Source organism: Fibrobacter sp. UBA4297, assembly GCF_002394865.1.
Lineage (GTDB): Bacteria > Fibrobacterota > Fibrobacteria > Fibrobacterales > Fibrobacteraceae > Fibrobacter.
Genome location: NZ_DGUZ01000018.1, coordinates 57,672 through 173,014 on the forward strand (window position 1 = coordinate 57,672; position 115,343 = coordinate 173,014).

Genomic DNA, 115,343 nt, shown 5'->3' on the forward strand with positions numbered 1-115,343 from the left:
TGGGAAACAACCGGCGGATTGTTCACGGATTCCACCGTAAAGTTGACCGTTTCCGAAGCACTAGCGCCCTTGGAGTCCGTTGCCGTAAAAGTCAAGTCTTCAGAGCCGTTCCAAAGAGCATCCGGAGTTGCAATTTCGACCGTATGGTCTGGACTGATCGACACCTTGAGAGCCTTGTTGCCCGAAACCTTCCAGCGAATCTGCGAAGGTTGGTCCACATCATCAGTCACAAAGTTATCAAGCTTAATCTTAGAGAAGGTACCACCTTCCAAAATAGATTCACCAGGAATTCCGCTAATCTGTGGAGGGTCGTTTGGAACCGCCGGTGCGGGTTCGGGCGCAGGAGCAGGAGCAACCGCGGGAGCCGGCTGAGGAGCCTGAGCCGCGGGGGCCGGATTCTGCGCAAACGATGATGTTGCAACAACGCAAGCAGATGCAATCAAGGTCGCCATGGACCTCTTCAGTTTATTCATTTTTGATCTCCGATACCATACACGCAATCAAAATTTCACAGTGAAATTTATCACACGTCCTTAAAAACGATTTTAAATATAATGCATTTCCGGCAAATCTTTTCAAATCTTGGAAATGTTTTTCCATAACAAAAAATGGCATTTTTGTCTATCATATCAAAAATTTTAACGTAAATATTTGAGTATCAACGAGTTACAAAAAACGGCGTATAAAAATCCTCGAGTACCTGTTTTTTGCAGAAAAAACGCATTTTCTGCAATAACGCAAAAATAACGGGCATTCTTTGTAAATTTTTTGTAAAACCGAACAATTTTGGACATTCGTCAACCGTCAAACGACTCCAAAACACGACAAAATGCTCCAAAAATAACTAACTTTAATAATAACCATTAAATCTAACCAGGAAAATCAATGAAATTCGTATTTCTCTGCGACGCCAACTATCTCAAAGGCGACATGGTAAACTTCCAGAATAACTTCCCCACCAATCACGAACTCGTGACTATGACCTCTGAAGACCTTCTCCAGAGCAAGTCCATAATCGAGGGGACTTTTGCAATCTTGGCAGAACGCAGCACCTGGCAGAAGAACTTCAGCCTTTTCCGCTACTTCGGCCTTTTGCCGCTCCTTGAAGTGCTCCCGCTCGGCATCGTGAGCCGTGGCCGCCGCAACGAACCCATCAAGGGCCGCAGCCAGAACCGCAATCAGGAAATCTTCTTCAACCCGGCCGCATCCGCTGAAGAACTCTACCTCCAGGTCGACAAGTTCGTCGCCGCTCCTCCTTCTGGCTACTCCTATCCGCGCGGTGCCGCCAAGTAAGGCATGCAGAGAAAGGTCCTAGAAAGCCTTTACAACCAAGGCGGGCTTACGCTTTTCGCCATTTCTGACGAAGAAGCGTTGCCCACAGAAGCCTTGCACAAGTTCGCACTGGCACTTAACGCCGGTGCGCGTTTTGTTGTAATTGACTTTACCGGAAAGCGCCCTTTTGAAGGGAAAGCGCCGTTCCAGACTTCGGACCTTTCACAAAAACTCCTTTCCACCGAGGATATCGAACAGATTACAGCCTCCGCCGCAGATGACGGATGCATCTCGTTCACGGGCGTCAAGCCCCTCCCCACCTCGGACACCGAATTCCGCACGCTCTACCACAACATCAGAAGCCTCGAAACTATAGCCCCTCAAGTCATCGGCATCATTTTGACAGAACAGGTAGAAAACGTCGGACACCTAGTCTCTATGGCTCGCCTTTTGATTATGCATGTGACACCAACGTCCATGAAATCGGCAGCGTCTTTCATTGAAGACGTCAAAGAAGCTCACAAAATCGAGATTTTGTGGCTTTCCAAGGAACGCCCCGCCCGCAGGTCATATCCCAAGGCATGCAAGGCGATTCGCCGTAACGCAAAAGCCACTAAAGAAGCGTTCGCGCTCGACTTCCAGAAAAATCCTGAAGAACTCGCCAAAGTCGTCAAAAAACTCCACAAGATTTCCATTCTCATCAAAAATCCGCTTGACGGATTCCCGAGACTGGTCCGCAACCTGTTCCCGCTGCTCCTCCTTGCGGTAATCATTGCGCCGTTCCTCTTTGTCACCGACATCGACAGGAGCGATTCCAACCTCCGCGACCGCATCCAGGAACGAAACCAGCTCTCCGTAGCGCCTTCGTTCGAATACACCTTCGACGGAAGCGAAAGCATGCAACGCATCGCACGCTACGCCATTGGCCGATTCGACGCCATCATCACCAACGAAAAGATGATCAAGAACTATGTGGCGAAAACGCTCGAAGATAACGGCTTTAGCGTCGTCGCATGGGAAAAGAACAACTTGAACATTCCGCCCAAGGGCACGGTCATGCGATTCTCGCGACCAGACGAAATTAAGCGCCCCGCCTCTGCAGATACCATTGGCGCCGCCTGGAAATTCTGGACATCCGTCATTTCGGACAGCATCGCCTACCTCACGGAATTTTATCATGAAACAGCGACAGCCACGCAGAGAAAGCACAACGGCATCGACGTCGCAAGCCGCCAGGGAGCCCGCATCCTAGCGCCGTTTGGAGCCAAGGCCTGGACTAGCCGAGACGAACGCGGAGGCGTCATTATCGCACTTGTCCGTAAAGAAGATGTTATCTTGTTTATGCACTGCGACAAGCTCCTTTATCTGAACGGTCAAGAAGTCATGCCGGGCGACCCCATTGCCACCGTAGGCACCACCGGACACACCACCGGACCGCATGCGCATATCGTTACAGGGCTCGTAAGCAAGAAGGGAAAAAAGAGAATCGGCAACGTTCGTTACGATGTTATTGACCCCATAAAGTGGTTTTACAGGTTCAAGCCGACTTCCAAATAAAAAATTGGTGTTTTACGTCACACGTAACGTAAAAATATGCAAAAACCGGCCTTTTGTAACAGCAAATTTACACCCGAACTATCGCAAATTAATCCACAATTAAGTAACTTTGGTACACGGGATTGATGTAGTTAAAAAACAATGTCAAAATAAAAGGATTAGGACATGAAACATTCCATCATTGGGGCATCTCTCGCCATCGCATTCGCACTCTTCACAGGTTGCTCTAGCGTCGTCACCCCCAAGGCCGAACTTGCTTACCACCAAGACTCGGTACACAACATTCCCGCCATCGACAGCCTCATTGTCAGCATGAAGCAGGACTACATCAAGCAGTGCTATATGCCGGTCGCAAGCCACTTGCCGCCCGAAAATTCCTGCCAGTCCGACCTGTTCCAGATGGTCGAACGCCGTTATCACATGGAATACAACCAGAATCATGTCGCCGCCGCTAGCAACGAACTTTTCTTCAAGGACGTTGTTCCGGAAATCACCAAGAAAGTCAAGAGAGACCCGACTCTTCGCGATCCGCTGCGCCGCGCATTCTCAAACAACGACGAAATGCTTGCCTACTATAAGGACAAGTACAAGTTCAACACCCAGATTGAACAGTTCTAATTTAAAGACCTGATTTTGACGAGAGCGCGGCTACGAGCTGCGCTTTTTTCTATATTTGACCCGCAATAAAACAAACCTAAAAGAGACTTATCTATGGGAAAATCACTCTATCAGAAAATTTTCGAAAGCCACACGGTAGCTAAGCTCCCGAGCGGCCAGTACCAGCTCTTTATCGGGCTCCACCTCTGCCACGAAGTCACGAGCCCGCAGGCTTTTGCGCAGCTCCGCGAAGAAGGCCAGAAGGTGCTGTTCCCGGAACGCACTTTTGCCACGGTCGACCACATCATTCCGACCACGTTCCCGGAACGTAACCGTCCGCTCCAGGACGGCATTTCCGAAGAGATGTTCTCCCATATCGAAAACAACACCAAGAACAACGGCATCAAGTTCTTTGGCCCCAGCACCTGCGAACAGGGCGTGATTCACATCGTGGGCCCCGAAGAAGGCGTGACCCAGCCGGGTATGACCGTTGCCTGCGGTGACTCCCACACGGCAACCCACGGTGCATTCGGCGCTATCGCGTTCGGTATCGGCACGAGCCAGGTGGCCGACGTTCTCGCCACCCAGACGCTCGCCATGAGCCCCTTGAAGACTCGCCGCATCAAGTTCACCGGCAAGCTGAAGCCGGGTGTGACCGCCAAGGACGTGGCACTTGCCTACATTGCCAAGCTCGGCGTGAACGGCGGCGTTGGCTACGCTTACGAATTTGCAGGACCTGTCATCGAAGAAATGGGCATGGAAGGCCGTATGACGGTCTGCAACATGGCTATCGAAGGCGGCGCCCGCGTCGGTTACTGCAACCCCGACGAAAAGACTTTTGAATACCTCAAGGGCCGTCCGTACGCCCCGAAGGCCGACAAGTGGGACGAAGCCGTCGCTTACTGGAAGTCCGTGGCTACCGACGCCGACGCTCAGTTTGACGACGAAGTCGAAATCAACTGCGACAACCTCGAACCGATGGTTACCTGGGGTATCACTCCGGCCCAGGCCATTCCGCTCAACGGCAACATGCCGAAGATCGACGAATTTACCGGCAGCGAAAAGAAGGTCATCTCCGAAGCCTACGAATACATGGGCTGGGAAGAAGGTTCCAAGATGATTGGCCGCCCCATCGACATCGCCTTCGTGGGCAGTTGCACCAACGGCCGCCTGAGCGACTTGCAGGCCGCCGCCGAAATCATCAAGGGCCACAAGGTCGCCCCGACCGTGAAGATGTGGGTCGTTCCTGGTTCCATGAAGATCAAGGTGGAAGCCGAACAGCTCGGTCTCGACAAAATCTTTAAGGAAGCCGGTGCCGAATGGCGCGAAGCAGGCTGCTCGCTCTGCCTCGCCATGAACCCGGACAAGCTCAAGGGCCGCCAGGTGAGCGCCTCCTCCAGTAACCGCAACTTCAAGGGCCGTCAGGGCAGCCCCACGGGCCGCACCATCCTCATGAGCCCCGCCATGGTGGCCGCCGCCGCCATCGAAGGCTGTGTCACCGACGTCCGCAAGTACATCAAGTAACGCTAAGGAGATTTAAAAAATGAATTCTATCGACATTGTTAAAGGTTCCGGCGTTCCTGTACGCGGCAACGACATCGACACTGACCGTATCATCCCGGCTCGCTTCCTCAAGTGCGTCACGTTCGAAGGCCTCGGCGCAAACGCCTTTGCCGACGATATCGCAGGCCTCGCCGCCCAGGGCAAGGTCCACCCGTTCCGCGATCCGGCCTACAAGAACGGCTCCATCCTCGTCTCGAACCAGAACTTCGGTTGCGGTTCCAGCCGTGAACACGCTCCGCAGGCTCTGAAACGCTGGGGCATCCGCGCCATCATCGCCGAAAGCTACTCCGAAATCTTCTTCGGCAACTGCGTCGCTATCGGCGTTCCCTGCTACAAGGTGAGCCACGAAGTGGCTGACAAGATTCTCGCTTGGATCGAAGCACACCCGAGCGAAGAACTCGTCACCAGCACCGAAAGCCGCACGCTCAAGATGGGTGACGAAACCATCGAGCTCACGCTTGCTGACGGCCCCCGCGGTCAGTTCCTCGACGGTTCCTGGCACGCACGCTCCGCCCTCATGGCCAACGCCGACAAGGTGCAGGAACTCGCAAGCAAGCTGCCGTATATGCAGTTCCTCAAGTAATCGAAGGATGTCATGCCCGCCTCCGAGCGGGCATCTCCCTTTTACGAAAAGCGTCTAGGTTAAAGCCTGGGCGTTTTTTGTTGTTTAGAGACTGTTTTATACACAAAGTTTATTCAAATAAGGTATATTAACAAACAACACCAAAACATCAAAAATTCTATCTAGAAAACTTTTGAATGAGAGAAACAAATGGATTTTGATTCAGCTATTTACATGGGAATCTATTTCCTACTGGGAATTATTCTGCTCGGCTTTTTGGGGTACATGTACGACCACCTAGACAAGTCAAAAAAAGTTGACGACACAAAAAACGATCTGTTATCAGTACAAAAACAATCTACAGATTTCTTTTATGGAGGCCCAATCAAGTATATTTACAACGGTATCAAGAACAAGGACCCAAAAGCAATAATCATATTCATTTTGTTTATCGCAATTTTTACCGTAGCAATAATGATAGGCAATTCACTCGCGAACCCGCATAAATAAAGGTATATTTAGGTGGTTTTATAGGGATTCTTTGAGAGACAAGATAAACAAAAAAAATGTGGCGTAAATACATATGTTATGGATAATTTTAATCAGTTTAATCATTGTCGGGGTTATTACCAATAATTATACACCATTAAAAGTTTTTGGTAAAATCATGGCTTTGATCTTTGGAATTGTGTTGGTATTATGCTTAATTATTTTTTGGATAGCAACTATCGCAGAAGCCAACAAAAAGAAACAAGAAGAAGCCTATTGGGAAAAGGTTAAACAAACGCCGTTAATCCAATGGGCATGTGATTCCGATGGTTACCAATTATATTTAGGGGAACGTCCTGAATATGTTTATCAATGCTCAACAGGAAAATTAATCGCCACTTTGTATTCTGATGGTTATACATGCAAACCATCATATAAGACAGTAAACCATTGGAAGTACTGCGAGCACACAAATCAAGCAAAGAACTCAAAATACAACCATTTATTGAAAGATTAGGTTTAACCGAAGTTCCGCGAAAACAAGATGAAAATTTCACGAGCCACTCTCCTACTTTTACTAACAATTCTTTTGATTTCTTGTGCGGGTGCCAAATACAAAAAAGTAGCCCCCAGCGAACTTAAAACAATGGATGATTTTTCCAAGGCTAAAGATCAGCTTGCCGACAACTATTTGTATAAAGCCAATGATTTCGATCTCCATGTAGTAAACTACGCTTCAGACTACATCTCAGAAACACAAGAAGTCATGAACAAACTTTCTGCATTCGACTCCAGCATCGTATTCCATTCTGTAGAAGAATCTGAGCTACTGACGTTGGCGCTAATTTCAAAAGGGGGATACTACGGAGAAGCATTGGATTCCATAATCAACTCATTTTTACAAGCGATTGACAATCACAACAGCAACATCGAAAAACAAAAGAATCAAAAAATCCTCAACGGGAATTCTACAAAAACAGAAAGAACACTAGCGCAGGGAATTTACTTCGATGACGCCAAGCATTTTATCATAAGCAAAGCCGTTTCTGATGAAGAAAGGGACATAATGCTCCTTTACGCTCAATTTCTTCTGATAAAATACAGTTTTCCTTTCCGTCAACACCTATACGACATAGACGAATTAGGAGCTTTCGATAACGGTGAGAAATGGTACGACAAGAACAAAAAGAAATTTTTGGAAAATCACCCCAATACAAAATACCGTCCATTTCTAGACAATATAACAGTCACAATAACAGAGGATTAAAAAAAAAATGCAATTTAGTTCTTGACTATTTATTTAACATTTTGTATATTACAAAATGTTAAACGGAGGCGTTTATGGAAAATCCATTTGTCTTGCAACCATACAAAAACGCAGAACTTTTTTGCGACCGCGAAAAAGAAACTCAGGAAATCATTGACGACTTGCTGAACGGAGTTAACGTCACACTGATTTCCCCTAGACGCTATGGGAAAACGGGCCTGATTTACCACGTCTTCGAAGAAATCGTTCGAACTCGCCCATCCATCACGCTTTGCTACTGCGACATTTACTCGGCCGACAGTCTCGAAGGATTCATCAAGCTTTTATCGGAATCAATCTTAGCAAGCACAAAGACTGAGTCCCTCATCAAAAAATTCTTTTCGGCTTTGAGCGGGATCCGTCCTCTGGTTTCTTTTGATCCAATTTCAGGAGATCCGCAAGTAAGTATCACATATCAAAATGATGGTCAGAAACAAACCACATTAAAAAATATTTTTGATTTTCTAGGAAGTCAAAAGAAATCATTTATCATCGCCTTTGATGAGTTCCAAATCATCCGGAATTTCAAAGGCATAAATATGGAAGCACTATTGCGAACATACATGCAACCTTTAAAAAATGTCCGTTTCGTCTTTTGCGGTAGCCAGAAGCACGTTATGGCAGATATGTTCGTAAACGAAAAAAGCCCTTTCTACGAAAGCACACACATCGTCTATCTTGATAAAATCAATCCAGAAATCTACGCAGCCTTCATCAAGAAACTTTTCGGCATAGACAAAAGATGTATCGATGACGAATCCGTCAATTTTATTTTAGAATGGTGCCGTTGCCACACCTTTTACGTCCAGTATCTTTGCCACCGAATTTTCCGCAACGGAAGCAAGAATATCACCTTAAATGATGTCCGTCAAGCCTGTTCTGAGATTTTGAACGAAAATATAAATGGGTTCCTAGAACGCCGCAATTTGCTAACCGACAAGCAATGGCAATTTCTGAAAGCTGTTGCAAAAGAAGGAACTGTGTCGCAGCCAACCGCAGGCAACTTCATCAACAAATACAAATTAGGAACCAGCGCCGCTGTAAAACGAATTCTCACATCTTTAATCGAAAAAGAACTCTTACTAGAAACACTTTCTCTCGAAGGGAAAAACTACTCTGTTTACAACGTATTTCTCAGTCGTTGGATGGAAACAATTTAACATTTTGTATATTACAAAATGTTTAACACACAACATTTCAAAACATGCGATGAAAATCAATCAAACAAACCATTCTCCTACTTTTACTAACATTTCTTTTGTTCTCTTGCTCTTCAGAAAAAGAATCTCCTAAACCCATGCTCTCCTCACCCATTGACAACATTCTCGTAAAAAAGGCGAAGCGCCAAATGCACTTGCGCAACGGTGATAGTGTTGTCAAGACATACAAGATTTCTTTGGGCAAGAATGTTGGGTTTTAGGGCGGAGCCCTAGGCAAGGGAGAAACATACCCCTACCCTCTCGCGCAAAATTTTATATATTATGCTTATACCGGTGAGGTTTATATGAACGCCATAAGACCCATTTCTGACTTGCAAGATTGTCTCGAAGACATTTCCAAGACCGTCCACGAATCTGGACAGCCTGTGTTCTTGACTAAAGACGGCTATGGCGACATGGTTCTTATGAGCATGGAAGCGTTCGCCCATTTTCAAATTGAAAATGAAATCTACGTCAAGTTGCACGAGGCCGAATTGCAGGCGCAAGAATCCACCAAAAGATATACTTCAGAAGAAATCCTAAAAGAAATCGGACAACTTACCGCTGTATGAACTACAGAGTAGAATATCTACCCTTAGCCTTGTCCGATTTGAAGAGTGCGGCCGCACACATTTCTAACGAACTCGGGATGCCCAAAGCCGCAACGGAGCTTACCAAGCGCATCGTTGACGACATTGACTCATTAGCCGATTTTCCATATTCACAGCCAGCCTACACCCCCATAAAGCCACTAAAACACGACTTCAGAAAAATGGTCGTACAGAACTATTCCGTTTTCTATTGGGTTGACGAAAACTCTAAAACAATAACAGTTGCTCGAATTCTGTACAACCGAAGAAACATCATTTCATTAATTCGATAACGATATCTACAAAAAATAGAGGTCGGTCGGAATTACTCCAAGTTTTAGGGCGGAGCTGCAGCGAGGGGAATACTTTCCCCTCCCCTATTCAAAAAAACTATATTCGTTCATAAAGAATTTCTGCGGAAACAAGATGTCAATCAAACAAACCATCCACCTACTTTTACTAACATTTCTTTTGTTCTCTTGCTCTTCAGAAAAGGAATCTCCTAAAGTCATGCTCACCTCACCCATCGACAACATTCTCGTAGAAAAGGCGAAACGCCAAATGCACTTGCGCAATGGCGATAGTGTTGTCAAGACATACAGAATTTCATTGGGCAAGAATTCCGTGGGAGCGAAGGTCAAGTCCGGTGACAACAAGACGCCCGAAGGCGAATACACCATCGAACTGCACAATCCCAAAAGCATTTTTCATTTATCGCTGAAGGTTTCGTACCCGAACGCAAAGCAAATCAAGGCCGCGAAAGAAGGTAACTACGAGCCAGGCGGAGACATCATGATCCACGGCTATCCGAACAAAATTCCTGCGTTTCTCTTTAAATTCTGGCATAAATGGAAAGATTGGACAGCCGGCTGCATCGCGGTCACAAACGACGAAATCGAAGAAATCTATGACGCCGTCAAAGACGGAACTCCGATAACCATCAAGCCTTAGAACATGCGTCTATTCTTAATCATTCTTTTTGCCTTATCAAGCCTTTTTTGGGGATGTTGCACCTACATTCCTCCAATTAACGAGTTTCCTCAATACGGCTATCCCGAGAAAAGCCTTGAAGAGATTAAGGCCGACGCCATTTTTCAAAGAGAGCTTACAGCGGCAAGAAAAGCGGACTCAACACATGAAGCGGTGAACAATTACATTGCAGAGGGATTTTCGCAATTAGACCACAATCATTACAATCAGTTCGCAATTACAAACTTCAACAAAGCGTGGTTGCTGGATTCACTAAACCCGCACGTTTATATGGGTTTTGCTCTATGCGAAATGAGAAATGGCAACACCAAGAACGCAATAGACTTTTATGCCAAATACCGTGAGCTATACGAAAAGAATCCCATTCCGCGCCCCCACAAGGCCAAACAAGCCGATTCCGCAGAAAATATCACAACGGTAAAGCAGAGTGCACTAGGTTACGGAAAGCTCGTAAGCCTGACGAAGGACAACGGATGGGACGGCCATTGGGAAATCAACTGGCCAAGCATCGCCATTTCTGACGACGATTCGCGAACACATTACTACCTAGAACATTCGAACGCCATACCAGAAAACGAGCGATACATTCTAAGCAGCAAACTATACACAAATCGAAATAAGCCTCTGTACACCGTAGGAAAAATCCAGATTATTCAATTTTTCGACGAACAATCGGAAAAATGGACAAAACCAACAACGGATTCCATCTATGAATTTTCATATGTGGAGCGCAAGGGACTTTTCTTTAGCGAAGAGCTGAAGAGTCTCGTCATCCTGGGAAATCCATCTAAGCCAGACACATCAGCACGCATATTCCTGCTGAAGCCCTATGCATTCCTAAACGACTCACTTGTGTTAAATAGTTACACCGACCCCATACCCGAAGGCAAATTACAAGAGATTACGACAAACACGCTGGAATTCAAACCGTACCAAAAACAGAATCCAGTTGAACCACTAAACGAACCTCCAATCCGCTCAGGAATCATCAGCGCCCTTCATGGAGGAACGTACGACTCTTTACGCTTTTTTCTAAACACGGCCCTAAAACTTGAAAATTTCTACGGAAGCCCCCTCATCAGCGACGAAGAGTTCCTCAGTCTCAACGCACTTGACGACCAGACATCAGCAAACCCGGAAATACAAAAGAAAGCATGGAACGAAGCTCATGACAGATCTAGAAACTACTCAATAAACGACTCCTTGCAGCTTCTTATCGCCTTCCGCTCGTACCCATACATTTTTACCGATAAATTTTACAACAAGATTGACACGCTACCAAAAGCTTCACTCTTAAAAGAAACGGCACAAAAGCCGTTTGCAACATCATTAAAGAAAGTCCCAAACAGCCGGACAAAAATACGGGCGCACCTAGGGCCGCAAATAAAAGTTTATAACGGCAGCATATCAGACTACATCAAAAGTCCATCCGTAGGAGTAAACTTAGACCTGGATTTTTGCATTTTATATGGATGTGCAAGCATGGGTATGAACATCTTTGGAGGAAAAGCAACAGGAAGGCCTCTATACAACAAAGACCTTGAAATGACGTTTTTAACAGGAAATGGAGTTTCCTTGTTTTGGGAACTTGGTGTAAGGCCTTTTTTCAATGAACATATGGACCTTGAACTACATGGAATTTTGGACATTTCACTCTACTCGATTGACGATGCAGACTCAAGCAACACAGGCAACTTGAATTTCGGACTCGGGGCTTCATTTTCCTACTTGATACATTCATTTACAAGCAATAAAAACATCAACAAGCTAGCAACATTCGACATCCGACTAAAACTGGATTATATTTGGAATAGAGCTCCTAAAAGATTCAAGGAATTTCAAGGAAACACACTATCTCTAGCACTCCAAGTAGGTTTTGGCTTTACCTCGTTCCGATACGAGGAAGAACTCCAAAACAGCAAAGCACCACCACTTGACCTCTTTTTATTTTAAGCACAAAATCACTATGAACTCCATCAAGAAATCTTTAATTTTATTGGCAGCCGCAACAGCATTTTCCTGTAGCGACAAACAAGAATCAAGCAGCAACAACGTAGACACCAAAGCCATAGAAAAAATCCAAACTTTCTATACCAATTACATTTTCGGGAACGAGTTCGCGAACGATTCCGTCATCGCAAAATATTGCACAAAGAGTCTCGCCCAAAAACTCCGGGACGATTACGACAGCGAGTTCAGCGATGGTGGCGGCTACGCTGTGTGGAAGTTCCGAAGCAAAGCGCAAGACGGCAAGGACATTCGCGAAATCGAGAAAATTGAGCCTCTTGGCAACGGCAAATACCTCATCCATTACAACGACATGGGCAACAAAGGCATGCACACCATCACCATCGTCCAGCAAAACGGCGAGATTTTCTTCGACAAGCTAGATTAATTATTTTTCAACAGTCATAAATTACACATTATAGCGACAGCAAAAAGACATCATTGTATCAGGATAGCCAACGCTTTTGGGAAGCAGGTATAAGCCTCAGCTTTAGATTTTCAAGGATTTTTTGCACATTTACGTACTTGCCAATCGATTTACTGAGCCTTAGTACGTAACAAAAAAATGGTTAATTTGTCTATTACGTACTTGGCAACAGGAACTGACTGTTTAAGTACGTAAAAAACGACCAAAGAGCTCTACTGCTCACATTCTTGCGTCGGAAATGGATTTATTTTACGTACTAATTTGTACATTTTGCAGGGTCTAGTACGTAAAAGCACTTAAACCAGCAAAATATCGATGCAACAGATTATATTTTTACGTACTATCAGCTTATTCACAGCGTATCAAGTACGTAAAAAGCCAACAAATCAATAAACCAAGGTGCAAAAAATGGATATCAAAGTTCTCCGGGCAACAGAAGAATGGCAACGTGCGGGAGCGTACAGCGTGCGCATCCAGGCAATGAATCGGGCATACCACATTTCACTCCGTGATGAATTCGACGAACACGATTGCGACGGTACAAAGTTTATCGTTTTGCTGGACGACGAATACCCTGTAGCGACGTGCAGATTCTACGAGATTGACGCAGAAAATGCAACAATCGGGCGCGTAGTCGTGATGCCGGAATATCGCGGTCAAAAGCTCGGCGCCATGGCGGTCCGCGAAGCCGAAAGGTGGATTCAAGAATGCGGTTACAAACAGATTGTCATCGACAGTCGCTTAGAAGCCACAGGCTTTTACGAAAAACTCGGCTACAAGCATACAGGCGACAAACCGCACCGCTGGGGCGTCTTTGACTGCATCCGTATGAAAAAAGTTCTCTAGAACTTGATTGTCACATCAACTCGCGTGGCATTAGGATTTTGCGCTATATAAATCATTCCCCAGGTTGAGATGCCAACAAATCCTGCGAGTGAAGCCCAGCCCACATGTTTCCAGTTATAGTCTTCATCCAATGCGTACGACACCGGAATTTCTATAACCATCGCTGTAAGTGCCACAAATATCGCACCATAGAGTCCCCCAAAAATACCCCAACCAATGCTCGTTTCGGTATCTTGATACATGTGGACTGATTTCACTTGATTAATCTTATCACCAAGAGAATTTTTCAGTTCAACTTTTTTTAGGGGAATCCATTTGTCCATCGGAGTAATTCTGACTCTAGATTTTTCACAATTTTCCGTCTGATTTCCAAAACAATTTGTTTCGTTTTTGCGAACAACATTTCCCGTAAGAATAGGCTTCCCCGCTTCATCTAAAAATTCAATTTTGCAATGAGGAAAATCGTCACGTTTGGACCAGCACCAGTAAAAATTTAGGATTGTCTCTATAGGCGCTTTTTCGGCTTGTTCCTCATCTAACAAAAAAGCACTCGTTCTAACAGAACGACTAAAATCCAAGAAGACCTCTTGAGAAGATTGAAATTCGTACTTTTTAACCTCACGTTTTTCGTCATCATCTGCAAAAGAATGCGAAACAGTCAAAAGCAATAAGCAACAAATTAAATAACGCAACTTCATCTATCTATTCCGTAACTATTCAAATTATTATCCGCGATACTTTGTATTGTATCCGTGATTTCCTTTGGGGCGCAAATCATTCGGGTACATCACATCGGTGTAGATATCCTGCTGCAACTTTTTTACAATTTGGTACACTTCCGCATAATTGGCAATGCTATCGATGGAAATCCCAGCGTTAGTGGAGGTTCTCCGCCCGTTCAGCGTTGCAGGATTTGCCTGAGCAGATGTCGTAATGACATCTCCCACGCCAAACCACTGGTCAAAAATGCCGCGGTGCAAATCCACATGCGAAAGTTCCGTGAACGGCTTTGACTTGTACGTGCGGCTAAACACGCCTCCCGAGGCATAAATCGCCTTATCCGTAACAACATAACTTGTATTCTGGTAGCGCCTAAACGACATCAGCGCACCAGCCAAGTAAATCCAGACCGGCATCAAGTGTAACAACATAAACGGGACGATAAAGTAGGTAGCCTCGTTCGCTTTGTCCGAAGAGCACGCGGCCCCGATAAAGAAAAAATCGAAAAGGCCCCAAATCAGTGCAAACGGAAGTAGCGGGTTAAAGATGCTTTCGAAGATAAAGCACTTTTTATTGGGTTTGCCCGCATAAATAATTTTTTCGTCTTTGCCTATTAAAAGATTAAGTTCGTTGTCCATAAAAATGCTCCAGGATGGCGGACCATAACAAATTACATTTTTTATTAGAATTTTGACAAACTACGCTTGTTTTTCTTTACATTTTAGCTAGAAAGATGATATATTATAGAAACGGCTCCTTAAGGAGATGCACTCCCCATTCGCGGATCATGCTCACATAAGTGCTAGTTGCATTCAAGGCGAGTGTCGCGACAGGCTGCTTGCAGACTGTCATGATTGAGCCGAAGATGCTGACGCAAAGCGTCAAAGCACTAAGTGAGCAAAGAGATCACGTCGGGCATGACAACCAAAACGGAGAAAATCAAATTTTAGGGTATGGAGATTAAAATGGAAGAACAGAACATCCACTCAGCAGAAGTTCAAAAACAAATGAGAAAGGTAGGGCTGAAAATTGCATTTATCATGGCGCTATTGATGAGCTTCGGACTTTCGCTGACCGGTCAACTGATGGCAGAACACCCACCTGAGATGCCAACAATCGCAATCGTCATTGGATTCTTAAAATGTTTTGCCTTGAGCTTTGTCATTAGCTTTGCGATTGGCCTTTTTGTGCCAATTCCCAAGGTGAACGCGGCTCTCGCCCGCAAGTTTCATCTGCAACCGCGTACGCCAAAGGCGCATTTTGTGGAATCGCTTGCATCCAACTTGATTTACACACCACTAATCACGACAGCCATGGTCTGCTTTGTGTACTTCACGATGATGCCCGAAAGCCACAAGCCGCCGTTCCTTGCGATGTTCGTTTTTTCGCAGGTGGTCTGCCTTGTCGTAGCGCAAGTGCTGATTATGGTGTTCGTACCGATTATCATGAAGCTAGTGCTGCCGAAAATGCCGCCGAGGCAATAAAAATTAGAAATAGAGATTCCCGCTCAAGGCGGGAATGACACGCAAGGCGAGTGCAGCAAGAATGAGTATACTCATTCTTATTGCCGAGCCGCAGCTGTCAAGCCCCGTTAGGGGAATGACACGCAAGGGAATCAAGCGAGAGGCCACTTGTGGACTCGCATTTGATGCCCGCCGAGTCATGTGCTTGCACAATGACAAAGGAGCCGAGTGATGCAGAAACATGCTTGCATGTTTCTATATCCGAAGCGAACAAGTCAGACCCCTTTAGGGGAATGACACGCAAGGCGAGAGCAGCAAGAATGAGTATACTCATTCTTATTGCCGAGCCGCAGCTGTCAAGCCCCGTTAGGGGAATGACATGCAGGGGTATCAAGCCTCGAAGATGAACGACAAAAACGCACGGGATACCCCGTGCGATTCTTGTTTTTTATGATTTTTTAGCCAAGACGTTCGTTCACAACATCCCAGTTGACAATGCTCCACAGCGACTTCAAGTAATCCGGACGGCGGTTACGGTAGTCGATGTAGTAGGCGTGTTCCCACACATCAAACGTGAGGAGCGGTTTGAGTCCCTTGGTAATCGGGTTCTGGGCGTTGCCCTCTTGCGTAATCACAAGCTTGCCCGTATCTAGCGTCGAGAGCCATACCCAACCTGAGCCAAAAAGCCCAGCGCCCTTCGTCTGGAAATCTTCCTGGAATTTTTCGAAAGTTCCGAAATCGCGAGCAATCAGCTTTGCAATTTCACCCGTCGGGACATTGTTCATCGTCGGTGCCTTGAACTGCAAAAAGTACATAGCATGGTTCAAAATCTGCCCAGCGTTATTGAACACGCCCCCATCGGCTGTCTTTACGATTTCTTCGAGCGATTTGCCTTCAAAAGCGCTCCCAGGAAGTGCAGCGTTCAAATTGTTCACGTAAGTCTGCAAGTGCTTGCCAAAATGAAAGAGCATCGCCTCCTGGCTTAATGCAGGAGCCAAATCAGCCATCCCGTACGGAAGCACTGGCATTTCAAATTTTCCATTGACTGGTTCAAACATGAAGAACCCTCCTTTTTTGGATAGTTTTTATCATTGCTCAAAGTAAATATATACTCGTCTAGCGCACTATCGTATCAAAAAAGTAAGAAACTATTATTCCATATTATAGGAGAATGCTCTATTAAACAGGAGATGCCCGCTCGGAGGCGGGCATGACAATATTAGCACAGAGGCCGGGATAACTGCATAAAGGAGATGCCCGCTTACTTCGACTGCACTCAGCACAGGCTCCGGCGGGCACAACTCGGGGATGACTAAAGACGATTATTCTTCGTCGCCTTCGTCTGAGTCTTCTTCGCTGGCAGCAGCGGCTGCGTAATTGCCGAGCAAGACGCTCACGTCCACAGACTGGAGGTCAGCAAGGCTCTTCACGCCCGTTTTCTTGTCTTCTTCGACCTTGGCGAAGTTAGCGACAATGACGTTTGCCGAGCTTGCTTCAAAGCGGCGAGTCTTGTTTGCAAGGCTCATGTTGCCCTTTGTTGCCGGGAAGAACTTGGCTTCGAGCCTAGCCATGTCCTGGGATGTTTTCACAGTCTGGAGAGCTCCGCAAGCAATGGCCCACGTGGACTTGTTCATTTCGATGCCGTTGTTCACCAATTCAAGTACCATGGAATTACCCTTGAAGGACTTGCTTGTCGTGGCTTCGTAATGTTCCCTAGCCTGGTTCACATAGTTACCCTTCTGCATGAAAAGCATGGCAATAACGCCAAAGACGAGAACGGTAAGTGCAATGGAAATATTCTTTAAATTCATGACGTTCTCCCTTATTCGAAATGGTATTCAGCCGGCTTTTCAATCTTAAGGCTGTTTGCAAGGTTGTACTGGACCAAAGCGCTGTAGTCGACGTTCTTGAGCTTGCCCTTGGCATAGCTGAACTTCACTACGCAATTCTTGCCGCAAGCGACTTCCTTAGAGCCCTTTTCGTTTTTGAGGAGGATCGTACCTTCGGCAAGGCCAGCCTTTTCGTAAATGCCGTTCTGCACAGCATCGTTAATACCAGCGCCTGTGTAAAGGTGAGAAATCTGCTTGAAGCGAGCATCCTTGTCGGATTCAATAGTAGCAAGAGCGCTCTTGAATGCGGCTTCGCTCTTTGCACCCGAAAGAACGGTGTAAACGAGCTTCCATGCCATGCTGTACTGGTCCACAGAACGCCACTGTTCCACGAGAACCTGAGTATTCTTTTCCAAATAAGCCGATTCCTGTTCGTTTGCAGTGCGTTTTGCCTGTTCCTCATAGCCGCCCTTGAGCGTCATCAAGATAACGATGAGAGCGACGAGGATGACAACGTCAGCCACGACGAGGATCTTCATTTTCTTTTTATCCATAGTATTCCTTTAGAAAAAGTCGTTTCAGAAACAATCTAAACTTTAATTTAAAAAAATCAAGCAAATTTAAAGTAAAAATAGAGCACTTACGCGCCTATTTTTTATATTCTTCTCGTATGAGCGAAGATATTTCCAAATTACCCTCCCAGATTATCTACAATAACCTCAAGGAAATGATGCGTGCCAAGAATACCGCGCACGAATCCATTTTCAAATTCCACTGGAAAAAGATGTGGCCGTTCAGCCTTATTTGGCCGCAGGTGGATTTTGTCCGTATTGTAAGGCTCATGGACGAACTGCGCAAGAACGTGGTTTCGCAAAAAGCGCTCATCAAGGAAGCGAAGTCCAAAGCTAAGCCGTACGAAAAGACGTTTCTCGACACCGTGCCAGCTTATTTAGACAACTTTGACACCTCTTGCAAGTGCCTTGCCGATGTTGCCCAGTGGAAGCAGGACATGCTCGAAAAGAAGCTTCACCACGATGTGAAAATGATACGCGACGTTTCGGAATACAACAACATTCTCAAGGCATACGAGAAGGCGCAAAACGATCTTGTGCAGGCAGGAGCATTTGTTCGTGCCGGCTGGGTCGAAGTGATTCAAGGCATAACAAAAGAGGGCGAAGGCAAATAATGCCAGCCATAAGCGTCATCATCCCCATGTACAACACCGAGGCATACATCAAGGACTGCCTTGATAGCCTCGTCGCACAGACTTTTACGGATTTTGAAGCAATCGTTATCAATGACGGTTCGACGGACGAATGTGCACGAATTGCCGCCAGTTACGCCTCATCCGATGCACGTTTCAAGCTTATCGGGCAACCGAACAAGGGCCCATCAGAAGCGCGCAACACCGGCCTCAAGATTATGCAAGGCGATTACGTCACGTTTATCGATAGCGACGACTGCGTGGCACCGAACTTTCTAGAAACACTGTTCTTTATTGCACAACTGCACCAGACAGACATTGTCTGCTGTGCAAGCCAAGTCATCGACGAGAATTATGTCGCCGACGGAAACACGCCAAACACAGCTGTTTCCAAATTGCTCACCGCAGAAGAAGCCGCAAGAATCGCGCTGTACCAAGATTCCCTGCCGGACTACTCCGCTTGGAACAAGTTGTATAAAAGAGAGCTTTGGAAAAACAGACTATTCCCCGCCGGCACAATTTTTGAAGACCTCGCCGTCATTCCAGACATTCTGCTGAGTGCAAATAAAGTTGCTACAACAAGGACTAAGCTCTATTATTATCGCAAGCGTCAGGGAAGCGAACTTTCTTTGCAAATTGCAAATCAAAAGACAGCACAACTTTTAGACATTGCTGAAAACGTTTTTGACAAAATGAAATCACATTCCAAGCCGCTTTACAAAGCCGCCCGGAATACGCTTGTGAGTGCCTGTTTTAGCGTTCTAATGCGTGTGGAAGACTCCGAAAAATTTGCAGATTGCCGAAAGAGAGCTTTGGCGCACATTCGCAAATACCGCTTGGGTTCTTTTTTTGATTTGAGAATTCGCATGCGCAACCGCATGGCTATTTTGCTTTCGTACCTTCCCCGCTTTTTGTTCCTCAAATTTTTGAAGAAAGGCATTGCGTGATTCCTTTGACGCCAAAAGAAGTCGTTATCCGCATAGCGCGGCACGTTCTCGGAGAAGAGCGCGTTCACGACTATTTAATTCGGCGAGGAATCGAGCTAAGGCATTTGCAAGACGGATACGAGGAAAATCACGAAATTAGCGAACGTCATAATATTGCGGACCAACGCGAAATTGGCGAGCATCACGCCTGTCAACAAACTCTGATATTCATGGCAGACGGCAAATGGATGCATGGTGGACTTACAGACCGTCTGCGCGGAATGGCAAGCGCCTACAAGTTCGCATCCGATCACAATCTCGATTTCAAGATTTATCACACCTCGCCATTTGAACTGCAAAAAATTTTGCAGCCGAACAACGTTGACTGGATTATTGACGAACACGAGATAAGCCGCAATTGCGAAATTGCCAAGCCCGTACTACTTTACCGTGAAGACTTCAACAACGATTCTGCGCTGGAAAGGCAACTCGATTCAAAGCACAGGCAGTTCCATCTTTACTCATGCGTGGATACAGTCGGCGAAAAATTTGCAGACTATTTCAACGAACTTTTCAAGCCTTCGCCAATTTTGGAACAAGAGCTTTTGCATTACCGCGAATCGCTAGGCGAAAGCTACACCTCGATTTCGTTCCGCTTCCAGAATAAGCTTGGGGATTTCAAGGAATTCACGTTTAAGGAATTGCCAGAGAAAGGCAAGCGCAAGCTGATGATTGCAGCGATGAATGTTTTGAGGAAGGAGATGCCCCATCAAGTGGGGCATGACAGATCGGATGCAACATTGTCATGCCCGCCGGTGAGCGGGCATCCCCCTCTCGTCTATGGAACAAGTAAAATGCTTGTAACGGCGGACAGTCCGACGTTCCTTGCAGAAGCGGAGAAATTGCCGAATGTCATTACAGTCAAGGGCAAGAGCATCCACATCGATTTCAACAATTCCAAAAACGCTACAGATTACTTAAAAGCGTTCACGGAATTTTTCCTTATTTCAAAAGCATCAAAAGCGAAACTCTACCACAATCGCAAATACAAGACGTATCCGTCAAATTTCCCGAAATACGCAGCACTGCTCGGACATGTGCCATACGAGATTGTTGAAGAATAGATTTTTCGCTACGTAAAAAGGAGATGCCCCATCAAGTGGGGCATGACAGCGTAATTAGAATTTGAGGAATATTTTGGGGATAAAAAGCTTGGGCAAACGCATCCAGAATCGGGGGGACAAAGAAATCACCTTCGGAATCAGGCGAAGCGCCTCAAGTTTACTTTGTACTGCAACGGCAGAAAACCAGTTTGCCTTCCATGCGCGAACAGCCTTTTTGTACAGTGGATGTGCGCTGTAATTTTCGGACAAAATGCGAATAATTTCTCGAAAAATCCGTTCGTGATCCAAATGCAGGTTATCGCCATGTTCACGATAATAGCAACAAACAAAATCCTTTGAAACAGGTTGCGGGCCGTAATTATAAAGGATTTTTAGATATAAAGGATAATCTTCAAAAAAATAGCGTTTATCATACCCGCCAATCGCAAGAATTTTCTCGCGAACAAACATTTCACCGCAGCCATGCAAAGCTTTTTTTCCAAGAAAAGATTCCTCAAAAGTCACCTGCGGAGCACTTCGCAAATAGCGAACATCCATCTCGCCCAACGAACCATCGTCATACAGCGGAACAATCTGACCAAAGCACGCCGCGGCATCCGGATGCGCATCAAGGAAGTCGCTCTGTTTTTTGAGTCTGTCCGGCGGCATGATATCGTCTGATGAAAAAGAACACACGTATTCGCCTTGTGCAAGTTCGAGAGCTTCGTTTAGAGTAGCAACAACGCCCTTGTTTGGACGATGGATGTACGTGAATTTCAGTTCATCAGCCAAGCGCTTTAGAATTTCAGGGGTACGGTCCTTGCTTCCGTCGTCAATGACAATCAGCTCAAAATCAACACCTGACTGTTCCATTACAGAACGGACGGCAGCTTCAACATATTGTTCATGATTGTAGCTAGGCAAGATTACGGAAACTTTCGGCGCCATTATTTCGCCTCCGATTTTACGCTAGGAGTTTTTGACCATTCCAAACGGCAAACAAGCACAAGCGATGCCATTAACGTCAAGAAGTTTTCTAGCGCATACGCCATCATCGGGCCATTAAATTCATAGAGCTTTATAAAAGCATAGGCGGAACTTGCAAGAACCAATTCTGAACAAATTTCTAGCACCAGGAATTTTTTCGTTTCACGGCGGGCAATCAGCACAAGCCCAAGCGCCCAACCGCCCACGCGGAAAAAATCGCCTAGCAACTGCATAAACATGTAATCGGCGGCGCCAGCGTACGCAGACGAAAGCATCACGGCGACCAAAAGCGAACGCCCCAAATAGAGAATTACGACAGCCACAAGCGCAAGAGCCATCGCCTTTACAAGAATCGGCCGGAACATCCCCCAGAATTCTGATTTCGTCATTTTCGCAGAGACCCGTGGCAAGATGATAACACCGAGAATAGCCGAGAAAAATGCCGTCAAGAAATCAGATATTTTCCAGATTCCCTGCCAAATACCAGCAGCATCCCACCCCAAATTATCACCAACCGTCTGTCGCATAAACGTGAGCACCACAGGCGACAATAGCATCGGTACAATTCCCATCAGCGCATACGAGATCCATGGCGCGCGAATGTCCAAAGCCGTCTTGCGAATTTCGCTCAAGCTAAAGCCCGCCCGCGAAGCTATTTGCGCTGCAAAAATTCCAGCAATTACAGACTGTGTTGCCACAATCGAAAGCACGCTCAGGCGCCCGGAATAAAGGAAAAATGCAACCCATAACATTTGCCACAGCGATGACACCATGTTGATGAGCGCCCAACGGCGGTAATGCCCAAGCCCATTCATCACGGATGCAGTAATCGTAATGATATTTGTCGCAAAAACTCCCGGCAACGCAAAAATAATCGCCGCCTGTACAAGACGCGGATGAATGCCCGGGAAAAATGTTTCTAGCGGGAGCGTAAAGCAGAGCACAAGCGCAAGCGCAAAAGTGAAAATACTAGCAAATGTTGTCAGACGAAAACCGCCGCGCCACACGCCACGCAACTGCTCCAAGTTGTTTTTGTTCTGAGCCGAGAGACTCACCCAGCCGTTCTGGAGCGCCAAGGACGAGGTCGCCTGCCCCATCGTCATAATGTTCATGAACTGTCCGACACACGCAAACGCACTCGGCGGAAGGAAAATTGCAAGCAGTTTGTTTACAACAAAAACACGAACCGCATTCAGGAACGTCACCATTCCAGAGCCCATAAACGCTTTCCAAAAATTCACTTGTTCAGATTTTTTCATGTCCACTACTTTGTCATACCCGCCTCCGAGCGGGCATCTGCTTTTTCGCATATTTTAAAAATCATTAATCGTCCCAATCACTTCAGAGACCTCATCGTCCGTCATCACGGGACTCATCGGAATGCTAAGGACTGTTTTCGCCATCGTTTCTGCAATCGGATACTCGCCACTAAACTCATGAGCATAAGCCTCTTGCAAATGCGGAGGAATCGGATAATGAATAAGCGTTTCAATGCCATGTGCCGTCAAGTACTTTTGCATTTCGTTGCGGGCATCTTCGCTCTTTAAGCGAATTACAAATACATGCCAGACATGCTCCGACGGCGACTGCGGAATTTCGGGCAACAGGACATTCGGGTTCTTGATTTCGGAACAATAGCGGGCCGCAATTTCTTGACGACGTTCGTTAGATTCATCCAAATGCGGAAGTTTCGCAAGCAAAAGAGCCGCCTGCATCTCGTCCAGGCGAGAATTCACGCCCTTTAACTTGTTCACGTATTTGCGCTCGGAACCGTAATTGCCAAGGGTTCGCACCATATTTGCGACATCGGCATCATTCGTAAGGACCATGCCCGCATCGCCAAACGCTCCCAGATTCTTTGTCGGATAAAAGCTAAATGCGGCCGCCGAACCAAACGAGCCAGCACAACGCCCATCGCGCAAGCGGGCTCCATGCGCCTGAGCGCTATCCTCAAAAACAAGCAAGCCACGCGAATTTGCAAATTCACAAATTTCGTCTACCGCACAAAGACGTCCATACAAATGCACCATAAGAATAGCACGAGTCCGCGCACCGCAGGATTCTTTTATGCGCTTCGGATCCATGTCATAGCTATTTTCGGCAGGTTCCACAAGCACTGGCTTGAGCCCTGCGGCACTCACAGCAAGAACTGTCGCAATAAACGTATTTGAAGGCACCAGAACTTCGTCGCCTTCATGCAAGCGCCCCAGTTCCATCGAGGCACGCAACATAAGGGTCAGCGCATCGAGTCCATTCCCCACCCCTACAGCGTGCTTCACACCGCAATATTCAGCAAACGCCTGTTCAAAACATTCACAAAAATGCCCACGGATATACCAACCCGATTCCACAACGGATGCCGCTGCTTCTTTCAGGGAATCCATGAATGGGGCATTTAAACTCTTGAGATCGAGAAAGGGAACTTTTGCCATAAACTCCAATATAAAAAAATCGGCTCCGCTAAACGGAACCGATTACTGAGCTACGAAGGGCTCGAACCTTCGACCCACGCCTTAAAAGGGCGTTGCTCTACCAACTGAGCTAGTAGCCCGAGCAAGGGCAAATATAAAAAAACTTTTTTTTATTGTAAAGGCATAAGAACAGCCAATAATTAAAAAAAAAACATCCACCTTGCACATTTAATGCCAATCATCGCGCTGACTTTTTATAAATTTACACCATGGATTTACTGAAAAAACTATCTGCAATAGCGGCTCTCGCCATCGCGTGTCCGGCATCTGATTTTGGCTATTTTTCTAAGCACGATGCAGGCCAAGAAGTTTTTTCGTTCCTTTCTACATTTGACAGCCCGCGCAATGCCGCTCTCGAGAAGTCGGCATCGGCACTGCCCTCTACTGACCCGTCGGTAGTTCAGCTAAACCCGGCTGCACTCGTGATGACCGAAGGTAAAAAACGCGTCGCCGAAGCTCATTGGCAAACAGGCGAAATGGCAAGCAACGTGGGAACGCTTTCTTACACAACGCAGTACGAAAAATTCATCTTGCAGTTCTCGTACAACTGGCAATCCTACGGGACCATCGTCGGCTATGACGAAAATGGCGAAGAAAACGGCAGCGAGTACAAGCCATTTAGCCAACTTACCACATTGTCTGTAGCTTACCCGATGAAACACATTCGCGTAGGAGCAACCCTCAAGTTCGCTTCGGATAAAATGACGGGAGATGCCACAGACCAGGCAGCATTGGTAGCAGCATTTGACTGGGGCCTAACCTGGATGTCTGACACCAAGAACTATGGTTTTTCATTTGTTGCAAGAGACTTCGGTGCGATGCTCCGCGGTTATCTGAAGGAAGACGCTGATGACTCCTACAACTTGGCGCAGACATTTGCAATCGGCGGATTTATGAGGCCGCGCAGCGTACCGCGCTTGACATTGTTTGCAGAAACAGACTTTCCGCGCTATGCAGAACCGGACCTGAACCTCGGTGCCGAATATGCGCTCGGCGAATTCTTCCGCATCCGCGCAGGCTTTACTCGTACATGGCTAGACATTTCACGCGACATCAAGGAACTGGCCAATTCTTCTAGTAGGCCCGACGAGACAAACGAAGGGCGCGTATTCAGCCTTGGTCTCGGATACTCATCGGAGCTGTTCGCCTTTGACTACGCATTTTCGTACCTTGCCGAAGATCTCGGCTATGAGCACAGGATTGGCCTCCGCGTAGAATTTTAGCAGGAACTAGACTCCATGCGACAGTTTGACGTTTTTGTTTTCAGCGAAAACTACGACGAAACGCGAGGCGCACTTCCCCAACCACCATTCACGGACGACGAACTCGGCTGGTTTTATACAAACGACTGGAACAAGCATCTCGACGAAATTGAAGGCGAATGGGTTGTTTTTACGCATCCAAGCATCAGGATTGACCGCAATTTTTTGAACAACGTCGCCGAAGTCACGGACGGATTCCCGATGGTAGATGCTTTTGCGCCACGCATCCGTACTGACAAAGGAAATTTTTTAGGCGGATATCTGTTAAAGCCTGCATCCAAGGGTTCAGGTTTTATTGAAATTGACGAGAACGCTCCGTTGCGCTATGTGGCAGCACCGCATCCATTCCTTGCCGTATTTTCAAGACGCATTATACAGCGCACAGGCGGTTTTGACATGACACTCCCGCCAGCCATGCGCCTTGCCGATTTCACGCTACGCATGATGCATGCCGGTGGCAAGATGTTCTCCGTGCCATACCTAGTGGCACAAGCAATAGGAGACGAAGCTGTGGCCGTCACAGGAAACGGAAGCAACGAAAGCGCACACGTCCATAAAGGAACGAACAAATTAACAGGAATGGACAACCTAAAATCGGTTGCGATTATTTTATCCAAAGCATTCGGATTCGAAGCATCATTGCCATTCGCCCTCCACCATCCAAGCGTCATCCCGACGCTACTGTGCAACCGCAAAGAGCGTAAAGCCAAGCGCGAAGCGGCAACACTCCTCTCCAAACTCAAGGCCGATTTTCTAAAAGAAGTGACTAGTCATTAACGAGAGGGCGATGCCCGATCGATGTCGGACATGACAAACAAAAACAATCGTATACTGCGCCTCCGGCGCAAAAAAAAAGAACCCCGCCGAGTGGCGAGGTCCAAAAGCTTTTTAGCGGAGGTGTGGGAAACAATTTGCTTTTAGGCGGTTACGCCCACACCACTAACACTAGTTAAACTTTAATTAGCCCTTGTAGTTGGTGATAACGCGAGCCATTTCGCAAACCTTGTTGCTGTAGCCCCATTCGTTATCGTACCAAGAGCAGACCTTCACGAAGGTCGGGTCGAGCTGGATACCGGCCTTGGCGTCGAAGATAGAAGTGCACGGATTGTTGCGGAAGTCGGTAGAAACAACAGCGTCTTCGGTGTAGCCGAGGATGCCCTTGAGTTCGCCTTCAGAAGCTTCCTTCATAGCAGCGCAGATTGCTGCGTATGCTGCATCCTTGTCAGCAGCCGGAGCGTTCTTGAGTTCAGCAGTGAGGTCAACGAAGGAAACGTCGGAAGTCGGCACGCGGAGAGACATACCAGTGAGCTTGCCATTGAGCTGCGGGAGAACCTTACCCACGGCCTTTGCAGCACCCGTAGAAGACGGGATGATGTTTTCGAGGATGCCACGGCCACCGCGCCAGTCCTTCTTGGACGGGCCGTCAACGGTCTTCTGAGTAGCAGTTGCAGCGTGAACGGTGGTCATGAGGCCACGGACGATGCCGAACTTTTCGTCAAGAACCTTGGAGATCGGAGCGAGGCAGTTAGTGGTGCAGGAAGCGTTGGAGATGATCTTCTGACCAGCGTAGGTCTTGTGGTTAACACCATAGACGAACATCGGAGTTGCATCCTTGGACGGAGCAGACATGATGACCTTCTTGGCACCAGCCTTGAGGTGAGCAGAAGCGAGTTCTTCGGTGAGGAAGAAACCAGTGGATTCAACAACGACGTCTACATCGAGAGCGCCCCAAGTGATGTTGGTCGGATCCTTTTCAGCGAAGATCTGGATCTTGTTGCCGTCAACAATGAGGAAGTTGCCTTCGACCTTGATGTCGTGGTTGAACTGACCGTGGACGGAGTCATACTTGAGCATGTATGCGAGGTAGTCAGCGTCGAGAAGGTCGTTGATACCGACAACAGTGATGTCCTTGGAGAAGTTTTCCACAGCAGCGCGGAAGACCATACGGCCGATACGACCGAAACCATTAATACCGAGTTTGAGAGCCATTATTGGATCCTTTTTTTTATTGTTGAAATTGCTACCCACCTACACGGTGGAGCTTTGCTGGCAGGAAAGATACAAAAAATCAAAGTGTTTGTGTAGTAATAATCTCAAAAAAAGAGAGTAAAACGACCAAAGACCGCCAGGTGAGGTCTTACCGCATCTACCACCCCTATTTTTCCAGGACTTCGAGGACGAGCTTTTCGAGCATTTCGAAACTCGGGGCCCCGCTCCAGACGCGCTTGATGTAGCCATTCGAGTCTAGGAGCATGAGCGTCGGGACCGCATGAATCCCGTAACGGCGCCAGAGCCCCTGGTCGGCATCGCGGTAAAGCGGATACGGGGACGCATGCTGCTTCTTGTAGAATGCAAGGAGCGGCTTGGTCTGTTCAGACGAAATGCCGATGACTTCGAGTCCCTGGCTAGAATACTTGTTGTAGATTTTTTCAAGCACGGGGAGCGTCTGGCGACATGGTCCGCACCAGGTCGCCCAGAAGTCGAGAAGCGTCGCCTTTGGCGCATCCTTTCTCTTTTCACCGTTCTTGTAGAAGTTCTTGCCGAACTCAGCCATCTTGCTTCCGATAGCAGAACCGGTGAGGCTAGAAATATCGTCTGGACGTTCCGTGAGCGTCACCGTGAGCGGGATGCGCTTTCCATCGCGGAAAACATCGATGGATACTTTAGAACCGACCTTTGATGTTTTCAAGACATTCTGAATTTGAGCCACATTCACCAAATCCTTGCCATCAAAACCGACAACCAGATCCCCCGAAACGACCCCCGCCGAGAGACACCCCGATTCCGGATGCACACCAGAAACTCGAAGTGCCAAATGATTTTCATAGAGATCTTTCTTGTAAATGAGCCCAAGCCACGGCCCCGCAAACGCAGAAGCCGAGAGGAGCAATAGAACACAAATGGCACGAATGATTTTCGACATTTAATCCATCCTATAAATTGCTATTTAAAAGAGATAAAAACCGATATTCAAAGCTGCAGTGAAATGAGTTTCACGGCTAAAAAGTTCATCATCCTTATCGACTAACGCACGCCCCAAGATGTAACTCGCATCCAGCTCGATACGGCACAAGAAACTCGTGTTCTTGAAGAACGTGATATCGCGACCATAACCCAGTGTCACACGCGGCGGGAAATAGCTTTTGTCATAACGTTCGAAAGAGACAAACGAAATGCCGAGGCGAACAAAGTCATCTTCACGCGTGCCGCGGAAAAAGAACCGCCAATCCGTGCCGACTTCAAAGTAATCGCCCGAGAACAGGAACGCCGCAAAAAGATCCGCCGAATGGTGCTTATGGAAGCGATACTCGCCACTCAGCAAAATTCCAGGGTGTACAGAGCTCAAATAATAGACAAGTTCTAGCTCGCCACCAAAAGAGAACGCCGAAAGCGAATCAGACACCGGGGCGTCTTCGTAGGGTTGCTCGATAAAGTATCCCGCAAAAGACTGGACACTCACAAGCAAAATCGCTACGAGGAATATTTTAACGCACCGGAGCATCAACATTCATTAACCCTTCGGATTCTTGGCGTCGGAATTCTTGGCGTCATAATCGGCGAGAGACTTGAAGCCGTCTTTTGAGAGCGCTTCTTCAAGTTCCTTACGCATCGCATGGGCAGCCATCCAGCGGAAAGCCACCACAGAATAGCACTGCACCGCATCGACACCGAGCTTGATGAGGTCGTAAATCTTGTAACCGTGGTCAATGCCACCGCAGGCGATCACGCTCATCTGCGGGTAATGTTCACGAATAAACTTGACATTGCGCACCATATTTTCGTAAAGAGGGCGGCCAGACATGCCACCGCGATCGCCATCGGCACGGAGCGGAGTCAAATCGTCGTACTTCACATGAACCGGGAGGTCCGTAACTTTCTTTGTCGGGTACGTGTTGCCCATGACAACGCCGTTCACGCCCACCTTCACCAGCATATCCATGATGGTCGCCGTATGGTTTTCGGGCATATCCGGGCTGAGTTTTGCATAAATGGCTTTGCGGACCGGCTGTTTATTGCGATAGTCCGTGATGGCGGTAAAAATCTTATTGACAAGCGTCATGTCCAAATCGAGGCGGTTTTCCCCCGTATTCGGGCAGCTCAGGTTGATTTCGACGTAGTCCGCCACGCGGTAAGCGATGGAGAAACTTTCAACGATGTCTTTAAGCTTTTCGTTTTCGTCCGTGAGACCCGGCGTTTCGGCAACAGAGATGCCCACGCACATTTGAACCCTGTGAGCTGCGGTAATCTGTGTATCCACGCGACGGGTTACCGCATCGACGCCATCGTTGTTGAGGCCCATGCTGTTATGAATTGCACGGTCTTTCTCGATAAAACCGATACGCGGTCTGTGCGTGTTTCCTTCGCGGACGTGGCGGGTTGCAGTCCCGACAGAAATGCCGCCAAAGCCCATGTTGGCAAAATCGCAAATGCGTTTCGCCGTCTTGTTTGCACCAGCCGCGAGCATTATCGGGCAACCAAAATGGAGCGGATTTGAGCCATCCGCAAACGTTACCACGCGATTCAAAGTCTTGCTCAAGTCCGGGCGACCACCCATAAACGGGATAACCGGGGCAAAGCGGGCCACATGCTTCAGGGAATCATGGCGAAATTCCGGATTATTGTGGAAAATACGGCGAATAAGTGCCAAAATGCGGTCACTCACGCGCATATAGTATTCGTGGTTGATGCAATTATTACTCATGTGTAGTAAAATAGAAAAATCCACCACAAAAGACAGCCCTGCAAGACTTATAGAACCGACAAACCACCTATTGCCATGATACGAAAAATTTTATAATTCTTACTAGACAAGAGAGTAAATTATGCAAAACAAAATCAAGAAAGATATTCACGAAAACATGCCACATTATATCGACATGCTTTCGAGCTTGGTAGCCATTCCATCCATCAGTTTTGACAATTTTGACCAAAAGTACGTTTTGGATAGCGCGAACGCCGTCAAGGCGATGTTTGAAAAAGCGGGACTCACGAACATCCAGTTTTTGATGCCGCCAAGCGGGCGTCCGAGCGTTTATGCAGAAAGCCTCACCAGCCCAGACAAGCCGACCATCCTTTTGTACGCTCATCACGACGTGCAGCCGCCCATGCGAGAAGCTTTGTGGGACACGCCGCCGTTTACCGCTACGCAGAAAGGCGACCGCCTCTTTGGACGAGGCACTGCTGACGACAAGGCGGGAATCATCACGCATCTCGCAGCCCTTGAACAGGTTCGCCGCGAACTCAAGAGCAACGGTCCGAACCTAAAGTTCATTATCGAAGGCGAAGAAGAATCCGGGAGCGCAGGCTTCGAAAGGATTCTCACGGAACATGCAGAACTCTTGAAGAGCGACGCCGTCATTATTGCAGACCTCGGGAACTTCGCCAAGGGAACACCATCTATCACGACGACGCTCCGCGGCATGAGCGCCATCAACGTCACCCTCCGCGCGACAAAGGCCCCGCTCCATTCCGGTTCGTGGTCCGGCCCGATTCCCGACCCCGCCCAGGCGCTTTGCCGCATGATTGCAAGCCTCACGGACAAGGACGGCAAGATTCTCATCCCGCATTACGAAGATGACATTATCCCGCCGACAAAGGAAGAGCTCGAATCTTACAAGTCGCTCGGCATGACAGAAAAGATTTTCCGCAACGACGGTGGCGTTCTTGAACAAGTCAAGTTGAACGTGCCCGAAGAAGAAATTCTGCTATCACTGTGGCGCCGCCCGAGCATCATCGTAAGCACGATTGAGTCCGGATCCCGCGTAAACGCCGGTAACGTGCTGCAAGACAGCGCCTATGCCCGAATCGGCATCCGCCTTGCTCCCGGCATGGACGCCGTGAAATGCACCGACATGCTCGCCGACTTCCTCAAGGCCCAAGTTCCGAACAACATGGAAATCACCATCGACAAGGAAGACGGCGCAAATCCGTTCACAACCGACACAAACCACCCGTTTTTCAAGAAGATGAGTGAAGCCATGGCGGACGCTTACGCCTCCCCCACTAAGTTCATTGGCTGCGGCGCAAGCATCCCGGGCGCAGAGCTTTTCCGCAACACGCTCGGAAACATCCCAATTTTGCTCACGGGCCTCGAAGACCCAGAATGCAACGCCCATGGCGAAAACGAAAGCCTTTACCTGCCCGATTTCGAAAGCGGAATCGTTGCAGAAGCGCTTTTCTTTGCATCCATTTCGTAAGGAGGATCTATGAAACGTAAAAGACTCGTCGTACTGACAGGCGCAGGAATCAGCGCGGAATCTGGCCTCCGCACATTCCGCGGAAATGATGGCATGTGGGAACACGAAAACATCGAAGACGTCTGCACACCGGACGCCCTCCGTCGTGACCCGAAGCGCGTCAAGGACTTTTACAACTTCTTGCGAAAGGGGCTCCCCGAGCACGCTCCGAATGCGGCGCACATCGCGCTTGCCAAGCTCGAAGAGCGCCTCGGCGACGAATTCTTGCTCGTGACGCAGAATGTCGACGACCTCCACGAACGTGGAGGAAGCAAGCGCGTTTTGCACATGCACGGAGACCTGATGAAACTCCGTTGCACCAAGAACGAGCATGAATTCGAATTCACGGGCGAAGAAACATTGGACACAAAATGCCCGATTTGCGGAAGCCCCGTGCGCCCGGACATTGTGTTCTTTGGAGAAACGCCTTTGTACATGGACGAGATTCAGGAAGCTCTGATGAACTGCGACGAATTCGCTTACATCGGCACGAGCAGCGTCGTGTATCCAGCAGCAGGTTTCAAGAGCTTTGCGAAATCGTACGGCGCCAAAGTCACTTGCCTGAATCTAGAAGCACCCTACGGCGACCCGTATACAGACGTCGTCATTCAAGGGAAAGCGACCGAAGTCGTGCCCCAGTGGTGCGAAGAATTTAAGTAGTCATTAGTTTTTAGTCATTAGTTTTTAGTTAATAGTTTGACGAATTTCACGATTATAATTCTATCGACTATTGACCAATGACTATTGACTATTTTTATTCAGCACAAAGCTTGCCGAGCTCATCTCGTTTTTCGAAAAATTTGACCAAAAGTGCGCTGTAATCCATTTGCGTGCGATTGCGCAAGAGTTCGGTAATCTCGACAGCAAGCGTATATAGCGGCGTGAGCGAAAGGTTCCCGAGAACGCCCTTTAGCGCATGAGCCGCTTCAAACGCACCATCCAAGTCCTTGGCCGCAACTTTCTTCTCCAATCGTTCAAAAGTAGCGTCGTCAGGAATCGTCGTCACCAGTTTCAAATACAGGGCTTCGTTTCCAAAGCAGCGTTCAAGGCCTTCAGCGGTATTTGCACCAAACGAATTTAGTTTTTCAATAGTAATCACAGGTTATTCCCTTTTTTCAAATTTTTTTCACTTATTTCACGCTCTATAAATGGAGCAAAATCCATTGCAGGCACAGGCTTGGAGAAGTAATACCCCTGAATAATATCACAGCCCATTTGTTTTAACATGTTCAACTGAGATTCGGTTTCAACGCCTTCAGCAACTGACGGAATCTTGAGAAACTTCGCAATTTCAATAATAATCTTTACGAGTTTCAAGTTGCATTCGTCCTTTTCCATATTACGGACAAAAGACATATCAATCTTTAATACATCAACCGGGACCGTAGTAATCATGTTCAAGGACGAGTATCCTGCACCAAAGTCATCCATTTCTATGCGGAATCCATTTTTACGTAGCTTGTCAACAACCTCAACAAGTCTATTCGTATTTTCGGAATATGCACTTTCTGTGACTTCCAGCATGATTTCGCTCGTAGAAATTTCATACCTTGAACAAATGTCTTCCAGCTTTGCTTCAAGATCTGGATCCATGATGTTGATACGGGAGACGTTCACAGATACCGGTATAGATTCACCATACAAATCTTTCCAACGTCGGATTTGTGCAGCAGATTCCTTCCACACATAGTTATCCACTTTGCGGATAAGCCCGTTAGATTCAAATAAAGGAATAAAATCACCTGGATTAATGAAGCCCAGTTTCGGATGAATCCAACGCACCAGCGCCTCAGCGCTCGTCAGTCGCGGTTTTTCACCCACAATGCTATACTTGGGCTGGTAATAGACTTTCAATTCCTTATTGGCAATGGCTTCATCAAGATCATGGATGAGAGTTTCTTCAAAAATATACTTTGCATGCAATTCATTATTGTAACGCGCAATACATTTCGATGAATCACCGCGATTTGAATCACAGGCGATCTTTGCGCGGTCAAACCAAACTTCAATTTCGAATTCTCGGCTGACATTTTCCCAAATTCCATAACGGATTCGAATATTGCTGATATGGAAAAAGCTTGCAATTACAGAATCTAAGGCTTTACGCAAATCAGAATAATCTTCCTGATGCTCTGCAAAAATGTAGAACGTATCCGCATGGGCACGGCATGCAAAAGCATTCATCTGCGGAATGAGCGCGAGCAGGGCTTCACCAATTTTGGAAAGGAGCATATTGCCAAAAGCACGCCCACAAAATTCATTCACCAAATGGAAGCGTTCAATATCGAAAACCAGAGCGTCCCTGGGGATCTGCTTACCCAACAGTTCCGATCGGCGTACATACTCAAAGAAGTAGTCTTTAGCCAAAAGCCCCGTAAGCACATCTTTTTCGGTATTGCGGATGATACTTTTCTTTTCAAAAAGTTCAATAATGCGCTCGCACCGAGCTAATACAACTTCGGGCAAATTGAACGGTTTTGTGATAAAATCAGCGGCTCCAAGCTTTAGACACTTGATTTCAAAAGTCTTCTCCGAAGTCATTACGACAACAGGAATCGACTTGAGGCGATCGCTTTCAACGCGGTGTTCCAGGAACTCGATGCCACTCATCACAGGCATAATCAAGTCCAGCAACACAAGCGAATACTCGACATCGGGATTCATCAGCATCCCAAGTGCGATTTTCGCATTGCTCGCGTAATCGACCGTATAAACCGTCGAAAGGAAATTTCCTAAAATTTCGCGGTTCACCATTTCGTCGTCTACAACAAGTACACGACGCCTTAAAACACCTTGTTGTCCAACAAAATCCATGTGGGCAATCTCCAATCCATTCTATAGGTCCAAATGTAAGAAATAGACACAAAAATAGATTATGTTTTTTTAGTTACATTTTATTCATTATAAAGTTTTATTTCTAGGTTCACGACGTCTTCTTCATAATTTCCGATATTGGGAATCATCAATCCAATCAATTTATTTGTTTTTTTCATAATTTCCACACCCGTAAAAAAGGTGTGACAAATTTAAACATAAAACTTATGTATGATTATTTCTTTTTTATTACTTATTTCACAAATAACAATGACACTTTATGTCATTTTACTAAAATTTCTTACATTTATATAACTTTACTATCAAATTTATTACAATGACAACTTTTAGCACAACGTTACTTATATTTGCGCTCACTTAATACAAATACAACCTAACTTATAAAGGGAAGGATTATATGGTGTGGAAAAAAAGGAACGGCGTAAAAGACACAGCCGTCGGAAACATCGTTATGGCCATAGCTCTAATCGCAGGCTTTATATTCCTAGGCTATAGCGCGGTACAAAACGTTAGCTCCATGTTTATGGAAGAACTGGCCGGACGTAGAGAACAGTTTGTCGAGTCAAAACTTGAAGACTATATCAACAGCCTTGAATTTGCGGTTGAGCTTTTGACAACAGAAAATTTATCTAGTGAAAACAACTTTCAATCATACCAGTACCGTCTAAAGCATGTCTATGGATTGGAACGATTCGCCTTCGTCGATTCAAACGGGCTCATATACACCTCCAACGGAACACGTAACGACATTGATCTTTACGATTTCGATTATAAGAATCTCACCAAGCCCGTAATTTCACTAAAAAAAGCCGATGACGAAAACAAGACCCTCATCGTCGCTATTCCGATTAACAACAAATATTACAACCAGAAAAAACTTGTCGTTTCCTTTATGGAAATCACCATTGCGCGCCTTCTCGAAGGAGTTTCTCTACAGTTAGACACGAATAGCGCGGCATCTTGCAACATTTATACAAAAGACGGCAAGTCGCTGAAGAGCATGGTTCTCGGAGGACTCACCAACGATGAAAACTTGTTCACAGCCATGGAGCACGCCACATTTGAAGATGGCTACACCATTGACAAGATTCGCGATGACTTCGCGGCTCACAGGCAGGGTTCTACGTCATTTTCATACAACGGCATGCAAGAAACCGTTTATTATATGCCCGTCAAGTCTACAGACTGGATGTTGACATACCTCGTTCGTGACAACGTTTCCACAGAACAGATGAGTTACTTTTCTGAAGGCATTCTTGAGAGGAACCTCATCATCGCCATTATTATTTTATTCGTCATCATTATCTTATTCATTTTCTTCCTTATCCAAACACGACGCACAGCAAAGCTCAAAATCGAGCGTGAAATCATTGATGCCGAAAATAGAGTCAAGCAGAAGAAACTTGAAGACGAACTTGAGCTCCAGCAAAAGCTCATCGACCAGGAGCGCAAGCGTAACGAACAAAGTTACATGATTACTGCAATGGCATCAGATTACCAAAGCGTTTTTTATGTAGACCTGGAAGAGGACATCTCTATTTGCTATCGCAAAAACGATTCCGTTCCAACACCATTCAAGAAGGGTGACAAGTTTAAATTCAGCGAATCGTTTACTCAATACGCCCATAAATATGTCGCTCCGGAATACCAAAAGAAATTTCTTGAATTTATCGATCCCGCAAACATTGTCAGAAGATTGCAGAAAAACGCACTCATTGCGTTACGCTACATGGTCATCCGCGACGGCAAGGAAAGCTACGAAATGCTTCGCATGGCAGGCGTGCGAGATGACGAGAACAGCGAAACGCTCCGCATTATTGGCGTCGGGTTCTCCGACATTGACGAAGAAATGCGCGACTCTCTCGCCAAAAACCAAGCACTCATTGATGCGTTAAAGGTCGCCGAAGAAGCAAACAAGGCAAAGACCGTTTTCCTCTCGAACATGAGCCATGAAATACGCACCCCGATGAACGCCATTATCGGTCTTGACAGCCTTGCACTCCACGAAGAAAACATTTCCCCAAAGATGCAAGACTATCTCGAAAAGATTGGTTCCTCTGCCGAGCACCTTTTGAGCCTCATCAACGAAATCCTAGACATGAGCCGAATCGAAAGTGGAAGACTGACTATCCGCAACGAAGAATTTTCTTTCACGAAACTTCTCGAACAAGTGAATACCATTTTCAACGGCCAGTGCGAAGAAAAAGGCATCCATTACAGCTGCAATGTCGACCAGAAAATCGACAGCTATTATATTGGCGACGGCATAAAGATCCGCCAAATTCTCATCAACATTCTTGGAAACGCAGTCAAATTCACGCCGAAGGACGGCAATATAGCCTTTGACATCAAAAAGACGGCCAAATTCGACAAAAATTCTACGCTCACCTTCAAGATTAGCGACACTGGCATCGGCATGAGCAAGGAATACTTGCCAAAGCTCTTTGAACCGTTCAGCCAGGAAAATTCGGGAACGGCAAACAAGTACGGAAGTAGCGGTCTTGGGCTTGCTATTACCAAAGGTATTGTCGACATGATGAACGGCAAGATTGAAGTCGAAAGTGAAAAGGGCAAGGGTACGACATTTACGATTACGCTCACGCTTTTAAATTCAGGCCGCTCCGATGTTATCGAAAGTAACGATGTGGAAATCCGTCCGAGCGAAATGAGCGTCCTCGTCGTCGACGATGATGATGTGGCATTACAACACGCCAAAGTCGTTCTTGAAAAGTCGGGAATTGCCGTCGAAACAGCCCCTTCAGGACGAGAAGCCATCGAGATGGTAAAGCTCCGCCACGCCAGATGCAACCCATACAGCCTTGTCGTTTTGGACTGGAAGATGAACGAAATGGACGGCGTAGAAACGGCTCGACAAATTCGCGCAGTCACAAGCGACGACACGGCAATCATCGTGCTCACGGCCTACAACTGGGACGATGTTCTGGACGAAGCGCACGCTGCTGGCGTCGATAGCTTTATCGCAAAACCGATCTTGACGGACCACCTTCTGGACGAACTCAAGGACATCCTCAAGAAGAAACGCCAGCATACAGCACCCAAAAAGACGAAGGCAGAACTTACAGGAAGATGCATCCTCCTTGCCGAAGACATGGAAGTGAACGCCCAAATCATGATTGAAATTCTGAAGATGCGTCAGGTGAGTACGGAGCATGCCGAAAACGGAAGAATCGCCGTCGAGATGTTCGAAAAATCACCAGTCGGCTATTACGACGCCATTCTTATGGATATGCGCATGCCAGAGATGGATGGCTTGGAAGCGACGGCAGCCATCCGCAAATTGGACCGCCCCGACGCCAAAAAGATTCCGATTATCGCGCTCACAGCAAACGCATTCGATGAAGATGTTCAGCGCAGCTTGCAAGCAGGCCTCAACGCACATTTAAGCAAGCCTGTAAAGCCCGATATCTTGTTCGAAACGCTCGAAGGAATGCTTTAAAAAAAAATTCCATTGCTAACTGAAAGGCTGCTCGTTTTGAGCAGCCTTTTCTTTACTTTTCAATTTTCTTTTCGGCAGTATCTCTTTTGCCAAATGTATTCCTGCAAGATATCGAGCATTTGTGCGCACGGTTCAAACGAGAGTCCCAAATCCACGCAAAGTCGTCTTTGGCAAGCCTCCAAAACTTCCTGCTGTTCGCCATCCGAAAAACTCCTGACCTCGTACATGCTTGACAGGATTTGCTTGAGTACGAGCAAGAACAATCGGTCCTTGGCATCCGCAAATTCGGGGGCGTTCAAATCACGCAGTTCTTTTTCCAAAGTTGTTTCATTTGCGAAAATTGAATCACCGACTTTTTGCACCGCAGAATGGGCAATTTTCCATTTTATCAATTAAAGCGATCAAAATCCTTTAGATTTTTATGACACTCTTTACAGAACATAGTGTTCTCCCCGAAAAGATTCTCGTATTTTCAATGATAATATTAAAAAACGAGAATGAATGGGATGTAAAACTTATGCAAAAAACAATTGCTAGGATTAATTACTTGGCACAAAAGCAATAGGCGAAATGGTCCGCTTCGGCAATTTTCGTCGGGAGTTCGGCGGAAAGGCATTTTTCGCGAACTTCGGCAGAAGCCTGTGCGCATTTACAGCAGCGATCGGCAAAGCGGCAACCCTTGGCAAAATCCTTTGGATGCGGCACAGACCCCGGAATGGACGCGAGCGTGCGCAAGTCGCTATGGCTTTCAGGAATCGCAGCCAAGAGTCCTTGCGTGTACGGGTGCATCGGATGGTTGATGACTTCGCGGACATGACCTTCTTCGACGATGCGACCGGCGTACATCACAGCCACGCGATGGGCGTACTGCGAAACAATACCCATATTGTGCGTAATGAGGAGAACTGCAGTTCCCGTTTTCTCGGCCATTTCCTTGAGCACAGCAAGAACTTGAGCCTGAACAGTCACATCCAAAGCAGTTGTCGGTTCATCGGCGATAATCAATTTTGGCTTTGGCAAAAGCGCCATCACGATGCAAACACGCTGGAGCATGCCGCCCGAAAGTTCATGCGGATAGGAATTCAAAACGCGGTCGGGGTCGGTGAAACCGGCCAAGCGGAGCTGTTCGCGGATAAGGTCTAAAGGAGATTCCCCCCGGAACAAGTCCGGGGCAGGCTCTTCAAGTAGGGAATGACATTCCTTTTGGGACGACGCATTTTGGGACTGAGCGTCCTTCGAGACTGCGCTGAACTTGAAAACTTCGAGGAGTTGCTTTTTGATGGTGACGACAGGATTCAGCGCTTGCATCGGTTCCTGGAAAATGCACGCAATTTCGGAACCGCGGACGGATTGCAAATCCTTAAGCGGGAGCTTTACAAGGTCGCGGGCATTTTGAGATTGCGCATCATTCGCCCCCACATCGAACAAAATCTCGCCGTTCACAATCTTTGCACTCGGCCACGGCAACAAGCGCAAAATGCTCATCGCAGTCACGCTCTTTCCGCAACCGGACTCGCCCACCAACGCAAAGAATTCGCCGGGGAAAATATCAAACGAGACGCGGTCCGTCACTTGCAATGGCGACTTGCCATCGCGCGAATTGCCGTTCTTGTCAAATCCAAACGCCACCGAAACATCTTTAACACGCAAAACGGGGACTTTACTGGATCCTTCGACTTCGCTCAGGATGACGCGTTCCTCTCGTCTCTCGTCTCTCGTCTCTCGTCTAAACATACCTATCTCCCGATTTGGGATCGGTTGACGACTCCGCAATTGACTTAAAAACGCTATCAGAACATCTGAAGTCAATTGCTCCGCGCTCCCACGGCTCGTTAATACGAGCCGTTCCCGCTTGGCATGGACCACTCAGTCGTATTGCATTAAACATATCTATCTCCCGACTTCGGGTCGGTTGACGACTCCGCAATTGACTTAAAAACGCTATCAGAACATCTGAAGTCAATTGCTCCGCGCTCCCACGGCTCGTTAATACGAGCCGTTCCCGCTTGGCATGGACCACTCAGTCGTATTGCTTTAAACATACCTATCTCCCGACTTCGGGTCCATAGCATCCCTCACGCCTTCGCCAACAAATGTCGTAAGGAGGAGCGTCACAAAGAGCGCCGCGACCGTGCTAACAGAAATCCACGGAGCGTAGAGGTTGTTGAGTCCCTGGCTCATGAGTTCACCCCAGCTCGGAGTCGGCGGCTGGAGTCCAAAGCCCAAGAAGTCCAGCGACGTGAGGCTCCCGATTCCACCGATAAGCGTGAACGGGAAAAGCGTCACCACAGGCGTCATTGCGTTCGGCAAGATTTCCTTGAAAAAGATATGGCGATGCCCAAGTCCAAGAACTTTCGCAGACATCACGTACGTCATACTGCGGAGCTTCAGAAATTCCGCACGCATGTAGTAGCTAAGCGAAAGCCAGTTAAACGCCGCCATGATGAGAATCAAAAGCCAGAAACTGCGACCGTAAATACTGCCAATGAGAATCACAACGTAAAGCATCGGGAGCGAAGACCAGATTTCAATCATACGCTGCATGCCCGTATCCCAGAACTTCCCGAGATAGCCCTGGATGCCACCGATGACAATGCCAAGAAACGTCCCGAGCACTGTCAAAAGCAAGCTAAAGCTAATGCAAATGCGGAACCCGTGAATCAAGCGCGAAAGAACATCTCGCCCATTGCTATCGGTCCCGAGCCAGTGCTTTGCGCTCGGCGCAAATGGAGGGGTTCCCTCCTCGCTCAGATCCGCCTTCAGCGGATCGTGCGGCACTGGCGGCATGAGCGTCCACATCTCGGGGCAGCCTCCAGCACGTGGGAATCCGTCTTCTTCATCCTGCTTACATTCTTCGACATCCGCAAAAAGCTTTGCGTAATCCTGTTCCGTCTTGTATTCGCCGCCAAAGTCCGCTTCGCTGTAACGCGCAAACGCTGGAAAATAGCTCTTGCCGTTGTAGCGCAAATAGAACGGTTCGTCATTCACCGTCCACGGGCTCGTGAGCGAAAGCAAGTACGCCACCACCAAAATTACAAGCGACCAAAAGGCGCGCTTGTTCTTGCGGAAGCGCTTCAGGCGATTCAAAGTTTCTGTCGAAAGTCTAAGTTTCATAGATTAAACAAGGTTCGGCACATTTTTTGCGGCAGTTCCGACAGCGGCAAGCATTAAATACTCGACTCGATAAATTCCTTGCGGAACGTTCCGTTACCGAGCAAAATATCAATCGGCAGCTTGTGGAACTCGTACTCATACGGAGGCTGTTTCCACACAAAATCCTTCGGGTATTCGTTGAAGATGTACTGCAACAACTTCACCGCCATTTCAAAACTGCGGAACTTGTTACGGTCCGTCACGTGAATCTGCGCACCGCCACAAATCTGCCCTGCACCCTTGTGGAATGTCGGCTGGAAGTAGTTTTCGCGGAAATACACGCCCGGGAGCTTGAGCCCATTCATATACTTGCAAAGCTTGACCGCATCGATGAACGGCGCGCCGAAAATTTCGAACGGACGCGTCGTGCCACGGCCTTCGCTCACGTTGGTCGCTTCGAACAAGCACATGCCCGGATACACGATGGCGGTATCGAGCGTTGGCATGTTCGGGCTCGGCAAAATCCACGGGAGTCCCGTTTCATCGAACCACATGCGCTTATCGTAGCCGTCCATGTGCATCACGAAAAGTTCGCACTTCGGGAATCGTTCGGCCTTGAACTGTTCGGCAAGTTCGCCAATCGTCTTGGCATGGCGCGTACGAATGCTATGAAGCCCAACAAAGCTCGTGTAATTGAGGTCGAGCACCGGGCCTTCTTCGTCTACGCAGTTGATCGGATTCGGGCGATCCACCACGACCACCGGGATTCCCGCCTTCTCGCAAGCCTTCATGCAGAGGAAAAGCGTCCAGATGAACGTGTAGTAACGCGCACCCACATCCTGCAAATCCACAAGCATAGCATCCACGTGCGAAAGCATTTCCGCAGTCGGTTCGCGATGTTCACCGTAAAGGCTGTAAACCGGAATATGCAATTCGGGGTCTTCGTAGCCTTCCCATTCAATCATGTTGTCTTGCGTATGTCCCTTGATGCCGTGCTGCGGGCCAAACAAAGCCGAAAGTTTAAAGAGCTTGCCGTCCAAATCCTTGAGCAAATCAAGCGTATAACTCAAATCGGCACAGACCGAAGCCGGATGGAGAACAGCCCCCAGGCGCTTACCACGAAGTGCTGCCGGGAAACTTTTTTCAAAATGGGAAAGAGCTAACGTAACCATGGTTTTAAAGGTAGCAAAAACATTAAAAACAATTAGTCTAGTTACCTGAATTCAGGAGCAATCGTCAATACAAGGCTTATGCCATGCCAACTGTGGAACGCAAACTGCAGACGGAACAAGAACATGTCAGGCTTGCGAACGCGAACGCCAAACCCCCACGAGTTATACAGGCGATCCTTAGACCAGTCATTTACTTTGTCGCTAATCATTGCGTATTCATTAAATACGACACCATCAACAAGACGGTCCACCGGCCATCGGTATTCCGCCGAAAAGCCTAGCAAAAAAGGAGCACACCAGGCATCCGTATAGCCACGCAGCGGAAATCGCCCATTCAACGCCGGGAATGCAGAATGCGGAGCACCACCTTTTTCCATTTCCCACACGCCCTGGAATCGCAACTGAAACGCCAGCACGCGATGTTCAAAGAGCGTTTCTACCAAATTTTCCGGGCGCCACACTCGCAACACTTCGTTCAGAGAAAAGTCCGTATAGAACTTTCTTGTCTGGCGGCCCTGTTTTGCATTCAGCACATACTGTTCAGCACGACCGATAAAGAAATAAATCTGGTAAAAAGCGTCAACGCTCACGTAGTCATGGTTCTTTCCGCCATCCTTCAAATCACCGTCACGATTCAAGCCCGCCAAGACCAAGTCGCTATGTTTAATTCCGCCATACTCTCCAGTCAACGCATACGAAGCCCTCAGGCTAAAACGCTGCCCTCTCGAAGGCGCGTACGGAAAATCCAAATTGTCAAACACCAAGTTCACATAAAACGGAATTTCAAAATGGTTCTGATAAAGTCCTCGATTTTCAATCGGATATTTCGGGTCATCCAGCACGGAATCCTTCGTGTCCGTGAAATCAGCCTTATGATAAACTAATTCAGCGCCGACACTAAAGTTCAAGTTTCTCGATTCTGTAATCGGAAATCCCAGCTGAGCCCCCAAATTAAGCGTTGTATCAGCCTGATTGAATGATTCCTTGGTTCCAGGCAAAATAAATCCGTTATTGCGGTCCATGTAAAGGTTCGCATTTACCGCACCATACAGTTTTTTACCAAAAAGCGATTGCTTTGAATAACGCAACTTCACATCAATATCGCTATTGGCGTAATAATGGCCTTCGAACACCACATAGTCGCTCTGCATAAACAGATTCCTATGGCGGTAGCACAAGCCAATCATCGTAGAACTCCCCGGCTTGAGGTTAAACACCGGATAAATGAGAATATTTCTTTTTTCGCCAAACGTGATAAGGTCCACCGCCTTATCGGCAACGCCATTATCAATCGCATAGTGCAAGGGCGCGGCCACCGGGTAAACGAGCATCCCGAAAACAGGCTGAATTACATGGATAAAAGGCCAAGAAATGATTTCGGCAAACGACATAGAACCCGAAGAAGTATCCTGCACGACTTCGCCAGACTTCTTCGCATGTGCAGGCAAACTCAACACGCCTACAAGCACCAGTAATGTCATCAAACGCATCATTTCCACCCTAATATATAGTTATATTGAGTATGATGTTTTCTCTTTTTTCAAAAATTATCAAAAAATTAGCAACTTACCCTAAGATTATCCTTACGGTTTTTCTGGCGGTAGGAATTTTAAGTATTTACCCCATCATGCACTTGCGCTGGGATTTGCAGCTGCAAGACACGATTACGAGTGCGCGTGAACCGAGCAATGTCCAAAAAATCGAAGACGAATTTGGCGGACTCGGGAGTCTCATCGTCATTTTGCAATCGAAAGATTCTAGCGCGAACTACCGTATCGCAAAAGACCTCGCACAAAAGATGCAGCAGAGTCCGGCAGTCCATTTTGCCGACTTTGAGACCGACATTGAATTTTACAAGAAGAATAAGTTCCTGTACGCAAGCGAAAGCGACATTGACATCATGGTGCATCGCATCGAGCAGCTCAAGCACGACTACATCATGAAAAACAATCCGCTGTTCATCGACCTCAAGAGTGCGATTGATTCCATCACGCAAACGACTTCGGAACAGCGCGAACAGCTTTTGAGCGACCTCGAAAAGAAGTACTTTGACAAGCTCGCGGTGAGCCATTCCAACAAAACCGGGACCATCCGCATTGTCGAGATTTACCCGACACATTCCATTTCGGATTTGCAAGCAAACCGCAACTTGTTCTACGAAGTTACCGAGCAATTGAAAAAAGAAAAAATGCCTAGCGATTTCCAGGTGCATTACGCGGGCAAGGTCTACGAATCCATCCAGACCGGCAAGCGGCTTTTGCCCGAAGCAAAGATGGTGGGCTGCGTTACGGCAGGGCTGATTATTCTGCTTTTGATCCTCAACTTCTTTAGGCAGCCGCAATTGATTTTTATTTCGGCACTGCCGATTGCAACACCGATTTTCACCACAATGGCCTGTTCGTACATGTTCTACGGACGAATCAACCTGTTTACACTTTTGCTTGCAATTGTGCTCCCAGGGCAAGCGCTGCAGATTATCAACCACGTCTTGAACAGATACTTTTTAGAACGCGAACAGAACTTGAGTCCGCAACTTTGCATTGAAAGTGCACTCCTCGGCATCGGTCCTTCAACCGCCGCATCAAGTTTCACATTTGCAACCCTATTTGCAAGCCTCATCTTCATTCCGCTACCTGGGCTACAGGAACTCGGCGTGCTAGGGTCGACGGGTTGCGTTTTGAACTGGGCGATGACGCTCCTTTTTTCGACGGCACTTTTGCAAGTCACACAACGCAAAAAACCGTTCTCGATTAGGCATGCCCAAATCCACCATGAATGCAAAATTTCGATGCTTTCAAACCGGCTGAACTGGGTCATTTTTTCCATCATCATTGTTGCAAGCCTTATAGGGCTCTACATCGGCGGAACAAGACTACACATCCGCAACGATTTTTCAACAACAGAAATCAACTACAAGGATGCAACAATTGATTCCCTGATTGCCGAAACCGGATTCATGAACAAGACGCCCATCATCGTCATGTTGCCGGACAAGGCCGAAAGCGAAACACTGCTGGAAGAATTCAACAAACTCAAGGAAAACGGAAATCTTTCTACCGTCAATTCCATTTTTACATTGGCACAGTTCTCCCCGAACTTGCAACAGAAAAAAATGGACAAATTGCGCCAGTTGCATAGCTTGGTCACAAAAGAATTCCGCGAAGCGCTTTCCAAGAGCGAACTGGAAAACTTTGAAAAGGTTGAACAAGCTCTTGAATTTGACGAGAACGATGAATTTGAGCCTCCTGAGTACATTGCAAAGAAATTCCGCGACAAGCAGGGCAAACAAGGCCGCTTTGCATTTATTTTCACGAACATTCCAGAACACTTCGGCAGCGAATGCACAAAGCTATTCAGTGAACTCCACCAGATTGAAGGGATTGATAACGGAAAATATTTGGTGGCGGGCACGCCTATCACGCGAGCAATCTTCCTTGACAGGATCATGAACCACATCAGCAGACCCATACAGGCCGGCAGCATTCTCGTATTCCTGTTCATGCTCGTTTATTACAACCGCTTTAGCCGCGCCTTGTTCACAGCACTGCCATCAGTCTTTGCCACAAGCTGGTTCCTTGCGGCGCTCAACTTTTTTGACGTGAAGATTTCAGCCTACAGTGCACTCACCTTCCCAATTCTCATTGGAGCAAGCATCGATGGTTCTCTCCAGTTCTTCACGGCTTATTACGAGAAGCAAAAAGGAACCGCGCTCACGATTCTTAGGGACAAGTTCTTTACGATTTTCCTCTCGCAGATGGCAGCCTTCATCGGAACATACGGCATGCTCATTTCATCGCATCCGGGACTCCGCAGTATGGGTTACGTTTCGATGATTGGTCTTATCTGCATATTCATCGCACAATTCACCATCTTCCCCCTCATCGCAGGATCGCTCGACCAATACCGTCTGAGACAGAAAAGGAAAAAGGAAGCTAAAAAATGAAAACGCTTTCTGATAGAACGCAAAATATCGCAGCATCGCTCACCGTCGCCATCGACACGATGGCAAAACAGATGATCGCAGACGGCAAGGACGTCGTGAGTCTCGGCGCAGGCGAACCCGACTTTGGAACGCCCACTCCCATTCAAGATGCGGCAATTGATGCTATCCGCGCAGGCAAGACGCGCTATACCGCACCCGTCGGGATTTTGGACGTGCGTAAGGCTGTAGCGAAGAAATTGGAAGAAGAAAACGGACTCCATTACGACGCATCGCAAATCATCATGACTAGCGGTGCAAAGCACGCTGTGTTCAACGCACTCGCCGCCTTGATTAACCCTGGCGACGAAGTGATTATCCCTGCCCCTTACTGGGTCACGTATCCGGAACTCGTGAAGTGGCTTGGCGGTACGCCTGTGTTTGTTGAAGCGGGCATTGAAAAGAATTTTAAGATTGACGCCGAAGATTTACGCAAGGCATGCACGCCGCGCACGAAGGCAATTCTCTTGAACAACCCGTGCAACCCGACTGGCGCCGTTTACAGCAAGAGCGAACTTGAAGCGTTGGCAAAAGAAATTGTCGCACAGGACATCTACTGTATCTCGGACGAAGTTTACGAATACTTTGTCTACGATACAGAATTTACAAGTGCAGCCGTTTTCCCCGGCATGGCAGAACGCACGATTGTGATTAACGGTTTTTCGAAATCGCATTGCATGACCGGCTGGAGAATCGGTTACGATGCCGCCCCCGCTCCGATTGCAAAAATTATCGGCAAGATCCAGGGACAAGCCACGCACCACCCGAGCAATGTGGCGCAGTACGCCGCTCTCGGTGCTCTCAATATGGACAAAAGCAATGTCCATGCAATGCAGGCCGCCTTCCGCAAGCGCAGAGCTTACATGCTCGAACGCACTTCGTTCTTAAAGACCAAGCCACGTGCACCCGAAGGTGCATTCTACCTGTTTGCACCGGTGAGCGATTACTACGGCAAAAAGACTCCGGACGGCAAGGTGATTGCAGGCTCGATTGATTTTTGCAGCGCACTTTTGGAAACCAAGGGACTTGCGATTGTGCCGGGCGCCGCCTTTGGCGACGACACATGCGTTCGATTCTCGTACGCCGCAAGCGACGAAAATCTCGCGAAGGCTTGCGACCGTTTTGAAGCGTTCGTGAAAGAATTACAATAACGGACAAACGCGATGTTTCCATTCCGCCTCGTCAATCCAGACCCTTCGAAACCGTTTACCATCGGGCGCAAATCGGATAACGTTTTGCAATTCGACAACCTGATGGTTTCGAGGTATCATGCGGTTCTGAATTTTACGGACGGCAAATGGATTTTGCAAAGCTTGACCCAGAACAGCATCACGATGCTGAATGGGAAAGATGTGACGACCGCCGTTTTGAATGATGGCGACGTGATTCTCATTGGGCCAAGGCAGTTGCGAGCAACGCTCCGTGGCGCAGATTTGACGCTTTTGATTATGGAGCGCGAAACGGAAAGCGATATGCAGACCGTAACGCTCTCGACGGAATGGAGAGATATTGAAATTCCGGGAATCGGGAAAGCGAAGTGCCGCAGGATTGCGAGCCGAGATGCGCGCAGTTCTGGAAGTGCCGAGTGCCGCGAAAATCGTGCCGAGATAAAATTCGCGAAAGCGATTGTGGACGAGGGCGGCAAGCGCACACGCACGATTACAGTTGCAAGTGGTGACGCCTGTCGTTTTGAATCCGCCGTGGTCGGTTTCCGCAATAACGATTTGCTGATTGAAGCGCAAAATTCGGGCTTTGATGTTTTCGCGCAAAACGTGAACGTATTTGCAGGCAAAAAACAGCTACTGAAAGGGATTGATTTCGAACTCCCCGCAGGCGAGATTCTCGCAATTATCGGGCGTTCCGGGCAAGGAAAGTCTTCGCTTTTGAAGTTGATTCAAGGCATCAACCGTTGCGACAAGCAAAGCATTGTGCGCATTGGCGGTGTCGATTACCGCAAAAACGAGATTCGCAGGCGCATTGCAATATTGCCACAAGACCCGCCGCTCCGCCCGGAGCTGACCGTCGAGGAAACTATTCTCGACGGTGCGCGTTCGTCGATGGACGTGCGGAACTTCAAGCAAGATGCACTTGCGCGACTCGAAAAGTTCTGCGAACTTTTCGGGCTGAGCGGACGCAAGCATAACCTCGTGAAGACGCTCAGCGGCGGCGAAATGCGCCGCGTCGCGCTCGCACGCGAGCTCATGGGCAATCCGGGACTCGTGATTCTCGACGAACCGCTCTCGGGTCTTGACCCGTACAATTCGAGAATCCTTTGTACGCACCTCAAACAGCTAGCGTTCCTCGGCCATACGATCATCCTCACAACTCACAGCTACGAGGCCTTACAAATTGCAAATAAAGTTCTCGTACTGCACCAGGGCGAAGAAGCGTTCTTCGGGACCGTTCAGGCGGCCTACACGCACTTCAACACGAACGACCCGCAAACGCTCCTTACAAGCATCACGCAAAGTAAGGCCGCAGAATTTCACGAGAGCTACAAGCACGAGCAAAAAGTGTGCGATAGCAAGTATTACTTTGAACGCACCAAGCTCCCCCGCAATTTCGCCTACACCGTATGCCTCACCGCGAAGCAGTGGTTCCGCGACAAGGGCCGCATTGCCGCACTTTTTGTGCAGCCCGCGATTATCGGTTTTTTGCTTTCGCAAATATTCTCCGACCAAAGTTCTCTATGGACCGTTGCCTTTGCAATTATCCTTTGTGCAAACTGGTTTGCGCTCTCACTTTCTATCCGTGAAATAGTGCAAGAGAAAGACATTCTCCGCGACAAGTTCCGCCGAGGCGTATCCGCACTCTCGACGCTGACTGCAAAATGCACGCTCCCCATCATTTTCACGATGATGCAGACCGCCATTGTATATGCGTTTATCAGTAGTCGCATTAGCCCCACCCCCCACCTAGCGCTTATCGCCTGCGTTTTCGCCTGCATCGCCGTCCCCGCAACCACCGTCGGGCTTTTCACGAGTACGCTCGCCAAGAACACGAGCCAGGCAAATGCCTTCTTGCCGCTCCTCATCATCCCGCAAGTCGCCCTCGCAGGCGCCCTCGTACCGCTTGACCAAATGCAGCCCATTGGCCGCGCGCTTTCGAGCGTCATCTGGTCGCGCTACAACCAAGCTTCGCTCCTCAACATTTTGCTAGAACGAAAAGACGACATTTTCAACGCAGTTTTCGCCATCGCCATCGCGCTTAGTTTCTATATTGTAACAGCAATTTTACTACACAAATTAAAGAAGCCAAGATGATACGTCCAGAACAACCGCTAAATTTTCCGTACCCCTTTAACGAAAACTACGAACTATTGGGAACGCTCGGCAAAGGTGGAATGGGCTATGTCTACAAGGCTCTCGATAAAAGGCTAAACCGCGAAGTAGCCTTCAAGATTCTCGACTCGACCTCCGATGTCGAAGCTATCAAGCGTTTCTATCTCGAAGCGCAGGCCATGAAGGAACTCGACCACCAGAACATTGTTCACGTGTTCGACTTTGGACAGCAAGGGAACCAGCTTTTTATCTCGATGACTTACGTGCAAGGTATTTCACTTGCCGAAATTTTGCAGAACAAGAGCAAGCTTTCGTTCGAGGCGATTGAAGTCATCATCAAGCAAATTGCACGCGGTCTCCTTTACGCGCACAGCAAGGGCATCGTCCACCGCGACGTAAAGCCATCGAACATCATGCTCACGCGCGATAACCGCGTCTACATCATGGACTTTGGCATTTCGTACATCCAGGAGATGGAAAAGGAACGCCTCACCCGCACCGGCATGACGATGGGTACGCCCGAATACATGTCGCCCGAACAGTGCCACGGTGACGAGGTTACGCTCCAGTCCGACATTTACAGCATGGGCGTAATCCTTTACGAAATGACTTGCGGACGTTTGCCGTTCGAAGGCAGCCGCCCTGTGGAAATTGCGCTCAAGCACGTTCAGGAACCGCCTCCGGCTCCGGAACTTTTCCGCGAAGATATCCCGGATGGACTTTCGGCGCTCATCCTCAAGTGCTTAAAGAAAAAGCTGAACGAACGCTTCCACGACATGCAGGAATTCTTGGACGAATGCGACCAGGTGTTCCCGCAGCACGACACGCCTTACCAGAATTCTTCCGTCGGACGCAAGACCGGCAGCCACCGCAGCGTGCCTTCCATTGCAGAAGCAGCCAAGCGGTTCAGCAGTAACCTTTCTCCGCACAAGCTCATGTTAGTGGCATTCTCGGTACTGTTCCCGCTCATCGTGATTTTGCTCATGCTCCTCATGTTCACGCACAAGCCGCAGAATATGTTGCACGAAATCGAATGGAACGAGGTCATCGCCAACTACGAAACCAGAGCCATTGAGCCCGAGATGTCGAAGGGCTATCCGATTGCAAACTTGACCGACGGCGACCTTACCACGGCATGGCTCAACAAGATGCCACTCAAGCCACTGAACCCAGTGCTCGCCATGTACTTCGACCAGAACACGCTCATCACGAATATCGGCATTGCCGTTGGCTATCAGAAGTCTGTAGATGACGCATTTGGCGACCGTTTCCGCATTTTCAAGAAGCCGCGCACACTAACAATCGAAACAAAAGACGGGTTCAAACAACGTATCAAGCTTGAAAACATCAAAGGAATGCAGTACCCGAACATTCAAGCGGTTGAAACGACAGAACTCCGGTTCTACCTCGAAGATGTGTACGAAGCCGACAACGACGACTATGCCATTTCCGAGATTCGCCTGCTCGGAATGGAAGTGAAATAGAGACGAGAGAACGGCTCAGTGAGCCTACAGACGAAAGACGAGAGGGGATAATGCAAAAAAAGGTTGTGCAAAGAAAATGCAACCGCGCTAAAGGAAATTTTATCGAGACGCAAGCCGCGGCATTCTTGATACGCGAGGGTTATGAAGTTGTCGCCCGCAATTACGCTTACCACGGCGGAGAACTAGACATTGTCGCCCGCGATAACGAGACACTCGTATTTGTCGAAGTCAAGTCCGTCTGGAACAATCAGGAAGGGAACCCCGCCGCCCGCGTGAACGCTCTCAAGCAAAAGAAAATTTGGCAGACCGCATGCCACTTTTTGGCAACGCAAAAAGCAATCGCTCCCAAAGGCTTCGACACGCCGTGCCGTTTCGACGTTTTGAGCACCCGAGCCTACCAGGAACCGCTCCAGTTTGTGCACTTCAAAAACGCCTTCGAAAGCCACGAAGTCATCCCAATGGTTTAGTGAAGACGGTACAACAAATAAAGTAATTCACAAATCAAATGCGTTCACTTTTGTAAAAACAAATAAACAAATCAAGCACTTTCAGGATTATTCCTAATTGTACAACATTTCACTACTTTTCACCCACCCTAATTTTCTAAAATTAGAGTGTTAAACATTTTATCCCCGAGTTTTTTATGCGCCATTCGTTTGTAAAAAAAGAAAATTTGCTCACCCGCCTAACAGTCGCCTTCGGACTGTTCTTCCTGTTTTCCTGTGCAGGCAACACTCCCGATGTGAACACGATTCCATCCGCTGAAGTTTCTGGCACCACTGAAGAAACCTCTTACGACGAAGAATCCTCAGAGCTAGATTACACGTCCGAAGAAACAGTCGCGCCCAAAGCTACAGGTGGCACCATCGAAACCAGTGGCTACACGTTCACCGCACCCGATGACGGATGGACAATCATCGGAGGCGAGGACAACGCCCCCTATGAATTTTACAATCCCAAAACCGGCCGCCGCGCGGTACTTGTAGAAGTAACGCTCCCCGAAGGCGAACCGCAAAGACTCATGGATCGCGCCCAAATTGAAATGCAGTCATTTGAATCAAGCGGCAAAAAAGCGACTCTCGCAGAAACCTATCCCGAAGAAGCTTTCGGCACGACCGGCGCATTCTTTGATGTGGCTGGCAAGCGCTACGATACTCCATACGAAGCCGTCGGCATGGTCACCAGCGCCGGGAACCACATTTTCACGCTCACACTTGCAGCCACAGATACGCTGCTCCCTGCAGGCGCCCTCAAGCAGGAATGGAAAGACTTTTTTGCAACGTTCAAATTAAAGGAAGTTGTCAAGGAATCCGTAGCGGAACTTTCCGAAGAACGAGTCATGCAGCACTCCAGTACAGATCTCGGCTACTCTTGGAGTACAAGCGATACACTTTGGCACAACTGGACTGGCGTCGCCAAGCAAAACGAAGACCCGGATTTGGTACTCAGCAACAAGAAAGAAGATATTTCGCTCTTCGTATATGGCGCAATCGTCCCCAGCGAAGAAGTCGGTCAGCAGGACATGTTCAAGGTCCTTCTCAGCCGCCTTGGCATCTCGCTTAACGAGCCCAACATTGAGGTACAGCGCGTCAAAATCGGCAATCGCTATGCACAGGAATTCACACTGACTCGCGTTGTCAACAAGTTTGACTTCTATTATAAAGGCAGATTTTTCTACGACAACGGCCGAGGCATTCTCATTGCGAGCTGGACGCAAGGCATCAACAAAAAGAAATATGCAAGTGTCATGAAAAACGCAATCGAAGGCCTCAAGGTTGGAGACATGCCCAAAATGGCAAGCGACGAAGAAGCCCGTAAAAAGCAGAACAAGTTCAACGCCGCCGTTATGAGCCAGGTCGGTATTCTACGCTTGCTCGAAGACCAGCCGTTTGTTGCCCTCAGCTACTTTGAACGCGCCAACAAGATGGACCCAGAAGAACCGCTTTATCTCATCAACTGCGGTTTCGTTTACCAGATGAAGGAACTTTACGGCCCCGGCATCAGCTATTTCACAAGCCAGATGGATCTCGTGCGTAAAAACGGCAAGCTGCTCTCGATTCTTGGCGAAATGTACGAAGCCCTCTTCGACTACGGCCATGCCCGTGAATGTGCCGAAGGCGCCCTCCGTTACACGCCCAACAATCCTGAATACGTCATCAACTTGAGCGATGCGCTCTGGGGCTTGGGACAACGCCACCAGTCCCTCATTGTGGTGCAGCGTCTCTACGACACACAGCCGAGCTCCCGCCTGGGCGTTTACCTCGCCAAGACTTACATGGGTCTTGACCAGTACGCCGAAGCCGTCGATATCTTGTACGCTATCCGTGGCCGCTTTGGCATGAGCAAGGAACTTGGCGAAACCCTCATGGATGCCCTCATGTTCCTCGGTCGTTACGAAGAAGCCCGCGCCATCAGCGAAGAAACGCTCGCCAAGGCAAAGAATGATTATAAAGTCTGGACCATGCACGGCAAGATTTTGTTCTACAGCCGCAACTATCGCGATGCAGAAAAGGCTCTCACCAAGGCACTCGCCCTCCGCCCCGATAACGAAGACGCCAAGAGTTTCCTCTCTGCCACCAAGGCATACCTCGGCAAGGCCGACAACCGCACGCTCCAAAAGCCGATTACCCCGGTAGAAGAACGCACTGCAGACTTGAAGACGCTCCTCCACCCGCAGGCAAAGCAGACCGCCATAGAAGGCGACTTCCCAGCCGTGATTCATTATCAAAAGGAATCCCTCAAAGCCGAAAAGAGCGCCAACTGGGTCCGCAGCGAAGAAATGCTCCTCGAAGTTTTAGACCAGCGCGGTGCCGCCATTTATCGCGAATTTACGTTCGACTTCTTGCCGGGCTACGACCGCATTTTCTTGAACGCCCTCGAAGTCTACGACAGCAACTGGAAACTCAAGCAAAAGGCGACGCTCAACGGAGCCTACATTACATACGCTACAGAAATTGGCGGTGGTAACGAAAGCCAAACGGCCCACTTCCCGCTTTCGGAACTTGCACCGGGTGACTTTATCTACATGCAATTCAGCCGCACGAATCTTGAAAACAAGGGCATGATTCCGTACACAAATTACGAAAGCAGCCGCGATGTGCCGGTCGGAGAATCCGTGTTCCGCATTTATGCCGATACGACACGTTTTGTCACCGAAGAATACGGTCCGCTTGAAAAGTCCCCAATCAAGGGCGGCATCGAATGGAAGATTGAAAACCCGGTCATTGTCCGCAAGGAACTTTACATGCCGGTGTACCGCGACTTCGGTGCAGGCCTTATGCTCACTGGCAAGCAGGAATGGCGCGATGTCGGCGACGATTACCAGAACCTCATCAGCCACCAGTTCAAGAAAGCTGTCAAGGTTCGCGAACAGGCTTTTGAAGTGCGCGGCAACAAGATTGGCGACGAAGCTGTCAAGGCAATTATCAACTTTGTCCGTCAGGACATCCGTTACCGCGACGTGCGATTCGGCGGTCACAGCCTGATTCCGCAAACAGCAGAAGTGACACTCAAGGAACACCGCGGTGACTGCAAGGACATGGCGCTTTTGCTCAAGGACATGCTCGAAGCAATTGGCGTGAAGAGCTACCTTACCGCCATCCACCTCACAGAAGAAGGATTCTCGCACTTGCCGACCATCCAGCAGTTCAACCACATGATCCTCTACATCCCGAAGCAAGGGAAGATTAGCGAACGCTGGGTCGATGCAACCGACAAGACAGGCAATGACCGCCCGGTACCGCTCGACATGGAAGGTAAGGTCGCTCTCGTGATTGACGGAGACCAGAGCCACGTGGTCACAACTCCGATTCTCGAAGACAATCAGGAACACCAGATTGCTATTCAGCACGACTTGTTCATCGGCGCTAACGGCGAATGCGAATTCCGCGATTCCGTGCAGCTCCAAGGCAAGTTCGCCAGCGCCATCCGCAACAAGTTCTTTGGCCGCGACGTCAAGGATCAGGAAAAGCTTTTGGAACAATTCCTTGCATCCGGCGTTCCTGACGTAAGTATTGGCAACATCCGCATCGAAAACCTCGACCAGTTCAACAAGCCGCTCATCATCGTGAACACTTACCTTTCCAAAGGCTACTTTGGTCAGGGCGGTTCTGAACTCAAGGGACGCTTCCCGAACGTTTGGGAACGTAGCCTCTTCAAGCTCCCGAAGGTTGCAAAGCGCCACCACCCCATCCGCATGCCGCACGAAACGCAGTTCAGCTTCAAGCTCAACATCAAGACGGCTAGCGGCCACACGGTATCGCTCACCGAAGCAAAACCGCTCAACCGCGCCCCGGATTACGTGAGCTTCGAAAAACAGCCGAAGTCCAAGACCTCCAGCGGCATCAAGTGGACCACGTTTGCACTCTACGCCGACCCGACCGAATACGACAAGATTCGCGAAGAATGGAACTACCTGTTGAGCGAAACCAGCCCGATGATTACGGTGAAATAAGCGGCTTCGCCGCAGTAGGAAGTAGGAAGTAGACAGTAGGCAGTGGTTAGCTATTATGAAAGCATTAATTTTATCAGACATTCATGGTTCAGCCTTGGCAGCAAGGCAGGCGCTCACGTTTTTTGAAAAGTTCAACTGCGACAAGATTTTCTTGCTGGGCGATACGCTCTATCACGGTCCACGAAATCCGCTCCCGGCGGGCCACGGTCCCATGCAAGTTGTCGAAGCGCTTGTGCCGTACAAAGACCGCATTATCGCCGTCCGCGGGAACTGCGACGCCGATGTCGATTTGATGATGCTCGACTTCCCTATCGAAAACGAATACAAAGTCATTGAAGACAACGGACTGCACCTGTTCATGAGTCATGGACACATCTTTATGCCGGAATGTTTCCCGAGAGATGCGCTAAACGCCATCGAATCTACGGGAGCAGCACAATCTGCAGCACAGTCCTCATCGCAGTCCACGATTCAATCGCAAGCCGATGCTCCGCAAAAGCCGCAAATTGACGTGTATCTGTACGGCCACACGCACATCTGGATGCTCGAAAAGAACTTCCGCGATGTGCTTCTCGTGAATCCGGGTTCCACAAGCCTCCCGAAAGGCGGGAACCCGCCGACATTCGGATTCTACGAGAGCACGCCTGCGACAGCAAACGAGCCCGCCCATGCCAAATTCAGTATCCACACGCTAGAAGATGGCACGGAAATTGCGGCTGTGAGCATATAGGGAACGGCGCACCACCTGCTATTTTTTTCTTACATTTGAGCCATGGTTCTTAACATCATTTGGCTCGTTTTCTTTTTCGGTGCATTTATCGCATGCATCGTCCAGTGGCTTGCTTTTGGCGATACCGGCATTTTTAACAAGGCTATCCTCGGGGCCTTCGACATGTCCAAGACGGCATTCGAAATCGCCCTTGGCCTCACAGGCATTTTGAGCCTCTGGCTCGGCATCCTCAAAATCGGAGAAAAAGCTGGCGCCGTACAAATCCTCGCCAAAATCGTGCAACCGCTTTTTTCAAGACTCTTCCCAGAAATTCCAAAAGGCCACCCGGTCGTGGGCACAATGCTTATGAACATCAGCGCGAACATGCTCGGTCTCGACAATGCAGCAACGCCGATGGGCCTCAAGGCCATGAAGCAGCTCCAGGATTTGAACCCGAACGACGACAAGACCGTCGCGAGCGATTCGCAAATTATGTTCCTCGTCTTGAACGCAAGCGGACTTACGCTAATTCCCGTTAGCATAATGACTTACCGCGCACAGCTCGGGGCCGCAAACCCGAGCGATGTTTTCCTTCCGCTTTTGCTCTCCACATTTTTCAGCACTATTGCAGGCATTTTTGCTCTCAGCTTTTTCCAGGAAATCAAACTCAAGGATCCTGTAACCGTCATGTGGCTCGGCGGCATCAGCGCCTGCGTTATCGCCGTGATGTTCTACTTTAGTCACCTCACCGCCGAAGCTCTCGGCACCACGAGCCTTTTCATCAGCGGTCTTGTGCTGTTTGGCGTAATTGTTGCATTCCTCGGTCTTGCCTGCTATAAGAAAGTCCAGGCATACGAAGCATTTGTGGAAGGCGCCAAGGAAGGATTCAACACCGCCGTGATGATTATCCCGAACCTCGTTGCGATTCTCGTGGGTGTTGCCGTGTTCCGCGCAAGTGGAGCCATGGACCTCGTCATGAACGGCATTTCATCTTTGCTCGGCCTTATCGGTGTCGGCAACGACGTTGTCCCAGCCCTCCCCACCGCCCTTATGAAGCCCCTCAGCGGTAGCGGTGCACGCGGCATGATGATCGATGCCATGAAAAATCTTGGTCCAGACAGTTTTGCAGGTCGCCTCAGTTGCATGTTCCAGGGTGCAGCCGACACGACGTTCTACATCATCGCCGTGTATTTCGGTTCTGTAGGCGTCAAAAAGACTCGCCACGCCGTCACCTGCGCCCTCATCGCAGACGCCGTCGGCGTTATCGCGGCCATAATCATCGCTTACATATTCTTCCCGCCAATGCACTAAGCCCCACCATTCAGACGTTCTAAAATGGAATACATATAGAGCATATAAAAAAAATATTTTTTCCCTTTTATGAAAATTTTATTTACATTTAGAGCACTAATTTGGTGTAAATCGAGTGGTTATTTAAGGGGCGAAAATGGACTACGTCATTTTCAGTAGTGTATATAAGGATTTTAGGGATGCTATTTTAGACAATGTTCCAGACATATTGTCGATGATTAAGCGTATTAGCAACGCGATTCCTCCAATATGTAATATTCTTAACATTGGCTATATTAAAATCAAGCTCATCGCCCCTATTTCTATCATTGCCAAAAACGGTCTTAGCGAAGAAAGAGTTATTTACGAAGAGGCTAACGGGTACGAAACCGTTCCGTTAATCCAGACTTACAGAACAGGTGAAAATGGCATGGCAACGATTGAAATTCGCGCCAAGAAAGGCCACAAATTTACAGCCCCAGAATTGCAGGCGGCAAAACTCATCTGCGATGACCTTTTTATCATCCTTGGCAGGTCGCGCCTCATGAGCGCCATCCACTATGCAAGCCAAACGGACACAATGACCGGAGCCCCGAACACGGCCCAACTAGTCCACCACAGCATAGAACTCAAGGCAAAGAACAGATTGCAAAACTTCAGCGGTCTGTTCATCAACCTCAAAAATTACAAGTACATCAACCAGTCCAAATCGCCTGCAGTTGGCGACTTGGCGATGACAAGTTTTACACATTCGATCATGGCGATGTGCCACGACGATGAAATGATTGCAAGGCTTGGGGGGGACAACTTTTTCATCCTGGTCAAAAAAGAGAACAGGGATATGTTCATCAGGGCTTTATCCTCGGTGATTGTATCAGTGACTCCTCCACATGGCCCAAGTATATCGCTTACAATCCAAAGCCGCATAGGCGTCTACGACATTCAGCCGCAAGACTCTATGAACGAGATCATGCATTGCAGTTCAGTAGCGTTGAACGAAGCAAGGCTCCATCCCGGTAACGATATTGTGCACTTCACCCAGAAGATGCTTGAAGACGCATACCATCAAAAAGAAATATCTTCGCTTTTCCACGAAGCCCTGCGTCGCAAGGAATTTATCGTCTACTACCAGCCCAAGGTTTCAGTCAAGGAACAGAAGCTCTGCGGTTGCGAAGCGCTTGTCCGTTGGTACCGCAATGGACAGGTCATCCCGCCAAGCGAATTTTTGCCCATTCTCGAAAAAGAAGCCTCCATTTGCCTTCTCGATTTTTACGTATTCCGCAAAGTCTGCGAAGATATCCGTAATTGGCTGGACGCAGGTATTGAACCGGTCCGTGTGTCTTCGAACTTCTCTAGACACCATCTTAGCAACCCGCACTTGACTGAAGATATCCTTGCCATCATGAAGGAGTACAATATCGACAGCAAGTTCATCGAAATTGAGCTCACGGAATCTTCCAATTTTGAAGACAAAATTGCCATGCAGAAGTTCGTGAACGGACTCCGCCAGCACGGTATTTCTGTTTCTATTGACGACTTTGGTACAGGCTACTCCACATTCGCCGCCATCAAGGACTTGAACGTCAACGTCATCAAGCTCGACAAGTCGCTCCTCGACCACATCGGCGACAGCAAGTACCATGACGAAGTTGTCATCAAGAACATGGTGAACATGATCAACGAACTCCATCTCGAAGTCGTTGCAGAAGGTGTCGAAAACTCGAAGCAGCTCGATTTCTTGCAGAACGCCAAGTGCTCGATTATCCAGGGATTCATTTTCGATAAGCCGCTGACCAAGGAAGACTTTGAAAAGCGACTCTCGCAAGAAGTCACTTACACGCACATTTCCTAAAAGAACATCCAAACGGCCATCCACAAAACGATGAGCCCGAACTCGATTTCTCTAGAAATTCTAGCCATAAAACAGCAACCGAGAGCAATTTCGGCAATGGCAGCTAGACGTATCCAGGGAGCTTCTTCGCCCGCCTGGTAAAGCGAAATGATTCCGAGAAGTTCCACCCAAAGCCAAAACGTTTGTGCAAGCACCATAAAGCGCCTACGGTTTTTACGAAGACCCGTCGTAAAAACGCACAAAGCAAGCGCAAGCATGCGGAACGGATAAATGTCCATTGCGGAAATTTCACGGTTCCCGGCAAAAGCCGTATATAGACAATCCGTCGCCACAATCAATAGCATCGCAAGCGTAAAGCGAAGCATTCCACGCTTTTTCCAGAGGATCGCAGCCGAGACAAGGCACAAAAGGCAGGCCACCGCATTTGCAAACATGCTCATTTGCGACCTCCTTTACGTTTCTTCGAAAAGCCGAGATTTGCCAAAGGTTGCAGACAGACTAACAAGCAACTCACATAGGCGCCAAAAGGTCCGGCCAAATTGACCCAGTCCGAAGTTAGGTAGCCGTACACCACCGCGGCAAGCACACCACAAAGCACAGGCAAGCGCACCACCTTGAATTCCGGAGCAGAGAAAGGAGAATAATACTTTCGCCCATCGGAATCGCCGATTTCGCCATCCGAACTATCGCTTTCTTCACCCATCAAGATTTCGTTATTTTCAAAGAACCGCGAAAGCAAAAAGCGCACCCCAAAGAAAAAGGCGACAAACAGAACACTACAAGCAAGCATTAGGCTTGTATTTCCAAAAACCGCATTTGCAAAGAAATAAAAGTCATTCTGATTTACGACAAAATCACATTTGAGCAAAATTCCGAACAAAACGAAAACAACGACAAGCAGGCGCCCCCAAAGGCTTTCGCGTACAGGTTCAAAGAACAGCAGTTGCGGTACAACGCATGCTAAAGCAAAAGCGACAAAGCTCCCCTCACCCTTTACAAAAATAAGCCAAAGGAACAATAGCGACATAAACCAGCTACAAAGCAAAACGAACCGTTCCATCAAGCGATTATAATAATTCTCGAAGGAAAGAAGCGCGATGGAACTTGCAAGCCCCATGTAAAAAACACACGAAACAGCATACAGCGGAAAAAACGCTCCTTGCCAAACCGTATTTTCGACACGTGCAAAATCCAGGGCAAACTCGGAAATCACCCAGAACACCGTCGGGAGGATAATCCACGCCAACGGTCGGCGGATTTTTTCGAGTTCCTTACAAAGCACCATATTTCCGGCAGAATCCGCAGCCACAAGATGCGTTATGAAAAACAGAAGCGAAATAAAGCCTACGATGCCAATGCCATAAACATCACTATGGACATCGCTATTCACCTTGATAGAGTTTGAATAAAATAGAGAAAGAACAAATGCTACAGCTAGGCTACAAAGCGACCCGAGTTCAAGCAAAAGCGATGTTCGGCGGTGAATTTTTACCTTCATGATAAGCAGGAACGCTGAAAGCAAAACGCCTGCCTGAGACATGCCTATCCAGAAAATAAAAAGCGACCTCGGGAACTTCCAGTTGCCATCGCGGTGCAGCAACAGTTCAAAGGAACCATCCCAAAACGAGCCTCCAACCGAAAGTAGGAGCCCCATGCACAAAGCAATAAGAAATATGGTAACGACTTTGCTGTTCATAAATAGTCACTAGTTATCAGTCACTAGTTATTAGTTTAAAACTTGGCGGCTTTGCCGCAATTAATCGCTAAAGACTAATGACCATTGACTAAGAACTAAATTATTATACAATATATTTTTTATTTTTGATGGCGTTTTTCGCATTTTATAAAAAGCAGCTTTTCATGAGCACTATAGAGATTATCATTATCGCGATTGTCGAAGCGATGGACTGCTTCGCGGTCGCCATTTCGACCGGTCTTTGCAAATCGGGCATCAAGCGTTCGCGTGCGGTGCTCCAAGCGGTCAGTTTCGGTGTTTTTCAAGGCGGCATGACGCTCCTCGGTTTTTTCCTCGGAAGCTTTGCCGAGCGTTGGTTCAACGCGGTGGGCACCCCGATTGCCTGTGCGATTCTCTGCATTCTGGGCGCACGCATGATCTGGGGCGCCATCAAGGGCGGCGAGGCAACAGTCTCTTGCGCGCACTTAAGCCTCATGAACATTCTGCTTTTGTCGATTGCGACAAGCATTGACGCATTTGCGGTCGGGATTTCGTTTGCGTTCTTGAATGCCAACATGTTTTTTGCCACATCCGCCATTGCTCTTGCTAGTTTTGCGATGGGCGTTATCGGCTTTGAAATCGGGCGCCACGCCTCCAAGCGGTTCAAAACAAAAATCCCGGAGATTATCGCCGGGATTATCTTGATTGCCATTGGCGTGAAGATGTTTGTGTAGCGCCTTCGGTGCGACCACCTCAAACTCTTTCTATATTGCTTACCATGAGTGAGCAGAAAGATATAGACCGTACCCGCTATTTTGAGTTAAAGAAACAACTGGAAGAAGCTAGCCGTCTTTATTACAAGGACGGAGTTTCCCCCATGAGCGACCAGGATTTTGACTTTGGGCTCAAGGAGATGGAAGCGCTAGAAGCGAAGTATCCGGAATTACGCGGAAAGGGTTCGCTCACGCAGAAGGTCGGTAGCGACCTCACGAACGATTTCGCGAAGGTGGCGCATGCGGTGCCGATGCTCAGCATCGCAAACGTGTACAGCGAAGAAGAAATGCGCGAGTTTGTGAAGGCCGCGGAAGAAGGGATTGCTGCTTTAGGCGAACGCGCGACGTGGATTTGCGAGAGGAAAATCGATGGGGTTAGCCTTTCTGTGGTTTACGAGAATGGTCGCTTGAAGCAGGCGGCGACGCGTGGCGATGGAGCGCAAGGCGATGACGTGACATTGAATGCGCTCACGATTGCAGATATTCCTGAATATTTTGACGCGAAGAAATTGAAGATTGACCCGAGCGAGATTCCGCAGGGGACGTTCGAAGTCCGCGGTGAAGTCTACATGGAACGCGAGGCTTTTGAACGCTTGAACGAGCAGTTCATCTTGGAAAACAAGAAGACTTTCCAGAACTGCCGCAATACGGTTTCGGGCTCGCTCAAGCTCAAGAGCGTTGCCGAATGCAAGACGCGCCCGATGCGATTCTTTGCATACCACATTCCGCAGAGCAACAACAAGACTCACGAAGAGAACTTGAAACAGCTCAAGCGCCTTGGATTCCACACAAACGATTACTGGACCGCCGACACGGTCGATGAAATCATGGCGATTTCCGAGAAGATTGGCGCAAGCCGCGACAGTCTCCCGTTCGATATTGACGGCATGGTCGTAAAGCTGAACGATTTGCAACAGCAGCGAGAACTCGGCAGCACGAGCAAGAGCCCGCGCTGGGCCATCGCATACAAATTTAAGGCGGAACGCGCCTACACACCGCTTTTGTCTGTAGAATTCCAAGTGGGCCGCACCGGTGCCGTGACACCGGTGGCAAATCTCGCACCCGTGCGTCTCGCGGGCACGACCGTCAAGCGCGCCACCCTCCACAACTTCGACGAAGTGGCAAGGCTCGACTTGCACTACGGCGACACAGTCGGCGTAGAGAAGGGTGGCGAAATCATCCCGAAAATCACGGACGTCAAACGCGAACTCCGCCCCGCCGGAGCCTCCCCCGTTGTGGCACCTGAAAAATGTCCTGTGTGCGGCGAGCAACTGACACACATCGACGGCGAAGTGATTCTCCGTTGCGAAAACATGCACTGCCAAGCACAAGTGCAATGTCTGTTCGAGCATTTCGTGAGCCGTGAAGCGATGAACATCGAAAATCTCGGGCCAGCGCTTATCGCAAGTCTCCTTGCCACCGGCAAAATCAAGCGCATTCCAGACCTTTACCGCCTCACGCTCGAAGACCTGGAATCGCAGGAACGCATGGCAAAGAAGAGTGCGAAAAACGTCTTTGACGCCATCCAAGCATCAAAACTGCGCAGTCTCGAAAATCTGTTGCACGGTCTCGGCATCCGCTTTGTCGGCCGCACCAGTGCCCGTAACATCGCAAAGCATTTCCGCACGCTCGAAAAAATCCGCACAGCGACTGTCGAAGAATTGCAAAACGTGACTGACGTCGGTGAACGCATCGGAAAATCCGTCTACGAATTTTTCCACACGCCGCTTTACACGAACGAAATTGATGAACTCGTGGCGCTCGGACTCCCGACGGAATTCAAGGGCGTTGTCAAGACTTTATTCCAAGGTCAAACTGCAGTCATCACAGGAACGCTCCCGAGCATGGACCGCGACGAAGCCCGCAAACTCATCGAAGAGAATGGCGGCAAGGTCTCCGGTTCTGTGAGCAAAAAGACGAGCTGGGTCTTAGCAGGCGAAGCCGCAGGCTCCAAACTCACCAAGGCAAACGAGCTCGGGATTCCCGTGCACGACGAAGCATGGCTTATGGCGCAAATTGCTAATAGTGACGAGAGCGAGGATGGTGCAAACGCCAGCGAAGACCGCGCGCCCGCTGATGCCGCTAGCAACACGACAAAGCCCGCGGAAGATCAGATGACACTGAATCTATAAATTGCATAAAGCAATGGAGATTTCCACCTAAAGGTGGCCATGCGCACTATGGAACAAAGTTCCAAGTGCTGTCCGCCCGCACTGAGGCGGGAATGACAAGTCTCAAGCAAGGGATAATGTAATGTATGTCAAAAAAGAAAGGCGCCCCGAAGGACGCCCAGAACTGTTTTGATTAAAAGATTTAGCACAGCGAAGCTACAATCTGCCACCTTCAAGGAAAGGTAGAAAACCAAAGCAGCTCGTTTCGGAATAAAACTCGGCTCAAAAGCCCTCGCTTCAATCCCTAAAAACAAATGTATTAAAAATTTAAGAAAATGGCAAGATGTTTGATAGTACAACTTGGAATGGAGCCAAAACCTGTAATCGGGGTCACATTGCCTAAAATTCCATTTTTTAGTAAATTTTAGCGCATGAAATCAGTACCTATAACGCTCCTGACCGGTTACCTGGGAGCCGGCAAAACAACTCTCCTCAACTACGTTCTCAACAATCAGCAGGGCTACCACGTCGCCGTCATCGTAAATGACATTGGCGAAGTGAACATCGACCAGACTTTAATTGAAAAGGGCGGAAACATCACGAAGGAAGATTCGGGCAAGGTCGTCCCGCTTTCGAACGGTTGTATCTGCTGTTCGCTCAAGACCGACTTGATCGAACAAATTGCCGAACTTTTGGAAATGGGCAAGTTCGACTACATCCTTATCGAAGCTAGTGGTATTTGCGAACCGATTCCTATAGCCCAGACCATTAGCTTTGCAGGTAGCCAGCTCCGCAGCAAAGACGGCAGACCTCTCCCCTGCCATTTGGACAACATTGTGGCAGTCGTTGACGTGCTCCGCCTCGCAGACGAATTTGCCGGTGGCGAAAAGCTCCTCGAAGAAGACCTCGAAGAAGAAGACATTGCAAACTTGCTCATCCAGCAGATTGAATTCTGCAACACGATTATCATGAACAAGGTCGACGCTCTCAGCAAGCACGACTTGGAACACGTGAAGGCCGTCGTGAAGGCTTTGCAGCCGACCGCCAAGATGATCGAGACGAACTACGGCAAGGTCGACATGAAGGACATTCTCGACACGAAGCAGTTCGACTTCAACAAAGTTGCCGAATCGAGCACTTGGGCAATCAAGCTCAACGAAGAAGGTCACGACAACGATGACGATGATGATGACGATCATGAGGAACATGAACATCACCACCACGACCATGACGATGACCACGATGAGCACGAGCATCATCATCATGACGATGAAGACCACAGCCATTGCGACCATGAACATGGTGTTTGCCACTGCGGCCACCACCACGACAAGGACCATCCGCATGGTGACGAATACGGCATCAGCACGTTCGTGTTCGAAGACCATCGCCCGCTGAACCGCGAAAAGTTCGAAGCGTTCCTCGACGACTATCCAACGAGCATCATCCGCACGAAGGGTCTTGTATGGTTCAGCGATGAACGCAGCGAAAGCTACTTGTTCGAGCAGGCAGGCAAGCAAGCCTCCGCCCAGAATTTTGGACGTTGGTTTGCCGCCGAAAGCAAGGCCGAACAGCAGCGCATCCTCGCCGAAAATCCGCAGCTCCAGAAAATTTGGGACGAAAAGTACGGCGACCGCATCATCCGCCTGGTATTCATTGGCCAGCACATGGACAAGAAAAAGATTATCCAGGTGATGAAGGACTGCTTGGACGAGTAGTTTGCGCTTCGCGCAGTTATTAGTTACTAGTTAATAGTTACTAGAATGTGAGACGAGAATCCCCGCGACCGAAGTCGCGGGGATTTTTTCACCAACGGAGTTAAGCAGTTACTTTTCTTCGATTTCTTGCATTTCGATAGCATCGACGTCTGGCGGGAGCGGATTTCTGGAATCTTGTTTTGCTCCAAGACGTTCCAGTTTGCGGCAAGACTGCACAATGCTTGCCCCCTTATCATCGAGTTTTGCCATTCCCTTATTGTAAGCATCCTGAGCTTTACCGAGGGCGCTGCCAATATCTTCCATATTTTTCACGAACATGCCCACGCGCTTGAGCACTTCGTTCGCAAGTTCAAAGACCTTTTGCTGGTTTTGAGCCTGTTGCACTTGGCGCCAGGTCAACTTAACGATACGGAGTGCGGCAAATAGCGTCTGTTCATCGGCAATATACACTCCACGATCCATGGAATCACGCCAAAGAGAGGGTTCTTCGGAAAGTGCAGTCCAGAGAGCGGCTGAACGCGGAACAAACATGATTACAAAATCAACTGTTTCCCTCGGAGCTTTCACGTACGTCGAATACTTTTTCCGAGCAAGTTCATCCACGTGCTTCTTGAGGCTTTCAATATGTCGTTTCAAAAGGGGCTTTCGCTGTTCCACATCTTCGCAAGCGACATAGTCCATAAAAGCTTTCATGGAAACCTTAGAATCGACAATGACATCTTTTTTCGTATCCAGATGGACGATAACATCTGGGCGCATCATGCATCCGGTCTCTTCGGCACGGAGCACATTGCCACTTTCATCGCGCAGCGTTGATTGCGTTTCAAAATGAATTCCCTTTTGGAGCCCAAGCGACTGCAAAAGTTCTTCGAGGACGCATTCGCCCCAGTCGCCCTGAATCTTGCTATCGTGCTTGAAAGCGCGAATCAAGTCATCGGCGGTTTGCTTTGTCGCCTTGTTGGAATTGATGGACTGTTGCAGGACTTCCTTCAGCGAGGTATTTGCCGCAGTCTGCTGTAACGTCGTATCGTTCATGGTCTTTTCCATCTTGGCGATGGTTTCCTTGAGCGGGTTCACGAGTTGTTCCATGGTGGCATGGCCCGATTCCGAAATCTGCTTTTCGCGCTGTTTAAGCATTTCTTCAGTGGCGTTTTTCGCTTCGGCAACTAGGCGCTTCGAGATGTCATCAAAGCGAGCTTTTTGTTCTTCAAAAGCTCGGGCCGCCTCGGCTTTTGTCATTTCAAGTTGGCTTTTCAATACAGCAACTTCTGTTTTTGCACTATGTCCCAATAAATAACCAATTGCGATCCCTAATACAGCGCAAATAATGGCGACGGCAATTATCATCAAGAACTCCTTTTAACGTTCTAACAATATATCGTAATCACATTGAAATCTGTAAAATAAAACTAAAAAACTTGCACTTTCAATAGGTGACATTATATGACATTTTAAAATGGGGCGCGCAAATTTCTGGTCCGATATATAGTTTTTAATTATACAAATCAACATTAAAATAGCCATTAATTATAACAAGGTCCTGTTTCAGAGTAGTTTAATAGGATTTTTTAAGAAAATTCAGACCAACCCCTTGCCATGCGCCATTTGGATTGATATTTTTGTGGCATGATGAATTTTGTTACAAATGCAACTTTCAACCGTCGTTGGTGGCGCGGACTCTAACATAGAGCCCGGTATTTGTTACAAATCACCCAAGATTTTTAGGCAAAGGCTTCCGGACTCACGGAGGCCTTCCTTTTTACCGAAAATTGACGAAATCCTCCGGGACCTAAAGCTTTTGCGGACCATAAACGAAAGGCAAACAAGTTTTAAACTAGAGGATTAAAATGACTAAGATTACTCACATCACCGAACGCCCGGGTTACGCTCCGCGTACAGACAGCATTTACGTTGCACTCCCCGGCGAACGTTACACCCCGTTTTCACTCGCCAAGAAGCTCGGCGCAAAGGCCATCTTCGAATCGGCAAGCTTCGACCACGGTCGCAGCCGTTATTCCACTTTGATGGTGGACGAAGGTTTCCGCCTGCGCCAGAACGACAAGAACGTAAGCATTGTCGTGGATGGCAAGGAAAGTGAATTTTTAGCTGAAGGTGATGGCGATATTCTCGACGCCTTGCTCAAGATTTCCGCCGAAAATACGGTGCCGCCTAACCAGATTCCTATTCCGTCTTCGGGCGTGGGCTACCTCGGCTACGAATTCTGCGCCCGCTGCGATACGATTCGCCTCGCCCCGCAGGTAGACGAACTTAACATTCCCGAAGCTGAATTTTTGGTCGGCCACATTTACATCGTGTTTGACCACTTCACCGAAAAGCTTCACTTGTTCGCCCTGAACTACGAAGAACACCAGATTGATTTGAAGGCTGCAATTGAAAAGGTGAAGGCCCGCCTCGCCGACCTCGATTTTAGCTACCTCGCTCCGGAAAAGCAGTACGGCAAGGGCATCACTATGACCGACCTCGAACAGTCCCGCAAGGAATACACCGAAAAGGTGGAAGCATTACAGAAGCATATCATTGCAGGCAACATCGTGCAGGCAGTGCCCTCCCGCCGCATCCAGTTTGCAAGCGATATCGAAGCGCTCGACATTTACCGCCGCCTCCGCACGGTGAACCCGTCTCCGTACATGTTCTTCCTCGATTACGGAACGCACCAGTTCATTGGCGCATCGCCGGAGAGCTTGATCCGCGTGCGTGAAGGCATTGCCACAATCCACCCGATTGCAGGTACCCGCCGCCGTGGCAAGGACGACGCCGAAGATTTGGCTTTGATGAAGAACTTGAAGGGCGACCCAAAGGAACGCGCAGAACACTTGATGCTCGTGGACCTCGCCCGCAACGACCTCGGTCGCGTTTGCGACGCCGGTACAGTCGAAACCACCAAGTACATGGAATGCGAAAAATTCAGCCACGTGATCCACCTGGTTTCTGACGTACAAGGTAAAGTTTCCAAGAACAAGAAGGCGATTGAAGTGCTACGCTCCAGCTTCCCGGCAGGTACGGTGAGCGGCGCTCCGAAAATCAGCGCCATTGAAATTCTTTCCGGTCTCGAAAAAGTCAAGCGTCGTTTTTATGCGGGTGCCGTGGGTTACATCGAATCCGATGGCGACCTCGACTTCTGCATTGCCATCCGCTGCTGCTTAAAGCAGGGCAAGACCATCAGTCTCCAGGCCGGTGGTGGCATTGTCGCGGCATCGAACGCTGACCGCGAATTTGAAGAAACGAATGAAAAGCTCGGAGCGATCAGAGCTGTACTGGAGGGGGAAAATTAGTAGACAGTAGGCAGTAGGAAGTAGACAGTTTAAAATTAGGCGGCTACGCCGCGATTATATCACTTCCGACTTCCTACTTCTAACTTCCTACTGAGAACCGACACCCAACAACAACCCTGAATCACAAATTTTAAAAAAGCGAATAAAAATGATCATTATCATCGACAACTACGATTCTTTTACTTATAACGTTTATCAGGCTTTGGCCAAGATTACCACCGAAGAAATCCGCGTGCTCCGTAGCCGCGAATGCACCATCGCCGACATCGAAAAGTTAAACCCGAGCCGCCTTATCGTAAGCCCGGGCCCAGGCCGCCCCGAAGATGCAGGCATCTCCGTGGAAGCCATCAAGCACTTTGCAGGCAAGCTCCCGATTTTGGGCGTGTGCCTCGGCCACCAGGCTATCGGTTACGCATTCGGCGCAAAGATTGTACAGGCCAAGTTCATCAAGCACGGCATTGCCGAAGAAATCGACCTCGACGGCAAGGGACTTTTCCGAACCATCGGCAAGAAGAACATCTTCACGCGTTACCACAGCTTGGTCATCGACGAATCGACGCTCCCGGGCGATTTCGAAGTGACAGCCCGCGCAACCGACGGCGACATCATGGGCATTCGCCACAAGGCGCTCCCCATTGAAGGCGTGCAGTTCCACCCGGAATCTATCGCCAGCGGCCGCGCTGACGAATTCTTCAAGGCTTTCCTCAACTACCGCCGTGAACCGCTGGATGTGCGTGGCATTTTGAACACGCTCATGGAAGGCAAGGACTTGACCCGCGCCACGGCCGAAATGTTCATGGAAGACCTGACCGACGGCATCATGGACGAACGCCAGATGGCAGGCATCCTCACCGCACTCTTTGCAAAAGGCCCTGTTGCCGAAGAAATCGCAGGCTGCGCCTACGTGCTCAACAAGAAGAAACGCCGCTTCCCATACAGTGGCGAAGAACTCACGGACATCGTGGGTACCGGTGGCGACGGCAAGGGAAGTTTCAACGTGAGCTCGCTCTCGGGCATCATTGCCGCTAGCTGTGGCGCCAAAGTGGCAAAGCACGGCAACCGCGCCGTCTCCAGCAAGTCTGGCGCCGCCGACTTTTACACAGCAGCAGGCTTCAAGCTCGACATGACTCCAGACAAGGCCGCAACCGTCATCGACAAGACAAATTTCGTGTTCCTCATGGCTCCGGTCTACCACAGCGCCATGCGCTTTGCAGCCCCCGTGCGCGCTGCCCTCGGCGTAAAAACCATCATGAACCTGCTCGGACCTCTCACGAACCCGGCCGAAGCCAAGTACCTCATGCTCGGTGTTTACAGCAAGTCCGTGCTGGAACCGTTCACCAAGGCAGCAAAGGCCCTCGGTGCCAAACGCGTGATGGTCGCCATCAGCGACGACGGCTACGATGAAATTTCTCCGTGCGTGCCGACAACCATCGCCGAAATTCTGGAAGACGGCGAATATCGCGAATACCGCATTGACCCGAAGGATTTCGGCGTGCCCTCTGTGGACCCTGAAGACCTCGCAGGCGGTACGGGTGCAGACAACTTCCAGCTCGCCCTCGACATGCTGAACGGCAAGGGCCGTCCGGGAATCAAGTACGCTTGCGCCCTGAACGCCGGTGCTGCACTTTACATCAGCAAGAAGGCAGCCAGCATCAAGGAAGGCTTCGACAAGGCCATCAAAGCGATGGAAGACGGCACTGTTCTCAAGAAAATCGAGGAAGTCAAAGTCGCTACAAACGCGTAATGAGGTCCGCCGCGCTTGCTACCTTTGGGAGCGAGCGCAGGCTACGTCCTTTGTGATAAGTGCTCCGAGAAATCGGGGCTCTTTTTTTTATCAGATTAACATTGTAAAAATGGTTACAAACTACGCTTCTAACTGACTGCGAAGCACAACGATGTCTTCTAGAGAAAGATCCGTGGTTGCGGCAATTTCCTCGTCAGAAACGCCAAGCTGTATCATCTTCTTCGCGATTTCGCGGGTACGTTCTTCAATCTTCGCGTTGATGTCATCCGCGAATTCCTTGAAGATTCCCCGTCTCATGGCGTTATGGTCCCAGACCTTGTGATACATATTCCGATAAACCTCGAATTCTTTCTTGCTGATAAGCGTGCTAAACGAGCGTCGCAAAATTATGCTTGCATATTTTTCCCCAAAGAGGATAACTCAACTACGAAACTAAAGTTTCAAGTTTCGTATATATGACAATACTGTAATCAAAATCTCTTTTCTTTATATATTTTGAGGGTCCATTGCTTACCCTAGGATTGATGTCGTCAAGTTCGTATTCGGGGGCAAAATCCTTTTCCTCGTAATGGGGAGACGGTGTTTTTAAAATCATATATGTAACATAGATAATATAACACGCTAGGGCAATAAAACCGACGCCAGCAATAACTGTGAGATAAATTATTGCTTTTTTTTAGAATCTTCAATCCATGTTGAATGTATTTTTTAGATGTCACACCGTTTAATATACCTTTTTATATTTTGACAGTTTTACCTTCATCTCGCTTGCTACGAATAACCGCGTGAATTGTTTCTCACGAATCGTTGGTTCTTGCTCTTGGGCTTGTCGGGGATTGTGAGTGAAAGCAGCCCTTCCTTAACCATCGGGTAGATATGCCGAGTCATCAGATAGGCCCCGGTCAATTCGCTCTTGAACTCGGTTTCCAATTCGCTGCGGCTTCTTGGAACTTTGCAGAATTCTAAAATCCATTGCTGCAATTCTGTTAGCGGTGCGGAAATTTTTTTTAGAGTGTTGTACAAAGTCACGCGGAAAATGCCTCGAGTGCTTTCAAATTTAGGAGGTTCCAATCCGGCTTCTTCCATGGCTCGGCGGATTGTCGGTATTCCGCTGTAGCGGTTTTCGGCTTGCCCGATAATTTCGAGTGCGTTTGCAAGGTAGGGATTTCGGGTGTCCGCGCCATAATCTCCAAGCGTATCTATGCGATTGCGGCCATAAAGTCCGCCTGGATTTTCAACCTCGATTCTGTTTGTGAACATTCTGATTGTAATGGGGCAATTGTCCGTATGAATGCTGTAATCGCGATGGACGAGGGCGTTCAGGATGATTTCACGAATGGCGATAACGGGATATTCAGTCTTGTCTGTTCGTTCGCCTGTTTTTTCGTCGATGACGGTGCGCACCTTCATGTTTCGGATGACGAAAGCTACGGCATCATCCTTCATTTGTGGAATTGTCCCTTCGATACGTTTGTTGTCTAAAAAACGCTCGCCAATTTCGCCAATTCCACTGACTTCTGTTCCAGGAACTGCAACCGCTGTTATCCCTAGTTGCGGGAAATACCCTTGCGGGTAGGCACTAAACATGAATAATCCTACAATAGTCGGGTGCCCGTTTGACATAAAACCTTGCAGCATCATCCATCGTTGAACCGGAAGTGCGAATACATTGGGCTTTTTTTCTTGCAAGGCCAAAGTGTATTTCTTGAAGGCGTCCGTTTGCAATTCTTTTTTATCGGCGCGTTCGACGGGGCGTAACTCGTCTTCGATTTTTTTCTTGAACGACTCGAAGGTGTAAACCTCGTATTCTGTCATTTGTCGGTCGCTATCGCCGACGCGTACGAATGATCCCCTGAGTCGCCCGGCACCCTTATAAAAACAGGGCTTCTGGAAATCGTCCATTTCGGGGATTTCTGCACAGACGACTGTCTTACGATGTAACGTTGTTGTTGTGCAAAGAGCTTTTACTGGAGGCTCCATTTGCAGACATTGCTCAGATATTTTCTTTATCAAGTCGGCTGCGTTATATACGCCGCAAATTTTGAAATCGTTTTCTTCGTCTATACCGAACAGGATAATACCGCCATCTTTCTGATTTGAAAATGAAGATAACGTATCGAATAATCGAGGGCAGCCGCCCGCAGATTTCTTGATTTCTATATGATTGCTTTCGCTTTTTTGCGAACAGACTTCTTCAACGATTTTCTTTAATTTCTTCTCTAGCATATTTTTGACGAATCCTATTTTCGTTAAATTTAATCAAAAATTCGTCAAAAATCAATAATTTTCGTTAAAATTAGAAAATTCTCCTCAAAAATTCGTCAAAAACAGGCATTCTTCCTCAAAAAGTCACTTGAATTCGCTCGTGATTTGCATTGAGCCGCTACGTCCGTATTGGTCCTTGTAGATGAGAGTCCAATAGATGGGGCCTGTAGGAATTTTTGCTGAAATGTTGATGAGGCGGCTAGAATACCTTTTGGCGAGGTCGGGCAGTTCCCAACCATGACAGTATCCTGCCATATCTTCCTTGTAATAGGAATGCGCAACGACCCTGCAACCGTATTCGTTCTTGGAAACAGAATACTCGATAGAATCTTTTCTATAGTAAGGGTAATCTGCGAATTTTTTTTCGGTGAATACGTCGAATAATCCATTGTTGCAATGTGATCCATGTTCTTGTTCGCAATAATCGACTAATGATTGTATACTGGGAATCTCATTTATTATGGAGTCCGTCGTTTCTGGATTGGAAAGGCTAGTGTAATGCTCTGTTATTTTCTCAAAGTCTTCAGAATTTGCCGAAGCAAGTGGGGAGTATCTAATGGTAGGATTGAGGCCGTTTCCATCGTGGTAGAGGATGATTCCTTCGGGGAGCCCTTCGGCATAAAGCCGGTAGTATCCTTCGTAACGGAAAAGGACTTCGCACCCGTTGGCCGAGAGCGTTTCTAGATGGCTTTTGACTTTAGCCTTATCAAATTCGGGAATGTTGCTGTACGGGATGTATGAGGTAATTGCGCTGTCCCCGAGATTCACATCGAAGAGAAGTGTTGTTTCCGTACTTTCGTGAAAGTATCTGCCGTATGCGCTGCTGTCGTTGTCATGATAATCCACTTGTATTGTGATTCCACCATACGGAACACTGATGGTGCCGCCGACATTTTCCACGCATTGTCCCTGCTTGCATTTAAAACTTCCGTCTTCATACAAAAAACATTGATTGAGGGAGAAAAATCCCGTGTCGAGTTTTCCTTCTTCCGCAGGGTAGAGCACCCGCAAATTTACAGTGCGTGTTTCATTTGAATCGATAAAAGACCGTAATGGTATCGTTGCAACACCGCTACCGGAAAAACTCAGGGGTTTGTCGGGCTCGACCAAGTCATTATGTCTTTTGCTGGAACTACTGCGCTGAAAATTGCTGCTGGATGATGATGGAGTGACAGAACTCGAACTGACACTCGGACCTTCTGTCGAAGAATCCAAAATGGAACTTGATGAAACTTGATTCGAAGAGCTTGATTCGAAAACGGAACTGGAACTGATAGAAGTTGACGAATCCATGTCAGATGAACTTTCTGTGCTTATTTCTTCGGTGAAAGGTGTGGGATCGCTCGGGCTTTCAGAGCAATTTGCAAAAAGGGCTAATGCCGCAATTAGATAGAGAAATTTTATTTTCACAGTCCACCTCACAAGCTAATCATGAATATAGCTAAAAAAAACGGAATAATGTCACCCACTTTTTTTTTCTACCTATTCCCTTTGGCTCGGTTGTGCGACTTGCAGAGCATTTCGCAGTTTCGACCCAAAAGTACGGTCTGGCCCGACAGAACCCATATAAATTACGGAATGGCGGTTGTCAAGAGGTCTTAAAAGAAAGAGGACGATGCTTTCGCACCGCCTTAAATGTTTTCACAACGGAATAATCCTTATTGTGAATTGCTTTCAGATTATGCTAATAATATAGTTAAAGTTTTTTGATTTGTGACTTTTTTTTTATGAAAAAATTAAAATAGTCAAAAAAATTTGTAAATGTCACAATATGACATAATGAAAGTTTATATTTATAAATTTATACTGTTTGACCTTATTCTATAAATTTGGCGTTTTTGTTGAAATTTTGCGGTTTTTCTGTCTTTTTTACTCGAAAAAATGTTACTTTAATAGAAGAAAAATTTTATAAAAAGGTTTATTCATGAAAAAGATTCTTGGTTTGGACTTGGGAACCAATTCAATTGGTTGGGCTGTGGTGAATGCGGATGCAATCACTCGCAACGACGGGTCTCGCTACCTGAAGCCGAACAGCATTTCTGCCGCTGGCAGTAGAATCATCCCTATGTCAGCAGATGTTCTAGGCAACTTTGAATCAGGAATTACAGTTTCGCAAACCAAAGATCGAACAGACAAGAGAATGGCTCGCCGCTTGCATGAAAGAGCTCTTTTAAGACGAGAAAGACTTCTGCGCATTTTAAGCCTTATGGATTTTCTGCCAAAACATTTCGCAAGCAAGATTAACCGCTATGGTAAATTCACTGACGATAGTGAGCCCAAATTAGCATGGCGCAAAAACACAGAAGGCAAATACGAATTCATTTTCCAAGATGCATTCAATGAAATGCTAGCCGAATTTAAAGACAAGCAACCAGAAATTGTCAAAGAAGGAAAGAAAATCCCCTATGACTGGACCATCTACTATCTTCGTAAAAAGGCTCTTGAGAAAGCTCTTTCAAAAGAAGAACTCTCTTGGTTACTGCTCCAGTTCAATCAAAAACGCGGTTATTATCAATTAAGAGGCGAAGAAGAGGATATTCCTCAGGACAAGAAAATCGAATATTTAGCGCAAAAAGTTGTTAAAGTAGAAGCAACCGACCAGAAGAAAGGCGATGATATTTGGTACAATGTTTATCTAGAAAATGGGATGATCTATCGACGTACCAGTAAAGCCCCTCTTGATTGGGAAGGGAAAATCAAGGAATTCATTGTAACGACCGATTTAGAAAAGGATGGGACGCCTAAGAAAGATAAAGAAGGAAATATTAAACGATCCTTTAGAGCTCCACAAGAAGACGATTGGACTCTTCTTAAAAAGAAAACCGAAGCCGATATTGAAAAAAGTACAAAAACAGTCGGTTGCTACATTTACGATTCGTTGCTAAATAACCCCAAGCAAAAGATTATTGGGAAATTAGTCAGAACAGTTGAAAGAAAATTCTATAAAGAAGAATTGACACAGATACTTAAGAAACAAGTTGAGCTCATCCCCGAACTCCGAAATGACAATCTGTACAAACAGTGTATTGAAGAACTCTACCCCATCAACGAAGCTCATAGAAATACTATTGCAAAGACCGATTTTGCAAATCTTTTCATTAACGACATTTTATTCTATCAGCGCCCGTTAAAAAGTAAAAAATCCCAAATTGACAATTGTCCTTACGAAGAGCACATTTTCATTGATTCAAAAACTGGCGAAAAGAAAAAAGTTCCCGTAAAATGCATTACAAAATCAAATCCATTATTCCAGGAATTTAGACTTTGGCAATTCATTCAAAATCTGAGAATTTATCAGCGAGAAAAAGAAATCGATGGTAAACTTTCAACAGACGTTGACATTACAAGTGAATGCTTAAAATCTGAAGAAGATTATGTAAGACTTTTTGACTGGCTAAATGATAGAGAATCCATCGAACAGGAAGAGTTGTTAAAGTATCTCTTTAATACCAAAAAATCTAAAAATAAAGAAAATCCATACCGATGGAATTATGTAGAAGATAAAGTTTATCCTTGCAACGAAACTCGTGCCACAATTTTGAAAGGACTTTCAAAATGTGGTATTAACGCATCAGTTCTTTCGTCAGAAATGGAAATGGCTTTATGGCACATTCTTTATTCTGTCGAAGACAAAAAGGAAATTGAAACGGCTCTGACTCATTTTGCACAAAAGCAGGGTTGGAACGGCGAGTTTGCAATAGTTTTCTCCAAGTTAAAACCATTTAAGAAAGATTATGGTTCCTATTCAGAAAAAGCAATAAAGAAATTGCTATCTCTCATGCGAATGGGCAAATACTGGAACCAAGACAATATTGACAAAAATACTCTAGACAGGATTGACAAAATCATCAATGGCGAATATGATGAGAAAATCTCCAATAGAGTTCGGGATAACGCGATTAACCTAAAAGACATAAGTGATTTTAGAGGCCTACCGGTCTGGCTAGCCTGCTACATCGTGTACGACAGACATTCTGAAGCCAAAGATTGTACCAAATGGAATACTCCCGAGGAAATTGATTCTTATCTCAAGAAATTTAAACAACATTCCTTGCGTAATCCCATCGTCGAACAAGTTGTCACAGAGACATTAAGAACCGTTCGAGACATTTGGAAACAGGAAGGACAAATTGACGAAATCCATCTTGAGCTTGGACGAGACCTGAAAAATCCTGCCGATAAGCGCAAGAAAATGTCTGAAAACATCCTGAAGAACGAAAACACGAATTTACGCATCAAAGCCATGCTAATGGAATTCATGAATCCAGGCATGGGCATTGAAAACGTTCGTCCGTATTCACCAAGCCAGCAGGATATTCTGCGTATTTATGAAGAAAACGCACTTGAAAATTTAACTAAGGATGACGAAGAATTTGATTTCATCTCCAAAATATCCAAACAAGCTCAACCAACAAAATCAGATATTGTCCGTTACAAATGTTGGCTTGAACAAAAGTATCGATCCCCATACACGGGTAAAACAATCTCTCTTTCTAAGTTGTTTACCTCCGCATATGAAATCGAACATATTATTCCTCAGTCGCGTTATTTCGACGACTCTTTCAGCAACAAGGTCATCTGCGAAGCTGAAGTTAACAAGCTTAAGGACCGCCAATTAGGACATGAATTCATTGAGGAGCACCATGGAGAAAAAGTTCAATTAAGCCAAGGTGAAGTTGTCGAAATACTTTCCGTAGATGCTTATGAAAAATTCGTCAAAGAAAATTATGCGAACAATCGCGTAAAAATGAAAAAACTGTTGATGGAAAACATTCCCGATGAATTCATAGAACGCCAGCTAAACGATAGCCGATACATCAGCAAAGTTGTTAAAGGACTCTTGTCTAATATCGTTCGTGAAAAAATTGACGACGAAAACTATGAACCAGAAGCAGTGTCCAAAAATCTTATTTCGTGCAATGGCGCTGTTACAGACCGTTTGAAAAAAGATTGGGGCATGAATGATGTCTGGAACAGCATTATTTTGCCAAGATTTATTCGAATGAACCAAATTACAGGAAAAGATTGTTTCACGACAACAAATGCAGAAGGTCATCTTATTCCACAGATGCCTTTAGAGCTTCAAAAGGGGTTCAATAAGAAAAGAATTGACCACCGGCATCATGCAATGGATGCTATAGTCATCGCATGCACTACACGGGATCATGTAAACCTACTGAATAATGAAGCGGCCCATTCAAAATTCAATGCAACTAGGTATCAGTTGCAACGCAAACTCCGTTGTTTTGAAAAGGCGATGATTGACGGCAAGGAACGTGAAGTAGCCAAAGAATTCCTAAAGCCCTGGGATTCATTCACTATGGACTCCAAGAACATCCTTGAAAATATCATCGTTAGTTTCAAGCAAAATCAGCGTGTGATTAATAAAACGACAAACACATTCCAACATTTTGATGAAAACGGAAAGAAGACTTTTGTAAAGCAAGGAAAGGGCAATAGCTGGGCAATCCGTAAACCAATGCACAAGGACACCGTTTTTGGGGAAATTAATCTGCGCAAAGTAAAAAGCGTTTCCTTAAGTGACGCAATAAAAGTTCCAGAAAGAATCCTCAACAAGAGAATCAAAGAAAAAATTACTGAATTGAAAAACAATAAAGTTGACGCAAAGAACATCAAAAAATATATTGAAGAATATCATATAGGCGGCTATGGGATTGACACATCAAAAATAGACGTATTCTATTTCACTAAAGAAACAAAAGAACGTTTCTTCGCCACAAGAAAATCTCTTGACAGCTCTTTTAACCAAGCAAAAATCGAAGATAGTATCGCTGATTCTGGAATACAAAAGATTTTATTGGCTCATCTAAAAAGCAAGAACGGAGATGCAGAACAAGCTTTTTCTCCAGACGGCATTGATGAAATGAACAAAAACATCGTTGAACTAAACAATGGTAAATTCCATCAACCAATTTTAAAGGTGCGCGTTTACGAAAAGGCGGATAAATTTGCTGTTGGACAAAAAGGCAATAAGAAAGTCAAATTTGTCGAAGCCGCTAAGGGAACCAATTTGTTCTTTGCCGTTTTCGAAAAAGACGGGAAACGCTCGTATTTGACAATTCCACTAAACGTAATGATTGATTGCCAGAAAAAATATGGTAATCAGTGGAAACAGAATATTGAATCCTATTTAAAAGAAAAGGACCTTGTTGAGAAGGACGTTCAGCTCCTGTTTATTCTTTCACCGAATGATTTAGTGTATTTGCCAACAGAAAACGAATTAAAAAAAGGTATTACCAATCCTGATAAAGATCAGATATACAAATTTGTAAGTTGCACAAGCAATGAAGCACACTTCATTCCATCCTTTGTAGCCAATCCTATTGTACAAACAACAGAGTTGGGAAGCAATAATAAAGCCCAGCGAGCATGGAACAATAAAATGATTAAGGAAATATGTATTCCTATAGAGGTTGACAGACTTGGAAATATAAAATAGGCCCTTTATGATTAAACGTACACTGTATTTCGGGAACCAGGCTTATCTAAGCCTAAAGGACAACCAGCTTGTCATTAAGAAACGCGATGATGAAATCGTCACCGCAGCTATTGAAGACATTGCCTATATTGTCCTTGATTCTCCCCAAATTACAGTGACCAACGCTTTACTTGGGGCTTTGCTAGAGAACAACTGCGCTATCATCAACTGTGACAAGACCCATTTGCCATCAGGTCTTTTACTCCCTCTGTCGGGAAACACCCTACAAAGCGAAAGATTCCAGGCTCAGATAGATGCATCGCTTCCATTAAAAAAGCAACTATGGCAACAAACGGTCCAGCAAAAAATTTTAAATCAGGCCGCCGTTTTGCATGGTTCTCATGACGCTGAAATTGGAAATATGACGGCATGGGCAAATTCCGTGCGAAGTGGAGATGTTGATAACAGAGAAGCTGTTGCCGCAGCTTACTATTGGAAAGAAATGTTCCCCGATATTCCTGATTTTGTTCGTGACCGTAATGGAGTACCACCAAATAATATGCTCAATTATGGCTATGCCATTTTACGCGGTGTGGTTGCAAGGGCTTTGGTTTCGAGCGGACTTTTACCGACTTTGGGAATACACCACCATAATCGTTACAACGCCTATTGTTTAGCAGATGATATAATGGAGCCGTACCGCCCAATCGTAGACAAACTAATTTTAGAAGTTATTAACGAAATAGAAGAATATCCTACTGATCTTTCTACTGAAATAAAGGCAAAACTTTTAAGAATTCCCGTACTTGACTGTGTTATTGAAGGAAATCGAAGTCCATTGATGAATGCCGTTTCAACAACAACAGCTTCGCTTGCCAAGTGTTATTTAGGAACAACAAGGAAATTGCTCTATCCGGAGGTGTAGGATGGACCGATTTAGCGAGTACAGAATTATGTGGATTATGTGTTTCTTTGATTTGCCGACAGAAACGAAAATTGAGCGGCAACGGCACAGCGAGTTTCGCAAAAATCTGTTGAAAGATGGATTTTCAAGATTCCAGTTATCCATATATATTCGGCATTGCGCTTCTGTGGAAAATGCAGAAGTTCATATTGCTCGCGTAAAGAGTTTTATGCCGCCAGATGGTTCGGTAAGCATACTCTGCATCACAGACAAGCAGTTCGGGAAAATCCAAGTTTTCTATGGCCGAAAAGAAAAACCAAAGCCCAAATCAACTGGGCAATTAGAGCTTTTCCTATAAAAAACGTTCAAAAACAAGAAAAAATCGACCCCAAAAGGTCGATTTTTTCTTTTCGCAATGATACATCTAACTCGTTCATAGCTGTATAGTTACAACGAATCAGTTGTTATTGCACTAGTAAAACTAGAAAATCTGAAAGCAATTCACAACGTTTCGCCTTCTGTTGATACGACTCGATTTGTTGTTATTGCACTAGTAAAACTAGAAAATCTGAAAGCAATTCACAACGATCATGCTCGGTTTAATTGGTCTCATGATGTTGTTATTGCACTAGTAAAACTAGAAAATCTGAAAGCAATTCACAACTAGACGATCTCGGCGTAAGATGTGGAACTTGTTGTTATTGCACTAGTAAAACTAGAAAATCTGAAAGCAATTCACAACTTCAGGATTTGCCGAACCTCTATAATGACTGTTGTTATTGCACTAGTAAAACTAGAAAATCTGAAAGCAATTCACAACGAGGTTCACGCGAATAAGGCTCATGAACGGGTTGTTATTGCACTAGTAAAACTAGAAAATCTGAAAGCAATTCACAACCTGTTGGTGGCTTGACTGCCTTGCGTGATGGTTGTTATTGCACTAGTAAAACTAGAAAATCTGAAAGCAATTCACAACTCCTGTGAAGCGTTCTGTGGACCCTGCAACGTTGTTATTGCACTAGTAAAACTAGAAAATCTGAAAGCAATTCACAACCGGTTCTGACAAGCTATTTCAAGTGCCAATGTTGTTATTGCACTAGTAAAACTAGAAAATCTGAAAGCAATTCACAACTACGCTCGTGCGCTTCCTATCGAAAAGTCGTTGTTATTGCACTAGTAAAACTAGAAAATCTGAAAGCAATTCACAACCCACTCTTGACGGTTATCTGATTGGCTGGGGTTGTTATTGCACTAGTAAAACTAGAAAATCTGAAAGCAATTCACAACCGCTTGATAAACAGTTATCTTACAATGATTGTTGTTATTGCACTAGTAAAACTAGAAAATCTGAAAGCAATTCACAACGATGTAGACAGAAAATGAATCTTTGTCCTTGTTGTTATTGCACTAGTAAAACTAGAAAATCTGAAAGCAATTCACAACGCTGCCCTTGATGATGTTTGCAGCGTGTGGTTGTTATTGCACTAGTAAAACTAGAAAATCTGAAAGCAATTCACAACACAATCACGCATGCGCGCGATAACCTTCTAGTTGTTATTGCACTAGTAAAACTAGAAAATCTGAAAGCAATTCACAACATGCGTTTGCAGCCGGTGCAAAGTCGATTTGTTGTTATTGCACTAGTAAAACTAGAAAATCTGAAAGCAATTCACAACACCTTTAACCCGGCGGCGGCGCGCGCGGTGTTGTTATTGCACTAGTAAAACTAGAAAATCTGAAAGCAATTCACAACGCAAAAGTATCCTTGATGGATGTGCCCATAGTTGTTATTGCACTAGTAAAACTAGAAAATCTGAAAGCAATTCACAACGACAAATGCAGACCATTCATTCCATCCTCCGTTGTTATTGCACTAGTAAAACTAGAAAATCTGAAAGCAATTCACAACTGGTGGTGTATTGCCCATTTGGCAAGGTCAGTTGTTATTGCACTAGTAAAACTAGAAAATCTGAAAGCAATTCACAACCACAAGATAGCACTGTAAGCGTCTTATCTGTTGTTATTGCACTAGTAAAACTAGAAAATCTGAAAGCAATTCACAACAACCTCGAAAATGTTTCGGCAATCGAACAGGTTGTTATTGCACTAGTAAAACTAGAAAATCTGAAAGCAATTCACAACCAGGCTTTCTTTGCGTCAAATGGTGCGCGCGTTGTTATTGCACTAGTAAAACTAGAAAATCTGAAAGCAATTCACAACGAGTCATGCGATTTATAATCTTCAGTGTGAGTTGTTATTGCACTAGTAAAACTAGAAAATCTGAAAGCAATTCACAACGTTCCGCCACGAAGGCTATGGCGACGAAGAGTTGTTATTGCACTAGTAAAACTAGAAAATCTGAAAGCAATTCACAACTGTGTTACTCAACAGGCTCCAATGTGACTAGTTGTTATTGCACTAGTAAAACTAGAAAATCTGAAAGCAATTCACAACACTATCCAAACCCAGCTCGTGAGCGTACATGTTGTTATTGCACTAGTAAAACTAGAAAATCTGAAAGCAATTCACAACTGCCCTCTACACGCTCTGAATTAGTTATATGTTGTTATTGCACTAGTAAAACTAGAAAATCTGAAAGCAATTCACAACTTAAAAGTGGATAGAGAAAAATGTAATTTGTTGTTATTGCACTAGTAAAACTAGAAAATCTGAAAGCAATTCACAACGACTTCTCTTGGGGTTCACAGAAGCAATAGTTGTTATTGCACTAGTAAAACTAGAAAATCTGAAAGCAATTCACAACTGTAAATGCAGCCCATAAAACAAGCGGTTCGTTGTTATTGCACTAGTAAAACTAGAAAATCTGAAAGCAATTCACAACAGGTGGTCCGCTCGTTGCGCTTCCAGGGTGTTGTTATTGCACTAGTAAAACTAGAAAATCTGAAAGCAATTCACAACAAAATAAAATATCTACGTTTACTATTTTTTGTTGTTATTGCACTAGTAAAACTAGAAAATCTGAAAGCAATTCACAACCATGTTTTTCTCCTTTAAAAAAGACCCCTGTTGTTATTGCACTAGTAAAACTAGAAAATCTGAAAGCAATTCACAACACTTTTTGGGAACGTTAGCACCTGCGCCCGGTTGTTATTGCACTAGTAAAACTAGAAAATCTGAAAGCAATTCACAACCCGTTTCGCTCTCCCTTCGAATTCGAGCGAGTTGTTATTGCACTAGTAAAACTAGAAAATCTGAAAGCAATTCACAACCTGGTACTCGATATCGTGGATGTCAAAGTTGTTGTTATTGCACTAGTAAAACTAGAAAATCTGAAAGCAATTCACAACCATCTCTCGTCTTGCGTTCGCCCTGTGTTTGTTGTTATTGCACTAGTAAAACTAGAAAATCTGAAAGCAATTCACAACCAAGCATTCGAACGGGATAAATAGGGGAGTGTTGTTATTGCACTAGTAAAACTAGAAAATCTGAAAGCAATTCACAACAGCGTCATCCGTTCTGCACGTAACGACAACGTTGTTATTGCACTAGTAAAACTAGAAAATCTGAAAGAAGCTGAGTCCCAAACTGCGAGGAATGGGGCTATGTCAACTGCAATATAGATTATTTAAAGAGAAAAGGAGATGCCCCGCCAAGCGGGGCATGACATCAGGGCGAGTGGCCAAGCTAAGCCGGGGCGTTACGGGGCGGCGTCTGAGCGCCCGCATAGAGAGGGTGATGGAAGACTCGGCGGGAATGCTTTGATGCTGTACGAGAAGGAGGTGCCCGCTCGGTGGCGGGCATGACATTGTAAGCCGAGGCTGCAATCAGGGGGATTCCTCCCCCACCCTTCATAAGCTATCAAAATTTCCAATAACACATTTTGACATTCCTTTCTGTACCTTAAAATGCGTCGGACGAAGCTACTAATAAAGTAATTCTATAAGTAGCGATATTTTTTTAGTATTGGACAAAGGGTTTTGCGTTCTCTATATTTGTCTCTCAAAAATGGGAGACATTCTATGGCAGTTGATTATTCTACTCTTAAAAAGGGCGGCTGGATGCGCCAGAAGCAGAAGAACAATTTCTCGTTGCGCGTTCGCGTTGTTGGCGGGAACCTCACTGCAACACAGCTTGCCAAAATCGCCGAAGTCGCTGAAAAATATGGCGAAGGTTACGCTCACCTGACTTCGAGACAGAGCGTCGAGATTCCGTTTATCAAGCTTGAAAATATTGACGATGTGAAAAACGCACTTGCCGAGGGTGGCGTTGAACCGGGCGTCTGCGGGGCTCGCGTGCGTACCATTACGGCATGCCAGGGTGAAGCCGTTTGCCCAAGCGGTTGCATTGACACATACGCTATTGCCAAGGAACTTGATGACCGTTACTTTGCACGAGAACTTCCGCACAAGTTCAAATTCGGTGTGACGGGTTGCCAAAACAACTGTCTCAAGGCCGAAGAAAACGACGTGGGCATCAAGGGCGCCATCAAGGTGGATTGGCTCGAAGACAAGTGCATCGGTTGCGGGCTTTGCGCAAAGGTTTGTCGCAAAGAGGCGATTAAAATCGAGAACAAGAAGGTTATTTTCGACAAGGAAAAATGCAATTACTGCGGTCGTTGCTACAAGTCTTGCCCCACTGACGCCTGGAGCCACATTCACGGCTACATCGTATCGTTTGGCGGGCTTTTCGGCAACAACATCAACAAGGGCGAAACGATTATTCCGTTTGTAGAAGACAAGCAGAAGCTCTTGGACATTTGCGATGCCGCGATTCAATTCTTTGCAGACAACGGAAAGAGCGGTGAACGTTTCAAGTACACTATTGACCGCGTCGGCCGCGATGTATTCGCAAAGAAAATCCAGGACGTATACAACGGATAAACGCTTGCATAAAAAGGCCAGCATTCCAACATATTATCAACAAATGAACATCGAAAAACTCAAGACAGACTTGCTGATTATTGGTGGCGGGACCGCTGGCTGTTATGCGGCCATTACCGCAAGTACTTTAGATGCAGCGAAAGACGTCGCAGACATCAAGATATTGGTTGTCGAAAAAGCGAACATCAAGCGGAGCGGTTGCCTTGCGGCAGGCGTAAACGCGCTGAACGCCTACATTACCGAAGGCCGTACGCCCAAGGATTATGTAGAGTACGCCAAGAAAGACGCCGACGGAATCGTTCGCGAAGACTTGCTGTACAGCATTTCCGAGAGGTTCAACGAAATCACCGCGCACTTGGAAAAGCTAGGCCTTGTCATTTTGAAGGACAAGGATGGAAAGTATGTGACCCGCGGGAATCGTAATATCAAAATCAACGGCGAGAACATAAAGCCAATTTTGGCGGCGGCTGTCGCAAAGGCACCGAATGTTCAGGTGCTGAACCACGTGAACATTTTCGATTTTTCCGTTCACGACAACAGGATTGACGGAGCTTTCGGTTTCGGAATCGAGAACGATACTTTTTACGCCATCGAGGCGCATGCGGTGATTATCGCCACAGGTGGTGCGGCCGGGCTTTACCGCCCGAACAATCCAGGATTTTCAAGGCACAAGATGTGGTATCCGCCATTCAACACGGGCGCGGGCTATGCGATGGGAATCCGTCACGGTGCCGAGATGACGACTTTCGAGATGCGTTTTATTGCGCTGCGTTGCAAGGATACGATTGCCCCGACGGGCACGCTTGCGCAGGGCGTGGGCGCAAAGCAGATAAATTCGCTTGGTGAAGTTTACGAGACAAAGTACGGCATTTCCACATCAGAACGCGTGTACGGAACGGTAGCCGAAAACCAGGAAGGCCGCGGACCATGCTACTTGCGCACCGTCGGGATTACGCCCGCACAGGAAGACTCGCTTTTAAAGGCTTACCTGAACATGGCTCCGTCGCAGACGATTCGCTGGATTGAAAATGGTACGCCATCGAAGGCGAATGTCGAAATCGAAGGAACGGAGCCCTATATCGTGGGCGGCCACACCGCAAGCGGTTACTGGGTCGATACCAAGCGAGCAACAACCATCGAAGGGCTTTACGCTGCTGGCGATGTTGCCGGTGGAGCCCCGCAAAAATACGTGACGGGCGCGCTTGCCGAAGGCGAGATTGCGGCGAAGAGTGCAGTGGAATTCATCCAGAGCAAGGTTGCGGCCGATGCAACCATTAAGGAAGAAGAGGTTACCGAACATGTTGCAGAAATCGAGAAATTCCTCAACAACAAAAGCGGCAAGGACACCGCTGAATGTCTTGAAGAGGCAATGCAAGTGGCTATGGACACTTATGCAGGAGGCATCAAGACAGGCTATCGTTATAGCGAAAATCAACTAGCAATTGCCCTCAGGGAAATTGAGAATATCGAGCTGCGTGTGGGCGGCTTGCATGCAGACGATTTGCAAGAAGTCATGTATATCTACGAGCTCAAGGAACGCTTGACGGTTTGCAAGAGCGTGATTGCGCACTTGGCCGCGCGTCACGAAACGCGTTGGCACAGCTTTGCAGAAAACACCGACTATCCCAAAAAAGACAACGAACATTTCCGCAAGTACGTAAATTCCCGCCTCGAGAACGGACAACTTAAAATCATCTTGCGGGAACTCACCGCAGAAGGGCAAAAGAACTATGAGCATCAGCATTGATCAAAGTAAATGCATCGGCTGCGGGAAATGTCACGATGTTTGTCCCGGCACGTTAATCAAGATAAACGAAAATAAAAAAGCATTTATCAAGTATCCCAAAGATTGCTGGGGTTGCACCTCGTGCATCAAGGAATGCCCTGTTCACGCCATCCAATTTTTCCTCGGTGAAGACATTGGCGGCAAGGGAAGCAAGGTACATACCGAAAAAGTCAAGGGCGAAAAAAACGATATCGTGCGCTGGATTTTTGAACTGAACGATGGAAGCGTCAGGACTATCGATATCGATCCCAAGGAATCTAACAAATACTAGGAGTTTTACAGTGAGCGAATTTTCACACCTCGACGAGCTGGAAGCCGAAGCCATCTACATCATTCGCGAAGTCGCAGCCGAATGCGAAAAGCCGGTTATGTTGTACTCGATTGGCAAGGACAGTTCCGTCATGTTGCATTTAGCCATGAAGGCCTTCTATCCCGAAAAGCCGCCTTTCCCGTTCTTGCATGTGAATACCACATGGAAGTTCCACGAGATGATTGAGTTCCGCGACCAAACGGCGCAAAAGCTCGGTATCGAGATGATCGAGTACATCAACCAGGACGGCGTTGATCGCGGCATCAATCCCTTTGACCATGGATCCGCCTACACCGACATCATGAAGACGCAGGCTCTAAAGCAGGCGTTGAACAAGTACGGTTTTACCGCCGCATTTGGCGGCGGCCGCCGCGACGAGGAAAAGTCCCGCGCAAAAGAACGCATTTTCTCGTTCCGCAATTCCGCACACGCTTGGGACCCGAAAAACCAGCGTCCCGAAATGTGGAAGCTTTACAACACCAAGATCAACAAGGGTGAAAGCATCCGCGTTTTCCCGATTTCGAACTGGACCGAAAAGGACATCTGGCAGTACATCAAGCGCGAAAAGATTGACATTGTTCCGCTGTACTTTGCGGCCCCGCGCCCGGTCGTGGTGCGCGATGGCAACATCATCATGGTGGACGACGAACGCTTCCCGCTGCGCGAAGGCGAAACGCCCGAAATCAAGTCGGTACGTTTCCGCACGCTCGGTTGCTACCCGCTCACAGGCGGCATCGAATCCACCGCCACGACGCTTGATGAAATCATCGACGAAACGTTGAGCGCCGTCTCTTCGGAAAGAACTTCGCGCGTCATTGACAACGAAGCTGCCGGCAGCATGGAACGTCGCAAGAGGGAGGGATATTTCTAATGAAAGGCTTATTGAAGTTTATTACATGCGGTAGCGTTGATGACGGAAAGTCGACGCTCATCGGACACATCCTCTACGATTCCAAGTTGCTCTATGCCGACCAGGAAAAGGCTCTGGAACTCGACAGTAAAGTCGGTAGCCGCAGCGGAAAGATAGATTATTCACTTTTGCTCGATGGCCTGATGGCAGAACGCGAACAAGGTATCACTATCGACGTAGCGTATCGCTATTTCACGACGGATCACCGCAGCTTTATCGTTGCTGACACTCCGGGGCATGAAGAATACACGCGCAACATGGCCGTGGGCGCATCTTTTGCCGACCTCGCAGTGATTCTCGTAGATGCATCGCAAGGCGTTCTCGTACAGACGCGTAGACACGCCCGCATTTGCAGGCTGATGGGTATTCGCCACTTTGTCTTTGCCGTGAACAAGATGGATCTTGTGGGCTACAGCGAAGATGTATTCAACAAAATCAAGGTACAAATCGCAGAACTTGCACAGACTCATTCCCTGAGCAACATACAAGTTATTCCGCTTTCGGCAACAGAAGGCGACAACGTTACCATCAAATCGAAAAACATTGCATGGTATCAAGGTCCTGCATTACTTGAATACCTTGAAAATGTCGATACATCAAGCTCTGCACTAGAAAAGGGATTTTACATGCCCGTGCAGCGCGTGAGCCGCCCCGACCGTACATTCCGCGGATTCCAAGGACAAATTGAATCTGGAACGATTCGCGTCGGAGACGTCATCAAATCCCTCCCGAGTTACGAGAAAGCATCCGTCAAAAGCATTCTCTACACAAACAGGAATGTCGAAGAAGCCCACGCTGGCGAACCGGTCACGATTACGCTTGATCGCGAAGTTGACGTATCGAGAGGTTGCGTGCTCGCTAGAGATGCAAGCATCAGTAGCTACAAGAAAATCAAGGCGTCACTTTTGTGGATGGATGACGAGCCGCTTTCGCTAGGCAAAGACTACCTCGTCAAAATCGGGACAAAGATTATTCCTGGAACACTCACGAAAATCGACTATGCCATTGACGTGAACACAGGCGCACACTTAGAAACAGAAAGCATTTCCAAAAACGGGATTGCCGTCTGCGAACTTGTTTTCGCCGAAGCCATTGTCGTTGATCTTTTTGAAAAGCACAAAACGCTTGGCGAGCTCATTCTCATTGACATCGTAACGCATGCAACAGCCGCTTGCGGCGTTGTTGAAGGGCTCTACGAAAAGCAACTTCAATCCAACGAAAAGGCAGCCTTTGTGCAAGGCGAGCGCCATGGTCGAGGAGAAATCTTCGAAGAATTCTTCTACGATACAGCTACACTTTCCGTAGTAAAGCAACAGCCAGTCAAGCAGCACTACACTGTAGGCAACGAAATCCCGACTGCTGGCGAAAGCTACCACTACCCCGATGATTTTGATATCATCATTTTGCGAGACAGTATCGCCGTCAAGGTTCGTGGCAAGCGCATCGCGGAAATCACCACGGCAGAGGAATACCACTACGGAAACGTTCCCGTCATCAATGGACGCGGCTTTGAAATCAAGGTCCATTCCGATGAAGATGTTGCAAACTTGCTCCGTGAATACGATGATGCAGGAGAATCCGGCCGCGAGGAATTTTTCCGCAAGTGGGCCGCATTCGACACATATAGAAAAGTCGTGATAAAGTAATTTTCATTTCAATCAATCATTACAGCTCCCGATTAAACATCGGGAGTTTTAAGTTTTTCAAAAGAATTTCAACCGTGTGCAATTTCACAATTACTTTATAGTTATTAATAATTATAAACTCGCGCAATATTACATATAAAATTTCTATAGCAAAAATCGATACCTCCGCATAAAAATTTAGTATTGGACAAATCAAAAAACGCCTTCTATATTTGTGCGCACAAAAAAAAACAAGGAAACAAATAACAAGGAGTTTAGAATGAATCAGAATTTTTCAAGACTTGCCGCCGCTGCGGTTTTAACCACTTCCCTTTTTGCCACATCTGTTTTCGCTGACGAAGCAAAGAAGGCAGAAGAAAGCTCTTTCAAGCTCACAGGAAATGTTCAGGCACAGGCCATCAAGTCGCTGTATGACAACGATGCAGACAACACGCTTGACAATTCCTTCTTGCGCGCAAACGTTGGCGGAAAGTTTTCTTCTGAAAGCTTTGACGCTGTAATCAACTTGCGCATTTTCAGCCCCGGTTTCGGCAACACCATTGAGGGCAAGAATTACGATAAGATTCTCGCCGACACCTACTACGCCAATTACAAGTGGGATACCGAATACGGTAAGTTCAATGTTCAGTTCGGTCGTTTCCGTACCGACTGGAGTGTCGCCGGCAACTTCGGTACTTACGTAGATGTACACCTGAATAAGCGCGGATTCCTTTCTCGCGATTACCAGCACGACGCTTTCGCTTTCGGCTTTGAAAAAGGCATTTCTACATTTAACGCCTTGCTCGGCACATACGATGCAAAGTTCAACACGGGCTACATCCGCTTCGAAGAAACGCTCAAGTTCGGAGACGCCAAGGTCAGCGCAGCTTACCGTGTAAACGCCCTTGACGTCATTCAGCACACGGCACAACTCACCCACCGCGCCGCAGTTCGAGCAAGCTATTATTTCCAGAAGAATTTAGGTCTCTACGGTGAAGTCGCACTCATCGCAACTGGTGACGGAGAAAACCTCAAGGCAGCTAATGCCATCAAGCCCGAATATGCACAAGACACGCAATACGTTCCGTTCTTCGTCGGTGTAGAAATCCCAACCGCAGGCATTTTCAACAATGTTTACGCAGAACTTGAATACGTCTCCCATCGCGATGAACTGAACGCCGGCGCCGATGAACTCGCCTGGACTGTGAGCTTAATCAAGAAACTTGGTTCCCATTCCAAGATCCAGCTGACAGCATTCAGCGAAAAGAAAGCCTCTGACGTAGCCCTTGCAGCACGCTTCACGGCTACTATCAAATAACCTAAGCACACCCGAGCGCCCTCAGCACAGCTCACGCTTCTTTGATCCATCATTGCTGGGGGCGTTTCTTTTAAAACGAAACACCAAACATCAAAAATTTAAACAAAGAGGTACATAACATGAATTTCAAGAAAATTACAATTGCATCCATCGCACTCCTCTCCCTCGCTTTCACCGCTTGCTCTTCTTCCGAAGAAAAGGCCGCATCCGCTGAAAAGCAGACCCTCACCAACGTGTCTTACGACCCGACACGCGAACTCTACGCCAACTACAACCAGGTCTTTGCCAAGCACTGGAAAGAAAAGACCGGCAAGGATGTAGAAATCACGCAGTCCCATGGCGGTTCCGGCAAGCAGGCTTTGGAAGTCGCCAACGGTCTCGAAGCAGACGTTGTAACGCTCGCCCTCGAATACGACGTGAACGCTGTACGCGATGCAGGCCTTATCGAAGAAGGCTGGGTCAAGGAATTTCCGCTGAACAGCGCTCCTTACACCTCCACCATCGTCTTCCTCGTTCGCAAGGGTAACCCGAAGAATCTCAAGGACTGGGGCGACCTCGTCAAAGACGGCATCGGAGTCATCACGCCGAACCCGAAAACTTCTGGCGGCGCACGCTGGAACTATCTCGCCGCTTGGGCATGGGCCGAAAAGCAGTACAACGGCGACGAAGCCAAGGTCAAGGAATTCGTGAAGAAGCTCTACAAGAACGTGCTCGTACTCGCTTCTGGCGCTCGCGGCTCTACGACGACATTCATCGAAAACGGCCAGGGCGATGTTTTGCTTGCTTGGGAAAACGAAGCATTCCTCTCGCTCAAGGATTACCCCAAGGACTACGAAATCGTCATCCCTAGCGTAAGCATCTTGGCAGAACCGTCTGTCGCAATTGTAGACAAGGTTGTTGACAAGCGCGGCACCCGCGAACTTGCCACCGAATACCTGAACTTCCTCTACAGCGACGAAGGCCAGCACATTGCAGCTAAGAACCACTACCGTCCTTCCAACAAGGCCATTCTTGACCAGTACAAGGAATTTGACCAAAACGTGAACCTGATTGACATCAGCTACTTCGGCGGTTGGGACAAGGCTCAAAAAACGCACTTCTCCAACGGTGGCATTTTCGACCAGATTTACGAAAAGAAGTAATCCATCTCCATAGAAACAGTCCTCGCTCACAAACAGGCGAGGATTTTTCATATAATCAGGCAATTACTTTATCTATTATAAAAAAATTTAATAACAGACGCTAAAAATTAAGTATTGGACAGGCTGAAAAGTGCGTTCTATATTTGAGCCCAATTATGAAAAGAACAAATAGAAGTGTTATACCAGGTTTCGGCCTTACTACAGGCATCACGCTCGCCATTTTGGGCGTTGTCGTGCTCATTCCGCTTGCATCGCTTGTGGTGTTTACGGCGCAAATGAGTTTTGACGAAATTATAGAGACCATTACGCGCGACCGAGTGCTCTCTAGCTTTCGTGTGAGTTTTACAACTGCATTTATCGCATCGTTCATCAATGCAGTAATGGGCATCATTCTTGCGTGGGTGCTTGTGAAATACACGTTCCCGTGCAAGCGACTGATCGACGGCATGATTGAGCTTCCGTTTGCGCTCCCGACAGCTGTGGCGGGCATCGCTCTCACGGCACTCACAGCAGATACAGGCCTTGTGGGCGGATTCTTTGCAAAGTTCGGCATAAAAATCGCATTCACGCAAATCGGCATTACAGTCGCGCTCGTGTTTATCGGCATTCCTTTTGTGGTACGTGCTGTACAGCCCGTGCTCGAAAAGTTGGACCCCGCTTACGAAGAAGCTGCAGGCGTGCTAGGAGCATCACGGGGCCGCATTTTCTGGAAAGTGATTTTTCCGGAAATCGTGCCCGCCGCACTAACAGGGTTTGGGCTTGCATTCGGACGCTGCCTCGGAGAATACGGAAGCGTCGTTTTCATCGCAGGCAACAAACCATTCGAAACAGAAATTGCACCGTTAATTATCATGTCCGAATTGCAGGAATACGATTACGCAAGTGCGACGACAATTGCGCTTGTCATGCTCGTAGCCTCGTTTGTAACGCTTTTCCTCGTAAACTTAATACAAACTAGAAACACCAGAATTCTGAAAGGAGGCGCTTGATGTACAAAGAGACGACTTCTTCAAAAATTGTCAAATGGTCCTTGATTGGCATAAGCATCGCCTTTGTGGTGCTCATGCTTTTACTCCCCTTGATTACAGTTATCGCCGAAGCATTCAAGCAAGGATTTGACATTTATGCAAAGGCTGTTAGCGACAGCTACACCACCAAAGCCATTTGGCTCACCCTCGAAGCGACTTTACTTGCGGTCATCATCAACACCGTTTTCGGTTTGAGCGCAGCATGGTCACTCACCAAGTTCCATTTCAAAGGCAAAAAAATCCTTACGACATTGATTGACTTGCCGGTAACGGTTTCACCGATTATCGCAGGCCTTATCTTCTTGCTCACGTTCGGACGCCAAAGCCCCATTTACCCGTTGCTGCAGGATTGGGACATCAAGATTGTCTTTGCGGTGCCGGGCATTGTACTTGCGACAATCTTTGTCACGTTCCCGTTCATTTCGCGCGAACTGATTCCCGTGCTCGAAGCCCGCGGAAACGATGAAGAAGAGGCCGCCGCGCTGATGGGCGCTAAAGGCTGGACCATTTTCCGCAAGATTACATTTCCTCACATCAAGTGGGCATTTCTGTACGGCGTGGTGCTCTGCGCCGCCCGTGCCATGGGTGAATTCGGCGCTGTCTCGGTCATCTCCGGGCACTTGCGCGGAAAGACAAATACGCTTCCCTTGCATGTAGAAATTCTCTTCAACGAATTCCAATACGTGCCCGCTTTTGCAGTTTCGTCAATCCTTGTGATGCTCGCCATTGTCATTTTGATTGCACGAAGTGTGATTGAATATAGAGGTCGAAAGAAAATATAATAGGAGTTTTTATGTACGTAGAATTAAAAAACATCAACAAGCATTTTGGCAATTTCAAGGCATCAGACAACGTTTCTTTCGGCATCGAAAAAGGCAAACTCATCGGCCTCCTGGGTCCGAGCGGTTCCGGAAAGACGACCATACTCCGCATGATCGCAGGACTTGAAAATCCCGATAGCGGAGAAATAATCATCGACGGGAAAGTCATCAACAACGTCCCAGCAAGCAAGCGCGGCATCGGCTTTGTATTCCAAAGCTATGCGCTATTCCGCTACATGACCGTTTTCGAAAACATTGCATTTGGCCTTCGCGTGCTCAAGAAATCCGAAAACGAAATCAAGGAACGCGTCGCCGAATTGGTAAAACTCATCGGCCTTGAAGGTCTCGAAAACCGCTACCCGAGCCAACTTTCGGGCGGCCAGCGCCAACGTGTCGCATTTGCACGCGCCCTCGCGCCAAATCCACAATTACTTTTGCTTGACGAGCCATTCGCCGCCATCGATGCGAAAGTCCGCCAAGAACTGCGCCACTGGCTCAAGGAGATGATTGCAAAGCTCGGTGTCACAAGTATTTTCGTGACCCATGACCAGGACGAAGCCATCGAAGTCGCCGACGAAATCATCATCACAAACAAAGGACGCATCGATCAAATTGGCAAGCCACTAGAAGTTTACAGCAAGCCCAAAACCGCTTTTGTAGCCTCGTTCTTTGGACAACCAAGCATTTTTAAAGATTACAACAAGTTCCACAGCTTTGACACAATCCCGAATGTTGACCAAGCGATAGTCCGCCCTGAATTTGTCAAGGTCACCAAGAAAAACGAAGTTCAAAAATTCAAGAATTCTGCCGAAGAAGGTGTCGTGACAGACGTCGCATTCCGCGGGAGTGGCATCGAAATCACAGTACTCGTCAACGGAGAAACTCTTACCGCGCGCCGCTCTTTCGACGAGCCTAGTATTTCCGTTGGCGAAAAAGTCGATGTATTCATTTACCGTCTCTTTGTGACCGTAGGCAACTACGCGTTCTTACTCGATAACAAATCTATTCGCGAACCAATCGTCGTCATTTAGCAATCCAAAACAACCAAAAACACAAGACGCTCCGATTTTTTTCGGAGCGTTACTTGCCAAGACTTTTCAGTACAGCGGCTTTCCACTTTGGGCGTTGAAGGCGTAAAAATCACGGCCTGAAAGTCTTCAGCGCAGCAATCGTGCGGGAGATGAGGTCGTTCAGTTCCCAGCCGAGCAAGTTTGCGCCGCGTTCAATCACTTCGCGGGAGCACCCTGCCGCAAATTTCGGGGACTTGTACTTTTTCAAGACCGATTTCAGTTCCAAATCCTGTACGCTTTTGGACGGACGCATCAGCACAACAGCGCCAATAAGACCCGTGAGTTCATCAACGGCATAAAGCACTTTTTCCATTTCGTGTTCCGGCTTGACATCCACCGTGATAGACCAGCCATGGCTCGTTGTCGCGTGAATCAGCTCTTCCGAAAGGCCCGCCTCTTGCATCAATTCGCGTTCCTTGATGCAATGCTGTTCCGGCCACAATTCAAAATCAAGGTCGTGCAAGAGACCGACAATTCCCCAGAATTCTTCGTCTTCGCCGTAACCGAGTTCACGAGCAAAGTAACGCATCGTATTTTCTACGATTTCGCCATGTTCAAGGTGGAACGGATCCTTATTGTATTTCTTAAGGAGTTCAAGCGCTCCTTCGCGTGTAATATTTGCTGATAATGCCATGGCTCAAAATATAAGAATTTTATGGGGATGATTGACAGCATTCGCCCACGGATTTTTGCGCGTCATAAAGCAAAATGCGGCGTGCTATAAATTTTTCTAATTACTGATAATTGCTTATTTCGATAGACACCCCGCGTATGCCAAATTACTAATAAATTAATTCTATTATACACAATATTAATTAAGTATTGGACAAGGTAATAGTTACGTTCTATATTTTCGTCGTACAAATAGAATTATTCAAGAGCAAATCTTTTGCTAAAGAGGTGTTTTTAAAATGACAAAGAATACATCAAAAAAGAAAATTGAATCTGCAAAGAATACCGCTAACGTTACCGATCCGAGCACATGGAATTTTGCAACAAAGTGTTTACAGGCGGGTTGGAAGCCCAAGATTGGCGAACCACGCGTACTCCCGATTTTCCAATCTACGACTTACAAGTACGAAGATGTTGACGAAGTGGAACGCCTCTTTGCACTCAAGCAATCAGGCAACAAATACACCCGCACAGGGAACCCGACCGTAGCGGCATTTGAAAGCAAGATTACGGAACTCGAAGGCGGCGTGGGTGCAGTCGCAACAGCATCGGGGCAAGCCGCAGTCCTCCTTGCGATTTCGAACCTCGTGAAAGCAGGCGACCACATCGTTGCTAGCAAAAACATTTACGGCGGCAGCTACACATTACTCAGCGTAAGACTTTCCAAGCTCGGCATTGAAACGACTTTCATTGACCCGGAAGATTCCATCGCAGAACTCCGCAAAGCATTCCGCCCGAACACCAAGCTCATTTTCGGCGAAACAATCGGCAACCCCGCCTTGGGCATTTTGGACTTTGAAAAGTTCTCCAAGCTCGCCAAGGAATTTGACGTTCCGTTCCTCGTTGATAACACGCTCGCAACGCCATTTCTCGTGAAACCTTTGAAACTCGGCGCAAACGTTGTCATTCATTCCGCCACAAAGTACATCGACGGTCACGCCGTTGCGCTCGGTGGTGTCGTCATTGACGGTGGCAATTACAACTGGGAAAACGGTAAGTTCCCAGACCTCGTGGAACCGGATGCGCAATACGCAAACACCTCCTATACTCAAAAATTTGGACGTGCCGCATTTATCGCAAAGGCTCGCGCTCAATTCTTGCGCGATTATGGCGCCGCATTAAGCCCGTTCAACGCATTCCTTTTGAATTTGGGCCTTGAAACGCTCCATTTGCGAATGCCACAGCACAGTAACAACGCACTCGCATTGGCTGAATTTTTGTCCAAGCACCCCGCCGTGAATTGGGTCAGCTATCCGGGACTCAAATCTAGCCCATATTTCAAGCGCATCCGCAAATACTTTGATTATCAAGGCGGCAGCGGCGTACTCACATTCGGCCTCAAGGGTGGCAGAGCTGCCATCCGCTCGTTTGTCAAAGCTTTGAAAGTCGCAGCACTCGTCGTACACGTTGGCGACGCCCGCACAAGCGTTTTGCACCCGGCAACAAGCACTCATTCGCAGCTTTCGCCGAAGGACAGACTCGCCGCAGGCATCCCCGAAGACATGATTCGCGTATCCGTGGGCATTGAAGACCCGCGCGACATCATCGCTGACTTTGAACAAGCTATTGCAGCAAGCACCAAAGGCGGTAAGTAATGAGTATCGTTGTAGATGTCAATAAATACCTTGCTTTGAATGGTGCGACAAAGCGCATCAAAGATTACCTCTCTATTGAAGTTGCCGATCACGCCTACCTGCCGAAAACAGAAGACATTAAAAGCGACTGGGTCGCCTACATTGCAGCCCCCGCATTCAAGCTGATTCGCGAAAAATTGGGTCACGACATTGATTCATTCGTTTCCATCGGCACAGGCTCCGGCATTGACGTGTTGGCCGGCATTGAACTTTTGGGAGCAAAGCGCGTTGGCTTCACGGATTTGCAAAGAAGCGTTGTCGCCGCCGCTGCACAGAACGTTAGGAACAATTTAAAAAGCAACGACATTGAATTTGAATTTGGCGATGGCGATCTTTTGCAGCCGCTCAAAAACGGCAAGCGAAATTACGATGTGATTTACGAAAACCTCCCCAACGTGCCGCTCGCAAACAACACAAAGATTGAAGACAAACGCAATAGCGGCCATTACTTGGAAAAGCGCAAAGAAGCAATCCCCGAATTCGTTCACGAGCAAATGCTCGACTTGCATTACCTCGCGCTCAAGCAAGCTTGCAATTACTTGGCAGAAAACGGCGCCGTCTATTCCACGCTCGGCGGGCGCGTTCCACTCAGCGCATTCATCAAACTCGGAGAACTGGCAGGATTCCATTCTGAAATTTTCACGTATTCTTGGAAAGTCCAAGCCGAGCCGGAAGATGTGATTTCGGGATACGCCGCGCAAGAAAAAGCTGGCCTCGGCCCTTTTAGATTCTACCGTGTCGAAGACTTGCAAAAAGCATTTGCAAACGTTTCCGTCAAAGATTCAGGCAGTCGCGCGTTTGAAATCGAAAAATCTCTAGACTCTGTAAAACTTTCTGCCACCGCCGCATACGAAGCATTCAAAAAAGGCGAAGTCATCGGCCATACTGTCGCCGTGTTAAAATCAAGTTTAAAATAGAGGTTCCATGAAAAACGTTATCCACAATCTAATTGAAGAATCTCAAAAGTTCCTTTTCAAGAGAGCCAAAATAGACGACAAAATCGGGCTCGAAGCCGCCAATTTCGCAGTACGAGACATTCCAAAGCCTGTACGTAAATTTGAAAAAAGCGATTCGCCGCTAATCCGCTACATTGGAGAAGCCATCAAGCACGGGAACCCCGAAACCGCAGATTTGCTAAAAGCTTTGGAACCCGCCCTCCCCTATTTGCCGTGGAAATACAATTACGAGCCGCGCCCCGACATGCCTGATTTGGCCGATCAAATGGGATGGGGAGAAATTCTCGGTCCAGAAGCGCCCTATCACGACGAGCATTTTTGTTTCGGTTTTACGCTCCTAGGCAAAAACACCTTTTACCCCTCCCACTTGCACCCTGCCACAGAACTGTACGTCATTTTGTCCGGACACGCCATCTGGACATTGGACGGAATTTCAAAAGTACGCGGTCCTGGAGAGTTTGTACTGCACCCATCCAACCACATACACTCCATGCAAACCGAACACGAACCTATGCTCGCGCTCTACACGTGGAGCGGTAAAGACGTCAAAACGCTTTCAAAATATGTGTAAAAAAATTACACTTTTTCTTAGCGCTAGATATCAAAATTTTCAATAACACTTTTGATAATTTCTTTTTGTACCTTGCTTTACGAGATGGAGAATAAGTCAAACCCATAACAAAAAGGATACAACATGTACTCTACTCACTATATGGATCTGCTGATGCAGAATTCTCCCTGGAACCTGATTCTCTTCATGGCAATCCCCGTCATTCTCGCAGAGACCATCGCCATCACGGAATTGTTCCTGCTCAAATCGCCAAATGCGCACCCGACACTCTCCAAAGTGAATCGCACCGCGGGGATTCTTGCAGGGGTCGCATTCGTTGGAATCATAATCTATTTCATTCCAAACGTCATTATACCGCTCGCATCGGCAGGAGAATTCAGAACATGGATTGATGTCGTCGCAATATTCTCTTACATCCTTGCGGGCATTCCGATGATATTGCTTGCACTTTTGAACTTGAAACTTTTATTCCGCAAAGTTGTTGAGCAGAAAAGAACGACATACGCTATTCTTCTACTCGCCGCATTTCTCGTGCTTTCTCACATTGCCATGATCTTCGGGATGGTTGACCCGGGAATTGCAGGCTACAAGCCCAAGGCGAAGGCAGTTTCCGAGGTTCAACCCCCTGCACACCACATGGATTCAATGCACGAAGGTCACCACCATCACCATTGAGCATTCAATTTCTTGAATAACGCCCTTACAAGCCATAGCTTTTTTGTATTAGCCAAGCATTAACTTGGCTTTTATATTTGTCACCAAAATTCAACAAGTTCAATGACGATAGTTTAAGAATGACAATTACAGATTATTTGACGAAAGATTGGGACGAAAGCAAAACCCTTACCCGCGAAGAATGTTTGCAAATTTTAAATTTTCCAGACAACCAGCTAGATTTGTTAATCGAAGCCGCATTTAAGTTGCGCACTAAATACAAAGGCAACCGTGTCAACATTCAGCTTTTGACAAATGTCCGTAGCGGCAACTGCACTCAAAATTGCGCCTATTGCGCCCAATCTCGCGATTCCGAAGCACCCATTGAAAAATACAAAAGTGTTTCGGACGACAAGCTCTACGGCGACAATAATCTTGTTGATGAATTTCACCTGTCTCGGCACTGCATCGGGCTTTCGGGCATGGGTTTTACAGACAAAGAAATTGAAGAACTCGCCGAACGCATTGCGCACATGAAGAAATCGGGCACGCACATTTGCTGTTCCATCGGATTCTTGACAGAACACCAAGCCCGCATTTTAAAGGCGGCGGGCCTTGACCGCATCAATCACAACCTGAATACGAGCCGCCGTTTTTACCCCGAAATTTGCAGCACCCACACATACGAGCGACGCATCCAAAACATTCGCATGTTGCAGAGCATCGGCTTTGAAATTTGCTGCGGCGGCATCATTGGCATGGGCGAATCAAAAGAAGACGTGGTCGATATGCTTTTTGACTTGGTCGCCATCAATCCAGAATCCGTCCCCATAAACTTTTTGTTGCCGGTCAAAGGCACACGCCTCGCCAACCGCGACATTTCCGGGCTCACATTCGAATACGGCATCAAAATTCTTTGCCTTGCCCGCCTGTTGCTCCCGAAATCGGACATCCGTTGCGCCGCCGGCCGCGAAGTCTATTTCAAAGGACACGAAAAAGAACTCTTCAAAGTCGCCGATTCCATTTTCGCTTCGGGTTACCTCACCGAAGGCGGTCAAAGTCTGGAAGCTACATTCCGCCAAATCGAAAACGCAGGCTTCACATGGGCTGTAGAAAGCAAAGACGAATAATCATCGAACAGGTCGCTTAGTGTCACTAGAAATCGCACTTTCTTTTTTGCTTTATGCATTCGTCTCGGGAATTACACCGGGACCAGCGAACCTCTGTTCACTCTCAGTAGCGATGGGCAGCGGGAAAAGCGTCGCGATAAAGCAATGGTACGGACTTTTCACCGGATACACAATCGTCTCGCTAGCATCTGTTTTTATAGTTTATTTTATCAGTAGTGCATTTGAAAATTTCATCCGGGTATTTGCTTTCGTCGGAGCAATTTACATTGCATATTTGGCAATCAGCCTTTTAATTCAAGCGTTCAAGCCACTCGAAGAAATCCGCAACAGCCGCACAACCGGTAGTTTCCGCACAGGTCTTTTCGTGCAACTCACGAACGTTAAAATCATGGTGTTCTGCCTCACGGCAATCACAACCTACATCCTCCCCTACCACCATGATTTTTCGCACTTGCTGCTGTTCGGCATACTATTGCCGCTTACAGGCCCCATCTGCAATTTGGCGTGGCTTTTCGCAGGCGTTTTACTGCAAGGGCTTTTCAAAAAGCACCACAGAATTTTCTACACGCTCATGGGACTCTCGCTACTGTATTGCGCCATCGGGATTGTGAAGTGAGGAACTTTTCCCCTCATCTGTATTCTACTTCATTTGAGAAAGTGCGTAAATGGGACATATATCAACATGACGAATTGCATTGTTATCTAATTCGTCCTTATATTCAAATTCGCCAAAATTTTCCAGTGAACACCGATACGCTTTTGTCAATTTTTTATCGCGCATCATCAGCCAAAGACTTTTCATTCCACCTTTCGTTCCTGCTTTTACCTCAATGGGGGTTACGCGAGCTTCGCTACCTAAAGGGAGCCCATTCGCACTAGTACGTGTCTTACGACCCGACGCGTGAATTCTATTCCAATTACAATCATATTTTTATGAAGCATCGGAAAGAGGCGACCGGCAAGGATGTGAAAATTACGCAGTTTCATGGCGGTTCGGGCAAGCAGGCGCTTGAGGTAGTGAGCGGGCTTGAAGCGGATGTGGTCACGCTCGCGCTGGAATACGACGTGAACATTGTCCGTAACGCAGGGCTTATTGAAAACGGCTGGGTCAAGGATTACGAAATCGTGATGCCGAGTGTGAGCGTTTTGGCGGTTGGGATAAAGCACAAGCCAAGCACTTTGCTGACGGCGCCATTTTTGACCAGATTTACGAGAAAAATTAAGCATTTCAAAGTGCAAATAAAATAACAAAATCCTAGTTATAGAAGCACCTCGTTCAATAGCTGAGCGAGTTTTTTATAGCAACCAAAAACCTCTTTCCTATAGAAAATACCTATTAAAAGCCATATAAAATTAGTATTGGACATTTACGCTTTTGCGTTCTATTTTTACCCACAAAATTTATAGGATTATGTACGGAGAACCCGAATGGATTTTAATACTACTTTATTGCATCATAATTTTGAAAGTGAACGAAGTACCGGCTCTACGCTTACCCCTATTTATCAAGTCAGTGCATTTTCGCAAGAATCCGCAGAGAAACTCGAAGCTGTTTTTAACAATAGGGCTCCGGGTTTTGCATATACGCGTATCGGAAACCCCACGACAGATTCTTTCGAAAGGCGCATTGCATCTCTTGAAAAGGGCATCGGCGCGGTCGCATGCTCTTCGGGCATGGCAGCAGTAACGCTTTCGCTTTTGAACATTTTGCAGTCCGGCGACGAAGTTATTGCAAGTACGGCATTGTTTGGCGGCACGATTGACTTGTTCCACGATTTGGAAGCATTCGGCATTAAAACCCGTTACGTCACAGAAGTTACTGCTGAGAGCGTTCGTTCGCAATTGAGCGATAAGACCAAGGCTGTTTTTACAGAACTTATCGGCAACCCAAAACTCAATGTCGTTGATATTCAAAGCGTTGCAGATGTCGCACACGAAGCAGGCGTCCCGCTGATTGTCGACAGCACGACGGCAACTCCTTACCTTGTCCGTCCTTTTGATTTTGGCGCCGACATCGTTGTCCATTCCTCTTCAAAATACATCAACGGAAACGGAAGCGCCATCAGCGGCATCATCGTCGATAGCGGAAAATTCAAGTGGGATTACGCTAAATACAAAGGTTTGGAAGAATACAAACGCTTTGGCAAGTTTGCGTACCTCGCTAAGCTCCGCAATGGCATTTGGCGTAACGTCGGATGTTGTCTCGCGCCAGCAACCGCATTTCTCAACTCACTCGGGCTTGAAACTCTCGGGCTCCGCATGGAGCGATTGTGTAGCAACGCCTTGCAACTCGCTGAATTTTTGCAAAGTTTCGAAGGAATCAAAGTTAACTATCCCGCATTAAAAGGCAATAGCTATTACGATCTTGTACAAAAGCAGTTTAACGGCAAGGGCGGAGCCATAATTTCCATTGATGCAGGCACAAAAGAAAAAGCATTCAAGCTCATCAACAGCTTGAAATACGCTACAATCGCCACGAACATTGGAGACTTGCGCACGCTCGTCATCCACCCGGAAAGCACGATTTTCACGCACAGTTCCAAGCAACAGAAGGAAAACGCTGGTGTATTTGAAGGCTCCATCCGCATTAGCGTAGGTATTGAAGATATTGCCGACCTCAAGGAAGATTTCGAACAAGCTATAAAGCAAATTTCGTAGCTATTAACCAATGACCATTGACTAATAACTAACAACCATATAAAAAATTTCAATAACTCAGCATAAAAATTAAGTATTGGACAAAGTAAATAACGCGTTCTATATTTAGCATCAAAAATTATAGTACGGAGATAAAAATGTCAGAAGAAATTAAAATAGACGAAACCGTTGACGTCACCGACGTCAAATGCCCCACTACATTTGTCAAGGCTAAAGTCGCTATCGAAGAACTTGACGAAGGTCAGATTCTCGCCATCCGCCTGAACGACGGCGAACCGGTGCAGAATGTGCCGCGCAGCCTCAAGGAAGAAGGCCACGAAATTCTCAAGCTCAACGACAATCAGGATGGAACATACACGCTCTTTGTGAAAAAAGTCGGGGACTAAGGAGATTCCCGCTCAGAGGCGGGAATGACAAGATCAAAAAAATTTCAACCCATAAGGAATTTCAAAAATGTTTATTACTGTTGCAGGAAACAAGAAAGAAGTTAAAGACGGATTCACCGTTGCAGAACTCATTGAACAAGAAAAGGTGGAAACGCCGCAATACGTGACCGTTTCCGTGAACGATGAATTTGTCGAAAACGACAATTTCGCAACGACCGCTCTCAAGGACGGCGACAACGTCGAATTCCTCTACTTCATGGGAGGTGGTCAGTAATGGCTTTTACTAACGAACAACTCGAACGCTATTCTCGCCACATCATCCTCAAGGAAGTGGGTGCAAAGGGCCAGAAGAAGCTTTTGAACGCCAAGGTGCTCGTCATCGGTGCTGGTGGCCTCGGAGCTCCTGTTGCGATGTACCTTGCCGCCGCAGGCGTTGGCACCATTGGCATTGCCGATGCAGACGTCGTTGACCTTTCCAATTTGCAGCGCCAGATTATCCACGCCACAAAGGATGTGGGCAAGCCCAAGGTGCAGTCCGCCAAGGAAACGATGGAAGCGATGAACCCGGATGTGAAGGTGATTACGTACCACACCTTCGTCACCAGCGAAAACATCATGGACCTCATCAAGGATTACGATTTCATCATCGATGGAACCGACAACTTCCCGGCAAAGTTCCTCATCAACGACGCTTGCGTCATGGCCAAGAAGCCGTTCTCTCACGCGGGCATTATCCGCTTCCAGGGGCAGCTCATGACGTACGTTCCGGGCCAGGGCCCATGCTACCGTTGCGTTTTCAAGGAACCCCCTCCGAAAGACGCCGTGCCGACTTGCAAGCAGGCTGGCGTGATCGGCGCTATGGGCGGCGTTATCGGAAGCCTCCAGGCGATGGAAGCAGTCAAGTACATTCTCGGTGTCGGCAATTTGCTCACGGGTTACTTGCTCACCTATAATGCACTCACGATGGAATTCCGCAAGATCAAGCTCCCGACCAAAACGGACGATTGCGCAGTTTGCGGCACCCACCCGACGATTGACCATCTGATCGACTACGAGCAAGCCGTCTGCGAGATGAAACACTAAGGAATTTCAATGATTACAATTTCAAAAGATGATTATCAAAAAATTCTGGAGCATGCGGAGAAGAACCTCCCCGAAGAGGCTTGCGGGCTGATAGCCGGGAAAATTGAGGGGAACGACAAACATATTGAAAAGGTTTACCTGCTCACGAACATAGACCATTCCAATGAGCACTTTTCGCTTGACCCCAAGGAACACTTAGCCGCCATCAAGGATATGCGCCAAAACGGCCTATCCCCGCTTGGTAACTGGCATTCTCATCCCGAGTCCCCGTCGCGCCCGTCGCAAGAAGACAAGCGCCTCGCTTTCGACTGCAAGGCTAGCTACTTGATTCTTTCGCTGATGGATCGTGAAAATCCGGTGCTCAATTCGTTCCATATTGAAGGCGACAACGCCATGAACGAAGGCTTGGTAATCGGGTAAAGGTCTCCGTACAAACGGCGCCCCTGGGATCCTTCTGAAATTCCGATTCCGGGGGCGCTTTTTTATAGGGGAAATTTTAATGATGGCCAAATATAGTAAAAACATTTATGAACAAATGACTCTAGCCGCAAAAAAAGCGTATCCGAACGAATGTTGCGGCATTTTAGTGGGTAAAAAGTCCGAAAGGGGCGATATCGAAGTCACCGAAATTCGCAAAGCCGAGAACCAGTTTCAAGGGCAAAAAGCAGTCCACTTCAAAATAGACCCGCTATATCTTTACCACTTGGAACAAGAACTTGATCCGCGCGGTCTTGAAATTGTCGGCATTTACCATTCACACCCCGACTGCCCCGCCATTCTCTCCAAAGAAGACGAAGAGTACATGGTTCCTGACCTCGAATACGTCATCATGTCCGTACAAAACGGCGAAGTCGTGGATGTGAAAAGCTACAAGAAGGCGATGCCGCCCCTCAATAGCAATAACTAATGACTATTGACACCCTGCAAAAAGCTTTCCGTTATAAAAAAAATCAATAAGTCCGCATAAAAATTAAGTATTGGACAAATTACAACTTGCATTCTATATTTCAGCACGAAAAAATCCTACAACTATTGTGGGAAAATTTGTACGGAAAGCACTTTTTAATGTACGGAGAAAAAAGTGAGAATATATATATCAGCAACCCTTAGGAATTTCTTCGGGAAAAACGCGCAAGTCAGCGTTCCCGAAAACACGGTTAGAAAGGCTCTCGCCAATTTAATAAGTACTTACCCAGAAGGAGAAAAAGTCCTTTTTGACGAAAACAACAAAGTCCGTAAATTTATTCAAATCTACATCAACAACAAAAAATTGACTGTAGAGACTCTTTGGGACACCTCACTTCCTGACGATTCCGAAATTCTGCTTTTGCCCGCGATTGCAGGCGGCGCACCGATAGAGGAACCGCAAAGTGCACCCGTCAAAAGTTTAGTTTCGGACGAAAGACGCAAAGCAGTTTCGTTTGACGACAGCGAAATTGAACGTTTCGGCAAGCATTTAATGCTCAAAGATATCGGCGTCAAGGGTCAAAAACGCATCAAGGCCGCAAAAGTCGTTGTCGCAGGTGCAGGCGCACTCGGCTCTCCGGTGATCCAGTATCTCGCCGCCGCAGGCGTGGGCACCATCAAGGCCATCGACTTTGACGAAGTCTCGCTCGAAAATTTGCAGAGCCAGGTGCTATACGGCACCCGTGACTTAAAGCGTCCGAAAGTAGCCTCTGCAAGGGACAAAGTAAAAGCCATCAACAAGAGCATCGTCTTCGAAGCCGTCAAGGAACAGCTCGACGCATCGAACATTGAAGCCGAAATTGAAGGATACGATTTAGTCATCGATTGCACTGACAATTTCAAGGCCCGCTACCTGATCAACGACGCTTGCGCTCTGCACGGCATTCCGCTTGTATTCGGTGCGATTTACCAGTTCGAAGGCCAAGTCGGCATTTTCAACTTGGATGGCGGTCCTTGCTTGCGTTGCCAATACCCGTCCCCTCCGCCGGCAGGGCTCATCCCCTCCTGCGCAGAAGGCGGCGCCATCAGCCCGCTCCCGGGAATCATCGGCAGCATCCTGGCAAACGAAGCGCTCAAGCTCATCTTGGGAATCGGTGAACACCTGAACGGCAAAATTCTCCACGTGGATAGTTTGTACTTATCTTCGAGAATTTTCAAGGTCGAACGCGATTGCCATTGCCCGATTTGCGGTAACAATCCGACAATCACAAACGTCGAAGATATCGACTACGAAGACCTTTGCGGATTGAAGACCACAAACGAAACTCCAGTGGAAGGCTTCACGCCCGAAGAACTCGCCAAGCGCATTGAAAACGGCGACGACATGGCCATCGTGGATGTACGCGAACCACACGAACGTGCCATTTTGCGATTCCCGAACGCCATCGTGATTCCTATCGGACAGCTCGTTCGCAGACAAAAGGAACTCGATCCAAATAAAGATACGATTTTCATTTGTAAACAAGGCAAGCGTAGCGAACTTGCCATCAACACCTTGCGCGAAGCGGGTTACACCGGTCCTTTGTACAACCTAAAAGGCGGTATCGACGCGATGAAAGATATCATGTTCTCACACGAAGGCGCTTGGTTATAACGTAGGGCTTTGAATAGGGAAAAGGAGATTCCCACCTAAAGGTGGCCATGCGCACTATGGAACAAAGTTCCAAGTGCTGTCCGCCCGGTCATGCCGGGAATGACAACTTTTAAAACACAACAAACAATAAGAGGTAAACCATTATGGCAAATGAAGTAGAAAAGAACACGGGCATTAATGCCCTCGGCGCCAAGGCCGCTTACAACCTGGCGAACGTCACCAAGACCAAGCCGCAATTTGGCGCGCTCACGCCCAAGTGGCTCACCAAGTTCCTTGAATTCAAGGGTCTCGAAACCGGTCTTTTCCGCGTGAACAAGGTCGTCGAAGGCCAAACCCCACTCGACGTTCTCTGCAGCGCAACCAAGAAGTCCGATATCATCCCGGAAGGCTACGTCGAATACGAAACCGAACCGCGCGAATACAAGCTCAACTCCATCTCCACGATCATCAACGTCAACACCGCTATCGAAGACGTTTACAGCTCCCCGTACGACCAGGTTCAGGAACAGCTCGGCCTCGCCATCGAATCTCTCCGCGAACGTCAGGAAAGCCAGCTCATCAACAACGATGATTACGGCCTGCTGAAGAACGTGGCCGATTCCCAGCGCATCCAGCCGCTCCGTGCCGATGGCCGCCCGACTCCGGACGATCTCGATGAACTCATTTCGAAGGTTTGGAAGGAACCGTCCTTCTTCCTCGCCCACCCGCGTGCTATTGCAGCTTTCGAACGCGAATGCACCCGCCGTGGCGTGCCGCCTGTCGTTGTTGATATCGCCGGTGGCAAGTTCCTCACCTGGCGCGGCATTCCTCTCGTCCCGACCGACAAGCTCCTCGTGGATGGCGTGAAGAACCCAAAGTCCAAGGGCGGAAAGACCAACATTCTCCTCATCCGTACTGGCGAAGCCAAGCGCGGCGTTATCGGCCTCTTCCAGGCAGGTCTCAAGAACGAACACTCCCGTGGCCTCTCCGTGCGTTTCCGCGGTATCGACAACAAGGGCGTTGCATCTTACCTCTTGTCTCTGTACTGCTCTGCCGCAATTCTCGCAGACGACGCTATCGCCGTGTTAGAAGATGTCGAGGTTGGCGAATACTATGATTACGAATAATCCAGATACTAGATCGCTGGAAGAACTCGCCGGAGTTCCCAATGCGGCTGAACTGGAGCAATTGGCAAATGCGTATTTCCCGGATTTGACGGATAGCGCATACGCAGCAACCCCCGCCGCTCCCGAAGCTCAGAACGCTTCTACTGCACAGGGTGTAAGCGCCGCACAAGGTGTCGCTGCCATTAGCCAGACTCCAGCCTTCGACTGGGAACATCCGTTTGCGACCTATGGCGACCAGCCGACATCCTCGGCTCCGTTTGCCTATGGCGGAAGTTCTACAGACACCTGGCTCAATACGGTTGAAGCCCCTGCGGTTCCTGAATCGCAGTTCGCATCGCAGCTGAGCGACGTTCCGACAGCCCCCGCACCGGCTCAGGGTTACTCCCCGAAGGTCGTGTCCAAGACGCAAGCCGCACAGAATGCACGCCCAATCGACGCTCCGACATCTCTCGGTGGCGATTCCGTGAACAAGGCCGGCAACGCTAACAGCGGTGCCAATTCTCGTAACGATTCCATCCGCATCGGTTCCAAGACGCTTGCGCAAATTCGCAGCGATTTCCCGATTCTTTCGAAACAGGTAAATGGGCATCCGCTCGTTTGGCTCGATAACGGTGCTACGACGCAGCGCCCGCAGGTGGTGATTGATCGCCTCAAGTACTACTACGAAAACGAAAACTCCAACGTTCACCGTGGCGCTCACACGCTTGCGGCCGCATCGACAGACGCCTACGAAAATGCACGCAACATCGTTCGTGACTTTATCGGAGCCCCGTCTTCTCAGGAAGTTGTTTTCGTTCGCGGTACGACCGAAGCCATTAACTTGGTTGCAAATGCCTACGTGAAGCCGACGCTCCAGCCGGGTGATGAAATCATCGTCTCCATCTTGGAACACCACGCCAACATCGTGCCGTGGCAGCTCGTCGCCGAAGAAACGGGCGCCATCATCAAGGTGATTCCGTGCGATTCTACCGGCCAGCTCAAGTTGCACGATTACGAGGCGCTATTCACGAAGCGCACCAAGTTCGTTTCCGTGACGCACGTCTCGAACGTGCTCGGCACTGTGACCCCGATTGAAGAACTCATTGCCATTGCTCATAGACACGGCGTGAGAATCCTCATTGACGGCGCTCAGTCCATTGCTCACATCCCGGTAAACGTTGCAGCCCTCGACGCAGACTTCTTCGTGTTCTCTGGACACAAGGTGTTCGCCCCAACCGGTATCGGCGTTGTCTATGGCAAGAAGGAATTGCTTGAAGCAGCAAGACCTTACCATGGCGGCGGCAACATGATTGCGGATGTAACATTTGAACGCACAATTTACAACGGGATTCCGAACAAGTTCGAAGCTGGTACCGGAAGCATCGCCGACGCTGTTGGCCTCGGTGCCGCTCTCCAGTACCTCTCCGAAATCGGGATGCCTTGCGTATTCCGCTGGGAACATGAACTGTTGCAGTACGGCCTCAAGGAATTGAAGACTGTCAAGGGTCTCCACCTTGTGGGAACCGCACTCAACAAGGCATCTGCACTTGCCTTCAAGCTCGACGGTTATTCCGACGAAGAAGTGGGCAAGAGACTCGACGCATACGGCGTTGCCGTTCGCACCGGGCATCACTGCGCTCAGCCAGTTCTCCGCCATTTCGGCTACGAAAGTACCGTGCGACCCACTCTCGCATTGTACAACTCACCGGATGACATTGACGCACTCGTGAGAGCGTTGAAGACATTCGCGTAGGTTAGACGAAAGAACGGCGCTTCGCACCTACAGACGAGAGACTAGAGATGTTTAAACAAATCTTTTCTCTCGTCTTTCGTCTAAAATTATCCCTTACATCACACACACTTATGCACGAACTTATCCAAGAATCTGAAGTTGAAAAAGCCGTACAAATTATTTTCGACGATTACAATCGCGGCAAGCATATCGACAACATCGATATTTACAATCGACCCGACCAGGCCGAGATCCAGACGATTTTGCAGAATTTAATCCGAGTTGTTTATCCAGGACACTTCAGGGATCGTACGCATAAAATTTACAATCCCAAAAACAGCTTTGCGGTTCTCATCGAAGACACATTTTACCACCTTCACAAACAGGTGGCGATTGCGCTTGATTACTGCAAGTTGCGCGGTTCCATGACATCCGATGAACGCAAGATTGAAAGTTATAGAATTTGTAAGGAATTTTTCGCCAAGATTCCGCAAATTCGCGAATTCTTGGAAACCGATTTACACGCCGCTTTTGACGGCGACCCTGCTGCCGGCTGCCTTGACGAGATTATCCTCGCCTACCCCGGCCTCATGGCGACAACCATTTACCGCATCGCCCACGAACTTTATCTTTTGCACGTTCCGGTTCTCCCGCGACTCATGACCGAATATGCCCATTCCAAAACAGGCATCGACATCCATCCAGGTGCAACCATCGGCAAATACTTCTTTATTGATCATGGCACAGGCATTGTGATTGGCGAAACCGCCGTCATCGGCAAGAATGTGAAGATTTACCAAGGCGTAACTCTAGGCGCACTTTCAACTCGCGGCGGTCAGAAACTTTCCGGCAAAAAGCGCCACCCGACCATTCAAGACAACGTTACCATTTACGCTGGAGCATCAATTCTCGGCGGAGAAACTATCATTGGTGAAAATGCGGTCATCGGTGGCAACGCTTTTATTACAAATTCCGTCGACCCCAACACACGCGTAAGCTTAAAGAACCTAGAAATGGATTACGTCACCACAGGCAGCAAGCACAAGACCAAGGAACTCCAGCAAAGTGACGAATGGTACTATATTATTTAGTAGGAAGTAGGCGGTAGGAAGTAGGAAGTGGTTAGTAAACAGTGGTTAGTAGGAAATAAAAAGGACAAAACCCGCGCTCGAACGAGTACGGGTTTTCAATTTATTTTCTGATAAGATTATCGAACAGTTATGCGTCGCGTTTCATGACCGACTCGCAAGAGGTACATGCCCGCACGAGGAACGGTTATCGAGCTTTCGCCACCCAAAGACTGAACTTTTGTAATCAGCCTTCCCTGAGCATCCAGGAGATACGCATCCTGCGTTGTTCCTTGTACAGTAAGAACTCGACCGTTGACAGTGATATTAAAATGCGGAGCAATCGCAACAACACCCAACGAAGTCGTGCTTTGTTCCGAGCTAGAGCTCGAATCAACGTTGCTAGAACTAGATTCCGCAACAGTCCCACTTGCTGAAACAACTGTAATAGTTCCGCTCTTAGTTGCATTTGTTGCAGCTCCGGTCGTTGTCACAGTAAACTTGTACTCACCCACATCAGCATTTTGAGCTACCGCGCCAGAGATGTAAAAATCACTTTCCTTCATTGTGCCCACAACGCCTTCGGGAAGCCCCGTCACTGTAGCTCCCGTGGCGCCAGCGACAGTAAAGTAAAATTCTTCGACAGAAGCACCTTGCTTTACTTCCTGCTTGGTGCTACCCGAGCCATGCTTTGTAAGGCTTGCCTCGCCCGCAACAATCCCCTGCGAGGAGCTCGAAACCGCCTGAGAAGAACTAGATCGCACCACACTAGAACAAGATGCAGGAGCCACGCTGGAGCTCGACTTCGCGGACGAACTGGACGCAACACTGCTGCTTGATTTTGCCGAGCTCGAACTTGCCGGAGTCACCGTACCCGATGCACCCGGATCCGGGAGTGTCGCGCCTGCGTACAACTTAATGGAATCGCGCAGAGCATACGCCTTCGCCTGCGTGCTCACGTCGGTGAGGCTCATGGAATAGCTCGGCTTGAACGCCGTGCCCGTGCCCGACTGCGGCTTCTTCACATTCTCTTCGTAATTCTCGATCATCTGCGCCGCCGTGATGGCTCCATCACTCGTGTACAAGTCAAGCGCCTTCTGCACGCCAATGAACACATTCCTTTCGATGCGGATGTCCGCCTCGATAGCGGCTCGCACGCAATAGCTCGCATTCTTGCTGTCGAAGAGATTGTTCGCCACATGAACCTTGCCAAAACGCACACGAGGCATGCGTTCAACCACACCATCCGCCCACCACGTATGGTGAATCGTCACATTCAGGTGTCCGCGGTCGCTCGTCTTTGTCTTGCTGTTGCCAATCAGGTTGCTGAACTGGTGGCCGGTCGATGCCGAAGTGTAGCTGAACTTGGTCCACGAAATCGTCACAAAGTCCGAGGCGTTTGTAATATCCAAGTTGCCGTCGTGACCGTCGTAGACATCCACGTGGTCAATCCACACGTTCTTCGATTCGTGATTCACCTGGAGGCAATCCTCGTCATCGTCGTCGTGCGCACCCACACCCTTGAATTTCAGGTTGCGGATGATGACGTTCTTCGAACCGCTCAGTTTCATGGCACTGCCCGAAGCGGGCTGCGCGATGATGGCGCCCTGGTAACCGTAAATCGTCACGTTGCTACCGACTTCCACCGGGCCCATGTACGTACCGGGCTTCACGTAAATAATCTTGTTGCCCGCCTTGGCATAACTCTTGAGGTCACTCACATTATCAACTGTGACCTCGGAATAGCCCTTACCGCCCGTGGTGCCGCCATTCTGCGTGGCAAAACCCGCCATCGGAAAATCAGGCGATGTCACCGCAAACGCAGGAACCGCAGTTGTAGTCACAACCATAGCAGCAAATGTTGCTACAGCACGAATCGATTTAGAGAATAAATTAGTCATAAAACATCCCTTTTTTCCATTAATTTAAGCCGCCGAACCAGAAAACGCATCAAAAAAAAGCCCCACACAACTCAAAGTGTCCTCTATAGACAACTCCAGAACTCCTACTAAAATTGTATTCTATTTGAACAAACCTTAAATTTTTCTAAAATTGGCTTTAGAGGATTTATGAGCGAAGACATCTTGCAAAAAATCGTGCGCATGCGCCGCGAAGACATCAATAGACTCGGGCTGAATTTTGACATAGAAATTCCCGAAGCACGCCGCGTCGGTCATACAGAATTTCTGGGCAACGCAGGTGCCATCCTAGAGGTCAAGAGGGCTTCGCCATCCAAGGGAGACATCGCACCGGACCTGAATCCAGTGGAACTCGCCACGACTTATGCCGAAGCACACGCTCAAGCCGTTTCCGTGCTGACCGAAATGAACTTTTTCAAGGGAACGCTGCGCGACCTGATTGCCGTAGCAGACTTGATGGAACGTCGCCGTCAACAGGGCCTGCACACGTGCGCCGTTCTCCGCAAAGATTTCCTTTTATTCGAAGACGAAATTGACATCGCTTACCGCTGTGGCGCCGATGCCGTACTTTTGATTGCAAGAATTTTAGACGACGCCCAACTCGTAAAGATGGCACAGCGCGCGCAGAAGTTCGGCATTCAGGCATTCGTTGAAGTCCGCGAAGCTGACGATTTCCGCAAGCTTGCCGTTGTGACAGCCGCTCTCGGTGATGCTGCAGCCAAGACGATCGTCGCAGGCGTCAATTCCCGCGACCTCGCCACGTTCCACACGGACCCGCTGATTCCGGCAAGCGTCCGTAGCAAGCTCCCCGCCAAAGCCGTTTTTGAATCAGGCATTTTAAGTGCCGCCGATGCGACATACGCCCGCAATCTCGGCTTTACGGGCATTCTCGTCGGCGAAGCCGTCGCCAAGAATCCACCGCTCGCAAAAGACGTTGTGAGCGCCTTCGAAAGCGGATGCGAAAATGCCCGCGGTCTGTTCTGGAAGAAACTCGCCGAACGCAAGTTTGCCAATAACGAGACGCGCGCAGCCTCATCACAAGATGCGCGCCGCCCGCTCGTGAAAATCTGCGGCATCACCCGCGAAGAAGACGGTCTCCTCGCCGCAGAACTCGGCGCCGACATGCTCGGTTTCGTGTTCAGCACCACCAAGAGACTCACCACCGAGGAATTCGTGCGGTCCTTTAAAAATAGATTGCCGCGCCTCTCCGAGGCACGCAATGACGTAGCGTGTCATCCTGAGCCCTTCGACAAGCTCAGGGACCTAAATAAGGTTGGTGAGCCTGTCGAACCACTACTCGTTGGCGTGATTACCGACCCGAATTCCATCGAAGGCAAAACCGCCATCAAGCTCGCATGCGAAGGCGTGCTCGATGCCGTACAGTTCCACGGAATCGCCCCGCACGAAGCCGGCAACGCAACCCTTCCCTACTACTGCGCAGCCCGCGTAGGCGCCCCCGAAGATTTCGATTACGTCGCAAGTCTCCGCAAAAACGGCGAGCCCCGCATTTTGCTGGACGCCAAGGTCGAAGGCATCCCCGGCGGCACCGGCAAAACCATCCCCGAATCGCTCCTCCGCGAAAAAGCCGGCGACATTCCGCTTTGGCTCGCAGGCGGCATCACACCCGAAAACGTGGGCACGATTGTCGAAAAATTCCACCCCGAACTCATAGACGTATCTAGCGGCGTCGAAGACGCCCCCGGAATCAAAAACAGCGAAAAGTTGAAAGCGCTGTTTGCGGAATTCGCTGCAAAATAGCATTCAAGAAATTGCGATTACAAGTAAAGCCTATTCTCCAAGATAGGCTTTTTCTATACCGCACCAAAATCATACCAAAAATTTACAAAAAAGTTATCGTAACCTATTGACAATCAACGAATTACATTATATATTGACATACGTAAAGGTGAAATCGGTAATCCACTCAGACCGCTTGCGGGAGGGGTTCCCGTAAAACGGAACGGATTCGCTGGTTTCATCAAGTGTTTAGTTAAATGGCTTCCGGAATGTGCCGGAAGCCTATTTTTTTGCATCTTCATTTTGCTGCGCCTCTGCAACCGCAAAAAAAAATATAATTTACAAAATCCCGCAAAAAGCGAAAAAAGCTATTTTTTGCGACATGAACAAACAAACTCTTTTCAACAACATCATATCCATCTGTCTCTCGGGCGCTCTTTTCTGCGCTTGCGGCGACAGCACTTCTTCTGACTCCAACAACGAAGGAGAAGAATTCAAAAACACCGTCAACGCCT

The 115,343-nt window shown here is 47.7% G+C and carries 97 protein-coding genes, 1 tRNA gene, 2 pseudogenes and 1 CRISPR repeat array (2 of these 101 cut by a window edge); of the genes and pseudogenes, 69 read left to right on the plus strand and 31 right to left on the minus strand.

Translation table 11 applies throughout. The features are described 5' to 3' along the window. On the minus strand, positions 1–473 hold the start of the coding sequence (locus B3A20_RS10095; RefSeq protein ID WP_290764289.1) for a tandem-95 repeat protein. 5,920 nt of this gene lie to the left of the window's left edge; the window shows 473 of its 6,393 coding nt (coding positions 1–473); its start codon is at positions 471–473; its stop codon lies off the left edge, out of view. Positions 474–885: 412 nt separating this feature from the next. Here B3A20_RS10095 and B3A20_RS10100 point away from each other — a divergent pair, with 412 nt between their 5' ends. The 14 genes from B3A20_RS10100 (at position 886) to B3A20_RS10160 (ending at position 13,405) form a co-directional block, all read left to right on the plus strand. Next, positions 886–1,293, plus strand: coding sequence for a hypothetical protein (locus B3A20_RS10100; protein ID WP_290764292.1), 408 nt, complete (start codon positions 886–888; stop codon positions 1,291–1,293). 3 nt (positions 1,294–1,296) lie between these two features. Next, positions 1,297–2,829, plus strand: a complete 1,533-nt coding sequence (locus B3A20_RS10105) for a M23 family metallopeptidase (protein WP_290764293.1) — start codon at positions 1,297–1,299, stop codon at positions 2,827–2,829. 165 nt (positions 2,830–2,994) lie between these two features. Next, positions 2,995–3,447, plus strand: coding sequence for a hypothetical protein (locus B3A20_RS10110; RefSeq protein WP_290764294.1), 453 nt, complete (start codon positions 2,995–2,997; stop codon positions 3,445–3,447). A gap of 93 nt (positions 3,448–3,540) precedes the next feature. After that, entirely contained in the window at positions 3,541–4,950 is a 1,410-nt protein-coding gene (leuC, locus tag B3A20_RS10115; protein ID WP_290764296.1) for a 3-isopropylmalate dehydratase large subunit, read from the plus strand. Between the two features lie 19 nt (positions 4,951–4,969). Next, positions 4,970–5,572, plus strand: coding sequence for a 3-isopropylmalate dehydratase small subunit (locus B3A20_RS10120; RefSeq protein ID WP_072797558.1), 603 nt, complete (start codon positions 4,970–4,972; stop codon positions 5,570–5,572). A 562-nt stretch (positions 5,573–6,134) separates the two neighbouring features. After that, positions 6,135–6,557 carry a hypothetical protein gene (locus B3A20_RS10125; protein WP_290764301.1) on the plus strand — a complete coding sequence of 141 codons (423 nt, stop codon included), beginning with the start codon at positions 6,135–6,137 and terminating at the stop codon, positions 6,555–6,557. 27 nt (positions 6,558–6,584) lie between these two features. Then, a complete protein-coding gene (locus B3A20_RS10130; protein ID WP_290764304.1) occupies positions 6,585–7,307 on the plus strand; it encodes a hypothetical protein in 723 nt (240 codons plus the stop codon). Between the two features lie 74 nt (positions 7,308–7,381). Then, on the plus strand, positions 7,382–8,506 hold the full coding sequence (locus B3A20_RS10135; protein WP_290764307.1) for an AAA family ATPase: 1,125 nt from the start codon (positions 7,382–7,384) through the stop codon (positions 8,504–8,506). Between the two features lie 344 nt (positions 8,507–8,850). Beyond that, entirely contained in the window at positions 8,851–9,117 is a 267-nt protein-coding gene (locus B3A20_RS10140) for a hypothetical protein (RefSeq protein WP_290764308.1), read from the plus strand. Further along, the gene (locus tag B3A20_RS15555; protein WP_349680075.1) at positions 9,114–9,428 is read left to right on the plus strand and encodes a type II toxin-antitoxin system RelE/ParE family toxin; all 315 of its coding nucleotides are present in this window, start codon (positions 9,114–9,116) and stop codon (positions 9,426–9,428) included. Before B3A20_RS10140 ends, B3A20_RS15555 begins: the two co-directional genes overlap by 4 nt. Before the next feature lie 133 nt (positions 9,429–9,561). Then, positions 9,562–10,086: a L,D-transpeptidase family protein gene (locus B3A20_RS10145; protein WP_290764309.1), complete on the plus strand. Its 525-nt coding sequence runs from the start codon at positions 9,562–9,564 to the stop codon at positions 10,084–10,086. A gap of 3 nt (positions 10,087–10,089) precedes the next feature. Further along, complete coding sequence (locus B3A20_RS10150) at positions 10,090–12,078, plus strand: tetratricopeptide repeat protein (RefSeq protein ID WP_290764311.1); 1,989 nt, start codon at positions 10,090–10,092, stop codon at positions 12,076–12,078. A gap of 13 nt (positions 12,079–12,091) precedes the next feature. Further along, complete coding sequence (locus B3A20_RS10155; RefSeq protein ID WP_290764314.1) at positions 12,092–12,520, plus strand: hypothetical protein; 429 nt, start codon at positions 12,092–12,094, stop codon at positions 12,518–12,520. A gap of 447 nt (positions 12,521–12,967) precedes the next feature. Next, the gene (locus tag B3A20_RS10160) at positions 12,968–13,405 is read left to right on the plus strand and encodes a GNAT family N-acetyltransferase (RefSeq protein ID WP_290764318.1); all 438 of its coding nucleotides are present in this window, start codon (positions 12,968–12,970) and stop codon (positions 13,403–13,405) included. Here the strand turns inward: B3A20_RS10160 and B3A20_RS10165 are convergent. Further along, entirely contained in the window at positions 13,402–14,103 is a 702-nt protein-coding gene (locus tag B3A20_RS10165; protein ID WP_290764320.1) for a hypothetical protein, read from the minus strand. The two genes, B3A20_RS10160 and B3A20_RS10165, sit on opposite strands and share 4 nt — an antisense overlap. 27 nt (positions 14,104–14,130) lie before the next feature. Next, positions 14,131–14,763 carry a PH domain-containing protein gene (locus B3A20_RS10170; protein WP_290764323.1) on the minus strand — a complete coding sequence of 211 codons (633 nt, stop codon included), beginning with the start codon at positions 14,761–14,763 and terminating at the stop codon, positions 14,131–14,133. A 327-nt stretch (positions 14,764–15,090) separates the two neighbouring features. Between B3A20_RS10170 and B3A20_RS10175 the strand changes: the two genes are divergently transcribed. Then, positions 15,091–15,609 carry a hypothetical protein gene (locus B3A20_RS10175; protein ID WP_290764326.1) on the plus strand — a complete coding sequence of 173 codons (519 nt, stop codon included), beginning with the start codon at positions 15,091–15,093 and terminating at the stop codon, positions 15,607–15,609. Positions 15,610–15,706: 97 nt separating this feature from the next. Here the strand turns inward: B3A20_RS10175 and B3A20_RS10180 are convergent, their stop codons facing one another. The 4 genes from B3A20_RS10180 to B3A20_RS10195 all read right to left on the minus strand — a co-directional run bounded on the left by B3A20_RS10180 (position 15,707) and on the right by B3A20_RS10195 (position 17,971). Next, complete coding sequence (locus B3A20_RS10180; RefSeq protein ID WP_290764329.1) at positions 15,707–15,922, minus strand: hypothetical protein; 216 nt, start codon at positions 15,920–15,922, stop codon at positions 15,707–15,709. A 124-nt stretch (positions 15,923–16,046) separates the two neighbouring features. Continuing rightward, on the minus strand, positions 16,047–16,646 hold the full coding sequence (locus B3A20_RS10185; RefSeq protein ID WP_290764332.1) for a superoxide dismutase: 600 nt from the start codon (positions 16,644–16,646) through the stop codon (positions 16,047–16,049). Between the two features lie 264 nt (positions 16,647–16,910). Then, positions 16,911–17,399, minus strand: a complete 489-nt coding sequence (locus tag B3A20_RS10190) for a hypothetical protein (RefSeq protein ID WP_290764335.1) — start codon at positions 17,397–17,399, stop codon at positions 16,911–16,913. A gap of 11 nt (positions 17,400–17,410) precedes the next feature. Further along, the gene (locus B3A20_RS10195) at positions 17,411–17,971 is read right to left on the minus strand and encodes a hypothetical protein (RefSeq protein ID WP_290764338.1); all 561 of its coding nucleotides are present in this window, start codon (positions 17,969–17,971) and stop codon (positions 17,411–17,413) included. A 116-nt stretch (positions 17,972–18,087) separates the two neighbouring features. On the opposite strand from B3A20_RS10195, the gene B3A20_RS10200 reads away from it, so the two are divergent. From B3A20_RS10200 to B3A20_RS10210, 3 genes are read left to right on the plus strand one after another with little or no spacing between them, the layout of a single operon-like run. Continuing rightward, on the plus strand, positions 18,088–18,603 hold the full coding sequence (locus tag B3A20_RS10200; protein WP_085490219.1) for a hypothetical protein: 516 nt from the start codon (positions 18,088–18,090) through the stop codon (positions 18,601–18,603). Continuing rightward, the gene (locus B3A20_RS10205; protein WP_290764343.1) at positions 18,603–19,568 is read left to right on the plus strand and encodes a glycosyltransferase family 2 protein; all 966 of its coding nucleotides are present in this window, start codon (positions 18,603–18,605) and stop codon (positions 19,566–19,568) included. The genes B3A20_RS10200 and B3A20_RS10205 overlap by 1 nt, the downstream gene beginning before the upstream one ends. Beyond that, on the plus strand, positions 19,565–20,671 hold the full coding sequence (locus B3A20_RS10210; protein ID WP_290764346.1) for a hypothetical protein: 1,107 nt from the start codon (positions 19,565–19,567) through the stop codon (positions 20,669–20,671). The genes B3A20_RS10205 and B3A20_RS10210 overlap by 4 nt, the downstream gene beginning before the upstream one ends. A 54-nt stretch (positions 20,672–20,725) precedes the next feature. On the opposite strand, the gene B3A20_RS10215 is transcribed toward B3A20_RS10210, so the two are convergent. The 4 genes from B3A20_RS10215 to B3A20_RS10230 form a co-directional block, all read right to left on the minus strand. Then, positions 20,726–21,598: a glycosyltransferase family 2 protein gene (locus B3A20_RS10215; RefSeq protein WP_290764349.1), complete on the minus strand. Its 873-nt coding sequence runs from the start codon at positions 21,596–21,598 to the stop codon at positions 20,726–20,728. Then, positions 21,598–22,896: an O-antigen translocase gene (locus B3A20_RS10220; protein ID WP_290764353.1), complete on the minus strand. Its 1,299-nt coding sequence runs from the start codon at positions 22,894–22,896 to the stop codon at positions 21,598–21,600. The genes B3A20_RS10215 and B3A20_RS10220 overlap by 1 nt, the downstream gene beginning before the upstream one ends. Positions 22,897–22,950: 54 nt before the next feature. Beyond that, a complete protein-coding gene (locus B3A20_RS10225; RefSeq protein WP_290764356.1) occupies positions 22,951–24,069 on the minus strand; it encodes a DegT/DnrJ/EryC1/StrS family aminotransferase in 1,119 nt (372 codons plus the stop codon). A gap of 46 nt (positions 24,070–24,115) precedes the next feature. Continuing rightward, a tRNA-Lys gene (locus tag B3A20_RS10230) sits at positions 24,116–24,188 on the minus strand. 129 nt (positions 24,189–24,317) lie between these two features. On the opposite strand from B3A20_RS10230, the gene B3A20_RS10235 reads away from it, so the two are divergent. Both B3A20_RS10235 and B3A20_RS10240 read left to right on the plus strand, forming a co-directional pair. After that, positions 24,318–25,331 carry a hypothetical protein gene (locus B3A20_RS10235; protein WP_290764358.1) on the plus strand — a complete coding sequence of 338 codons (1,014 nt, stop codon included), beginning with the start codon at positions 24,318–24,320 and terminating at the stop codon, positions 25,329–25,331. A gap of 15 nt (positions 25,332–25,346) precedes the next feature. After that, the gene (locus B3A20_RS10240) at positions 25,347–26,147 is read left to right on the plus strand and encodes a hypothetical protein (RefSeq protein ID WP_290764360.1); all 801 of its coding nucleotides are present in this window, start codon (positions 25,347–25,349) and stop codon (positions 26,145–26,147) included. 183 nt (positions 26,148–26,330) lie between these two features. On the opposite strand, the gene gap is transcribed toward B3A20_RS10240, so the two are convergent. The 4 genes from gap to B3A20_RS10260 form a co-directional block, all read right to left on the minus strand. Further along, positions 26,331–27,359, minus strand: a complete 1,029-nt coding sequence (gene gap, locus B3A20_RS10245; RefSeq protein ID WP_290764362.1) for a type I glyceraldehyde-3-phosphate dehydrogenase — start codon at positions 27,357–27,359, stop codon at positions 26,331–26,333. A gap of 166 nt (positions 27,360–27,525) precedes the next feature. Further along, positions 27,526–28,293: a thioredoxin-like domain-containing protein gene (locus tag B3A20_RS10250; RefSeq protein WP_290764365.1), complete on the minus strand. Its 768-nt coding sequence runs from the start codon at positions 28,291–28,293 to the stop codon at positions 27,526–27,528. 24 nt (positions 28,294–28,317) lie between these two features. Beyond that, positions 28,318–28,878, minus strand: a complete 561-nt coding sequence (locus B3A20_RS10255; RefSeq protein ID WP_290764369.1) for a hypothetical protein — start codon at positions 28,876–28,878, stop codon at positions 28,318–28,320. A 3-nt stretch (positions 28,879–28,881) separates the two neighbouring features. Continuing rightward, positions 28,882–30,072, minus strand: coding sequence for a dihydroorotate oxidase (locus B3A20_RS10260; protein ID WP_290764372.1), 1,191 nt, complete (start codon positions 30,070–30,072; stop codon positions 28,882–28,884). A gap of 121 nt (positions 30,073–30,193) precedes the next feature. On the opposite strand from B3A20_RS10260, the gene B3A20_RS10265 reads away from it, so the two are divergent. Together B3A20_RS10265 and B3A20_RS10270 are read left to right on the plus strand one after the other, a co-directional pair. Beyond that, entirely contained in the window at positions 30,194–31,567 is a 1,374-nt protein-coding gene (locus tag B3A20_RS10265) for a M20/M25/M40 family metallo-hydrolase (RefSeq protein WP_290764375.1), read from the plus strand. Positions 31,568–31,576: 9 nt separating this feature from the next. Continuing rightward, a complete protein-coding gene (locus tag B3A20_RS10270; RefSeq protein ID WP_290764377.1) occupies positions 31,577–32,266 on the plus strand; it encodes an NAD-dependent deacylase in 690 nt (229 codons plus the stop codon). A 94-nt stretch (positions 32,267–32,360) separates the two neighbouring features. Here B3A20_RS10270 and B3A20_RS10275 read toward each other — a convergent pair whose 3' ends face one another. Both B3A20_RS10275 and B3A20_RS10280 read right to left on the minus strand, forming a co-directional pair. Then, positions 32,361–32,705, minus strand: coding sequence for an Hpt domain-containing protein (locus B3A20_RS10275; RefSeq protein ID WP_290764379.1), 345 nt, complete (start codon positions 32,703–32,705; stop codon positions 32,361–32,363). After that, positions 32,702–34,420 carry a two-component system response regulator gene (locus B3A20_RS10280; RefSeq protein WP_290764381.1) on the minus strand — a complete coding sequence of 573 codons (1,719 nt, stop codon included), beginning with the start codon at positions 34,418–34,420 and terminating at the stop codon, positions 32,702–32,704. Before B3A20_RS10280 ends, B3A20_RS10275 begins: the two co-directional genes overlap by 4 nt. A 418-nt stretch (positions 34,421–34,838) precedes the next feature. Here B3A20_RS10280 and B3A20_RS10285 point away from each other — a divergent pair, with 418 nt between their 5' ends. Next, complete coding sequence (locus B3A20_RS10285; protein ID WP_290764383.1) at positions 34,839–37,898, plus strand: hybrid sensor histidine kinase/response regulator; 3,060 nt, start codon at positions 34,839–34,841, stop codon at positions 37,896–37,898. Positions 37,899–37,957: 59 nt separating this feature from the next. Here the strand turns inward: B3A20_RS10285 and B3A20_RS10290 are convergent, their stop codons facing one another. The 5 genes from B3A20_RS10290 to B3A20_RS10310 all read right to left on the minus strand — a co-directional run bounded on the left by B3A20_RS10290 (position 37,958) and on the right by B3A20_RS10310 (position 43,656). After that, on the minus strand, positions 37,958–38,290 hold the full coding sequence (locus B3A20_RS10290) for a hypothetical protein (RefSeq protein ID WP_290764385.1): 333 nt from the start codon (positions 38,288–38,290) through the stop codon (positions 37,958–37,960). Between the two features lie 151 nt (positions 38,291–38,441). Continuing rightward, positions 38,442–39,632: an ABC transporter ATP-binding protein gene (locus tag B3A20_RS10295; RefSeq protein ID WP_290764387.1), complete on the minus strand. Its 1,191-nt coding sequence runs from the start codon at positions 39,630–39,632 to the stop codon at positions 38,442–38,444. A gap of 300 nt (positions 39,633–39,932) precedes the next feature. After that, positions 39,933–41,012, minus strand: coding sequence for an ABC transporter permease (locus tag B3A20_RS10300; RefSeq protein WP_088659455.1), 1,080 nt, complete (start codon positions 41,010–41,012; stop codon positions 39,933–39,935). Between the two features lie 53 nt (positions 41,013–41,065). Then, positions 41,066–42,163, minus strand: coding sequence for an exo-beta-N-acetylmuramidase NamZ family protein (locus B3A20_RS10305; protein ID WP_290764391.1), 1,098 nt, complete (start codon positions 42,161–42,163; stop codon positions 41,066–41,068). 41 nt (positions 42,164–42,204) lie between these two features. Then, entirely contained in the window at positions 42,205–43,656 is a 1,452-nt protein-coding gene (locus B3A20_RS10310) for a BamA/TamA family outer membrane protein (protein WP_290764393.1), read from the minus strand. Positions 43,657–43,685: 29 nt separating this feature from the next. Between B3A20_RS10310 and B3A20_RS10315 the strand changes: the two genes are divergently transcribed. From B3A20_RS10315 to B3A20_RS10355, 9 genes are all read left to right on the plus strand, one after another. Continuing rightward, the gene (locus B3A20_RS10315; RefSeq protein ID WP_290764396.1) at positions 43,686–46,106 is read left to right on the plus strand and encodes an efflux RND transporter permease subunit; all 2,421 of its coding nucleotides are present in this window, start codon (positions 43,686–43,688) and stop codon (positions 46,104–46,106) included. Next, positions 46,103–47,293: a pyridoxal phosphate-dependent aminotransferase gene (locus B3A20_RS10320; RefSeq protein WP_290764399.1), complete on the plus strand. Its 1,191-nt coding sequence runs from the start codon at positions 46,103–46,105 to the stop codon at positions 47,291–47,293. Before B3A20_RS10315 ends, B3A20_RS10320 begins: the two co-directional genes overlap by 4 nt. Positions 47,294–47,305: 12 nt before the next feature. Continuing rightward, entirely contained in the window at positions 47,306–49,405 is a 2,100-nt protein-coding gene (locus tag B3A20_RS10325) for an ATP-binding cassette domain-containing protein (RefSeq protein ID WP_290764401.1), read from the plus strand. Continuing rightward, the gene (locus B3A20_RS10330) at positions 49,402–50,907 is read left to right on the plus strand and encodes a serine/threonine-protein kinase (protein WP_290764403.1); all 1,506 of its coding nucleotides are present in this window, start codon (positions 49,402–49,404) and stop codon (positions 50,905–50,907) included. The genes B3A20_RS10325 and B3A20_RS10330 overlap by 4 nt, the downstream gene beginning before the upstream one ends. A 50-nt stretch (positions 50,908–50,957) precedes the next feature. Beyond that, the gene (locus B3A20_RS10335) at positions 50,958–51,374 is read left to right on the plus strand and encodes a YraN family protein (RefSeq protein ID WP_290764406.1); all 417 of its coding nucleotides are present in this window, start codon (positions 50,958–50,960) and stop codon (positions 51,372–51,374) included. Between the two features lie 176 nt (positions 51,375–51,550). Next, positions 51,551–55,360 carry a transglutaminase domain-containing protein gene (locus tag B3A20_RS10340; protein ID WP_290764409.1) on the plus strand — a complete coding sequence of 1,270 codons (3,810 nt, stop codon included), beginning with the start codon at positions 51,551–51,553 and terminating at the stop codon, positions 55,358–55,360. A gap of 55 nt (positions 55,361–55,415) precedes the next feature. Then, the gene (gene yfcE / locus B3A20_RS10345; RefSeq protein WP_290764411.1) at positions 55,416–56,090 is read left to right on the plus strand and encodes a phosphodiesterase; all 675 of its coding nucleotides are present in this window, start codon (positions 55,416–55,418) and stop codon (positions 56,088–56,090) included. A gap of 42 nt (positions 56,091–56,132) precedes the next feature. Beyond that, the gene (locus B3A20_RS10350) at positions 56,133–57,380 is read left to right on the plus strand and encodes a nucleoside recognition domain-containing protein (RefSeq protein ID WP_290764413.1); all 1,248 of its coding nucleotides are present in this window, start codon (positions 56,133–56,135) and stop codon (positions 57,378–57,380) included. A gap of 136 nt (positions 57,381–57,516) precedes the next feature. Next, positions 57,517–59,211 (plus strand): putative bifunctional diguanylate cyclase/phosphodiesterase, encoded by a 1,695-nt coding sequence (locus B3A20_RS10355; protein WP_290764415.1) that lies wholly within the window; start codon positions 57,517–57,519, stop codon positions 59,209–59,211. Here B3A20_RS10355 and B3A20_RS10360 read toward each other — a convergent pair. Beyond that, positions 59,208–59,651, minus strand: coding sequence for a hypothetical protein (locus B3A20_RS10360; protein ID WP_290764417.1), 444 nt, complete (start codon positions 59,649–59,651; stop codon positions 59,208–59,210). The two genes, B3A20_RS10355 and B3A20_RS10360, sit on opposite strands and share 4 nt — an antisense overlap. Continuing rightward, positions 59,648–60,907 carry a hypothetical protein gene (locus tag B3A20_RS10365; protein ID WP_290764419.1) on the minus strand — a complete coding sequence of 420 codons (1,260 nt, stop codon included), beginning with the start codon at positions 60,905–60,907 and terminating at the stop codon, positions 59,648–59,650. The genes B3A20_RS10360 and B3A20_RS10365 overlap by 4 nt, the downstream gene beginning before the upstream one ends. Positions 60,908–61,071: 164 nt before the next feature. On the opposite strand from B3A20_RS10365, the gene B3A20_RS10370 reads away from it, so the two are divergent. From B3A20_RS10370 to B3A20_RS10380, 3 genes are all read left to right on the plus strand, one after another. Next, complete coding sequence (locus B3A20_RS10370; protein WP_290764421.1) at positions 61,072–61,620, plus strand: manganese efflux pump MntP family protein; 549 nt, start codon at positions 61,072–61,074, stop codon at positions 61,618–61,620. A gap of 44 nt (positions 61,621–61,664) precedes the next feature. Next, the gene (gene ligA, locus B3A20_RS10375) at positions 61,665–63,791 is read left to right on the plus strand and encodes an NAD-dependent DNA ligase LigA (RefSeq protein WP_290764423.1); all 2,127 of its coding nucleotides are present in this window, start codon (positions 61,665–61,667) and stop codon (positions 63,789–63,791) included. 410 nt (positions 63,792–64,201) lie between these two features. Then, the gene (locus B3A20_RS10380) at positions 64,202–65,488 is read left to right on the plus strand and encodes a CobW family GTP-binding protein (RefSeq protein ID WP_290764425.1); all 1,287 of its coding nucleotides are present in this window, start codon (positions 64,202–64,204) and stop codon (positions 65,486–65,488) included. Positions 65,489–65,596: 108 nt separating this feature from the next. On the opposite strand, the gene B3A20_RS10385 is transcribed toward B3A20_RS10380, so the two are convergent. Beyond that, positions 65,597–66,745 carry a DNA recombination protein RmuC gene (locus B3A20_RS10385; RefSeq protein ID WP_290764427.1) on the minus strand — a complete coding sequence of 383 codons (1,149 nt, stop codon included), beginning with the start codon at positions 66,743–66,745 and terminating at the stop codon, positions 65,597–65,599. Positions 66,746–67,335: 590 nt separating this feature from the next. Here B3A20_RS10385 and B3A20_RS10390 point away from each other — a divergent pair. Beyond that, entirely contained in the window at positions 67,336–68,781 is a 1,446-nt protein-coding gene (locus tag B3A20_RS10390) for an anthranilate synthase component I family protein (RefSeq protein WP_290764429.1), read from the plus strand. 148 nt (positions 68,782–68,929) lie between these two features. After that, positions 68,930–70,525 carry a bifunctional anthranilate synthase component II/anthranilate phosphoribosyltransferase gene (locus B3A20_RS10395; RefSeq protein ID WP_290764431.1) on the plus strand — a complete coding sequence of 532 codons (1,596 nt, stop codon included), beginning with the start codon at positions 68,930–68,932 and terminating at the stop codon, positions 70,523–70,525. Between the two features lie 120 nt (positions 70,526–70,645). Here the strand turns inward: B3A20_RS10395 and B3A20_RS10400 are convergent, their stop codons facing one another. From B3A20_RS10400 to B3A20_RS10410, 3 genes are all read right to left on the minus strand, one after another. Further along, positions 70,646–70,909 (minus strand): hypothetical protein, encoded by a 264-nt coding sequence (locus B3A20_RS10400; RefSeq protein ID WP_290764433.1) that lies wholly within the window; start codon positions 70,907–70,909, stop codon positions 70,646–70,648. Between the two features lie 387 nt (positions 70,910–71,296). Further along, the gene (locus B3A20_RS10405) at positions 71,297–72,751 is read right to left on the minus strand and encodes an ATP-binding protein (protein ID WP_290764435.1); all 1,455 of its coding nucleotides are present in this window, start codon (positions 72,749–72,751) and stop codon (positions 71,297–71,299) included. Between the two features lie 123 nt (positions 72,752–72,874). Continuing rightward, positions 72,875–74,200, minus strand: a complete 1,326-nt coding sequence (locus B3A20_RS10410) for a hypothetical protein (protein ID WP_290764437.1) — start codon at positions 74,198–74,200, stop codon at positions 72,875–72,877. Positions 74,201–74,714: 514 nt separating this feature from the next. Between B3A20_RS10410 and cas9 the strand changes: the two genes are divergently transcribed. The 13 genes from cas9 (at position 74,715) to B3A20_RS10475 (ending at position 94,945) form a co-directional block, all read left to right on the plus strand. Next, complete coding sequence (gene cas9, locus B3A20_RS10415; protein ID WP_290764442.1) at positions 74,715–79,250, plus strand: type II CRISPR RNA-guided endonuclease Cas9; 4,536 nt, start codon at positions 74,715–74,717, stop codon at positions 79,248–79,250. 7 nt (positions 79,251–79,257) lie between these two features. Beyond that, positions 79,258–80,154 (plus strand): type II CRISPR-associated endonuclease Cas1, encoded by an 897-nt coding sequence (cas1, locus tag B3A20_RS10420; protein WP_290764444.1) that lies wholly within the window; start codon positions 79,258–79,260, stop codon positions 80,152–80,154. Between the two features lies 1 nt (position 80,155). Further along, the gene (cas2, locus tag B3A20_RS10425) at positions 80,156–80,491 is read left to right on the plus strand and encodes a CRISPR-associated endonuclease Cas2 (protein ID WP_173389419.1); all 336 of its coding nucleotides are present in this window, start codon (positions 80,156–80,158) and stop codon (positions 80,489–80,491) included. Between the two features lie 102 nt (positions 80,492–80,593). After that, a CRISPR array of direct repeats spans positions 80,594–83,675; the repeat unit is 48 nt; unit sequence GTTGTTATTGCACTAGTAAAACTAGAAAATCTGAAAGCAATTCACAAC. 438 nt (positions 83,676–84,113) lie between these two features. Then, the gene (locus B3A20_RS10430; protein ID WP_012819987.1) at positions 84,114–84,974 is read left to right on the plus strand and encodes a 4Fe-4S binding protein; all 861 of its coding nucleotides are present in this window, start codon (positions 84,114–84,116) and stop codon (positions 84,972–84,974) included. A gap of 43 nt (positions 84,975–85,017) precedes the next feature. Continuing rightward, positions 85,018–86,721, plus strand: a complete 1,704-nt coding sequence (locus B3A20_RS10435; RefSeq protein WP_290764449.1) for an adenylyl-sulfate reductase subunit alpha — start codon at positions 85,018–85,020, stop codon at positions 86,719–86,721. After that, positions 86,705–87,031, plus strand: coding sequence for a 4Fe-4S dicluster domain-containing protein (locus B3A20_RS10440; protein ID WP_290764451.1), 327 nt, complete (start codon positions 86,705–86,707; stop codon positions 87,029–87,031). The genes B3A20_RS10435 and B3A20_RS10440 overlap by 17 nt, the downstream gene beginning before the upstream one ends. A gap of 10 nt (positions 87,032–87,041) precedes the next feature. Next, entirely contained in the window at positions 87,042–87,941 is a 900-nt protein-coding gene (cysD, locus tag B3A20_RS10445) for a sulfate adenylyltransferase subunit CysD (RefSeq protein WP_290764453.1), read from the plus strand. Then, positions 87,941–89,626: a sulfate adenylyltransferase subunit 1 gene (locus B3A20_RS10450; RefSeq protein WP_290764455.1), complete on the plus strand. Its 1,686-nt coding sequence runs from the start codon at positions 87,941–87,943 to the stop codon at positions 89,624–89,626. The genes cysD and B3A20_RS10450 overlap by 1 nt, the downstream gene beginning before the upstream one ends. Before the next feature lie 259 nt (positions 89,627–89,885). After that, the gene (locus tag B3A20_RS10455; RefSeq protein WP_290764457.1) at positions 89,886–90,923 is read left to right on the plus strand and encodes a hypothetical protein; all 1,038 of its coding nucleotides are present in this window, start codon (positions 89,886–89,888) and stop codon (positions 90,921–90,923) included. 119 nt (positions 90,924–91,042) lie between these two features. Next, positions 91,043–92,065: a sulfate ABC transporter substrate-binding protein gene (locus tag B3A20_RS10460; protein WP_290764460.1), complete on the plus strand. Its 1,023-nt coding sequence runs from the start codon at positions 91,043–91,045 to the stop codon at positions 92,063–92,065. Positions 92,066–92,220: 155 nt separating this feature from the next. Beyond that, positions 92,221–93,054 carry a sulfate ABC transporter permease subunit CysT gene (gene cysT, locus B3A20_RS10465; RefSeq protein ID WP_290764463.1) on the plus strand — a complete coding sequence of 278 codons (834 nt, stop codon included), beginning with the start codon at positions 92,221–92,223 and terminating at the stop codon, positions 93,052–93,054. Next, complete coding sequence (gene cysW / locus B3A20_RS10470) at positions 93,054–93,875, plus strand: sulfate ABC transporter permease subunit CysW (protein WP_290764466.1); 822 nt, start codon at positions 93,054–93,056, stop codon at positions 93,873–93,875. Before cysT ends, cysW begins: the two co-directional genes overlap by 1 nt. A gap of 11 nt (positions 93,876–93,886) precedes the next feature. Further along, positions 93,887–94,945: an ABC transporter ATP-binding protein gene (locus B3A20_RS10475; RefSeq protein WP_290764469.1), complete on the plus strand. Its 1,059-nt coding sequence runs from the start codon at positions 93,887–93,889 to the stop codon at positions 94,943–94,945. Between the two features lie 109 nt (positions 94,946–95,054). Here the strand turns inward: B3A20_RS10475 and B3A20_RS10480 are convergent, their stop codons facing one another. Continuing rightward, entirely contained in the window at positions 95,055–95,618 is a 564-nt protein-coding gene (locus B3A20_RS10480) for a hydrolase (RefSeq protein WP_085490188.1), read from the minus strand. 277 nt (positions 95,619–95,895) lie between these two features. Here B3A20_RS10480 and B3A20_RS10485 point away from each other — a divergent pair, with 277 nt between their 5' ends. From B3A20_RS10485 to B3A20_RS10510, 6 genes are all read left to right on the plus strand, one after another. Then, positions 95,896–97,251 carry an O-acetylhomoserine aminocarboxypropyltransferase/cysteine synthase family protein gene (locus B3A20_RS10485; protein WP_290764475.1) on the plus strand — a complete coding sequence of 452 codons (1,356 nt, stop codon included), beginning with the start codon at positions 95,896–95,898 and terminating at the stop codon, positions 97,249–97,251. After that, positions 97,251–98,207: a 50S ribosomal protein L11 methyltransferase gene (locus B3A20_RS10490; protein WP_290764478.1), complete on the plus strand. Its 957-nt coding sequence runs from the start codon at positions 97,251–97,253 to the stop codon at positions 98,205–98,207. Before B3A20_RS10485 ends, B3A20_RS10490 begins: the two co-directional genes overlap by 1 nt. Before the next feature lie 7 nt (positions 98,208–98,214). Beyond that, positions 98,215–98,817, plus strand: a complete 603-nt coding sequence (locus B3A20_RS10495; RefSeq protein WP_290764481.1) for a dimethylsulfonioproprionate lyase family protein — start codon at positions 98,215–98,217, stop codon at positions 98,815–98,817. Between the two features lie 123 nt (positions 98,818–98,940). After that, complete coding sequence (locus tag B3A20_RS10500; protein WP_349680076.1) at positions 98,941–99,492, plus strand: DUF6803 family protein; 552 nt, start codon at positions 98,941–98,943, stop codon at positions 99,490–99,492. A gap of 119 nt (positions 99,493–99,611) precedes the next feature. Then, positions 99,612–100,601 carry a biotin synthase BioB gene (bioB, locus tag B3A20_RS10505; RefSeq protein ID WP_290764486.1) on the plus strand — a complete coding sequence of 330 codons (990 nt, stop codon included), beginning with the start codon at positions 99,612–99,614 and terminating at the stop codon, positions 100,599–100,601. Between the two features lie 19 nt (positions 100,602–100,620). Beyond that, complete coding sequence (locus tag B3A20_RS10510) at positions 100,621–101,217, plus strand: LysE family translocator (protein WP_290764488.1); 597 nt, start codon at positions 100,621–100,623, stop codon at positions 101,215–101,217. A 24-nt stretch (positions 101,218–101,241) separates the two neighbouring features. On the opposite strand, the pseudogene B3A20_RS15620 reads toward B3A20_RS10510, so the two are convergent. Next, positions 101,242–101,445, minus strand: a pseudogene (locus B3A20_RS15620) (ATP-binding protein); the annotation flags it as partial. 38 nt (positions 101,446–101,483) lie between these two features. On the opposite strand from B3A20_RS15620, the pseudogene B3A20_RS15560 reads away from it, so the two are divergent. The 11 genes and pseudogenes from B3A20_RS15560 to epsC all read left to right on the plus strand — a co-directional run. Further along, a pseudogene (locus tag B3A20_RS15560) lies at positions 101,484–101,720 on the plus strand (substrate-binding domain-containing protein); the annotation flags it as partial. 309 nt (positions 101,721–102,029) lie between these two features. Further along, the gene (locus tag B3A20_RS10520) at positions 102,030–103,259 is read left to right on the plus strand and encodes an O-acetylhomoserine aminocarboxypropyltransferase/cysteine synthase family protein (RefSeq protein WP_290764493.1); all 1,230 of its coding nucleotides are present in this window, start codon (positions 102,030–102,032) and stop codon (positions 103,257–103,259) included. 137 nt (positions 103,260–103,396) lie between these two features. After that, positions 103,397–103,645, plus strand: a complete 249-nt coding sequence (locus tag B3A20_RS10525) for a sulfurtransferase TusA family protein (RefSeq protein ID WP_290764496.1) — start codon at positions 103,397–103,399, stop codon at positions 103,643–103,645. 67 nt (positions 103,646–103,712) lie between these two features. Then, positions 103,713–103,919 carry a sulfur carrier protein ThiS gene (gene thiS, locus B3A20_RS10530; protein ID WP_290764498.1) on the plus strand — a complete coding sequence of 69 codons (207 nt, stop codon included), beginning with the start codon at positions 103,713–103,715 and terminating at the stop codon, positions 103,917–103,919. Next, complete coding sequence (thiF, locus tag B3A20_RS10535; protein ID WP_290764500.1) at positions 103,919–104,728, plus strand: thiazole biosynthesis adenylyltransferase ThiF; 810 nt, start codon at positions 103,919–103,921, stop codon at positions 104,726–104,728. The genes thiS and thiF (B3A20_RS10535) overlap by 1 nt, the downstream gene beginning before the upstream one ends. A 9-nt stretch (positions 104,729–104,737) precedes the next feature. Continuing rightward, positions 104,738–105,148: a M67 family metallopeptidase gene (locus tag B3A20_RS10540; protein WP_290764502.1), complete on the plus strand. Its 411-nt coding sequence runs from the start codon at positions 104,738–104,740 to the stop codon at positions 105,146–105,148. A gap of 79 nt (positions 105,149–105,227) precedes the next feature. After that, positions 105,228–105,635 (plus strand): M67 family metallopeptidase, encoded by a 408-nt coding sequence (locus B3A20_RS10545; RefSeq protein ID WP_290764504.1) that lies wholly within the window; start codon positions 105,228–105,230, stop codon positions 105,633–105,635. 174 nt (positions 105,636–105,809) lie between these two features. Next, positions 105,810–107,288, plus strand: a complete 1,479-nt coding sequence (thiF, locus tag B3A20_RS10550; RefSeq protein ID WP_290764505.1) for a thiazole biosynthesis adenylyltransferase ThiF — start codon at positions 105,810–105,812, stop codon at positions 107,286–107,288. 143 nt (positions 107,289–107,431) lie between these two features. Next, positions 107,432–108,394 (plus strand): family 2A encapsulin nanocompartment shell protein, encoded by a 963-nt coding sequence (locus B3A20_RS10555; RefSeq protein WP_290764508.1) that lies wholly within the window; start codon positions 107,432–107,434, stop codon positions 108,392–108,394. Beyond that, positions 108,381–110,126, plus strand: a complete 1,746-nt coding sequence (locus B3A20_RS10560; protein ID WP_290764510.1) for a SufS family cysteine desulfurase — start codon at positions 108,381–108,383, stop codon at positions 110,124–110,126. The genes B3A20_RS10555 and B3A20_RS10560 overlap by 14 nt, the downstream gene beginning before the upstream one ends. Positions 110,127–110,236: 110 nt before the next feature. Continuing rightward, positions 110,237–111,196, plus strand: a complete 960-nt coding sequence (epsC, locus tag B3A20_RS10565; protein ID WP_290764513.1) for a serine O-acetyltransferase EpsC — start codon at positions 110,237–110,239, stop codon at positions 111,194–111,196. Positions 111,197–111,312: 116 nt separating this feature from the next. On the opposite strand, the gene B3A20_RS10570 is transcribed toward epsC, so the two are convergent. Further along, the gene (locus tag B3A20_RS10570) at positions 111,313–113,073 is read right to left on the minus strand and encodes a pectate lyase family protein (protein ID WP_290764516.1); all 1,761 of its coding nucleotides are present in this window, start codon (positions 113,071–113,073) and stop codon (positions 111,313–111,315) included. 168 nt (positions 113,074–113,241) lie between these two features. Here B3A20_RS10570 and B3A20_RS10575 point away from each other — a divergent pair, with 168 nt between their 5' ends. Both B3A20_RS10575 and B3A20_RS10580 read left to right on the plus strand, forming a co-directional pair. Next, positions 113,242–114,849 carry a bifunctional indole-3-glycerol phosphate synthase/phosphoribosylanthranilate isomerase gene (locus B3A20_RS10575; RefSeq protein WP_290764518.1) on the plus strand — a complete coding sequence of 536 codons (1,608 nt, stop codon included), beginning with the start codon at positions 113,242–113,244 and terminating at the stop codon, positions 114,847–114,849. Positions 114,850–115,210: 361 nt separating this feature from the next. Next, positions 115,211–115,343, plus strand: partial view of a DHH family phosphoesterase gene (locus B3A20_RS10580; protein WP_290764520.1) — the start only. Its footprint extends 1,022 nt past the window's final position; only the first 133 of its 1,155 coding nucleotides appear in the window; the start codon lies at positions 115,211–115,213; its stop codon lies beyond the right edge, outside the window.

Bases quoted from the DNA above. Each gene is read 5' to 3' on its own strand.
- B3A20_RS10285 (WP_290764383.1), top strand. From the start codon at position 34,839: ATGGTGTGGAAAAAAAGGAACGGCGTAAAAGACACAGCCGTCGGAAAC.
- B3A20_RS10250 (WP_290764365.1), bottom strand. From the start codon at position 28,293: ATGTCGAAAATCATTCGTGCCATTTGTGTTCTATTGCTCCTCTCGGCT.
- B3A20_RS10100 (WP_290764292.1), top strand. From the start codon at position 886: ATGAAATTCGTATTTCTCTGCGACGCCAACTATCTCAAAGGCGACATG.
- epsC (WP_290764513.1), top strand. From the start codon at position 110,237: ATGCACGAACTTATCCAAGAATCTGAAGTTGAAAAAGCCGTACAAATT.
- B3A20_RS10110 (WP_290764294.1), top strand. From the start codon at position 2,995: ATGAAACATTCCATCATTGGGGCATCTCTCGCCATCGCATTCGCACTC.
- B3A20_RS10155 (WP_290764314.1), top strand. From the start codon at position 12,092: ATGAACTCCATCAAGAAATCTTTAATTTTATTGGCAGCCGCAACAGCA.
- B3A20_RS10570 (WP_290764516.1), bottom strand. From the start codon at position 113,073: ATGACTAATTTATTCTCTAAATCGATTCGTGCTGTAGCAACATTTGCT.
- B3A20_RS10490 (WP_290764478.1), top strand. From the start codon at position 97,251: ATGAGTATCGTTGTAGATGTCAATAAATACCTTGCTTTGAATGGTGCG.
- thiF (WP_290764500.1), top strand. From the start codon at position 103,919: ATGGCTTTTACTAACGAACAACTCGAACGCTATTCTCGCCACATCATC.
- gap (WP_290764362.1), bottom strand. From the start codon at position 27,359: ATGGCTCTCAAACTCGGTATTAATGGTTTCGGTCGTATCGGCCGTATG.
- B3A20_RS10540 (WP_290764502.1), top strand. From the start codon at position 104,738: ATGATTACAATTTCAAAAGATGATTATCAAAAAATTCTGGAGCATGCG.
- cysT (WP_290764463.1), top strand. From the start codon at position 92,221: ATGAAAAGAACAAATAGAAGTGTTATACCAGGTTTCGGCCTTACTACA.
- B3A20_RS10225 (WP_290764356.1), bottom strand. From the start codon at position 24,069: ATGGCAAAAGTTCCCTTTCTCGATCTCAAGAGTTTAAATGCCCCATTC.
- B3A20_RS10105 (WP_290764293.1), top strand. From the start codon at position 1,297: ATGCAGAGAAAGGTCCTAGAAAGCCTTTACAACCAAGGCGGGCTTACG.
- B3A20_RS10545 (WP_290764504.1), top strand. From the start codon at position 105,228: ATGATGGCCAAATATAGTAAAAACATTTATGAACAAATGACTCTAGCC.
- B3A20_RS10340 (WP_290764409.1), top strand. From the start codon at position 51,551: ATGCGCCATTCGTTTGTAAAAAAAGAAAATTTGCTCACCCGCCTAACA.
- ligA (WP_290764423.1), top strand. From the start codon at position 61,665: ATGAGTGAGCAGAAAGATATAGACCGTACCCGCTATTTTGAGTTAAAG.
- B3A20_RS10440 (WP_290764451.1), top strand. From the start codon at position 86,705: ATGAGCATCAGCATTGATCAAAGTAAATGCATCGGCTGCGGGAAATGT.
- B3A20_RS10170 (WP_290764323.1), bottom strand. From the start codon at position 14,763: ATGGACAACGAACTTAATCTTTTAATAGGCAAAGACGAAAAAATTATT.
- B3A20_RS10390 (WP_290764429.1), top strand. From the start codon at position 67,336: ATGACTAAGATTACTCACATCACCGAACGCCCGGGTTACGCTCCGCGT.
- B3A20_RS10310 (WP_290764393.1), bottom strand. From the start codon at position 43,656: ATGATGCGTTTGATGACATTACTGGTGCTTGTAGGCGTGTTGAGTTTG.
- B3A20_RS10190 (WP_290764335.1), bottom strand. From the start codon at position 17,399: ATGAATTTAAAGAATATTTCCATTGCACTTACCGTTCTCGTCTTTGGC.
- B3A20_RS10365 (WP_290764419.1), bottom strand. From the start codon at position 60,907: ATGAACAGCAAAGTCGTTACCATATTTCTTATTGCTTTGTGCATGGGG.
- B3A20_RS10205 (WP_290764343.1), top strand. From the start codon at position 18,603: ATGCCAGCCATAAGCGTCATCATCCCCATGTACAACACCGAGGCATAC.
- B3A20_RS10460 (WP_290764460.1), top strand. From the start codon at position 91,043: ATGAATTTCAAGAAAATTACAATTGCATCCATCGCACTCCTCTCCCTC.
- B3A20_RS10295 (WP_290764387.1), bottom strand. From the start codon at position 39,632: ATGTTTAGACGAGAGACGAGAGACGAGAGACGAGAGGAACGCGTCATC.
- B3A20_RS10160 (WP_290764318.1), top strand. From the start codon at position 12,968: ATGGATATCAAAGTTCTCCGGGCAACAGAAGAATGGCAACGTGCGGGA.
- B3A20_RS10380 (WP_290764425.1), top strand. From the start codon at position 64,202: ATGAAATCAGTACCTATAACGCTCCTGACCGGTTACCTGGGAGCCGGC.
- B3A20_RS10335 (WP_290764406.1), top strand. From the start codon at position 50,958: ATGCAAAAAAAGGTTGTGCAAAGAAAATGCAACCGCGCTAAAGGAAAT.
- B3A20_RS10495 (WP_290764481.1), top strand. From the start codon at position 98,215: ATGAAAAACGTTATCCACAATCTAATTGAAGAATCTCAAAAGTTCCTT.
- cas2 (WP_173389419.1), top strand. From the start codon at position 80,156: ATGGACCGATTTAGCGAGTACAGAATTATGTGGATTATGTGTTTCTTT.
- B3A20_RS10145 (WP_290764309.1), top strand. From the start codon at position 9,562: ATGTCAATCAAACAAACCATCCACCTACTTTTACTAACATTTCTTTTG.
- B3A20_RS10185 (WP_290764332.1), bottom strand. From the start codon at position 16,646: ATGTTTGAACCAGTCAATGGAAAATTTGAAATGCCAGTGCTTCCGTAC.
- B3A20_RS10480 (WP_085490188.1), bottom strand. From the start codon at position 95,618: ATGGCATTATCAGCAAATATTACACGCGAAGGAGCGCTTGAACTCCTT.
- bioB (WP_290764486.1), top strand. From the start codon at position 99,612: ATGACAATTACAGATTATTTGACGAAAGATTGGGACGAAAGCAAAACC.
- cas1 (WP_290764444.1), top strand. From the start codon at position 79,258: ATGATTAAACGTACACTGTATTTCGGGAACCAGGCTTATCTAAGCCTA.
- B3A20_RS10165 (WP_290764320.1), bottom strand. From the start codon at position 14,103: ATGAAGTTGCGTTATTTAATTTGTTGCTTATTGCTTTTGACTGTTTCG.
- B3A20_RS10320 (WP_290764399.1), top strand. From the start codon at position 46,103: ATGAAAACGCTTTCTGATAGAACGCAAAATATCGCAGCATCGCTCACC.
- B3A20_RS10485 (WP_290764475.1), top strand. From the start codon at position 95,896: ATGACAAAGAATACATCAAAAAAGAAAATTGAATCTGCAAAGAATACC.
- thiS (WP_290764498.1), top strand. From the start codon at position 103,713: ATGTTTATTACTGTTGCAGGAAACAAGAAAGAAGTTAAAGACGGATTC.
- B3A20_RS10175 (WP_290764326.1), top strand. From the start codon at position 15,091: ATGGAAGAACAGAACATCCACTCAGCAGAAGTTCAAAAACAAATGAGA.
- B3A20_RS10215 (WP_290764349.1), bottom strand. From the start codon at position 21,598: ATGGCGCCGAAAGTTTCCGTAATCTTGCCTAGCTACAATCATGAACAA.
- leuC (WP_290764296.1), top strand. From the start codon at position 3,541: ATGGGAAAATCACTCTATCAGAAAATTTTCGAAAGCCACACGGTAGCT.
- B3A20_RS10280 (WP_290764381.1), bottom strand. From the start codon at position 34,420: ATGGATTTTGTTGGACAACAAGGTGTTTTAAGGCGTCGTGTACTTGTT.
- B3A20_RS10525 (WP_290764496.1), top strand. From the start codon at position 103,397: ATGTCAGAAGAAATTAAAATAGACGAAACCGTTGACGTCACCGACGTC.
- B3A20_RS10315 (WP_290764396.1), top strand. From the start codon at position 43,686: ATGATGTTTTCTCTTTTTTCAAAAATTATCAAAAAATTAGCAACTTAC.
- B3A20_RS10305 (WP_290764391.1), bottom strand. From the start codon at position 42,163: ATGGTTACGTTAGCTCTTTCCCATTTTGAAAAAAGTTTCCCGGCAGCA.
- B3A20_RS10135 (WP_290764307.1), top strand. From the start codon at position 7,382: ATGGAAAATCCATTTGTCTTGCAACCATACAAAAACGCAGAACTTTTT.
- B3A20_RS10350 (WP_290764413.1), top strand. From the start codon at position 56,133: ATGGTTCTTAACATCATTTGGCTCGTTTTCTTTTTCGGTGCATTTATC.
- B3A20_RS10240 (WP_290764360.1), top strand. From the start codon at position 25,347: ATGCGACAGTTTGACGTTTTTGTTTTCAGCGAAAACTACGACGAAACG.
- cysW (WP_290764466.1), top strand. From the start codon at position 93,054: ATGTACAAAGAGACGACTTCTTCAAAAATTGTCAAATGGTCCTTGATT.
- B3A20_RS10575 (WP_290764518.1), top strand. From the start codon at position 113,242: ATGAGCGAAGACATCTTGCAAAAAATCGTGCGCATGCGCCGCGAAGAC.
- B3A20_RS10475 (WP_290764469.1), top strand. From the start codon at position 93,887: ATGTACGTAGAATTAAAAAACATCAACAAGCATTTTGGCAATTTCAAG.
- B3A20_RS10455 (WP_290764457.1), top strand. From the start codon at position 89,886: ATGAATCAGAATTTTTCAAGACTTGCCGCCGCTGCGGTTTTAACCACT.
- B3A20_RS10500 (WP_349680076.1), top strand. From the start codon at position 98,941: ATGTACTCTACTCACTATATGGATCTGCTGATGCAGAATTCTCCCTGG.
- B3A20_RS15555 (WP_349680075.1), top strand. From the start codon at position 9,114: ATGAACTACAGAGTAGAATATCTACCCTTAGCCTTGTCCGATTTGAAG.
- B3A20_RS10430 (WP_012819987.1), top strand. From the start codon at position 84,114: ATGGCAGTTGATTATTCTACTCTTAAAAAGGGCGGCTGGATGCGCCAG.
- B3A20_RS10325 (WP_290764401.1), top strand. From the start codon at position 47,306: ATGTTTCCATTCCGCCTCGTCAATCCAGACCCTTCGAAACCGTTTACC.
- B3A20_RS10355 (WP_290764415.1), top strand. From the start codon at position 57,517: ATGGACTACGTCATTTTCAGTAGTGTATATAAGGATTTTAGGGATGCT.
- B3A20_RS10300 (WP_088659455.1), bottom strand. From the start codon at position 41,012: ATGAAACTTAGACTTTCGACAGAAACTTTGAATCGCCTGAAGCGCTTC.
- B3A20_RS10200 (WP_085490219.1), top strand. From the start codon at position 18,088: ATGAGCGAAGATATTTCCAAATTACCCTCCCAGATTATCTACAATAAC.
- yfcE (WP_290764411.1), top strand. From the start codon at position 55,416: ATGAAAGCATTAATTTTATCAGACATTCATGGTTCAGCCTTGGCAGCA.
- B3A20_RS10265 (WP_290764375.1), top strand. From the start codon at position 30,194: ATGCAAAACAAAATCAAGAAAGATATTCACGAAAACATGCCACATTAT.
- B3A20_RS10120 (WP_072797558.1), top strand. From the start codon at position 4,970: ATGAATTCTATCGACATTGTTAAAGGTTCCGGCGTTCCTGTACGCGGC.
- B3A20_RS10435 (WP_290764449.1), top strand. From the start codon at position 85,018: ATGAACATCGAAAAACTCAAGACAGACTTGCTGATTATTGGTGGCGGG.
- B3A20_RS10520 (WP_290764493.1), top strand. From the start codon at position 102,030: ATGGATTTTAATACTACTTTATTGCATCATAATTTTGAAAGTGAACGA.
- B3A20_RS10180 (WP_290764329.1), bottom strand. From the start codon at position 15,922: ATGAGTATACTCATTCTTGCTGCTCTCGCCTTGCGTGTCATTCCCCTA.
- B3A20_RS10270 (WP_290764377.1), top strand. From the start codon at position 31,577: ATGAAACGTAAAAGACTCGTCGTACTGACAGGCGCAGGAATCAGCGCG.
- B3A20_RS10150 (WP_290764311.1), top strand. From the start codon at position 10,090: ATGCGTCTATTCTTAATCATTCTTTTTGCCTTATCAAGCCTTTTTTGG.
- B3A20_RS10125 (WP_290764301.1), top strand. From the start codon at position 6,135: ATGTTATGGATAATTTTAATCAGTTTAATCATTGTCGGGGTTATTACC.
- B3A20_RS10220 (WP_290764353.1), bottom strand. From the start codon at position 22,896: ATGAAAAAATCTGAACAAGTGAATTTTTGGAAAGCGTTTATGGGCTCT.
- B3A20_RS10130 (WP_290764304.1), top strand. From the start codon at position 6,585: ATGAAAATTTCACGAGCCACTCTCCTACTTTTACTAACAATTCTTTTG.
- B3A20_RS10395 (WP_290764431.1), top strand. From the start codon at position 68,930: ATGATCATTATCATCGACAACTACGATTCTTTTACTTATAACGTTTAT.
- B3A20_RS10560 (WP_290764510.1), top strand. From the start codon at position 108,381: ATGATTACGAATAATCCAGATACTAGATCGCTGGAAGAACTCGCCGGA.
- B3A20_RS10255 (WP_290764369.1), bottom strand. From the start codon at position 28,878: ATGTTGATGCTCCGGTGCGTTAAAATATTCCTCGTAGCGATTTTGCTT.
- B3A20_RS10330 (WP_290764403.1), top strand. From the start codon at position 49,402: ATGATACGTCCAGAACAACCGCTAAATTTTCCGTACCCCTTTAACGAA.
- B3A20_RS10140 (WP_290764308.1), top strand. From the start codon at position 8,851: ATGAACGCCATAAGACCCATTTCTGACTTGCAAGATTGTCTCGAAGAC.
- B3A20_RS10450 (WP_290764455.1), top strand. From the start codon at position 87,941: ATGAAAGGCTTATTGAAGTTTATTACATGCGGTAGCGTTGATGACGGA.
- B3A20_RS10360 (WP_290764417.1), bottom strand. From the start codon at position 59,651: ATGAGCATGTTTGCAAATGCGGTGGCCTGCCTTTTGTGCCTTGTCTCG.
- B3A20_RS10370 (WP_290764421.1), top strand. From the start codon at position 61,072: ATGAGCACTATAGAGATTATCATTATCGCGATTGTCGAAGCGATGGAC.
- B3A20_RS10195 (WP_290764338.1), bottom strand. From the start codon at position 17,971: ATGGATAAAAAGAAAATGAAGATCCTCGTCGTGGCTGACGTTGTCATC.
- cas9 (WP_290764442.1), top strand. From the start codon at position 74,715: ATGAAAAAGATTCTTGGTTTGGACTTGGGAACCAATTCAATTGGTTGG.
- B3A20_RS10555 (WP_290764508.1), top strand. From the start codon at position 107,432: ATGGCAAATGAAGTAGAAAAGAACACGGGCATTAATGCCCTCGGCGCC.
- B3A20_RS10235 (WP_290764358.1), top strand. From the start codon at position 24,318: ATGGATTTACTGAAAAAACTATCTGCAATAGCGGCTCTCGCCATCGCG.
- B3A20_RS10405 (WP_290764435.1), bottom strand. From the start codon at position 72,751: ATGCTAGAGAAGAAATTAAAGAAAATCGTTGAAGAAGTCTGTTCGCAA.
- B3A20_RS10260 (WP_290764372.1), bottom strand. From the start codon at position 30,072: ATGAGTAATAATTGCATCAACCACGAATACTATATGCGCGTGAGTGAC.